At 67.6% G+C, this 111,981-nt stretch carries 102 protein-coding genes and 2 riboswitches (2 of these 104 only partly in view); of the genes, 50 read left to right on the top strand and 52 right to left on the bottom strand.

Features of this window, described 5'->3' with window-relative positions:
* The 4 genes from ACRSCF_RS12335 to tsaA all read left to right on the top strand — a co-directional run.
* On the top strand, positions 1-136 hold the end of the coding sequence (locus ACRSCF_RS12335) for an MFS transporter (RefSeq protein ID WP_034369055.1). It extends 1,211 nt beyond the left edge of the window; 136 of the gene's 1,347 nt are visible here — the last part of the coding sequence; its start codon lies beyond the left edge, outside the window; the stop codon is at positions 134-136.
* 147 nt (positions 137-283) lie between these two features.
* Positions 284-2,536 carry an AsmA family protein gene (locus ACRSCF_RS12330; protein WP_034369049.1) on the top strand — a complete coding sequence of 751 codons (2,253 nt, stop codon included), beginning with the start codon at positions 284-286 and terminating at the stop codon, positions 2,534-2,536.
* Positions 2,537-2,875: 339 nt separating this feature from the next.
* The gene (locus ACRSCF_RS12325) at positions 2,876-3,241 is read left to right on the top strand and encodes a winged helix-turn-helix domain-containing protein (protein ID WP_016446251.1); all 366 of its coding nucleotides are present in this window, start codon (positions 2,876-2,878) and stop codon (positions 3,239-3,241) included.
* Complete coding sequence (gene tsaA / locus ACRSCF_RS12320) at positions 3,238-3,732, top strand: tRNA (N6-threonylcarbamoyladenosine(37)-N6)-methyltransferase TrmO (RefSeq protein WP_016451588.1); 495 nt, start codon at positions 3,238-3,240, stop codon at positions 3,730-3,732. Before ACRSCF_RS12325 ends, tsaA begins: the two co-directional genes overlap by 4 nt.
* A gap of 29 nt (positions 3,733-3,761) precedes the next feature.
* Here tsaA and ACRSCF_RS12315 read toward each other — a convergent pair whose 3' ends face one another.
* The 6 genes from ACRSCF_RS12315 to ACRSCF_RS12290 form a co-directional block, all read right to left on the bottom strand.
* A complete protein-coding gene (locus tag ACRSCF_RS12315) occupies positions 3,762-7,148 on the bottom strand; it encodes an error-prone DNA polymerase (protein ID WP_034369051.1) in 3,387 nt (1,128 codons plus the stop codon).
* Positions 7,141-8,649 carry a Y-family DNA polymerase gene (locus ACRSCF_RS12310; RefSeq protein WP_244388093.1) on the bottom strand — a complete coding sequence of 503 codons (1,509 nt, stop codon included), beginning with the start codon at positions 8,647-8,649 and terminating at the stop codon, positions 7,141-7,143. The genes ACRSCF_RS12315 and ACRSCF_RS12310 overlap by 8 nt, the downstream gene beginning before the upstream one ends.
* Positions 8,650-8,655: 6 nt before the next feature.
* Positions 8,656-9,564, bottom strand: coding sequence for a translesion DNA synthesis-associated protein ImuA (gene imuA / locus ACRSCF_RS12305; protein ID WP_244388092.1), 909 nt, complete (start codon positions 9,562-9,564; stop codon positions 8,656-8,658).
* A 90-nt stretch (positions 9,565-9,654) separates the two neighbouring features.
* Positions 9,655-11,019, bottom strand: coding sequence for an HD-GYP domain-containing protein (locus ACRSCF_RS12300; protein ID WP_016446256.1), 1,365 nt, complete (start codon positions 11,017-11,019; stop codon positions 9,655-9,657).
* 108 nt (positions 11,020-11,127) lie between these two features.
* The gene (locus tag ACRSCF_RS12295) at positions 11,128-11,766 is read right to left on the bottom strand and encodes a 3-oxoacid CoA-transferase subunit B (protein ID WP_012206068.1); all 639 of its coding nucleotides are present in this window, start codon (positions 11,764-11,766) and stop codon (positions 11,128-11,130) included.
* A 2-nt stretch (positions 11,767-11,768) separates the two neighbouring features.
* Positions 11,769-12,476 carry a CoA transferase subunit A gene (locus tag ACRSCF_RS12290; RefSeq protein WP_016446257.1) on the bottom strand — a complete coding sequence of 236 codons (708 nt, stop codon included), beginning with the start codon at positions 12,474-12,476 and terminating at the stop codon, positions 11,769-11,771.
* Positions 12,477-12,549: 73 nt separating this feature from the next.
* Here ACRSCF_RS12290 and ACRSCF_RS12285 point away from each other — a divergent pair, with 73 nt between their 5' ends.
* Both ACRSCF_RS12285 and ACRSCF_RS12280 read left to right on the top strand, forming a co-directional pair.
* The gene (locus ACRSCF_RS12285) at positions 12,550-13,092 is read left to right on the top strand and encodes a PAS and helix-turn-helix domain-containing protein (RefSeq protein WP_016446258.1); all 543 of its coding nucleotides are present in this window, start codon (positions 12,550-12,552) and stop codon (positions 13,090-13,092) included.
* A 264-nt stretch (positions 13,093-13,356) separates the two neighbouring features.
* Entirely contained in the window at positions 13,357-14,808 is a 1,452-nt protein-coding gene (locus tag ACRSCF_RS12280) for a catalase (RefSeq protein WP_016446259.1), read from the top strand.
* A gap of 66 nt (positions 14,809-14,874) precedes the next feature.
* On the opposite strand, the gene ACRSCF_RS12275 is transcribed toward ACRSCF_RS12280, so the two are convergent.
* Entirely contained in the window at positions 14,875-15,315 is a 441-nt protein-coding gene (locus ACRSCF_RS12275) for a nuclear transport factor 2 family protein (RefSeq protein WP_016446260.1), read from the bottom strand.
* A gap of 47 nt (positions 15,316-15,362) precedes the next feature.
* Positions 15,363-17,384 (bottom strand): NADPH-dependent 2,4-dienoyl-CoA reductase, encoded by a 2,022-nt coding sequence (locus ACRSCF_RS12270; RefSeq protein WP_212645345.1) that lies wholly within the window; start codon positions 17,382-17,384, stop codon positions 15,363-15,365.
* 160 nt (positions 17,385-17,544) lie between these two features.
* Here ACRSCF_RS12270 and ACRSCF_RS12265 point away from each other — a divergent pair, with 160 nt between their 5' ends.
* Positions 17,545-18,084, top strand: coding sequence for a PadR family transcriptional regulator (locus tag ACRSCF_RS12265; protein ID WP_016446262.1), 540 nt, complete (start codon positions 17,545-17,547; stop codon positions 18,082-18,084).
* Positions 18,085-18,141: 57 nt separating this feature from the next.
* Here the strand turns inward: ACRSCF_RS12265 and ACRSCF_RS12260 are convergent, their stop codons facing one another.
* From ACRSCF_RS12260 to ACRSCF_RS12220, 9 genes are all read right to left on the bottom strand, one after another.
* Positions 18,142-19,065 carry an SMP-30/gluconolactonase/LRE family protein gene (locus ACRSCF_RS12260; RefSeq protein ID WP_034366658.1) on the bottom strand — a complete coding sequence of 308 codons (924 nt, stop codon included), beginning with the start codon at positions 19,063-19,065 and terminating at the stop codon, positions 18,142-18,144.
* A 22-nt stretch (positions 19,066-19,087) separates the two neighbouring features.
* On the bottom strand, positions 19,088-19,987 hold the full coding sequence (locus ACRSCF_RS12255) for an amidohydrolase family protein (RefSeq protein ID WP_034366660.1): 900 nt from the start codon (positions 19,985-19,987) through the stop codon (positions 19,088-19,090).
* 4 nt (positions 19,988-19,991) lie between these two features.
* Positions 19,992-20,948 (bottom strand): tripartite tricarboxylate transporter substrate binding protein, encoded by a 957-nt coding sequence (locus ACRSCF_RS12250; protein ID WP_016446265.1) that lies wholly within the window; start codon positions 20,946-20,948, stop codon positions 19,992-19,994.
* 39 nt (positions 20,949-20,987) lie between these two features.
* A complete protein-coding gene (locus tag ACRSCF_RS12245; RefSeq protein ID WP_017403832.1) occupies positions 20,988-21,992 on the bottom strand; it encodes a Bug family tripartite tricarboxylate transporter substrate binding protein in 1,005 nt (334 codons plus the stop codon).
* A 70-nt stretch (positions 21,993-22,062) separates the two neighbouring features.
* Positions 22,063-22,995, bottom strand: a complete 933-nt coding sequence (locus tag ACRSCF_RS12240) for an NAD(P)-dependent oxidoreductase (RefSeq protein WP_034366662.1) — start codon at positions 22,993-22,995, stop codon at positions 22,063-22,065.
* Positions 22,992-23,678: a hypothetical protein gene (locus ACRSCF_RS12235; protein ID WP_016451551.1), complete on the bottom strand. Its 687-nt coding sequence runs from the start codon at positions 23,676-23,678 to the stop codon at positions 22,992-22,994. The genes ACRSCF_RS12240 and ACRSCF_RS12235 overlap by 4 nt, the downstream gene beginning before the upstream one ends.
* 48 nt (positions 23,679-23,726) lie before the next feature.
* The gene (locus tag ACRSCF_RS12230; RefSeq protein ID WP_034366665.1) at positions 23,727-24,725 is read right to left on the bottom strand and encodes a Bug family tripartite tricarboxylate transporter substrate binding protein; all 999 of its coding nucleotides are present in this window, start codon (positions 24,723-24,725) and stop codon (positions 23,727-23,729) included.
* Positions 24,722-25,657 (bottom strand): amidohydrolase family protein, encoded by a 936-nt coding sequence (locus tag ACRSCF_RS12225; protein WP_244388091.1) that lies wholly within the window; start codon positions 25,655-25,657, stop codon positions 24,722-24,724. Before ACRSCF_RS12225 ends, ACRSCF_RS12230 begins: the two co-directional genes overlap by 4 nt.
* Before the next feature lie 83 nt (positions 25,658-25,740).
* Complete coding sequence (locus ACRSCF_RS12220; RefSeq protein ID WP_012206083.1) at positions 25,741-26,742, bottom strand: Bug family tripartite tricarboxylate transporter substrate binding protein; 1,002 nt, start codon at positions 26,740-26,742, stop codon at positions 25,741-25,743.
* A gap of 127 nt (positions 26,743-26,869) precedes the next feature.
* Between ACRSCF_RS12220 and ACRSCF_RS12215 the strand changes: the two genes are divergently transcribed.
* Positions 26,870-27,658 carry an IclR family transcriptional regulator gene (locus ACRSCF_RS12215; protein WP_016451548.1) on the top strand — a complete coding sequence of 263 codons (789 nt, stop codon included), beginning with the start codon at positions 26,870-26,872 and terminating at the stop codon, positions 27,656-27,658.
* A 40-nt stretch (positions 27,659-27,698) separates the two neighbouring features.
* Here ACRSCF_RS12215 and ACRSCF_RS12210 read toward each other — a convergent pair whose 3' ends face one another.
* On the bottom strand, positions 27,699-29,207 hold the full coding sequence (locus tag ACRSCF_RS12210) for a YdgA family protein (RefSeq protein WP_016446273.1): 1,509 nt from the start codon (positions 29,205-29,207) through the stop codon (positions 27,699-27,701).
* 15 nt (positions 29,208-29,222) lie between these two features.
* Between ACRSCF_RS12210 and ACRSCF_RS12205 the strand changes: the two genes are divergently transcribed.
* A complete protein-coding gene (locus tag ACRSCF_RS12205) occupies positions 29,223-29,564 on the top strand; it encodes a hypothetical protein (RefSeq protein ID WP_158528285.1) in 342 nt (113 codons plus the stop codon).
* 31 nt (positions 29,565-29,595) lie between these two features.
* On the opposite strand, the gene ACRSCF_RS12200 is transcribed toward ACRSCF_RS12205, so the two are convergent.
* Positions 29,596-30,498, bottom strand: a complete 903-nt coding sequence (locus ACRSCF_RS12200; RefSeq protein ID WP_034366671.1) for an alpha/beta fold hydrolase — start codon at positions 30,496-30,498, stop codon at positions 29,596-29,598.
* 133 nt (positions 30,499-30,631) lie between these two features.
* Here ACRSCF_RS12200 and ACRSCF_RS12195 point away from each other — a divergent pair, with 133 nt between their 5' ends.
* Positions 30,632-31,558, top strand: a complete 927-nt coding sequence (locus ACRSCF_RS12195; RefSeq protein WP_244388090.1) for a LysR family transcriptional regulator — start codon at positions 30,632-30,634, stop codon at positions 31,556-31,558.
* 120 nt (positions 31,559-31,678) lie between these two features.
* Complete coding sequence (locus ACRSCF_RS12190; RefSeq protein ID WP_026061994.1) at positions 31,679-32,260, top strand: peroxidase-related enzyme; 582 nt, start codon at positions 31,679-31,681, stop codon at positions 32,258-32,260.
* Here ACRSCF_RS12190 and ACRSCF_RS12185 read toward each other — a convergent pair.
* The gene (locus tag ACRSCF_RS12185; protein WP_016446277.1) at positions 32,229-33,722 is read right to left on the bottom strand and encodes a PLP-dependent aminotransferase family protein; all 1,494 of its coding nucleotides are present in this window, start codon (positions 33,720-33,722) and stop codon (positions 32,229-32,231) included. The two genes, ACRSCF_RS12190 and ACRSCF_RS12185, sit on opposite strands and share 32 nt — an antisense overlap.
* A 96-nt stretch (positions 33,723-33,818) precedes the next feature.
* Between ACRSCF_RS12185 and ACRSCF_RS12180 the strand changes: the two genes are divergently transcribed.
* Positions 33,819-34,613: an arylamine N-acetyltransferase family protein gene (locus ACRSCF_RS12180; RefSeq protein WP_034366677.1), complete on the top strand. Its 795-nt coding sequence runs from the start codon at positions 33,819-33,821 to the stop codon at positions 34,611-34,613.
* 4 nt (positions 34,614-34,617) lie between these two features.
* Here ACRSCF_RS12180 and ACRSCF_RS12175 read toward each other — a convergent pair whose 3' ends face one another.
* Entirely contained in the window at positions 34,618-35,622 is a 1,005-nt protein-coding gene (locus ACRSCF_RS12175) for a LacI family DNA-binding transcriptional regulator (RefSeq protein WP_244388089.1), read from the bottom strand.
* A 229-nt stretch (positions 35,623-35,851) separates the two neighbouring features.
* Here ACRSCF_RS12175 and ACRSCF_RS12170 point away from each other — a divergent pair, with 229 nt between their 5' ends.
* Both ACRSCF_RS12170 and ACRSCF_RS12165 read left to right on the top strand, forming a co-directional pair.
* Positions 35,852-36,820 carry a Bug family tripartite tricarboxylate transporter substrate binding protein gene (locus ACRSCF_RS12170; RefSeq protein WP_244388088.1) on the top strand — a complete coding sequence of 323 codons (969 nt, stop codon included), beginning with the start codon at positions 35,852-35,854 and terminating at the stop codon, positions 36,818-36,820.
* 43 nt (positions 36,821-36,863) lie between these two features.
* Positions 36,864-38,021: an L-talarate/galactarate dehydratase gene (locus ACRSCF_RS12165; protein WP_034366680.1), complete on the top strand. Its 1,158-nt coding sequence runs from the start codon at positions 36,864-36,866 to the stop codon at positions 38,019-38,021.
* Between the two features lie 100 nt (positions 38,022-38,121).
* On the opposite strand, the gene ACRSCF_RS12160 is transcribed toward ACRSCF_RS12165, so the two are convergent.
* The gene (locus tag ACRSCF_RS12160; protein ID WP_128422688.1) at positions 38,122-38,316 is read right to left on the bottom strand and encodes a hypothetical protein; all 195 of its coding nucleotides are present in this window, start codon (positions 38,314-38,316) and stop codon (positions 38,122-38,124) included.
* A gap of 121 nt (positions 38,317-38,437) precedes the next feature.
* On the opposite strand from ACRSCF_RS12160, the gene ACRSCF_RS12155 reads away from it, so the two are divergent.
* A complete protein-coding gene (locus tag ACRSCF_RS12155; RefSeq protein ID WP_080518216.1) occupies positions 38,438-38,896 on the top strand; it encodes a T6SS effector amidase Tae4 family protein in 459 nt (152 codons plus the stop codon).
* The gene (locus ACRSCF_RS12150) at positions 38,896-39,312 is read left to right on the top strand and encodes a hypothetical protein (protein ID WP_034366682.1); all 417 of its coding nucleotides are present in this window, start codon (positions 38,896-38,898) and stop codon (positions 39,310-39,312) included. Before ACRSCF_RS12155 ends, ACRSCF_RS12150 begins: the two co-directional genes overlap by 1 nt.
* A 47-nt stretch (positions 39,313-39,359) precedes the next feature.
* On the opposite strand, the gene ACRSCF_RS12145 is transcribed toward ACRSCF_RS12150, so the two are convergent.
* The 4 genes from ACRSCF_RS12145 to ACRSCF_RS12130 all read right to left on the bottom strand — a co-directional run bounded on the left by ACRSCF_RS12145 (position 39,360) and on the right by ACRSCF_RS12130 (position 45,982).
* The gene (locus ACRSCF_RS12145; protein ID WP_034366685.1) at positions 39,360-40,706 is read right to left on the bottom strand and encodes a sigma-54-dependent transcriptional regulator; all 1,347 of its coding nucleotides are present in this window, start codon (positions 40,704-40,706) and stop codon (positions 39,360-39,362) included.
* Positions 40,703-42,583: a sensor histidine kinase gene (locus ACRSCF_RS12140; protein ID WP_244388087.1), complete on the bottom strand. Its 1,881-nt coding sequence runs from the start codon at positions 42,581-42,583 to the stop codon at positions 40,703-40,705. Before ACRSCF_RS12140 ends, ACRSCF_RS12145 begins: the two co-directional genes overlap by 4 nt.
* 46 nt (positions 42,584-42,629) lie before the next feature.
* A complete protein-coding gene (locus tag ACRSCF_RS12135) occupies positions 42,630-43,937 on the bottom strand; it encodes a dicarboxylate/amino acid:cation symporter (protein WP_016446285.1) in 1,308 nt (435 codons plus the stop codon).
* A 470-nt stretch (positions 43,938-44,407) separates the two neighbouring features.
* Positions 44,408-45,982 (bottom strand): methyl-accepting chemotaxis protein, encoded by a 1,575-nt coding sequence (locus tag ACRSCF_RS12130; RefSeq protein WP_034366688.1) that lies wholly within the window; start codon positions 45,980-45,982, stop codon positions 44,408-44,410.
* A gap of 259 nt (positions 45,983-46,241) precedes the next feature.
* Between ACRSCF_RS12130 and ACRSCF_RS12125 the strand changes: the two genes are divergently transcribed.
* From ACRSCF_RS12125 to ACRSCF_RS12105, 5 genes are all read left to right on the top strand, one after another.
* Entirely contained in the window at positions 46,242-47,225 is a 984-nt protein-coding gene (locus ACRSCF_RS12125) for a MerR family transcriptional regulator (protein WP_034366692.1), read from the top strand.
* Positions 47,186-47,818 carry a lipocalin family protein gene (locus ACRSCF_RS12120; RefSeq protein ID WP_034366695.1) on the top strand — a complete coding sequence of 211 codons (633 nt, stop codon included), beginning with the start codon at positions 47,186-47,188 and terminating at the stop codon, positions 47,816-47,818. Before ACRSCF_RS12125 ends, ACRSCF_RS12120 begins: the two co-directional genes overlap by 40 nt.
* Positions 47,815-48,864 carry an NAD(P)/FAD-dependent oxidoreductase gene (locus ACRSCF_RS12115; protein WP_244388086.1) on the top strand — a complete coding sequence of 350 codons (1,050 nt, stop codon included), beginning with the start codon at positions 47,815-47,817 and terminating at the stop codon, positions 48,862-48,864. The genes ACRSCF_RS12120 and ACRSCF_RS12115 overlap by 4 nt, the downstream gene beginning before the upstream one ends.
* A gap of 20 nt (positions 48,865-48,884) precedes the next feature.
* Positions 48,885-49,064 (top strand): DUF2256 domain-containing protein, encoded by a 180-nt coding sequence (locus tag ACRSCF_RS12110; RefSeq protein WP_074931907.1) that lies wholly within the window; start codon positions 48,885-48,887, stop codon positions 49,062-49,064.
* Positions 49,065-49,164: 100 nt separating this feature from the next.
* Complete coding sequence (locus tag ACRSCF_RS12105; protein ID WP_034366698.1) at positions 49,165-49,773, top strand: DUF4337 domain-containing protein; 609 nt, start codon at positions 49,165-49,167, stop codon at positions 49,771-49,773.
* Between the two features lie 86 nt (positions 49,774-49,859).
* On the opposite strand, the gene ACRSCF_RS12100 is transcribed toward ACRSCF_RS12105, so the two are convergent.
* Positions 49,860-50,351: a hypothetical protein gene (locus ACRSCF_RS12100; RefSeq protein WP_244388085.1), complete on the bottom strand. Its 492-nt coding sequence runs from the start codon at positions 50,349-50,351 to the stop codon at positions 49,860-49,862.
* Positions 50,352-50,650: 299 nt separating this feature from the next.
* Between ACRSCF_RS12100 and ACRSCF_RS12095 the strand changes: the two genes are divergently transcribed.
* Positions 50,651-51,145 carry a MerR family transcriptional regulator gene (locus tag ACRSCF_RS12095; protein ID WP_244388084.1) on the top strand — a complete coding sequence of 165 codons (495 nt, stop codon included), beginning with the start codon at positions 50,651-50,653 and terminating at the stop codon, positions 51,143-51,145.
* 25 nt (positions 51,146-51,170) lie between these two features.
* Here the strand turns inward: ACRSCF_RS12095 and ACRSCF_RS12090 are convergent, their stop codons facing one another.
* Together ACRSCF_RS12090 and ACRSCF_RS12085 are read right to left on the bottom strand one after the other, a co-directional pair.
* The gene (locus tag ACRSCF_RS12090) at positions 51,171-51,866 is read right to left on the bottom strand and encodes a type 1 glutamine amidotransferase domain-containing protein (protein WP_034366702.1); all 696 of its coding nucleotides are present in this window, start codon (positions 51,864-51,866) and stop codon (positions 51,171-51,173) included.
* Positions 51,863-52,789, bottom strand: coding sequence for an NAD-dependent epimerase/dehydratase family protein (locus tag ACRSCF_RS12085; RefSeq protein ID WP_034366705.1), 927 nt, complete (start codon positions 52,787-52,789; stop codon positions 51,863-51,865). The genes ACRSCF_RS12090 and ACRSCF_RS12085 overlap by 4 nt, the downstream gene beginning before the upstream one ends.
* An 841-nt stretch (positions 52,790-53,630) precedes the next feature.
* On the opposite strand from ACRSCF_RS12085, the gene ACRSCF_RS12080 reads away from it, so the two are divergent.
* Positions 53,631-54,047 (top strand): jacalin-like lectin, encoded by a 417-nt coding sequence (locus ACRSCF_RS12080; protein ID WP_074922946.1) that lies wholly within the window; start codon positions 53,631-53,633, stop codon positions 54,045-54,047.
* 129 nt (positions 54,048-54,176) lie between these two features.
* Here the strand turns inward: ACRSCF_RS12080 and ACRSCF_RS12075 are convergent, their stop codons facing one another.
* Positions 54,177-55,061 (bottom strand): LysR family transcriptional regulator, encoded by an 885-nt coding sequence (locus ACRSCF_RS12075; protein WP_017407463.1) that lies wholly within the window; start codon positions 55,059-55,061, stop codon positions 54,177-54,179.
* 119 nt (positions 55,062-55,180) lie between these two features.
* Between ACRSCF_RS12075 and argC the strand changes: the two genes are divergently transcribed.
* Entirely contained in the window at positions 55,181-56,149 is a 969-nt protein-coding gene (gene argC / locus ACRSCF_RS12070) for an N-acetyl-gamma-glutamyl-phosphate reductase (RefSeq protein WP_244388083.1), read from the top strand.
* A gap of 78 nt (positions 56,150-56,227) precedes the next feature.
* Here argC and ACRSCF_RS12065 read toward each other — a convergent pair whose 3' ends face one another.
* The 12 genes from ACRSCF_RS12065 to ACRSCF_RS12010 form a co-directional block, all read right to left on the bottom strand.
* A complete protein-coding gene (locus ACRSCF_RS12065; RefSeq protein ID WP_034366708.1) occupies positions 56,228-57,409 on the bottom strand; it encodes a dihydrodipicolinate synthase family protein in 1,182 nt (393 codons plus the stop codon).
* Positions 57,410-57,423: 14 nt separating this feature from the next.
* Complete coding sequence (locus ACRSCF_RS12060; RefSeq protein ID WP_244388082.1) at positions 57,424-59,037, bottom strand: GMC family oxidoreductase; 1,614 nt, start codon at positions 59,035-59,037, stop codon at positions 57,424-57,426.
* Between the two features lie 11 nt (positions 59,038-59,048).
* A complete protein-coding gene (locus ACRSCF_RS12055) occupies positions 59,049-59,834 on the bottom strand; it encodes a 3-ketoacyl-ACP reductase (RefSeq protein ID WP_016451528.1) in 786 nt (261 codons plus the stop codon).
* Positions 59,831-61,366 carry a GMC family oxidoreductase gene (locus ACRSCF_RS12050; RefSeq protein WP_244388081.1) on the bottom strand — a complete coding sequence of 512 codons (1,536 nt, stop codon included), beginning with the start codon at positions 61,364-61,366 and terminating at the stop codon, positions 59,831-59,833. Before ACRSCF_RS12050 ends, ACRSCF_RS12055 begins: the two co-directional genes overlap by 4 nt.
* Positions 61,363-62,478, bottom strand: coding sequence for an ABC transporter ATP-binding protein (locus ACRSCF_RS12045; RefSeq protein WP_324623145.1), 1,116 nt, complete (start codon positions 62,476-62,478; stop codon positions 61,363-61,365). The genes ACRSCF_RS12050 and ACRSCF_RS12045 overlap by 4 nt, the downstream gene beginning before the upstream one ends.
* A 28-nt stretch (positions 62,479-62,506) precedes the next feature.
* Positions 62,507-63,391, bottom strand: coding sequence for a carbohydrate ABC transporter permease (locus ACRSCF_RS12040; RefSeq protein ID WP_016446302.1), 885 nt, complete (start codon positions 63,389-63,391; stop codon positions 62,507-62,509).
* Positions 63,384-64,256 carry a carbohydrate ABC transporter permease gene (locus ACRSCF_RS12035; RefSeq protein WP_016446303.1) on the bottom strand — a complete coding sequence of 291 codons (873 nt, stop codon included), beginning with the start codon at positions 64,254-64,256 and terminating at the stop codon, positions 63,384-63,386. Before ACRSCF_RS12035 ends, ACRSCF_RS12040 begins: the two co-directional genes overlap by 8 nt.
* A 14-nt stretch (positions 64,257-64,270) precedes the next feature.
* The gene (locus ACRSCF_RS12030) at positions 64,271-65,518 is read right to left on the bottom strand and encodes an ABC transporter substrate-binding protein (RefSeq protein WP_432675836.1); all 1,248 of its coding nucleotides are present in this window, start codon (positions 65,516-65,518) and stop codon (positions 64,271-64,273) included.
* Complete coding sequence (locus tag ACRSCF_RS12025) at positions 65,515-67,074, bottom strand: aldehyde dehydrogenase family protein (RefSeq protein WP_244388078.1); 1,560 nt, start codon at positions 67,072-67,074, stop codon at positions 65,515-65,517. The genes ACRSCF_RS12030 and ACRSCF_RS12025 overlap by 4 nt, the downstream gene beginning before the upstream one ends.
* Before the next feature lie 83 nt (positions 67,075-67,157).
* Complete coding sequence (locus ACRSCF_RS12020) at positions 67,158-67,937, bottom strand: enoyl-CoA hydratase/isomerase family protein (protein WP_043791169.1); 780 nt, start codon at positions 67,935-67,937, stop codon at positions 67,158-67,160.
* Positions 67,930-69,525, bottom strand: coding sequence for an acyl CoA:acetate/3-ketoacid CoA transferase (locus ACRSCF_RS12015; RefSeq protein WP_244388077.1), 1,596 nt, complete (start codon positions 69,523-69,525; stop codon positions 67,930-67,932). Before ACRSCF_RS12015 ends, ACRSCF_RS12020 begins: the two co-directional genes overlap by 8 nt.
* Positions 69,522-70,553: a Gfo/Idh/MocA family protein gene (locus ACRSCF_RS12010; protein ID WP_034366711.1), complete on the bottom strand. Its 1,032-nt coding sequence runs from the start codon at positions 70,551-70,553 to the stop codon at positions 69,522-69,524. The genes ACRSCF_RS12015 and ACRSCF_RS12010 overlap by 4 nt, the downstream gene beginning before the upstream one ends.
* A 110-nt stretch (positions 70,554-70,663) precedes the next feature.
* On the opposite strand from ACRSCF_RS12010, the gene ACRSCF_RS12005 reads away from it, so the two are divergent.
* From ACRSCF_RS12005 to ACRSCF_RS11995, 3 genes are all read left to right on the top strand, one after another.
* Positions 70,664-71,680 carry a LacI family DNA-binding transcriptional regulator gene (locus tag ACRSCF_RS12005; protein ID WP_016446309.1) on the top strand — a complete coding sequence of 339 codons (1,017 nt, stop codon included), beginning with the start codon at positions 70,664-70,666 and terminating at the stop codon, positions 71,678-71,680.
* Between the two features lie 208 nt (positions 71,681-71,888).
* The gene (locus tag ACRSCF_RS12000; RefSeq protein ID WP_034366714.1) at positions 71,889-72,872 is read left to right on the top strand and encodes a DUF1852 domain-containing protein; all 984 of its coding nucleotides are present in this window, start codon (positions 71,889-71,891) and stop codon (positions 72,870-72,872) included.
* 103 nt (positions 72,873-72,975) lie between these two features.
* Positions 72,976-74,001, top strand: a complete 1,026-nt coding sequence (locus tag ACRSCF_RS11995) for a methionine synthase (RefSeq protein ID WP_016451519.1) — start codon at positions 72,976-72,978, stop codon at positions 73,999-74,001.
* A 168-nt stretch (positions 74,002-74,169) separates the two neighbouring features.
* On the opposite strand, the gene ACRSCF_RS11990 is transcribed toward ACRSCF_RS11995, so the two are convergent.
* Entirely contained in the window at positions 74,170-74,607 is a 438-nt protein-coding gene (locus tag ACRSCF_RS11990) for an acyl-CoA thioesterase (protein ID WP_016446312.1), read from the bottom strand.
* A 217-nt stretch (positions 74,608-74,824) separates the two neighbouring features.
* On the opposite strand from ACRSCF_RS11990, the gene ACRSCF_RS11985 reads away from it, so the two are divergent.
* The 5 genes from ACRSCF_RS11985 to ACRSCF_RS11965 all read left to right on the top strand — a co-directional run bounded on the left by ACRSCF_RS11985 (position 74,825) and on the right by ACRSCF_RS11965 (position 80,927).
* The gene (locus tag ACRSCF_RS11985) at positions 74,825-76,525 is read left to right on the top strand and encodes an electron transfer flavoprotein-ubiquinone oxidoreductase (RefSeq protein WP_074922936.1); all 1,701 of its coding nucleotides are present in this window, start codon (positions 74,825-74,827) and stop codon (positions 76,523-76,525) included.
* Between the two features lie 404 nt (positions 76,526-76,929).
* The gene (locus ACRSCF_RS11980) at positions 76,930-77,901 is read left to right on the top strand and encodes an ABC transporter substrate-binding protein (protein WP_016446314.1); all 972 of its coding nucleotides are present in this window, start codon (positions 76,930-76,932) and stop codon (positions 77,899-77,901) included.
* 124 nt (positions 77,902-78,025) lie between these two features.
* Entirely contained in the window at positions 78,026-78,910 is an 885-nt protein-coding gene (locus tag ACRSCF_RS11975; protein ID WP_034366175.1) for an ABC transporter permease, read from the top strand.
* 169 nt (positions 78,911-79,079) lie between these two features.
* Positions 79,080-79,874, top strand: coding sequence for an ABC transporter ATP-binding protein (locus ACRSCF_RS11970; protein WP_016446316.1), 795 nt, complete (start codon positions 79,080-79,082; stop codon positions 79,872-79,874).
* A gap of 102 nt (positions 79,875-79,976) precedes the next feature.
* On the top strand, positions 79,977-80,927 hold the full coding sequence (locus ACRSCF_RS11965) for an ankyrin repeat domain-containing protein (protein ID WP_034366172.1): 951 nt from the start codon (positions 79,977-79,979) through the stop codon (positions 80,925-80,927).
* 38 nt (positions 80,928-80,965) lie between these two features.
* Here ACRSCF_RS11965 and ACRSCF_RS11960 read toward each other — a convergent pair whose 3' ends face one another.
* From ACRSCF_RS11960 to ACRSCF_RS11950, 3 genes are all read right to left on the bottom strand, one after another.
* Positions 80,966-81,352 (bottom strand): cupin domain-containing protein, encoded by a 387-nt coding sequence (locus ACRSCF_RS11960; RefSeq protein WP_034366169.1) that lies wholly within the window; start codon positions 81,350-81,352, stop codon positions 80,966-80,968.
* A gap of 76 nt (positions 81,353-81,428) precedes the next feature.
* Positions 81,429-82,241, bottom strand: coding sequence for an AraC family transcriptional regulator (locus ACRSCF_RS11955; RefSeq protein WP_034366164.1), 813 nt, complete (start codon positions 82,239-82,241; stop codon positions 81,429-81,431).
* A gap of 60 nt (positions 82,242-82,301) precedes the next feature.
* The gene (locus tag ACRSCF_RS11950; RefSeq protein ID WP_034366161.1) at positions 82,302-83,765 is read right to left on the bottom strand and encodes an MFS transporter; all 1,464 of its coding nucleotides are present in this window, start codon (positions 83,763-83,765) and stop codon (positions 82,302-82,304) included.
* A 91-nt stretch (positions 83,766-83,856) separates the two neighbouring features.
* Here ACRSCF_RS11950 and ACRSCF_RS11945 point away from each other — a divergent pair, with 91 nt between their 5' ends.
* Both ACRSCF_RS11945 and ACRSCF_RS11940 read left to right on the top strand, forming a co-directional pair.
* A complete protein-coding gene (locus ACRSCF_RS11945) occupies positions 83,857-84,747 on the top strand; it encodes a LysR family transcriptional regulator (RefSeq protein WP_016446320.1) in 891 nt (296 codons plus the stop codon).
* A gap of 257 nt (positions 84,748-85,004) precedes the next feature.
* On the top strand, positions 85,005-86,486 hold the full coding sequence (locus ACRSCF_RS11940) for an amino acid permease (protein WP_016446321.1): 1,482 nt from the start codon (positions 85,005-85,007) through the stop codon (positions 86,484-86,486).
* A gap of 50 nt (positions 86,487-86,536) precedes the next feature.
* On the opposite strand, the gene ACRSCF_RS11935 is transcribed toward ACRSCF_RS11940, so the two are convergent.
* The 3 genes from ACRSCF_RS11935 to ACRSCF_RS11925 all read right to left on the bottom strand — a co-directional run bounded on the left by ACRSCF_RS11935 (position 86,537) and on the right by ACRSCF_RS11925 (position 88,207).
* On the bottom strand, positions 86,537-86,893 hold the full coding sequence (locus ACRSCF_RS11935; RefSeq protein WP_016446322.1) for a VOC family protein: 357 nt from the start codon (positions 86,891-86,893) through the stop codon (positions 86,537-86,539).
* An 85-nt stretch (positions 86,894-86,978) separates the two neighbouring features.
* Positions 86,979-87,746, bottom strand: a complete 768-nt coding sequence (locus tag ACRSCF_RS11930; protein ID WP_034366158.1) for a helix-turn-helix domain-containing protein — start codon at positions 87,744-87,746, stop codon at positions 86,979-86,981.
* A gap of 5 nt (positions 87,747-87,751) precedes the next feature.
* Positions 87,752-88,207, bottom strand: a complete 456-nt coding sequence (locus tag ACRSCF_RS11925; protein ID WP_016446324.1) for an Lrp/AsnC family transcriptional regulator — start codon at positions 88,205-88,207, stop codon at positions 87,752-87,754.
* Positions 88,208-88,665: 458 nt separating this feature from the next.
* Here ACRSCF_RS11925 and ACRSCF_RS11920 point away from each other — a divergent pair, with 458 nt between their 5' ends.
* The gene (locus ACRSCF_RS11920; protein ID WP_034366155.1) at positions 88,666-90,312 is read left to right on the top strand and encodes a sensor histidine kinase; all 1,647 of its coding nucleotides are present in this window, start codon (positions 88,666-88,668) and stop codon (positions 90,310-90,312) included.
* Positions 90,313-90,363: 51 nt separating this feature from the next.
* Here ACRSCF_RS11920 and ACRSCF_RS11915 read toward each other — a convergent pair whose 3' ends face one another.
* Positions 90,364-90,855, bottom strand: a complete 492-nt coding sequence (locus ACRSCF_RS11915; protein WP_016446326.1) for a DMT family transporter — start codon at positions 90,853-90,855, stop codon at positions 90,364-90,366.
* Positions 90,856-90,953: 98 nt separating this feature from the next.
* Here ACRSCF_RS11915 and ACRSCF_RS11910 point away from each other — a divergent pair, with 98 nt between their 5' ends.
* On the top strand, positions 90,954-91,883 hold the full coding sequence (locus tag ACRSCF_RS11910) for a LysR family transcriptional regulator (protein WP_034366154.1): 930 nt from the start codon (positions 90,954-90,956) through the stop codon (positions 91,881-91,883).
* Positions 91,884-91,922: 39 nt separating this feature from the next.
* Here the strand turns inward: ACRSCF_RS11910 and ACRSCF_RS11905 are convergent, their stop codons facing one another.
* Entirely contained in the window at positions 91,923-93,527 is a 1,605-nt protein-coding gene (locus ACRSCF_RS11905) for a fatty acid--CoA ligase (protein WP_279613730.1), read from the bottom strand.
* A gap of 169 nt (positions 93,528-93,696) precedes the next feature.
* A riboswitch (glycine riboswitch) is annotated at positions 93,697-93,808 on the top strand.
* A gap of 15 nt (positions 93,809-93,823) precedes the next feature.
* Positions 93,824-93,942: riboswitch (glycine riboswitch) on the top strand.
* A 25-nt stretch (positions 93,943-93,967) separates the two neighbouring features.
* Here ACRSCF_RS11905 and gcvT point away from each other — a divergent pair.
* From gcvT to ACRSCF_RS11855, 10 genes are all read left to right on the top strand, one after another.
* Positions 93,968-95,134 (top strand): glycine cleavage system aminomethyltransferase GcvT, encoded by a 1,167-nt coding sequence (gene gcvT / locus ACRSCF_RS11900; protein WP_052151688.1) that lies wholly within the window; start codon positions 93,968-93,970, stop codon positions 95,132-95,134.
* 133 nt (positions 95,135-95,267) lie between these two features.
* Positions 95,268-95,642, top strand: a complete 375-nt coding sequence (gene gcvH, locus ACRSCF_RS11895) for a glycine cleavage system protein GcvH (RefSeq protein ID WP_012206130.1) — start codon at positions 95,268-95,270, stop codon at positions 95,640-95,642.
* Positions 95,643-95,713: 71 nt separating this feature from the next.
* The gene (gene gcvP, locus ACRSCF_RS11890) at positions 95,714-98,605 is read left to right on the top strand and encodes an aminomethyl-transferring glycine dehydrogenase (RefSeq protein ID WP_244388075.1); all 2,892 of its coding nucleotides are present in this window, start codon (positions 95,714-95,716) and stop codon (positions 98,603-98,605) included.
* A gap of 155 nt (positions 98,606-98,760) precedes the next feature.
* Positions 98,761-100,989 (top strand): PAS domain-containing hybrid sensor histidine kinase/response regulator, encoded by a 2,229-nt coding sequence (locus tag ACRSCF_RS11885; protein ID WP_244388074.1) that lies wholly within the window; start codon positions 98,761-98,763, stop codon positions 100,987-100,989.
* The gene (locus ACRSCF_RS11880) at positions 100,986-101,687 is read left to right on the top strand and encodes an RluA family pseudouridine synthase (RefSeq protein WP_034366148.1); all 702 of its coding nucleotides are present in this window, start codon (positions 100,986-100,988) and stop codon (positions 101,685-101,687) included. The genes ACRSCF_RS11885 and ACRSCF_RS11880 overlap by 4 nt, the downstream gene beginning before the upstream one ends.
* Before the next feature lie 340 nt (positions 101,688-102,027).
* On the top strand, positions 102,028-103,149 hold the full coding sequence (locus tag ACRSCF_RS11875) for a branched-chain amino acid ABC transporter substrate-binding protein (protein ID WP_016446333.1): 1,122 nt from the start codon (positions 102,028-102,030) through the stop codon (positions 103,147-103,149).
* A gap of 100 nt (positions 103,150-103,249) precedes the next feature.
* On the top strand, positions 103,250-104,176 hold the full coding sequence (gene livH / locus ACRSCF_RS11870; RefSeq protein WP_016446334.1) for a high-affinity branched-chain amino acid ABC transporter permease LivH: 927 nt from the start codon (positions 103,250-103,252) through the stop codon (positions 104,174-104,176).
* Complete coding sequence (locus ACRSCF_RS11865; RefSeq protein ID WP_016451503.1) at positions 104,176-105,414, top strand: high-affinity branched-chain amino acid ABC transporter permease LivM; 1,239 nt, start codon at positions 104,176-104,178, stop codon at positions 105,412-105,414. Before livH ends, ACRSCF_RS11865 begins: the two co-directional genes overlap by 1 nt.
* 52 nt (positions 105,415-105,466) lie before the next feature.
* Positions 105,467-106,234, top strand: coding sequence for a high-affinity branched-chain amino acid ABC transporter ATP-binding protein LivG (livG, locus tag ACRSCF_RS11860; RefSeq protein WP_016446336.1), 768 nt, complete (start codon positions 105,467-105,469; stop codon positions 106,232-106,234).
* 8 nt (positions 106,235-106,242) lie between these two features.
* Entirely contained in the window at positions 106,243-106,944 is a 702-nt protein-coding gene (locus ACRSCF_RS11855; RefSeq protein WP_026062223.1) for an ABC transporter ATP-binding protein, read from the top strand.
* Positions 106,945-107,043: 99 nt separating this feature from the next.
* Here ACRSCF_RS11855 and ACRSCF_RS11850 read toward each other — a convergent pair whose 3' ends face one another.
* Positions 107,044-108,192 (bottom strand): hypothetical protein, encoded by a 1,149-nt coding sequence (locus ACRSCF_RS11850; protein ID WP_034366186.1) that lies wholly within the window; start codon positions 108,190-108,192, stop codon positions 107,044-107,046.
* 172 nt (positions 108,193-108,364) lie between these two features.
* Here ACRSCF_RS11850 and pdxK point away from each other — a divergent pair, with 172 nt between their 5' ends.
* The 4 genes from pdxK to ligD all read left to right on the top strand — a co-directional run.
* Positions 108,365-109,285, top strand: coding sequence for a pyridoxine/pyridoxal/pyridoxamine kinase (pdxK, locus tag ACRSCF_RS11845; protein WP_244388072.1), 921 nt, complete (start codon positions 108,365-108,367; stop codon positions 109,283-109,285).
* Positions 109,282-110,058 (top strand): SDR family NAD(P)-dependent oxidoreductase, encoded by a 777-nt coding sequence (locus ACRSCF_RS11840; protein WP_244388071.1) that lies wholly within the window; start codon positions 109,282-109,284, stop codon positions 110,056-110,058. Before pdxK ends, ACRSCF_RS11840 begins: the two co-directional genes overlap by 4 nt.
* A gap of 292 nt (positions 110,059-110,350) precedes the next feature.
* Complete coding sequence (locus ACRSCF_RS11835) at positions 110,351-111,325, top strand: hypothetical protein (RefSeq protein ID WP_016446341.1); 975 nt, start codon at positions 110,351-110,353, stop codon at positions 111,323-111,325.
* A gap of 134 nt (positions 111,326-111,459) precedes the next feature.
* Positions 111,460-111,981, top strand: the 5' portion of a protein-coding gene (gene ligD / locus ACRSCF_RS11830; protein ID WP_244388070.1) for a DNA ligase D. It continues 2,145 nt past the right edge of the window; 522 of the gene's 2,667 nt are visible here — the first part of the coding sequence; it begins with the start codon at positions 111,460-111,462; its stop codon lies beyond the right edge, outside the window.

The following is a 111,981-nucleotide window of genomic DNA, read 5'->3' as shown; positions in this document are numbered from 1 at the left end:
CATCGGCCCCACCGTGATGGGGATGATCGAACAGGCCACGGGCAGCACGCGCAACGGCCTGTTCATCATGGCGGGCCTGCTGGTGGTGGCCGCCCTGGCATCGACCCGCCTGCGGCAGGGCCAGGAGACACGGTGATGACAGCGCTTTTGCCACGGCAGGCCGCGCTGTAGGCCAATCTCCTGTATGCGGGCCTGCCGGCTGCCCGCCAGCGCGTCCCGGACCTTGGCAAGCGGTTTTGCGGCGCTAGGATGGACCGAACTCCATTTAGCGGCCCCCTGCGCCATGACCGACACAGCGACCGACAGCTCCCCCACGCCGGCATCCAAGCCCACACCCCGCCCGCCGCGCCGCCGCTGGCTGCGCATCCTCGTGTGGATGGTCTCGGCCCTGGTGCTGCTGCTGGCGCTGGTCGTGGTCCTGATTGCCACCTATGACTGGAACCGCGCCAGGCCCTGGATCAATGAGCGGGTCAGTGAAAGCACCGGCCGGCATTTCGCGATTGAAGGCGACCTGCGGGTGCAATGGAACTGGCCCCAGCCGCTGGACCAGGGCTGGCGTCACTGGATTCCTGGCGTCACCGTCCAGGCCGAGCAGCTGACGCTGGGCCAGCCCGAAGGCTGGCAGGTGGAGCAGGAGCCGGCCAAGGGCAGTGGCGAGCTGCCTGCCCTGCCTGCGCCGCCCGACCAGTTGAACAAGGGCCGCCTGCCCGAGGAGAAAGCCAAGGAACAGCCCAGGGGAAAGGCGAAGGACAAGGACTCGCAGGCCAGCCCTTCCGCGCCCAGTATCGACAGCGACAGCATCGTCCTGGCCGACGAAAAAATGGCCCCTCCCCCGCGCGACGCCGCCACCATGGCCACGGCAGCCCGCGCCACGGCCAGCCTGCGGCTGTGGCCGCTGCTGGGCCGGCACGTGCTGCTGGACCATCTGCAGCTCGAAGGGCCTGACCTGGTCTTTGCACGGCGCAAGGACGGCAGCAACAACTGGACTTTCAAGCGCCCCGAGTCCACCGGTCCGCGCTGGCGCTTCCAAGTGACGCAATTGAGCCTGCGCGGCGGCCTGGTGGGCTGGAGCGATGGCGTGCGCCAGATGGCAGTGCGCGCACGCCTGGACAGCCTTGTACGGCCGCCCAGTCCAGACTTTCCGTATGGCATGCGCGTCGGCCTGACCGGCCGCATCGCCAAGGCCACGGTCGAGGCCCAGGGCCTCATCGGCCCCGTGCTGGACCTGCAAAGCGAGCAGGCACGCTTTCCGGTCAAGCTGTGGGCCCATGCGGGCAGCCTGCGCGCACGGGCCGAGGGCATTCTCGACAATCCCAGGGCACTCAAGGGCATGGACCTGCAGGTGCACCTGCGCGGCTCCAGCATGGCCGACCTGTTCCCACTGACCGGCCTGCTGCTGCCGCGTACACCGCCCTTCGACACCAACGGCCATCTGGTCGGCAGCCTGCAGCCCGGCCGCGCCGAGTGGGACTACGAAAACTTCGAGGGCCGCGTGGGCCAGAGCGATCTGCGCGGCTCGCTGCATTACGCATCCGGCAAGCCCCGGCCCAAGCTCAGCGGCAAGCTGGCATCGCGCAAGCTGCGCCTGGCCGACCTGGGGCCGGTGGTAGGAGCACCGTCCACCAGGCAGGACCAGAAAAGCCGGCAGGCGGCCAGCGGCAAGACCCTGCCCACGCAGCGCTTCGACACCAGCAAGTGGAATGCCATGGATATGGATGTGCACTTCCAGAGTGATCGCATCGAGCGTCCCCAGGCCCTGCCCATCGAGAACTTCAGCGTACATGCCGTCATGGACAACGGTGTGCTGCGCCTGGCGCCGCTGCGCTTCGGCATGGCCAAGGGCAAGCTGGACCTGCAGGCCATGGTGGACAGCGGCGCCAAGCCGCCCAAGGCCAACCTCCAGGGCAAGGTCCAGGGGCTGCAGCTGTCGGCCCTGTTCCCCGAGATCGAATTGATGAAGAAAAGCCTGGGCAGCATGGATGGCGCCATCGCCCTGGACGGCCGAGGCCAGTCCATGGCCGAATGGCTGGGCACCAGCTCCGGCGACATGCGCCTGTATGTGCGCGACGGGCGCTTCAGCAAGCAACTGCTGGACCTGGCCGCGCTCAACCTGGGCAGCGTGGTGGTGACCAAGCTGTTCGGTGCCGACAAGGAAGTCCAGCTCAACTGCGCCGTGGCCGACCTGTCCGTGCAGAACGGCCTGGCACGCACGCGCAACGTCAAGTTGGCGACGCCGGAGGCGATCGTGGAGGCCACAGGCCAGATCAGCCTGGCGCAGGAGACCATGGATCTGCACATCAAGCCCGAATCGCTGAAGTGGAAGTTCTTCTCGCTGCGCACGCCCCTGTATGTGCGCGGCAGCTTCGCCAACCCCAAGGTGGGCGTGGAGCCCGGCCCGCTGCTGCTGCGTGCGGGCGCGGCCGTGGCCGCCGCCGTGGTGGCGCCCGCCGCCCTGGCCCTGGTGCCGCTGACGGTGCCGGCTGCCGAGGAAGATGCGCAATGCCAGCGCCTGCTGGCAGACGCCGGCAAGAAGTAGGAAGGCCTGCCCGGCCTTCAGCTGCAGCGCGCCCTGGGAACGCCACGAACGGCCGTCCCCAGGCGCTGGCCAGCAAGACCATGATCACCGCGCGCCTATGTGAGCCGGGGCTTGGGCCAGCGTGCAGTCTGGCAAGAGTGGCAACGCCGACCGTGCGAGCCATCAGTACCATGAGGGCCACAGCCGTTGCGAACGGCGGCGGCGCACAGTGCATATGACCCGCCCCGCTGTAGCAGGCCATGCATTGCGTATTTCCCCTTAGCCCCATCGCGGCGCAGACCGTTGATTTCGCTTAACCTTCGCCGTTAACCCGCTTTTGCCGTGCCCAGCCCTTCTCCCATGTCCTCCAAAGTCCAGTTCCGCCTGCGCGTATACAACGACAGCACCATTGCCATCGGACCCGGCAAGGTGCAGTTGCTCGAATCCATCGCCGAGGCGGGCTCCATCTCGGCCGCAGCCCGCTCGCTGGGCATGTCGTACCGGCGCGCCTGGGTGCTCGTGGACGAGATGAACCGCGCGCTGCAGACGCCGGCCGTCAACACCAGCGCAGGCGGCGCCCATGGCGGCGGCGCCTCGCTCACGGCCACGGGCGAGGCCATCGTCAGGCATTACCGCTCCATAGAAACCACGTCGCGCATGGCGGCTGCGGCCGATATCGCAGCGCTGACGCGCCTGCTCAATCCCCAGGGCACCGCCAGCGCATGAGCGATGCCGCCGCGCAAGCCATAGGCTGCCGCCCCATCGGCCATGTGCGCAGCCGCTTCACCGATCCGGTGGGCATGCCCATACAGACGGCAGGCGCGGCTGACGAGGCAGGCCGCGTGGAGCTGCTGCCCGAGTTCGAGGCCGGGCTGCGCGACATCGAAGGCTTTGACTACCTGATCCTCATCACCCACCTGCACCAGGCCGTGGAAAAGCTGGAAGTCGTGCCCTTCATGGACGACAGCAGCCACGGCGTGTTCGCCACGCGCGCCCCGGCGCGGCCCAACCGGCTGGGCCTGTCCATCGTGCGCCTGGTGCGGCGCGAAGGACTGCTGCTGCATTTCCTGGGCAACGACATGCTGGACGGCACGCCCGTGCTCGACATCAAGCCCTACGTGCCCAGGCTGGATGTGCGCCAGACCGAGCGCATAGGCTGGTTCGGCAAGCGTATCGACCAGATGCCGGACATCCGCGCCGACGCCCGCATGGCCTGAGCCTGCTTCGGCAACAACGGCAACAGCCCTCAGTGGAAATTGCGGCTTGCCACGCCGGCGCCGCCCAGACGGCCCAGCCAGCGGCTCATGTCGCGGGCGCGGTGCACGATGAGATGGCGCACGGCGGGCACCTCATGGCTGGCCTGCTCTGCAGGCACTGACTCGCCGCAGTCCTTGCCGCCGCCCCAGTCCGAGCTGCTTTGCCAGATGCCCTCGACCGCCAGCAGCCGCGCGCCCAGCAAGGGCTCGCCCCAGCGCGTGACGGTATCGGGCCAGACCACCAGGTTGACCGTGCCCGTCTCGTCCTCCAGCGTGATGAAGACCGTGCCCTTGGCCGTGGGCGGGCGCTGGCGCACGGTGACGATGCCGCAGGCCCGCACGCGCATGCCCGCCAGCGTGTCGCGCAGCTCCAGCGCCGTGCGCAGCCCGTGGCGGCGCAGGCGGTCACGCAGCAGGGCCAGCGGATGGCGGCGCAGGCTCAGGCCCGTGGCCGCGTAGTCGAACAGGATTTCCTCGCCCTCGGGCGCGGCGGCCAGTTGCACGGGCGCCTCGTGCACGGGCACGCCCGCGAACAGCGGGGGCTGCACCTGCAGGGCCGCCGCATCCCACATCTGCTGGCGGCGGTGGCCTGACAGGCCCTGCAGCGCATCGGCCGCCGCCAGGGCCTGCAGCTCGGCGCGCTGCAGCCGGGCGCGCAGGGCCAGGTCCTCGGTGCTCCTGAACGGCGCCTGCGCGCGGACCTGGGCCACGCGCTCGCCCGAAGTCTTTGGCAGCTGCGCCACCATGCACAGCCCCAGGCGCACGGCCGGCTGCGGCAGCTCGACGCCGGCAATGCGCTCGTGCGGTGCCTCCAGCGTGCAGTCCCAGTCGCTGTGGCGCACATCGACGGGCAGCACGCGCACGCCGTGCCGGCGCGCATCCTGGATCAGTTGCGAGGGGGTGTAGAAGCCCATGGGCTGGGCATTGAGCAAGGCCATGAGGAAACAGGCCGGCTCATGGCGCTTGAGCCAGGCGCTGGCATAGGCCAGCATGGCGAAGCTGTAGGCATGGCTTTCAGGAAAGCCGTATTCGCCGAAGCCCAGCATCTGGCGGAAGATGGCCTGGGCAAATTCGGCGCTGTAGCCGTTGGCCAGCATGCCGTCTATCAACGGACGCTCGAAGCGGTGCACGCCGCCCTTGCGCCGCCAGGCCGCCATGGAGCGGCGCAGCTCGTCGGCATCGCCCGCCGAGAAGTTCGCCGCGATCATGGCGATCTGCATCACCTGCTCCTGAAAAATGGGCACGCCCAGCGTGCGCTTGAGCGCCTTCTCGAGCGCAGGCTTTTCCAGAACCAGCTCGCCGCCCTGCCGCCGACGCTCGCGCGCCTGAAGATAGGGATGGACCATGCCGCCCTGTATGGGGCCGGGCCGCACGATGGCGACCTCGACCACCAGGTCGTAGAACTCGCGCGGCTGCAGCCGGGGCAGCATGCTCATCTGCGCCCGGCTCTCGATCTGGAAGGTGCCCACGGTGTCGGCGCGGCAGATCATGTCGTAGGTGGCCGGGTCGTCCTTGGGAATGTCGGCCAGCTCCCAGCGCGGGCCGCGCAGCGCGGCGCGCGCGTGCAGGCTGCCGCGCAGCACGGTGAGCATGCCCAGGGCCAGCACATCGACCTTGAGCAGCTTCATGGTGTCCAGATCGTCCTTGTCCCACTGGATGACCGAGCGGCCCTCCATGGCGGCCGGCTCCACGGGCACCAGCCGCGTCAGCGGCCCGTCGGTCAGCACAAAGCCGCCCACATGCTGGCTCAGGTGGCGCGGGCTGTCGCGCAGCTGCAAGGCCAGCTCCAGCCACAGCCGCGCACGCTGGGGCGACAGTTGCGGGCAGTCGTCGCCCAGCCGCTCGCGCAGCCGGGCCAGGCGCAGCAGCTTGGAGCGCACCCAGCCCAGGGCGGGGTCATCGGGTTCGGGCTCCGGCTCGGCCGCCTGGTCCTCGGCATCGCTGAACCAGTGGTGCTGCCGGGCCATGGCGTCGATCAGCACCGCATCCACGCCCAGGGCCTTGCCCGCGTCGCGCAGCGCGCCGCGCGTGCGCCAGCAGCTGACCACGGCCGTCAGCGCCGCACGGCCGCGGCCGTATTTTTCGTAGATGTACTGGATGACGGTCTCGCGCCGCGCGTGCTCGAAGTCCACGTCGATATCTGGGGGCTCGCTGCGCTCGCGGCTGATGAAGCGCGCCATCAGCAGCGTGGTCTTGTTCGGGTCCACGGCCGTGATGCCCAGGCAATAGCAGACGGCCGAGTTCGCGGCCGAACCGCGCCCCTGGCACAGGATGCCTTCGCTGCGCGCATAGCGCACGATGTCGTGCACGGTGAGAAAGTACATCTCGTAGCGGCATTCGGCGATCAGCTCCAGCTCATCCTTCAATTGCTTGGCGACCGATTCGGGAATGCCTTGCGGATAGCGCCCCGCCGCTCCCTGCCAGGTATGCCAGGCCAGGGTCTGGCGCGCGTCCATGCCGGGCAGCACGCTTTCCTGCGGATAGTGGTAGCTGATCTCACTGAGCTTGAAATCGCAGCGCGCGGCAATCTGCAAGGTTGCATCCAGCATGGCGCGCGGATAGATGCCGCCCAGCCGCAAGCGTGAGCGCAGATGGCGCTCGGCATTGGGATGCAGCTCGAAGCCGCATTCGGCCACCGTGCAGCCCAGGCGCAGCGCCGTCACCAGGTCCTGCAGCGGCTTGCGCGAGCGCGCATGCATGTGCACGTCGCCGCATGCCACGCAGGACAGGCCCATTAACCCTGCCACGTCCTGCAGGCTTTGCAGCCACAGGCTGTCGTCGGGCGCCAGCAGCAGTTCCACGCCCAGCCAGCAGCCCGGCCCCAGCTGCGCCACGGCGGCCTGCACGGCCTGGGCGATGGCGGGCACATCGCCGGCTGGAAGCAGCGCGCGCTGTGGCAGGACGATGCATTCGCAGCCTTCACGCAGCAGATGCCAGGGGCTGTCGGCATCGACCAGGTACCGGCCCTTGTCGGCACGGGCGCGCGCCGCGCTGATGAATTCGCAGAGGTTGCCCCAGCCGTTCAGATCGCGCGCCAGCGCCACCACGCGCAGCGGGCCCCAGGCAAATTCGCTGCCATGGATCAGGGCCATCTCGCAGTCGCGCGCGGCCTCGAAGGCCCGCACGGCGCCGGCCACCGAGCATTCGTCGGTCAGGGCCAGCGCCTGGTAGCCCAGGGCCTTGGCGCGCTGCACCAGTTGGGCCGGCGAAGAGGCGCCGCGCAGAAAGCTGAAGTTCGACAGGCAGTGCAGCTCCGCATAGCCGGGCAGGCCCGGGCCCGATGCCATGCCGGACACCGGCCCGGTGGCCTGGGGCGGGGGCTGCAGCCGCTGCAGCTGCGGGGGCGGCGGCTCCAGCAGGATGTCCTGTTCAGCCATAGATGCCTTGCGCAAACCAGGCGGCGGGCGACAGCAGGGCCGGCATGCCTGGCAGCCGTTCCGATGCAGGCGCGCGCTCGCGGTAGATCCAGACATGGCCGACAGCCGCGTTGCTGGCCACGAAATAGTCACGCACGGCCAGCGCCGCATCGGCCTGCGGCTCTCCCCACCAGCCGGCCTCCAGCCGATAGGGGCCGGCCAGCAATTGCAGCGGCCCCTGCCAGCAAGGGCGGCTGCCCTGCAGGAGCAGGGGCTGGGGCGGATCAAGCAGCCAGGGCGGCAGCAGGCCCTGCCAGGGGTTGGCCGCCTTGCGCGCGTGCGCGGGCCGCCGCGGTGCCTGCGGGGTCTGCAGGGCCTCGCAGGCCGGGGTCCAGCGCTGCATGGCCTCGGGCCGGTGGTCCGATTGCAGCTGCGCCACCCGCACGCCCTGCGCGCCACGGCGGGCCGAGACGCGCTCCACCCATTCATGCCAGGCCATGCCGCTGGCCGCGCCTGCCCCATCTGCCGCGCCTGCCGCCTCGCCCAGCGGCGCCGGACCGGGCGCGGCCGGTGGCAGGCAACTGCCGGCATCGGCCGCGAAAGGCGCGGTGTCCAGCGCCACCAGCTCCAGCATGTCCGCAGGCGCGCGCCAGGGCGTGCGGGCCAGGCGTTCGCGCAGCAGGCGCTCCATGTGCTCCAGCGCCTGGGCGGGCCGGGCCGTGCGGATGTCCAGCGCTTCCCAGGCCGGCAGCTGCGTGCCGTCCACGCGCCGCAGATCGTGGTGCCAGCGCAGTTGCAGGCCCAGCACGCCCTGGTGGCGGGCCTGCAGCCAGGCCTGCAGCGCGCGCAGCAGGGGCCGGGCGGCCTGCAGCAGGGCCTGGGCGTCGCTGGCCGGATAGCCCAGGTCGGCGCGCAATGCAAAGTGCTCGGGCAGCTCCAGCCAGTCCAGCGCATGGGGGCTGCTGCCATAGGCCTGGTCCAGCGCCAGCAGGGCCGGCAGCCCGATGCGCCGCGCCAGGCCCGCGCGCGGCAGGGCGCGCAGCTCGCCCCAGCGGCGGCAGCCCATGCGCTCCAGGGCCGGCGCATGGGGTTCGAGCGCGGGCAGGGTCCAGATCGGCAGGGCATCGGCAGGCGGCCAGGGCTGGCGCGAATCCGTGCCCTGCATGCGCCAGCGCAGCCGGGCCAGCGCCTGCCAGGCCGTGGCGGCCCGGGCCCAGACCGGCATCTGCGGGCTGCCTGCCTGCCCTGTTTCAGGCTGCTGTTCACGCAGAGCGCGCAGCAGGCCCAGCAGCATGGCCTGGCGGCCGCCCCACAGGCGCTCCACGCTGCCCACCTCCATCAGCGCCACGGCCTGCCCTGCCCCGTACCAGAGAGCCACGCGCGGCGTCCAGCGCAGGGCCCACCAGGCCTGCTGCGCGCAGGCACTGCCTTTGCCATCACTGTCGCCGTTGCCCTGGCCATCGCCCTGCGCGGCATGCAGCGGCCAGGCAATCCAGTGCAGTGCTTGGTTCGGCTGTGCCATGGCATCTCATCCCAGGGTGTGCGCTGCCGCCTGCAGGGCGGGCGCCTCGGCGGGCAGCAGTTGCCCGTGTCCATGAAGCCAACGCTGCGCCTCGCCCGCCTGCCGGGTGCGCCGCAGGGCCTGGGCCTGCAGCACGTCCTGCCAGGCCCAGTGGTGCAGCGGCAGTTTCAAGGGATGCTCCAGCGCAGGCCCCCGGCGCTTGAGCAACTGCACGCGCAGGCAGGCTGGCGTGCCGCCTTCGCCCGGCACCCCCAGCTCGGTCTCCACGCGCAGCCGCAGCGGCGCGGGCGAGGCCACCGTCTGCAGGGAGGCCGAGGCCTCGCGCCACAGCCACAGAATGCGCCCCTGCGCAGCGGCCGCCCATTGCAGCCGGCGCAGCGTGGCCATGGGCAGACCGGCCGGCAGCCAGGCCAGCACGGCCAGTACGTCGCGGCAGCGCAGTGCCTGCTCACAGACCCAGGCCAGCCCTGCTCCATCGCCTGCCGGGTGGGCGCCGGGGTGGGCGCCGGGGTGGGTGCCGGGGTGGGTGCCGGGGTGGGTATCGGCCTCCACGCAGCACAGCCGGTGCGCCGCCACGCCCGCCGCTTCCAGTCCCGGTGCAAAAGGCCTGCAAGGCGGCGCCACCAGCACCACCTGGCCCGCGCTGCGCTGCATCAGGGCCGCCAGGCCCGGCAACAGCAGCGGCCATTCGGCATGGCCATGGGCGGGCTGCAGCAGCTCGACCATCGCGCCCAGCGGCCAGCCCCCGCCCGGCAATTGCGCATCCAGCAGCGCATGGCCCGAAGGCTGGACCCGCTGCTGCAGCGCCTGCTGCCAGCCATCGCCACGCCACACGCCCTGCAACTGAGGCAGCACACGCGCCGCGCCCGCCATGGGGGCGGGCTGCGCAGGTTGGGAGGCGTGGGGCGTGGTCATGGGGAAAATCTCAAATACTGTATGAATATACAGCACTCTTGATTTCCAAGAGATCCACGGATGTAAAAAAGCCGGGCAAGCCCGGCTGTCTCAGTGCGCAGCTGTTGCCGCTGCCCCACCCGGCGGCGGCGTGGCGTCGATCTGCATGCAGGCTTCGCACCATTGCGCGACCGCCGTGTCCACGGCGTGGGTGCGGGCGTTGATGGCGGGCCAGCGGCGCAGGCAGGCGTTGACGATGGCCTGCAGTTGCCACAGCGCCTCGCGGCTGAGCAGTGCCAGCTCGCTCATGCCCTGCACATCGTCCTTGAGGTAGGCCAGCAGGTCGGTCTGCTGGTTCGGGTGCAGGCCGGCCTCGGCCAGCTGCTTTTGCAGGCTGCCGATGCTGGAGTCGATGTAGACGGCCGCCTGGTGATCGGGCATGGCCTGCCAGCGCTCGGGAAAGGCCTGGCTGAACGTGTCCCACATCTGGAAGGCGGCAGACAGCGCTGCCACGCTGTGCGTGACCTCGGCCTGCAGCGGCGGCAGCGGCGTGCCCGGCGAGATCTCGTCGTAAAGCAGCGGCAGCAGGATGCCGACCAGATCGGCCGGATAGCGGCGGTGGTTCATGCGCAGCATCAGCGACAGGCGCTGGCCGGGCAGGTCCTGGAATTTGTCGAAGAAGGCCGAGACCACCTCGGCCAGCAACAGGATCCGGCCCATTTTGGAGATGGCTTCGCCATGCACGCCGCGCGGATAGCCCGTGCCGTCCATGCGCTCGTGGTGCTCGAGCACGGCCATTTCCACGTCCTGCGAATACGCGCCCGCGCCCCGCATGATGAGCATGCCCGTGACCGAGTGCGCCACCAGGTGCTTGCGCTCGGCGCCCGTGAGCCGGTAGTTGGGGTCGGTCCAGGCCGGGTCCATGTAGAGCATGCCCACATCGTGCAGCAGGGCCGCCGTGGCCAGCGGGCCGCATTCACGCTCGCTCCATTCGCTTTGCAGCGCCAGGTAGACGGCCACCAGCATCATCTGCAGGCTGTGGGCGAACAGCTCGGGGCGCTGCTCGCGCATGACCGTGAGCTTGAAGGCGATCTGCGGCGGCAGCACCATCAGGCGCAGCGGCGCCAGCAGCCGGTCCGTGCCGCCCAGCGACTGCACCAGGCGGCGCATCAGGTCCACGGTTTCGCACTGCACCATGGCCTGGGCCTCGATGGCCAGCACGTCCACGCGGTTGTCAACGCCCAGGTGCTTGTCGATGGGGTCGCGCAGCTTGTGCTTGACCAGGCGCTCGTACATGTTGCTGTCGATGCGCGCGCCCTTGTCCACGAGCTTGACACCCTTGTCGTTGAAGATGGGCTCGCCGGTCACCACGTTGCAATGCTCGGCCATGTCGGTGACGGCGCGCAGGAAATGCACGCCCTCGTCCTTCCATCCCTGCGCTGTCGGTGGATTGCGCACGGCCGCGACATCCGTCATAGAGGCTCCCATTGGCTCGAAATCTGAAATATAAGCAAAAGAGCCCGCGCAAGGCGGGCTCTCGTCGCGCAGGCCTGCACCAGGCAGGCACTGCACAGCACGGCAACATCAGCGAATCAGCGTCACGCCGGTCTTGGACTGGATGTCCTCGAAGCTCACTTCGGGGGCCAGTTCCACGAGCTTCAGGCCCTGCGGCGTCACGTCCATCACTCCCAGGTCGGTGATGATACGGTCCACCACGCCCACGCCGGTCAAAGGCAGAGTGCAGGCGGGAAGAATTTTGAGGTCGGTCGTGCCGTCCTTCTTCTTTGCCACATGCTCCATGAGCACGATGACGCGCTTGACGCCCGCCACCAGGTCCATGGCGCCGCCCATGCCCTTGACCATCTTGCCGGGGATCATCCAGTTGGCCAGGTCGCCCTTCTCGGACACCTGCATGGCGCCCAGGATGGACAGGTTGATCTTGCCGCCGCGGATCATGGCGAACGACTGGTCGCTGCCGAAGATGGACGAGCCGGCAATCGTCGTCACGGTCTGCTTGCCGGCGTTGATCAGGTCGGCGTCCACGGCATCCTCGGTCGGGAAGGGGCCGATGCCCAGCATGCCGTTCTCGGACTGCAGCCACACTTCCTTGTCACCCGTGTGGTTGGCCACCAGGGTGGGAATGCCGATGCCCAGGTTGACGTAGAAGCCGTCTTCGAGTTCTTGGGCCGCGCGGGCGGCCATCTGGTCTTGGGTCCACGGCATGGTCAGGCTCCTTGTTTTTCTGTGATGGTGCGCTTTTCGATGCGCTTTTCGGGGTTCGGGTTGTGCACGATGCGGTGCACGTAGATGCCGGGCAGGTGGATGTCGTCCGGTGCGATCTCGCCGACCTCGACCACCTCCTCCACTTCCACGATGCAGACCTTGCCGGCCGTGGCGGCGGCAGGGTTGAAGTTGCGCGCCGTCAGGCGGAACTGCAGGTTGCCGCTCTTGTCGGCACGGTGGGCCTTGACCAGGGAGACATCGGGCACAAGCGAGCGCTCCATCACATAGGTCTCGCCGTCGAACTCGCGCAGCTCCTTGCCCTCGGCCACCATGGTGCCCACGCCGGTCTTGGTGAAGAAGGCGGGAATGCCGGCGCCGCCTGCGCGCAGCTTCTCGGCCAGCGTGCCCTGGGGCGTGAATTCCAGCTCCAGCTCGCCGGCCAGGTACTGGCGCTCGAACTCCTTGTTCTCGCCCACATACGACGAGATCATCTTCTTGATCTGGCGCGTCTCCAGCAGCTTGCCCAGGCCAAAGCCGTCCACGCCCGCGTTGTTGGAAATCACCGTCAGGCCCTTGACGCCGCTGTCACGCAGCGCGTCGATCAGGGCCTCGGGAATGCCGCACAGGCCGAAGCCTCCCACAGCCAGCAATTGCCCGTCGGCCACGACGCCCTGGAGCGCCTGCTCCGCAGAGGGGTAGAGCTTTTTCACACATGTCTCCTTCAGATTGGATGCGCTACGATACTACGTACTTGCATAGGTAGTTTTTCGTAAAGATTTGCCCATGGATATAGATTACAGGCTGGCGTTCGAGGCCGCCCCCGTCGGTCTCGTGATCTCGCGCAACCGCACCATGATCGACTGCAATCGCCAGGTCTGCGAGATGTTCGAGGCCTCGCGCGAGGTGCTGATCGGCCAGACCTTCCAGATCCTCTACCCCAGCGCCGACGAGTATGAGCGGCTGGGCGCGCGCATCGCGCCCATTCTCAATGCAAGGGGCTTTTATTCGGACAACCGCATCATGAAGCGCGCCAACGGCGAAACGTTCTGGTGCCATGTCACGGGCCGCACGCTGGACCGCAGCGACCCGCATGCCTCGGGCATCTGGAGCTTCGAGGACCTCAGCGCCCAGCGCCCCGTCAAGGCCGAACTCACGGGGCGCGAGCGCGAGGTGGCCGCCCGCCTGCTGGAAGGCCTGACCTCCAAGGAAATCGGCCGCGCCCTGGCCATCAGCCACCGCACGGTGGAGATCTACCGCGCACGGCTGATGCGCAAGTACGGCGCCTCCACGGCCGCCGATCTGGTCCACAAGCTGGTCTCTGGCTGACAGGGCGACGGCCTACACGGGCCGTATCCGCCCGCGCAACACAATGCCTTGGCAAAAAGCATGCCCGGCACGACGCATGCGGGGGGCGGTGAAATTTTTTGGCTATGGCGCAGTTGAGATTTGCCAATCGCCAAAGCCTTGCCGCATCCATAGAACGAAACAACAATAAAAGCAATTCGATAGCACGCAGCTATTGATTTTCCAAGCGCCGCGCTGCCTGCGTGCAAGCCGGCGCCGCTACCACCCCTCGATCAAGGAGAGACCATGACCCACAAGCTCACCACCGCCGCAGGTGCCCCGGTTGCCAACAACCAGGACTCGCTCACGGCCGGCCCGCGTGGCCCGATGCTGCTGCAGGACCTGTGGCATCTGGAAAAAATGGCCCACTTCAACCGCGAAGTGATTCCCGAGCGCCGCATGCACGCCAAGGGCTCGGGCGCCTTCGGCACCTTCACCGTGACGGGTGACATCACGCGCTACACCCGCGCCAAGGTGTTCTCCGACATCGGCAAGCAGACCGAAGTGTTCGCGCGCTTTTCCACCGTGGCCGGCGAGCGCGGCGCGGCCGACGCCGAGCGCGATATCCGCGGCTTCGCCGTCAAGCTCTATACCGAGGAAGGCAACTGGGACCTGGTGGGCAACAACACGCCGGTGTTCTTCTTCCGCGACCCGCTCAAGTTCCCGGACCTGAACAAGGCCGTCAAGCGCGACCCCTACACCAACCTGCGCTCGCCCGAGAACAACTGGGACTTCTGGACCGGCCTGCCCGAGGCGCTGCACCAGATCACCATCGTCATGAGCGACCGGGGCATTCCGCGCGGCTACCGCCACATGCATGGCTTCGGCTCGCATACCTACAGCTTCATCAACGCCAGCAACGAGCGCCACTGGGTCAAGTTCCACTGGGTCTGCCAGCAGGGCATCGAGAACTTCACCGATTCCGAGGCGGCCTCCGTCGTCGCCTCCGACCGTGAAAGCAGCCAGCGCGACCTGCTCGAGGCCATCGACCGCGGCGAGTTCCCGCGCTGGAAGCTGTGCGTGCAGATCATGCCCGAGCATGAAGCCGAGACCTACCGCTTCCACCCCTTCGACCTGACCAAGGTCTGGAGCAAGAAGGACTACCCGCTGATCGAAGTGGGCGTGATGGAGCTCAACCGCAACCCGCGCAACTACCACGCCGATGTGGAGCAGGCCTCGTTCACGCCGGCCAACCTGGTGCCGGGCATCGGCCCCTCGCCCGACCGCATGCTGCAGTCGCGCCTGTTCTCGTACGGCGATGCCGCGCGCTACCGCCTGGGCGTGAACCACCACCAGATCCCCGTGAACGCGCCGCGCTGCCCCTACCACGCCTACCACCGCGACGGCGCCATGCGCGTGGACGGCAACTACGGCGGCACCATCGCCTACGAGCCCAACACCAAGGGCGAGTGGCAGGAGCAGCCGGCCTTCGCCGAGCCGCCGCTGGCCCTCAACGGCGCGGCCGACCGCTGGAACTACCGCGAGGACGATGCCGACTACTTCACCCAGCCCGGCGACCTGTTCCGCCTGCTCACGCCCGATGCGCAGCAGCGCCTGTTCGAGAACACGGCGCGCAACATCGCCGGTGTGTCCGAGCACATCGTGCAAAAGCACATAGCGCACTGCACCCAGGCCGACCCGGCCTACGGCAAGGGCGTGGCCGATGCCATTGCCCGCCAGAAGGCCGGCACGCTCTGACCGGCTGACGCCCACGGCAAAACGCCCCCGAAACTTCGGGGGCGTTTTTCATGGCACGCCCTGCCCTCAGGCCACGGCCTTGAACGCGGGAAGCTTGTCGCCCAGCCGCTTTCCCATCTCCGTGCCCAGGGCCTGCAGGCCGCTCATGGGGCGCACCATGACCTCGAATTCCCGGATCAGCCCCTGCTCGTCGAAGCGGATGAAGTCGATGCCCTTGAGGTTCTTGCCGCCCACGCTGGCGCTGAACTCCAGCACCACGTCCAGGCCGTCATCGCTGGCCATCTGGCGGTGGTAGGTGAAGTTCTCGAACACCTGGACCACGGTGGACAGCGCCAGCATCAGCGCGGCTGCCGAGGCATAGGGCGTGTTGGCCATGGGCGAGCGGAACACTGCATCGGGATGGACGATGGTGTGCAGCTCGCCCAAGTCGCTGGCGGCAACCATGCGATGCCACAGCTCCAGGGAGCGGGCGACTGCGGGATGGGCGTTCTTCGGGGGCTGGGACATGCTTGTCTCCTGGTGGTTGAGGTGGAAAACGGAATCGGGCGGCGCCCTCAAAGGCTGGCCGCCAGCGTGGTGCCTTGCACGATGGCGCGCTTGGCGTCGAGTTCGGCCGCCACGTCGGCGCCGCCGATCAGGTGCACGCTGCAGCCCGCCGCGCTCAGGGCCGCATGCAGCTCGCGCTGCGGCTCCTGGCCCGCGCAGAGCACGACGTTGTCCACCTCCAGCAGTTGCGGCTGGCCGTCCACGGTGATGTGCAGCCCGGCGTCGTCGATGCGCTCATAGGCCACGCCCGAGCCCATGGCCACGCTGCGTGCCTTCAGCGAGGTGCGGTGTATCCAGCCCGTGGTCTTGCCCAGCTGGTCGCCCACCTTGGTGGACTTGCGCTGCAGCAGGTGCACGCGGCGCGGCGAGGGCTGGGCCTGCGGCTGCGCCAGGCCGCCGGCCTGGGCGTAGTCCGTGTCTATGCCCCACTCCGCATAGAACTTGCGGGGCGCCACGGCGCCGCTGTCGCCGGCATGGGTCAGGTACTCGGCCACATCGAAGCCGATGCCGCCCGCGCCGATGATGGCCACGCGCTCGCCCACGGGCCTGTCGCCCTGCAGCACGTCCAGGTAGCCGAGCACCTTGGGATGGTCCACGCCGTCGATGGCGGGAACGCGCGGCCGTATGCCCGTGGCCAGCACGATCTCGTCATAGCCGCCCTCGATGAGCTGGGCCGCCTCCACGCGGTGGCCCAATTGCAGCGCCACGCCGCCCAGCTCCAGCTGGCGGCGGAAGTAGCGCAGCGTCTCGTGGAACTCCTCCTTGCCGGGCACCTTCTTGGCAATGTTGAACTGCCCGCCGATCTCGCTGGCCGCATCGAACAGCGTCACCGCATGGCCGCGCTGCGCTGCGGTGACGGCAAAGCTCAGGCCCGCCGGGCCGGCGCCCACCACGGCGATGCGCTTGGCGGCGGGCGCGGGCGCAATCACCAGCTCGGTCTCGTGGCAGGCGCGCGGGTTGACCAGGCAGGAGGTGATCTTGCCGCCAAAGGTATGGTCCAGGCAGGCCTGGTTGCAGGCAATGCAGGTGTTGATCTCGTCGGCACGGCCCTGGCGCGCCTTGCGCACGAAGTCGCCATCGGCCAGCAGCGGCCGGGCCATGGAGACCATGTCGGCATAGCCCTCGGCCAGCAGGCGCTCGGCCACTTCGGGCGTGTTGATGCGGTTGGAGGTGATCAGCGGGATGCCCACCTGCCCCATCACGCGCTGCGTGACCCAGGCATAGGCGGCGCGCGGCACCTTGGTGGCGATGGTGGGGATGCGCGCCTCGTGCCAGCCTATGCCCGTGTTCAGCAGCGTGGCGCCCGCGGCCTCGATGGCCTGGGCCAGCGCGATCACTTCCTCCAGCGTGGAGCCGCCTTCCACCAGGTCCAGCATGGACAGGCGGTAGATGATGATGAAGTCCCGCCCCACGCGCTGGCGCGTGCGCCGCACGATCTCCACCGCAAAGCGCATGCGGCCCGCGTAGCTGCCGCCCCATTCGTCATCGCGGTGGTTGGTGCGCGCTGCGATGAACTCGTTGATCAGGTAGCCCTCCGAGCCCATGATCTCCACGCCGTCGTAGCCCGCATGGCGGGCCAGGGCTGCGCAGCGCACGAAGTCCTCGATGGTCTGCTCCACCTCGTCGCCCGTCAGCGCATGCGGCACGAAGGGGTTGATGGGCGCCTGCAGCGCGCTGGGCGCCACCAGCCCGGGCTGGTAGGCGTAGCGGCCGAAGTGCAGGATCTGCATGGCGATCTTGCCGCCCTCGGCATGGACGGCCTGCGTGACGATGCGGTGCTGGTCCGCCTCGTGTTCGTTGACCATCATGGCGCCGCCCTTCATGGGCCGGCCCCGCTCATTGGGGGCGATGCCGCCCGTGACGATCAAGCCCACCTCGCCACGTGCCCGTTCCGCATAGAAGGCGGCCATGCGCTCGAAACCGTTGGGCGCCTCCTCCAGGCCCACGTGCATGGAGCCCATGAGCACGCGGTTTCTGAGCGTGGTGAAGCCCAGGTCCAGTTCGGCATTCAGGTGGGGGTAGTGGGTCATGCCTGTCTCGCTTTTTTATGCAACTGATTGCATGAATGTAGTCAGCCTCCTTTATTTATGCAACTGGTTGCGCAAAAAATTGCAGAAATGACTGCAGCGCTTGGCCGCGCCTCCATGCAGGCCCGTAAGATGGCGCCCAGCGCCAGTCCCTTTGTTGCCGATGTCCCTGCCACACGCCCTTCTCACCGCCTTGGTCGAGCACCCCTGCTCGGGCTCGGAACTTGCCGAGCGCTTCGACCGCTCCATCGGCTACTTCTGGAACGCCACGCACCAGCAGATCTACCGCGAACTCGCGCGGCTGGAAGAGGCGCAATGGATAGAGGCCCTTCCCGCCGAATCCGGCCGGGGCCGCAAGCGCCAGTACCGCATCCTTCCCACCGGCCGCAAGGAGCTCAAGCGCTGGGTGGCCGAGCAGGAAGACCCCAAGCCGCTGCGCGAGGAATGGATGGTGCGCCTGCGTGCCGAGGCGGTGGTGGGGCCCTGCGGACTGCAGGACGAAGTGCAGCGGCTGCTGGCACTGCACCAGGCGCAGCTGGACGTCTACCAGCGCCTGGAGCAGCGCGACTTCCTGGACAAGCCGCCCACGCGCGAGCGGCGGCTGCAGCACCTGGTGCTCAAGGCCGGCATACAGCAGGAGCAGCTGTGGATAGGCCTGCTGCAGGAAGCCCGGGAGATCCTGGACATGCCGGCCAGGCCCTGAGGAACGGTTGCGACGACTGAGACGGCCGAGACGGCTGAGAAGGTCTCGACGGCCGCCTCAGCCCTTGTTCAAGCCGTGCAGCACCAGCCCCGGCGCCTCCAGCCGGACACGCAGAATGCGCCCGTGCGTGGAGTCCGTCACATGCAGAGTGCGACGGTCCGCGCCGCCAAAGGCCAGGTTGGTGAGCGAGCTTCCCGGCACGCCGCGCAGCACCTGCACGGGCTCGGCACGGTGGTTGAGCACCCACACCAGGCCCAGGCCCGGGTTGGCCACCAGCAGCCGGCCCTGTTCATCCACGGCCAAGCCGTCGGGGCCGCTGGGGCCGTAGGAGGTGAAGAACTGCCCCACCTTGGCCACGCTGCCATCGGGCAGCAGGGGCACGCGCCAGACGCAGTTGCCGCGCGTCACGGCCAGGTAGAGCACGCGGCCATCGGGCGACAGCGCCACGCCGTTGGGGCTGGGCACGTTGGCCAGCAGCAGGTCCAGCCGGCCGTCCGGACGCAGGCGGTACAGGCGGCCGCTGGGATCGTGCAGGCCGCTCTGGCCCTGGTCGGTGAAGTAGAGGTTGCCTTCGGCATCGAAGACCAGGTCGTTCACGCCCTTGAAACGCTCGCTGTTGCGCCGCTGCAGATAGGGGCTGACGCGCCCCGTGGCCACCTCCAGGCACATCAGGCCGTTCTTGTAGTCGGTGATCAGCAGCGTGCGCTCGTCAAGGAACTTCATGCCGTTGGGCTCGCCGTCGTACTCGGCCACCAGGGTCCAGGCGCCTTGCGGATCGATGCGGAACACGCGGCCCCAGGGAATGTCGGCCACGTACAGGTTGCCGGCGCCGTCGAACACCGGCCCCTCGAGGAAGGAGTCGGTGACGGCGCCGCCCCGGTTGGCATCGGCCCACTCGCTGCGCTCGGGGCGGCGCAGGGCGTCGGGCATGGCGGTGAACGATTCGAGTTCGCAGACCTGGGGGGCTCGCAGCAGGAACATGGTGCTTGTCTTTCTCGGGATTTCAGGGGATGGCGCTGAAACCGTACAGGCGCGCTGGATTGTCGACCAGGATGCGGTCCATGGCCTCGTCCGTGCCCGCCCAGGCCTGCAGCAGATCGACCAGATCGGCATCGTCGACGGAGCCCGGCGCCTCGGTGGTGTGCGGCCAGTCGCTGCCCCAGACCAGGCGCTCGGGTGCGGCGCGCACCAGGTCGCGGCCCAGCGGCAGCATGTCGGCATAGGAGGGGCCGCCCACCGATGAACGCATATAGGCGCCGGAGAGCTTGACCCAGGTGTTGCCGCCATCGAGCAGCCGGCGCAGCGCGGCATGGGCCGCGCCCTCCACGCCCTGCATGCCCGCGGCCGGGTCGATGCGACCCAGGTGGTCCACGACCAGGGGCACGGGCAGCGCGCCCAGCACGGGCTCCAGCGCCACCAGCTGTTCGGGCTGCACGAAGACCTGCACATGCCAGCCCAGCCGTGCGACCCGGTGCGCCAGCGTGACCAGCATGTGGGCCGTGGTCTCGCCCCAGGACTGCGGCGAGACAAAGTTCACGCGCAGCCCGCAGACGCGGTGCGTGGCCAGCCGGTCCAGCTCGGCATCGGCCACATCGTGGGCGACCACGGCCACGCCGCGCGCATCATCGCCCAGGCGCTCCAGCGCATCCAGCGTGCAGGCGTTGTCCGTGCCATAGGTCGAGGGCGTGACCACCACGGCGCGCGAGGTGCCCAGGCGCCGCTGCAGTTGGCGGTACATGGCCACGTCGGCCTGCGGAGGCGTGCGCGGCCAGTGCGGCGACGGCGCAAAGCGCGCATCGAAGATGTGCATGTGGCTGTCGCAGGCCAGGGGCGGCAGCGTGCGCGCAGGCCTGCTCGTGCCGGCCGAGTGCGGCACGGCCATGGCGATGTCGGTCATGCCCATGCGCTCAGTCCAGCACGATGGCGCCCTTGCGCACCACCTCGCCCCACTTGGCGTCTTCCTTCTGGAGGAAGGCGGCGAACTCGGCCGGCGTCGATGCCATGGGCTGGGCGCCCAGGTCGCTCAGGCGCTGGCGCACCTCGGCTTCCTGCAGCACCTCGGACAGCGCCTGGTGCAGGCGCGCGGCCACGGGCTCGGGCGTGCCCGTGGGCAGGAAGATGCCGTTCCACTCATAGGCCTCGTAGCCGGGAATCACGGTCTCGGACACGGTGGGCACATCGGGCAGGCGCGCCGAGCGCTGGGGCGCCGCCACGGCCAGGGCGCGCAGCTTGCCGCCCGTGACCAGCGGATAGGTGGCCGCCATGGTGCCGAACATGAAGTCCACCTGCCCGCCCATCACATCGGCAATGGCCGGCCCGCCGCTCTTGTAGGGCACATGGACCATGTCCAGCTCCAGCCGCTGGCGGAACAGCTCGGCCGCCAGGCGCTGCACCGTGCCGCTGCCGCCCGAGGCGAAGTTGATCTTGCCCGGCTGCGCCTTGGCCCTGGCCGCCAGGTCGGCCACGCTGCGCACGGGCGAGTCGGCCTTCACCACGACCACATTGGGCATGAGCAGCACCAGCGACAGCGGCTGCAGCGCGCTGCGCGCATAGGGCAGCTTGGCAAACAGATGCGGGTTGATGGAAAACGGCGTGGCGTCGTAGAGCACCGTGTACCCGTCGGCGCGCGCCTTGGCCACCTGGCTGGCACCAATCGTGCCGCTGGCCCCGGGCCGGTTGTCCACGATGATGCTGGTGCCCAGCCGCGCGCCCATGCGCGTGGCCAGCAGGCGCGCGGCCGCGTCGGCGCCGCCGCCGGGCGCATAGGGCACGACCAGGGTGATGGGACGCTCGGGAAAGGCGGCCTGGGCCACGGCGGCGGCCAGGGCGCAGGCCGCGATCAGGGTTCTGGCAAGGAATTTCATGGCTTGTCTCCACATTTTTTAGAGGGGGCGGCGGCCGAATCAATCCGCCTTCAGGTTCAGTTCGCGGGCGATCTGCGCATAGGAGGCCGCTTCGCTGGCCACGCGCTGCGCGAAGGCGCTGCCGCAGCTGGACTCGGCATCCATGCCCAGGCCGTGCAGCTTTTCCGCGGCCGATGCACTCTTGGCGAACTCCACGGCCACGCGCTCCAGCGCCTGGGCCGCGCCGTCGGGAATGCCGGCCGGCGCGAGCACGCCGTACCAGACATCGGCCGAGTAGTCGCCGCCGCCCGCTTCGGCAAAGGTGGGCACCTGGGGCAGCAGGGACGCGCGTCTGGGCGAAGCCACGGCCAGCGCCGTGAGCTTGCCGCTGCGCACCTGGGGCAGCACCGAGCCCAGCGTGGCGAAGGAGCTGTCGAGCTGGCCGCCCATGAGATCCGTGACCACGGGCGCCGCGCCCTTGTAGGGCACGTGGTTGAGCTTCAGGCTCTTGGCCCGCGCAAACATCTCGGTGGCGAAATGGCCCGAACTGCCCATGCCCGCCGTGCCGGCCGTGACGCTGCCGGGCCGGCTGCGTGCCTGGTCCATGTACTCCTGCAGGTTGCGCGCCGGCATGCCCGGCCCCACGACCAGCACCGTGGGGCTGCTGGCCACCGTGCACAGCGGCCGGAACGAGCGCACCACGTCGAACTTCACGCGGCCCTGGTACAGCGCCGGGATCATGCTGTGGTTGGTGGCGCCGAACAGCAGCGTATAGCCATCGGCCGGCGCGCCAGCCACGGCCTGCGCGGCCAGTATGGTGTTGGCCCCGGGCTTGTTGTCCACCACGAAGGGCTGGCCCAGCGCCTTGCCCGCATGGTCGGCAAAGGCGCGCGCCACCACGTCGGTGGGGCCGCCCGCCGCAAAGCCCACGACCAGCCGCACGGGCTTGGCCGGATAGTCCTTCTGCGCCAGCGCGGGCTGGGCGCCCAGCACGGCCAGCCCCACGGCGGCCAGCAGGCCGCCGCGCAAGGCCAGGCGGCGGACCTCTTGGAAATTCCTCGACATCGCTTGTCTCCTCAAATCACATGCATGCACATGCATGGGCCAAGGGCGCGCACGGCACCCCTGCCCTGGCTCAGGCGCCGGCCGCCGCAGGCACGCGGGCCAGCACCTCCAGCACATTGCGGGCCGCGCCCACGCCCATGTTCACGTAGGCATCGCCGGTCACGCCGCCGATATGGGGGCTGAGCACGAAGTTCCTTTCGCCCTGGAACGGGTGGCCGGCCACCATGGGCTCCACCGCAAAGCTGTCCAGCCCTGCGGCCGCCACCTGGCCCGAGCGCACGGCGGCCAGCAGCGCGGCCTCGTCGATCAGGCCGCCGCGTGCGGTGTTGACCACGATCACGCCGCGCCTGCAGGCCGCCAGCGTGGAGGCGCCGAGCATGCCCCGGTTTTCCTCGGTCAGCGGGCAGTGCAGCGAAATCGCGTCGGACTCGCGCCAGATGGTTTCCAGGTCCACGGGCTGCACGTAGGCGGGCAGGTTCTTTGCGAAGGGATCGAAGCCGATCACGCGCATGCCCAGCGCATCGGCCATGCGCGCAAAGCGCAGGCCGATGGCGCCCAGCCCCACCAGGCCCACGGTGCGCCCGCCCAGCTCCAGGCTCTTGTGCGTGGCCTTGTCCCAGTGGCCTGCGTGCATGCGGGCGTCCAGCGCCACCACCGACTTGGCGCAGGCCAGCAGCAGCGCGAGTGCCTGCTCGGCCACGGCCGCCGCGTTGGCGCCCGCGGCGGCCACCACGGCAATGCCGCGTTCGGCGGCGGCCGCCTTGTCGATGGTGTCCGTGCCGCTGCCGTGCTTGGAGATCACGCGCAGCGAGGGCGCCGCGTCCATCACGGCCGCGCCCACCTTGCCGTAGCGCACGATGATGGCCACGGGATCATGGGCGCGGCACAGCGCGACCAGGTCCTCTTCGGTGGGCGTCTTGCCCGCATAGACGATGTCGTGCCGGGCCAGCAGCTCCAGGGCCTGTGGCGCCAGATCGGCGCCGGTGACGATGATGGTGCTCACAGCGATTCCCCTTCCTTGAGCACGCCGGCCGCGCGCAGGGCCGCGGGCAGCCACTTCGATGCCGTGTCGCCGCGCGCAATGGCCTCGATGCGGGCGGCCTCGTCGGCCACCTTCTTCACGGCCAGCTCCAGCATGGCGGGGGCCTTGGCGCGCTCGATGACGACCACGCCATCGGCATCGCCCACCACCAGGTCGCCCGGGTGAACCGTCGTGCCACCAGCGCAGATGGCGTGGTTGATGCGGCCCGGCACGAACTTGGTCGGGCCTGCGGGATTGAAGCCTGCGCTGAACACGGGGAAGTCCAGCTCCAGCAGCTCCAGGCGGTCGCGGATGGCGCCGTCCACGATGACGCCGGCCAGGCCCAGCTTCTTGCAGGCGCTGAGCATCAGCGTGCCCATCAGCGCGGCCGTCTGGTCGCCCTTGCCGTCGATGACCAGCACGTCGCCGGGCCGGGCCAGCGCGATGGCGGCGTGGATCATGAGGTTGTCGCCGGGACGCACCTCGACGGTGAAGGCCGGGCCGGCCACTTTCATGCCCTGGTGCACGGGCGCCACGCGCGAATGCATGGTGCCGCGGCGGCCCGCCACGTCGGCCAGGATGGCGGCCTGAAAGCCGGCTGCGCGCTGCACGACTTGGGCGTCCACGCGCTCTATGTCACGGATGATTTCTGGGAGTTGGCTCATGATGGTCCAGTGAGATGAGGTGAAGGAAAACAGAAAGATGTGCGCGCGTCAGTCGGCCTTGATGCCGGCCTCGCGGATGAGTTGGGCCCACTTGGCGGAGTCGGATTTCTGCAGCTCGCCCAATTGCCGGGACGTGCCGCCGACCAGGGTCACGCCCAGCCGCTCGGCCAGTGCCACGACGGCCGGGTCCCTGAGCGCCAGGCCGATCTCCTGGTTCAGCCGCTGCACGATGGCGGCCGGCGTCCTGGCCGGCGCAAAGACGGCCTGCCACTGTTCGACCACGAAGTCGCCGATGCCGGCCTCGGCCATGGTGGGCACGTCAGGCAGGGCCTTCAGGCGCGCCGCCGAGGTCACGGCCAGCGCGCGCAGCTTGCCGCCCTGCACATGGGGCAGCGCCGCGGCCACGGGGGCGAACATGAACTGCACCTGGCCCGCCAGCGCGTCCTGCAGCGCGGGCGTGTCGCCCTTGTAGGGCGCATGGATGAAGCGCACGCCGCCCTTTCTTTGCAGCAGCTCGCCCTGCATCTGCAAGATGGTTCCGCTGCCGCCCGAGGCAAAGGCCAGCTGGCCCGGCTGCGCCTTGGCGGCGGCCAGCAGATCGGCCACCGACTGGAAGGGCTGGGCCGCGCCCACCACCAGCAAATGGGGGATGGTGCCTATGGTGATGACGGGCTCGAAGCCCGCAATCGGGTCATAGGGCAGCTTGCCCATGAGGTGGGGCGCGATCGCCTGCGGGCCGATGGAGGTGCCCAGCAGCGTGTGGCCGTCCGGCGCCGCCTTGGCCACATAGGCCGCGCCGATGGTGCCCGTGGCGCCCGCGCGGTTGTCCACGATCACGGTGCTGCCCAGGGCCTTGCCCAGGTGCAGTGCCACCTGGCGGCCCAGCACATCGGTGCTGCCGCCGGGCGGATAGGGCACGACCCAGGTGATGAGCTTGCCTGCCGGCCATGCGGGCTGCGCGTGGACGGCGGCGCTGCACAGCGGCCCCAGCAGGGCGGCGCCCCCTGCGGCCAGCAGGGTGCGGCGCGTGGGATGGAAGGTGTTCATGGTTTGTCTCCTGCTTGTGTGCAATGCAATGGCGGCGCTGCGGTCTCGAAGCCGTACAGCGCCCGCGGGTTGTCCACCAGCACGCGCCGCAGCGTGGCGGCACCGCCGGCATGGGAGGTCCAGTCGGCCAGGCGGTCGATCTGGCGGGCGTCATCGGGCAGGGGCTGCATGCCTGCCGAGGCGCTGACATGCGGCCAGTCGCTGCCCCAGAGCACACGCTCGGGCGCGCAGCGCAGATAGCTGGCGGCCAGGGCGTCCAGCGCCGGGTCTTCGACCGACTGCAGCGCGCTGACGATGTAGCCGCCGGACAACTTGACCCAGGCCCTGCCGCCCTCCAGCAGCTCCAGCAGCAGCGCATGGCCCGCATGGCGCCCCGCCTGCTCGGGGGCGATGCGGCCGAAGTGGTCGAACACCAGCGGCACCGGCAATTGCCGCAGCACGCCGGCCAGCGACGCCAGCAGGTCCGGCGCCATCAGCAGTTGCAGATGCCAGCCCAGCGGCGCGATGCGGCGGGCCAGCGGCACCAGCAGCTCGGCCGTGCCCGTCACGCCCAGCGACAGGTTCAGCCGCACGCCGCGCACGCCCAGGCCGTGCAGGCGCTGCAGCTGGTCATCGCTTTCGCTGCCATCGATCACGGCCACGCCCCGCGCCTGCGGGCCGAGGGCGGCCAGCCCGTCCAACATGCAGCGGTTGTCGCTGCCGTAGGTGGACGGCGTGACCAGCACGCAGCGCGAGGTGCCCAGGCGCCGCTGCAGCGCGCGGTAGTCGCCGGCCGAGGCGTCGGGCGGCAGCAGCCGCGCGCCCGGGGTTGCCGGGTAGCGGCCGTCATAGACATGCACATGGCAGTCGCAGGCATCCGGGGGCAGCACGGCACGGGGCCGGGCGCTGCCCTGCGAGAAACGGACGGGCACGGCAAGGCTGTCGCAGTCCATGGCGAGATCTCGATGGAGGAAGAAAAAGGAAGGGAGGAGGAAGCGCGGAGGAAGCGAAAGGGCTGGCGCCCCTGCCCCCGGGCTCAGTCCAGGCTGGCGCCCGAGTCCTTGACGATGCGTGCCCAGCGCGGCACCTCGGCGCGCAGCAGCGCGGCGAACTTCTCGGACGAGCCGCCCAGCACCTCGCCGCCTTCGGAGCGCAGCTTCTCGGCCACCTCGGGCACGAGCAGCGCGTCGTTGATGGCCTTGTTCAGCTGCTGCACGATGGCCTGCGGCGTGCCAGCCGGCGCCAGCACCCCGAACCAGGTGACGGCCTCGAAGTCCTGGTAGCCGGACTCGGCCAGCGTGGGCGTCTGCGGCAGCTGGGCGGAGCGCTTGAGCGAGGTGACCATCACCGCGCGCAGCTTGCCGTTGCGCACCTGGCCCAGCAGCGTGGGCACGGCGGACATGTAGAAATCGATCTGCCCGCCCACCAGGTCGGTCATGGCCTGGGCTGCGCCCTTGTAGGGCACATGGCGCAGCTTGATGCCGGCCGCGTTCTCGGCCAGTTCGCCGGCCAGGTGCGCCACCGTGCCGTTGCCCGGGTAGCCCAGCGTGAGGCCGTCGGGCTTGGCCTTGGCGGCCTTGACCAGGTCGGCAAAGGTCTTGTAGGGCGAGTTGGCCGGCGCGGCCATGACGATGGGCGCGGAAGCCACCAGCGCCACGGGCACCAGATCCTTCAGCGGGTCATAGGGCAGCCTGGCGTACAGCGAGGGGTTGATGGCCAGGTTGCTGGTCTGGCCCATGACCAGGGTATGGCCGTCCGGCGCGGCCTTGGCCACGGCGTCCACGCCCAGGTTGCCGCCGGCGCCGGGCCGGTTGTCCACCACCACGGTCCACTTGTTGTGGTCCGCCAGCCGCTGGGCCACGGTGCGCGCGATCATGTCCGTGCCGCCACCGGGCGGAAACGGCACGACCAGGCGGATGGGCTTGCGGGGATAGGCGTCCTGGGCCTGGGCAGCGCCCATGGGCACGATGGCGGCAACGCCGACCAGGACGGCAAGAAGGCGTGCGTTGAGGCAACGCGAAAGCGAGGGAATCGGCATGGCGGTTTGTCTCCGTTTGTTGTGTCCAACGCCCGCATGGCTGCGGTGCGTGGGACGAACTTTATGAAAACGTTTCAACCCATACAATGCCGTTTCATACAGCGCAACCAATTGCATGCCTTGCACCATGAACAAGCCCCCCAGCACCCCTTCCCCGGCGCAGCCCCCCGATGACAAGGCCAGCGCGGCCAAGGACGGCGGCGTCATCGCCGTCACGCGTGCCTTGCAGCTGCTTGGCGCCTTCGCCCTCGGGGAGTCGCACCTGTCCCTGGCGGAACTAAGCCGGCGCTGCGCGCTGCACAAGACCACGGTGCTGCGGCTGGCGCGCACGCTGGCGCAGTCGGGCTTCATGGTGCAAAGGGACGATGGCGACTGGCGCCTGGGCCCGGCCGCTGGCTGGCTGGGTGCACGCTACCAGGCGGGCTTCGATGTGCAGAACGTGCTGGAGCCCGCGCTGCGCGCGCTCACGCAGGCCAGCGGCGAGAGCGCGGCCTTCTATGTGCGCGAAGGCAATGTGCGCACCTGCCTCGTGCGCGTGGAAGGGCCGCAGGCGCTGCGCCACCATGCGCGCATGGGCGAGGGGCTGCCGCTGGACCAGGGCTCGCCGGGGCGCGTGATCCTGGCGTTTTCAGGCGAGCCGGGGCCGGTGTACGAGCAGATCCGCCAGCGCGGCTACCACTGGTCCATCGGCGAGCGCGAACAGGGCGTGGCCACGGTGTCGGCGCCGGTGTTCGGCATGCACTGGCGGCTGATGGGGTCGGTGTGCATTTCCGGGCCGGCATCGCGCCTGCCCGAGGCCCGGCTGGAAGCCATGGCGCAGACGGTGGTGGCGGCGGCCAACCAGCTGTCCTATGCGCTGGCGGGCAGCGCCAGCACACAGGCCCCCGTGGTGCGCGCCAGCCAGTGGCATCCCTGAGACCACCTTCCGGGGCGACGCCCCGAAGGTGGATGGCCGCTTACTGCAGCGCGCCCATGGGCAGGGCGATGGGCTTGCCGTTGAGCGTGACCTGGCCGGCCTGCATCTTGAGCGCGCTGACCAGCTTGTCGCCTTCCAGGCGGGCATAGCCCGTGGCCTGGGCCATGCCCAGCATGCCTTCCACATCCTCGGCCGAGACATCGGGCTTGCCCGATGCCTTGATCAGCGGCTCCAGCCAGGCCTTGGGCAGGCTGGCATTGGCCTGCAGTGCCGAGGTCTTGAGCAGCGCCGGCATCCAGCCGGCCTGGGCGACCTGCTCCTGCGTGGGCGCGCTTTGCACTTCGGCGCCGTACTCCAGGTGGCCGGTCTGGCCCTGGTAGGTGGCCTGCAGCTTCATGGAGTAGGCCGGCAGGGCCGCCACCAGGCGCGGGGCGTTCTGCATCAGCACGCCCATGCCCTGCTCTTCCAGCGATTCCAGTGCCTTGGCCAGGCCCTCCTTGCGGTAGCCCTCGACCATGACGCGCTGGAAGCCGCGCAGCGCCTCGATGTCCAGGCGCTGGATCTTTTCCTCGTAGCCCACGGACTCGAAATCGATGGGGCCGATACGGCCCGTGCCCTTGACCTGGGTGGTCATGCCCAGCGTGGTCTTGTCGGACTCGATGACCGAGCTGCCGTCCACGTTCTTGAGGTCCAGCAGCGTCTTGGCCTCGCCGCCTTCGGCGGGCGTGCTGCTCATGCCGAAGCGGGCGATGCGCACGCTGGCCTTGCCGGGGCCCAGGCCCCACAGGCCGTCGATGACCTTGTTCTCGAAGCTGCTTTCCAGGCCCGTGAGCACGATGCTGGTGCGCTCCACCGGCGCTGCGGCCGGCTGGGCGGCGATGGCCTCGTCGTTGTCGGATTCCTCCTCCTCGCCCTCTTCCTCTTCCACGCCCATGGACTTGTCGCGGCTGGGCAGGCCCAGCAGGGCCACCTCGGGCCAGCGCCAGGTGCCCTTGACGCTGCCACCGCCCAGGGCCGTGTCCAGCACCATTTCCTGCCAGCGCATGGTGACTTCGTTGTCGCCCATCTCGCCTGCAGGCAGCAGCAGGCGCACATCCTGGCCGCCCGTGAAGTGGTGCACGCTGGTCAGCGTGGGAGCGACAGCCTTGGCCAGGGTCTGGCGGCTCTTTTCGTCCAGGCCGTCGAGCGCAAAGCGCGTCTCCGACACCGCTGCCGCCAGGCGGCCACCGGCCAGCGGGCCGTGGCGCACCGTGGTGTCCACCACCAGGCGCACGGGCTTGGGGGCGGCTTCTGCGCCGGCGTCTGCAGCGGCGGGCGCATCGGCCTCGCCAGCCGCAGGCCACTGCAGCACCAGCTTGGCCTGGGACGACAGGAATCCCTTGTGGTATTCGTCGGTCACGACGGCCTTCTCGCCCAGCACCTTGCGCAATTCGGCCACGGCATCCTTGTAGCCGGACTCGGCCCTTTGGCCCGTATACCAGGTGGTTCCTCCATAGGCCACGACGGCCAATGCCACGGCAGCAGCCACTGCGGTTTTCTTGTTGCTCATTGTGAATATCCCGTGATGAATAAGACCCTCCCCCTCGGGCGGGCCGCGCGACTGTATCAGTTCGGCGTTTCACCATGCATCGGCAATGGGCTGCGCATTGGCCCGCCTGCACCTTGTGCGGTGGTCCCCTATGGGCGCAAGGCGTTGCCCAGCCCTTGCCAGGCCTTGTCTCCAGCGGCTTTCAAGGATTGGGACCCGGGCATTGCATGCGGGCAGCAGGCATGCGGTTTTTTCAATTGCTTACCTTTTCCGGACACGATTGGCATACCAATTGAATCCATGGAGAACGCTATGTCTCCGCAGATATGGTGCGAATGCACCTTTGCCCTCTTTGCCCTTTTTTGCCGGCTTGCCTGAATGCAGTCCCGAAAGCCAGCAATGACCGCACTCACCCGGCCTGCAACAGAAATGGCAGAGCCGCGTCCAGCAGTGCATCGGGCGCCTCCTCGGCAATGTAGTGCCCGCAGGCCAGCGGCCGGCCGCGCACATCGTCGGCCACGAGCTGCCACTCGCGCAGCGGATCGAAGCAGCGGTGCACCACGCCCTCCTCGCCCCAGAGCACCAGCAGCGGCATGGACAGCCTGCGCCCCAGCCGGCGGTCCTCGCGGTCATGGTCCAGGTCGATGCCGGCCGAGGCGCGGTAGTCCTCGCACATGCCGTGCGCGCTGCCCGGCAGCGCCAGGCAGCGCTGGTACTCGGCCAGCGCCCGGGGATCGAAGGGCGCCAGGCCGGCGCTGCGCCGGCCCATGATCTCGCGCACATAGGCGGCGGGGTCGGCCTCGATCAGGCGCTCGGGCAGCGGCGCGGGCTGGATCAGGAAGAACCAGTGCCAGTAGGCGCGCGCAAAGGCCTCGCCGGCCTGCTCGTACATGGCCAGCGTGGGCGCAATGTCCAGCAGCACCAGACGCTGCACGCTGGCGGGATAGTCCATGGCCAGCCGGTGCGCCACGCGCGCGCCCCGGTCATGCGCCAGCACGCTGAAATGCTCATGGCCCAGCCGCGCCATCAACCGCAGCAGGTCGCGGGCCATGGTGCGCTTGCTGTAGCTCACATGCTCGGGATCGCCGGCCGGGCGCGAGGAGTCGCCATAGCCGCGCAGGTCGGCCAGCACCACGGTGAACTGCTGCGCCAGCCGGGGCGCGACGCGGTGCCAGATGGCGCTGGTCTGCGGGTGGCCGTGCACCAGCAGCAGGGCCGGCCCCTGGCCGCCCACCCAGGCGTTGATCTCCACCCCGTCATCGACCGTGATGCGCTGCTGGCGCAGGCCCGGCATCCATGGATCTGTGTGCATCCCGGAGATTCCTTCTACGTTGTTCATGACTGTCAGCCTGCCATGCTAATCAGTAAACCAGGCTGCATAAATAGCAAAATATTGCATTGATCCATCAGTTCAATTTACGAATCAACCATCCACCGCATCCACCATGGACGGCTTTTCCGACCTGCGTTTCTTCTCGCTGCTGATCCGCGAAGGCAGCCTGGCCGCTGCGGCCCAGCAGATGGGCGTGACGCCGCCCGCCGTCAGCCGCCGCCTGTCCTTGCTGGAGCGGCGCCTGGGCGTGCGCCTGCTGCAGCGCACGACACGGCGCATCCACCTGACGCCCGAGGGCGAAGCCTACCTGCTGGACGGTGCGCGCATCCTGGCCGACCTGGAGGCGCTGGAGCGCAGCATCTCGGGCACGCGCGCCACGGCGCGCGGCCCGCTGTCCATCGCCTGCACGCTGGGCTTTGGCCGCCAGCGGCTGGCGCCCGCGCTGTCGGCCTTTGCGCGCGCCTATCCCGAGGTGCAAGTGCAGCTGCACCTGACGGACAGGCCCGTCAACCTGGTCGAGCAGGGCTTTGACGCCGTGGTGCGCTTTGGCGCCCTGCCCGACTCCGGCCTCACCGCCCGCCTGCTGCTGCCCAACCGCCGCGTGCTGTGCGCCGCGCCCTCCTACCTCAACGCCCATGGCGAGCCACGCCAGCCTGCGGACCTGCAGGCCCACCGCTGCATCGTGATCCGCGAGAGCGACGAAACCTATGGCAGCTGGCGCCTGAGCCGCCGCACGCGCCAGGGCCTGAGCGAGCACAACATCAAGGTCAACGGCGTGATGAGCACCAACGATGGCGCTGCAGCCCTGACCTGGGCACTGGACGGCCACGGCATCCTGCAGCGCTCGCTCTGGGACGTGGCCGCGCCGCTGGCCGCAGGCGCGCTGCGCGAGGTCCTGCCCCAATGGCAGCTGCCTGCGGCCGACATCTACCTGGTGCACGCCACGCGCAGCGAGATGTCGGCCCGGATCCGCGCGCTCACCGGCTTTCTGGGCGACTGGTTTGCACAACGGCCTGAGCCGGAGATGGCGCCCGCCTGAGCCCGGGCGCAATCTGCAACCTCGGCGGCAGGCAGGCTGTCATGCGCGTTCACCCCGCGCAGCGCAGGCCATGCGAACATGGACCGCAACGACAACCACCACACCCAGGAGACAAGACACATGGCCACCGCCCGCTACCCCCAGCCCGAACTGTCCAGCCTGCCCGAAGACATCCGCACCCGCATCCTTGAAGTGCAGGAAAAGGCCGGTTTCATCCCCAACGTCTTCCTGGCCTTTGCGCGCCGCCCTGCCGAGTGGCGCGCCTTCTTCGCCTACCACGATGCCCTCATGCTCAAGGAAGAAGGCAGCCTGACCAAGGGCGAGCGCGAGATGATCGTCACCACCACCAGCGCGGCCAACCAGTGCCTGTACTGCGTGGTGGCCCACGGCGCCATCCTGCGCATCTACGAAAAGCAGCCCTACGTGGCCGACCAGGTGGCGGTCAACTACCGCAAGGCCGACATCAGCGCCCGCCAGCGCGCCATGCTGGACTTCGCCATGAAGGTCTGCGAACGCAGCCATGAAATCTGCGAGGCCGACTTCGAGGCGCTGCACGCCCATGGCTTCGACGACGAGGACATCTGGGACATCGCCGCGATCACCGCCTTCTTCGGCCTGTCCAACCGCATGGCCAGCTTTGCCGGCATGCAGCCCAATCCCGAGTTCTTCCTCATGGGGCGCGTGCCGCGCGAGAAGAAGTAGGCTGGCCGACCTGTGCCCCCTGCCGCGCAGCAGCACCCTCGACCAAACCCCGGCATATCTCCCCCACCTGCCCCACGGCCCCCAGCAGGCGCGGCGTGGGCTCGTTGGCGCAGTTCAGGCGCAGGTGGTTGGGCAGGTCCGAGCGCGATGAGAACAGCGGGCCGGGGCTGACGCCAATGCCCAGCTCCAGCGCGCGGCGGTGCACCTCCAGTGCATTGACCTGGCGCGGCAGTTCCACCCACAGCAGAAAGCCCGCGCGCGGGGCCGAGACGCGGGTGCCGGGCGGAAAGCTGGCCTCGACCCTGGCCGTGACGGCCTGCACCCCGGCCTGCACGCGGGACTTGAGACGGCGCAGGTGCCGGTCGTAGTCGCCGCTGGCCAGCACCTCGCTCACGGCGGCTTCCAGCAGCGGCGCACCGGCCCAGTCGCCCGCCAGGCGCACCTGCAGCACCTGGGCATGGAAGCGACCCGCCGCAATCCAGCCCACGCGCCAGCCCGGCGCCAGGGTCTTGGACACCGAGCCGCAATACAGCACGTTGCCGCTGCCGTCGAAGGCCTTGCAGGCCGGCGGGCGCTGGCCGTCGCCCGCAAGGTCGCCATAGACATCGTCTTCGATCAAGGGAATGCCCGCCCGCTCCAGCAGCGCCACCAGGGCCTGCTTGCGCTCCACCGGCATGCTGGCGCCCAGCGGGTTCTGCACGGTGGGCGATGCCAGCACGGCAGCCGGCCGGTGGCGGGCAATGGCCTCGGCCAGCGGCTCCAGCAGCAGGCCTTCGCGGGGATCGGTGGCAATCTCCAGCGCCTTCAGGCCCAGGTCCTCCAGCAGCAGCAGGCTGCCGAAATAGGCGGGCCGCTCCACGGCCACGACATCGCCGGGCTTGCACACGGCGCGCAGCGCCAGCCGCACGGCCTGGGTGGCGCCTGCCGTCAGGACCAGGTCGTCGGGGCCGAAGCGCGCACCCCATTGCGCGGCCCGGGCTGCGATCTGGCCGCGCAGGTCGGCGCGGCCCGGCGGCATGCTGTAGGTCTGCCCGTGCGCGTCCAGGCGGCGCCCGGCGGTCTGCAGCGCGCGCTGCAGCCGGGCCGTGGGCAGCCAGGCCGGATCGGGCAATGCCGCACCCAGAGGGATCAGGCGCGTGTCGGGACTGCTGAACAGCGAGCGGGCCAGGGCCGACAGGGTCACGGGCACGGGGCGCGACGACGGGCGGGACGCCTGCAGCGCCGCGCCGCCGGTTGCCTGCCGCACAAAGTAGCCCGAGCGCGGGCGCGCGACGATCAGGCCCTCGGCCTCCAGGCAGCGCAGCGCCTCCAGCGCGGTGGGCAGGCTGACCTGTTCGCGCTCGGCCAGGCTGCGGGCGGAGATCAGCCTGTCGCCGGGGCGCAGTGCGCCACAGGCCAGCGTCTCGCGCAGGGCCTGGGCAATGCGGCGGTACTGGGGCAAGGGTTCGTTGTTGGTGGGCATGCCAATCTGTACAGGTCAGTTTTCTTGGATTCTGCTTATACAGGCATTGGCTGCCCGGATTTATCGTTGCAGCCATCAAGCAACCCGAGGAAACCCATGCAAGCCAGCAATTTCGATCTCCAGGCCTATTTCCGCCGCATCGGCTTCAGTGCCGGTGACTCCGCCAAGGCCGATACCGCCACCTTGCATGCGCTGATGCGCCACCAGTTGTTCGCGGTGCCTTTCGAGAACCTCGACGTGCAGGCCGGCAAGATCGTCTCTCTGGTGCCCGAAGACATTGCGGGCAAGATCCTCGGCGGCGCCCGGGGCGGCTACTGCTACGAGGTGAACGGCCTGTTCGCCATGGCGCTGCAGGCCCTGGGCATTGCCTACCGCTTTGTGGCGGCGCGGCCCATGTTCTATCCGGCACGCCGGCCCCGCACCCACATGGCCCTGGTGGCCGAGGTCCAGGGACGGCGCTGGCTGTGCGACCTGGGCTTTGGCAGCTACGGCATACGCGCCCCCATGGCCCTGGACGAGCTGGACACCGAGGTCCGCCAGGACGGCGACACCTTCCGCCTGAGCCTGGACGACCAGGGCGAATACCTGCTGCAGGCCCGCGTGGACGGTGAATGGGCCAACCAGTACGCCTTCAACCTGTCGCCCCAGGAATGGGTGGATTTCGCCCCCGCCAACTACCTGAACTCCACGCACCCGGATGCCATCTTCGTGCAAAAGCGGGTGGTGGTGCTGCACCAGCCGGCCGGCCGCATGATCCTGGTGGGCGACGCGCTCAAGACCATCACGGCCAGCGGCACCGAGACCAGGCAGCTGGCGCCTGATGAAATCCAGCACGTGCTGGGCAGCCTGTTCGGGCTGGCGACCGAGCGCCAGGCGGCTGCCCTGTGCTGAGCCTCTAAGCCAGGCGGGTCGAATCCCGCTCGATCAGCTCGAACCCCAGGTCGAACGCCGAGCGCCCGGCACTGCGGCCCTGGCAGCGGGCCAGCACGAGTTCGGCGGCCAGGCGGCCTATGCCCGGCCCGTCCACATGCACGGTGGTCAGCGACGGCAGCAGATGGGCCGCGAAATCGGCATTGCCGAAGCCCGAGACGGCCAGGTCCACGGGCACGCGCAGGCCGCGCGCCTGGGCTTCCACCAAAATGCCGTGGGCCAGCATGTCCGAGCTGCAGACCACGGCCTGCAGATCAGGCTGCTGCGCCAGCAACTGGCCCAGCGCCTGCCGGCCCAGCTCCAGGCTGCCGGGCGCGGACACGGTGACCGTGGGCACCTCGCGGCCCCAGGCTGCAAGAAAGCCCTCGCGCCGCTGCTGGGCCCGGTGGTCGCTGCCCGTGGCCATGCCCACGCGCTGCAGGCCGTGCGAGAGGAAATAGCCGGCCAGCGCGCTACCCACCTTGAGGTGGGAAAAGCCCACCACCATGTCCAGCGGCCGGTCGCTGAAGTCCCAGGTTTCCACCACGGGAATGCCGGTCCTGCGCAGCCGCTCGCGCGCCTTGTCGGACTGCACCAGGCCCATCATCACAATGCCGTCGGGCTGGCGCCCGATCATGGCGTTGAGCACCTCTTCCTCGCGCTGCTCGTCGTAGAAGGTCTGGCCCAGCAGCAGCTGATAGCCCTCCTGCGCCAGCGTGGCCGTCAATGACTGCACCGTGGGCAGGAACTGCGACACCGACAGCGCAGGCACCACGCCGGCCACCATGCGGCTGCGCTTGGACTTGAGCCCCCCCGCCAGCAGGTTGGGGATATAGCCCGTGGCCTCCACGGCCTGGCGCACGCGCTCGCGCGTCTTCTCCGAAACGATGGAAGGATTGCCCAGGGCGCGCGAGGCCGTGATCAGCGAGACGCCGGCCGCCTCGGCCACGTCGTGCAGCGTGGCAGGCCTGGGGGGTGTGGGTGTGTTCATGGGCAAGCGCGATCGCGGGCGGGTATCGGGGACGGGCCTGAAGATAGCAGACCGCCCTCCACGCACGGGCGCCAGGCCTGCCCTGCATCGCAGAAATCGTGATTGACAGCCAAAATGACAACGATATCATTTTGCTGAAAGCGCAAATCCTTGCATCTACAAAACGGCATCGGCGCTTTTTCATTTCCCCGGAAATGACAACGATGTCATTCACAAATCAGGAGACAAGATGAATCACATTCTTCGTGCCATGGCGCTGGCCCTGGCCGCACTCGCTGCTTTTTCTGCGTCGGCCCAGGCCTGGCCAGACAGGCCCGTCACCCTGGTCGTGCCCTTCCCCGCCGGCGGCTCCACCGACCAGGTCGCGCGCGCCGTGGCGCCCAGGCTGGGCGAAAAGCTCAGGCAGTCCTTCGTGGTGGAGAACAAGGCCGGCGCCACGGGCACCATCGGCGCGGCCGTCGTGCAGCGCGCGGCGGCGGACGGGCAGACCTTTCTCGTCACCTCGCTGGGCCCGCTGGTCATCGTGCCCCACCTGATCAAGAACCTGCCCTACGACGCGCTCAAGGACTTCGACCTGATCACCGTGGCCGTGCAGTCGCCCAACGTGCTGGTCGTGCCTGCAAGCTCGCCGCACAACAGCGTGGCCGACGTGGTCACCCACCTCAAGGCCCATCCGGGCAAGATGAGCTTTGCCTCGGCCGGCCACGGCTCCAGCGACCACCTGACGGCCGAACTGTTCTGGCAGCAAACGGGCACCCAGGGCGTGCATATCCCCTACAAGGGCGGCGCGCCCGCCCATGCCGACCTGATCGGCGGCCAGGTCGATGCCTCGTTCCAGAACATCAATGCCGTGATCCAGCACATCCGGGCCGGCAAGATGCGCGCCCTGGCCGTGACCAGCCCGCGCCGCTCGCCCGTGCTGCCGGACCTGCCCACGCTGGCCGAGGCCGGGGTGAAGAACGTGGAGGTCGCCTCCTGGCAGGCCATCGTCGCGCCCAAGGGCCTGCCGCCTGCGCTGCGCGACAAGGCCCATGCGGCCTTTGTCGAGGCGCTCAACGATCCCCGGGTGCGCGAGCAGTTCGTCTCCATCGGCTACGAGATGGTGGCCGGCACGCCCCAACAGTTCGCCGAATTCCAGCGCCAGGAATACGCGCGCTGGAAGACGGTCATCGAGGCCGGAAAGATCAGCATCGACTGATGCCTGCCCCTGTCCTTTTCCCAACCACCGCACTCCCGCAGCCATGACTTCTTCCGCGCTCTCCGAAACCACCAGCCAGGACCGCATCCAGTGGATACGCCTGTCGTCCTGCTACCTCCCCCTGGCCCGGCCCATCAGCGATGCCAAGGTGCTCACGGGCCGCCAAAAGCCCATGACCGAGGTCGCCATGCTGTTCGCCGAGATCCAGACCCGCGACGGCCACCGGGGTCTGGGCCTGAGCTACGCCAAGCGCGCAGGCGGCCCCGGCCAGTTCGCGCATGCCAGCGAAATCGCGCCCACCCTGCTGGGCGAGGACCCCAACGACATCGCACGGCTGTGGACGCGAATGTGCTGGGCCGGCGCCTCCGTGGGCCGCAGCGGGCTGGCCGTGCAGGCCATCGCGGCCTTCGACGTGGCGCTGTACGACATCAAGGCGCGCCGCGCGGGCCTGTCGCTGTCCAAGCTGCTGGGCTCGCAGCGCGAGTCCGTGCGCTGCTACAACACCTCGGGCGGCTTTCTGCACACGCCGCTCGATGAGCTCAAGCGCAACGCCAGCGCCTCGCTGGAGCGCGGCATTGGCGGCATCAAGCTCAAGGTGGGCCAGCCCGACTGCGCGATGGACATACGGCGTGTGGAGGCCATGCGCACCCACCTGGGCGATGCCGCGCCCATCATGGTCGACGCCAACCAGCAATGGGACCGCCCCACGGCCCAGCGCATGTGCCGTGTCTTCGAGGAGTTCAACCTGGTCTGGATCGAGGAGCCGCTGGACGCCTACGACCACGAAGGCCATGCCGCGCTGGCCGCGCGTTTCGACACGCCGATTGCCACCGGCGAGATGCTGACCAGCGCCGCCGAGCACGGCGATCTCATACGCCACCGCAGCGCCGACTTCCTCATGCCCGACGCGCCGCGCGTGGGCGGCATCACGCCCTTCCTGCAAATCGCCGCCCAGGCCGAACTGGCCCACCTGAGCCTGGCGCCCCACTTCGCCATGGAACTGCACGTGCACCTGGCCGCCACCTGCGCCAACGAGCCCTGGGTGGAACACTTCGACTGGCTGGAGCCGCTGTTCAACGAACGCCTGGAAATCGCCAATGGCCGCATGCTCGTGCCCACGCGCCCTGGCCTGGGGCTGAGCCTGAGCGAGCAGGCGCGGCGCTGGACGCGCAAAAGCGTGGAGTTCGGGGAGCGGGGTTGAGGGAATTGGGGGCGTCAGGCCTCAAAGGCTTACGCCCCGTACTGCAGAGAAATCGCGCCATCAGTCACTGGAGTAGGCCCAGACTCAATGGGACCTACTTTCATTCCAGCGGCCATTCGAGATAGATGTAATTACCTGAAACAAAAAAGAAAAGGTCGGACAGAAGATTGTTACGATGCTTGCCGCCAGACAACGATCCGCCCCATTGGGGATTGCAAACCTGCACGCCAGCCTGCCGATCAAGGGAAAAATGCGAGTGGTAAGCCCCCGTCCCGATTGCAGCCAGCCCGGACACTCTCCATCACTTTGCGGGATCGACATGAAGATTGGCGTATAGCAACGAAAGGCTAATTTTGATCAAACCAAATTTTCATCGGCTATGGCAGGAGTTTCCTGACCACGTCAGATTCAAGACCATGAAAGATCTATACACAGAACTGGGTGGTGCTGCCGAGAAAAATATCTACTTACCAGGCTTCGGTCCCAATGGAAACACATGTGCCAGCCGGTTGAGCGTTGCCTTCAACAAGGCCGGTGCGCCGATCAACGCAGCCTTGGCGGGTACGGCTGGTGCACGGACATTGGGAACAAAAGACGGTTCTCGCATCATTTATGGCGTAGCAGATTTTCGATCCTATCTTTTGAAATCACTTGGCAAACCATCCACTGATGCCGTCAGCCCATATGATGACAAATTTCGCGGCCTGAAAGGCATCATTGCCTTCAGCGTGAACTGGAGTGGCGCCACAGGTCATATCGCCTTATGGAATGGAGTCCATTATCGTGAACCGGGCTATGACAACTACTCCACTTACACAAATCCGGACAACCCATCCATCAAAACTTCACTTGGTGAATTTTGGGAGCTCACTTGATGCGCATGGCTTTGCTGGCATGTGGTCTGGTCATCGCCGGATGCACCCCAGACACGAATCCCGCAGGTGGCGCTCGCACGCAAGTGCAGCGCGACGTTGAAAGCTATGCCATCGCAAGCTGCCTGACCCAACAGACTGAGCCCTATCTCAAGGACCAAGGAGATGCCTGGGCATCCGTTGTCGTGCAGCGCATGCACGGGGATATCGAAGTGCTGGCGGGCATTGCCGAACAGGTGCAGAGGGAGAGCACCAAGGGCGCCAACGGCGATATGGCCGTCATGCGCGACGAAACCCGTCCCAGGCAGGGCAAGCCATTGCCCGTGCTGCACTGTGGCGAGGTGATCGACCGGCCCGCCGTGCGCGCTGCGATTCAAAAGGCGATTGCGGCACTGCGCCCGTCCTACGAATCCAGGTAGGCCAAGCCGTTTCCCGAAAATCCGGGTTGGAGGCGGGCAACCAGCCCCTACCCATCCAGCCCGTACTTGCGGATCTTGTCGTGCAGCGTGGTCTTGGGGCTGCCCAGGGCTTCGGCCGTGCGCGCCAGGCTGCCGCCGTGGCGGCGCAGGGCGTCGGCGATGAGGGCGCGCTCGAAGGCCTCGACGGTGGCGGACAGCGGCCGGGGCGCGGTGTCCTGCGCGGTGGTGCCGGCCGGCTGGCCGAAGGGGGGCGAGCCGGTCTCGATGCCCAGCACCGTGCGCTCGGCCACGTTGCGCAGCTCGCGCACGTTGCCGGGCCAGTCATAGCCCAGCAACTGCTGCACGCGCGCGGTGGTCAGCTCGGGCACGGGCCGCTGGTGGCGCGCCGCGCCCTGCAGCGCGAAATGCTCGAACAGCAGCGGCACGTCCTCGCGCCGCTCGCGCAGCGGCGGCAGCGAGACGGTGGCCACGTTCAGGCGGTAGTAGAGGTCGGCGCGGAACAGGCCTTGTCGGCTCAATTCCAGCAGATCCACCTTGGTAGCCGCGATCACGCGGCAGTCGATGGGGATCAGGGTGTTGGAGCCCAGGCGCTCCAGCACGCGTTCCTGCAGCACGCGCAGCAGCTTGATCTGCATGGGCACGGGCATGCTCTCGATCTCGTCCAGGAACAGCGTGCCGCCGCTGGCGTGCTCCAGCTTGCCGATGCGCTTCTTGCCCGCGCCGGTATAGGCGCCGGCCTCGCTGCCGAACATTTCGCTGTCGAACAGCGTGTCGGGCAGGCCGCCGCAGTTGACGGCCACGAAGTTGCCATCGCGCCGCGCGCTGGCTTCGTGCAGGCAGCGTGCCACCAGTTCCTTGCCCGTGCCGGTCTCGCCCTGGATCAGCACATCGGCCGCGCTTTGCGCCAGGCCCGTGAGCATCTGGCGCAGCTGGCGCATGTTGGGCGCGCGCCCTATCAGCCGGTGCTCCAGGCTGTCGCGCTGCTGCAGTTGCTGGCGCAGCGCGCGCACCTCCAGCACCAGGCGGCGGCGCTCCAGGGCGCGGCGCACGGCGCCGACCAGGGTTTCGGGGGCGAAGGGTTTCTGGATGAAGTCCTGGGCGCCGTCCTTCATGGCCTGCACGGCCATGGAGATGTCGCCGTGGCCGGTGATCAGCACCACGGGCAGTTCCGGGTCCATGGCCACCAGTTCGCGCAGAAAGGCCATGCCGTCCATGCGCGGCAGGCGGATGTCGCTGACCACGATGCCCGCGAAGTCGCGCGACAGGCGCCGGCGCGCCTGCTCGGCGCTGCCCACGCTTTCGCAGGCGATGCCTTCGAGCTGCAGCGCCTGCTCGCAGCCGAGCACGATGTCGGGGTCATCCTCGATGATCAGGACTTTGAGGGCGTCGGTCATGGTGTGTCGGCAGAGGGTGTGGAGGGAGCCAGGGCCAGGCTCAGCGTGAAGACGGCGCCGCCGCCCGGATGGTTGCTGCCCGTCAGCGTGCCGCCGCATTCACGCACGATGCCGGCCGACAGCGCCAGCCCCAGGCCCAGGCCCACGCCCTCTTCCTTGGTGGTGAAAAACGGCTGGAACAGATGGGCCTGCGCCGCTTCGCTCAGGCCCGGCCCGTGGTCGCGCACGGTGACCTGGGCGCGGCCATCGGCCACGGCGCAGGCCAGCTCCAGGCAGGGCGCGGGCTGGCCGCGCATGGCGTCCAGGGAATTGTTGATCAGGTTGATCAGCACCTGCTCGATGCGGTTGCGGTCGCACCAGGCCACGGCCTCGGGCACGCCGTCATCGCTCAGGATGCGGGCGCCGGTCTCGGCCACGCGCGACTCCAGCACGGCCAGCGCATTGTCCAGGGCACGCGCCAGCGGCACGGCCTGGCTGGCACCGCTGGACTTGCGCGCAAAGTTGCGCAGCTGGCCCGTGATGCGGCCCATGCGGTCGGCCAGCTGCGCCATGCGCTCCAGGTTCACGCGCGTGGTTTCGGTATCGCCGCGCTCCAGAAAGCGTTGGCTGTTGCCGGCCAGGGTGCGCAGCGCCGTCAGCGGCTGGTTGAGTTCATGGGCCACGCCCGTGGACAGCTGGCCTATCACGGCCAGCTTGCCGGCCTGCACCAGTTCGTCCTGGGCGGCGCGCAGCGTGGCCTCGGCGTGGGTGCGCTCGGCCACCTCGGCCTGCAGCGCCTCGTTGGCGGCCGACAGGTCGGCCGTGCGCTGCTCCACCTTGCGCTCGAGCTCGTCGTGCGCGGCCTGCAGCGCCTCGCGCGCGGCCAGCCGGTCGCGCAGGTGGCGGCGGCGCTCGTTGACCATCATGGCCAGCAGCAGCACAAAGGCCGCGCCCACGGCTGCGGCCAGCGCGCGGCTCTGGGCCAGCTGGTCGACCTGCTCCAGGTGCGAGAGCACGGTGATCGTCCAGGGCGTGCCCGGCAGCTGGCGCGACTGGGCCAGGAAGCGGCCGCTGACCGGGTAGACCGAGCCCGGCGATTCCTCGCCATGGCGGGCAATGCGCACCAGGCGCGCGCCCTGGCCCAGGTCGCGCAGCACCTGCAGGCCCAGCGGCTCCAGCGCGCGGCGGTTGTACTGGCGCGTGTGGTCGAAGGCGGCGCGCGTGCCCTCGTCCAGCGTGCGCAAGGTGGTGAATTTCCAGTCGGAGACCGTGCCCAGGATGACGACGCCGTTCTCGTCGCCCACCAGCACGGGCGCCTCCACCGTGGACCACGATTGCTCCAGCTGGTCCAGGCTGACCTTGACCACGGCCACGCCCAGCGTGTGGGTGTCGTCGCCCAGGGTGGAGGCCAGGTAGTAGCCGGGTTCGCCGCGCGTGGTGCCTATGCCGAAGAAGCGCGCGCTGCCCGTGGCCATGGCCGTGCGGTAGTAGGGGCGAAAGCTCAGGTCCTCGCCCAGGTAGCTGTCGGAGCGCCGCCAGTTGCTGGAGGCCACGACATGGCCGCGCGCATCGACCAGGTAGGCGGTCAGCGTGCCCGCGCGGTCGTTGAGCTGCTCCAGGTAGGCGTTGACGCGGTTGGTGAGCTGCTCGTCGCCGGGCTCGGCCAGCAGCCTTTGCACATTGCCTTCCAGTGCCAGCACGTCGGGCAGGAAGGCGTATTTGCCGATCTCGCGCTGCAGGCTGGCGCCGTACAGCTCCAGCCGGTGCATGCCCGTGGCACGCAGATCGGCGATGCCCAGCCGCTGCGCCATCAGGTACGCACCCCAGCCGCTCAGCCCGCTCAGGGCAAGCCACAGCAAAAGCAGGATGAGCTGGCGCAGGGGGCGGCGGGCGGGCATGGTGAAGGCACCAATGTTATCAGTGCCCCCCAGCGCCGCCTGGGCCTCAGGCCGAGACAGCGGGCCGCCCTTCCTGGGAGTGCTCCATGGGCAGCAGCGACTCGTCGTCGTCCGTGGTGGCATTCGGATCGACCGCGCCTTCCCACTTGGCCACCACGGCCGTGGCAATGGCATTGCCCAGCACATTGGTCAGCGTGCGGCCCATGTCCAGGAAATGGTCGATGCCCAGGATCAGCAGGATGCCGGCCTCGGGCAGGCCGAACATGGGCAGCACGGCGGCCACCACCACCAGCGAGGCGCGCGGCACGCCGGCAATGCCCTTGCTGGAGACCATCAGCACCAGCAGCATGGTGATCTGGGCCGTCAGTGTCATGTCGATGCCGTAGGCCTGGGCGATGAAGATGGCCAGGAAGGTGGTGTAGACCATGGAGCCATCGAGATTGAACGAGTAGCCCAGCGGCAGCACGAAGCCGATGATGCGCGGCTTGATGCCGAACTTCTCCAGCTGCTCCATCAGCTTGGGATAGGTCGATTCGCTGCTGGCCGTGGAAAAGCCCACCAGCAGCGGGCCGCGGATCAGGTTCAGCAGGCGGAAGATGTCACGGCCCAGCACGACGTAGCCGGCCACGATCAGCAGCACCCACAGCGTGGCCAGGGCCAGGTAGAAGCACAGCATGAACTTGCCGAACACCGACAGCATGCCCAGGCCATGGATGGTGATGGTGCCGGCCACGGCGCCGAACACGCCCACGGGGGCGAAGCGCATCACGTAGTCGGTGACCTTGAGCATGATGTGGACCACTTCGTCCATCAGGCCCACCATGGAACGCGCGGCCTGGTTGTGCAGGTTGCCCAGCGCAATGCCGAAGAACAGCGCGAACACCAGGATCTGCAGCACCTCGTTGGTCGCCATGGCCTCGAAGATGTTCTTGGGGAACACGTGGGCGATGAAGTCCTTGAGGTTCAGCGCCGAGGTCTTGAGGTTCAGCCCTTCGGCCGACGACGGCAGGGCCACGCTCAGGCCATGGCCGGGCTGCAGCACGTTCGCATAGATCAGGCCGATGGCCAGCGAGCAGAACGAGGCCACGATGAACCAGCCCAGCGCGCGGCCGCCGATGCGGCCCACGGCCTTGGCGTCGCCCATGTTGGCCAGGCCCGACACCAGGGTGGCGAACACCAGGGGCGCGATGATCATCTTGATCATGCGCAGGAAGACATCGGTGAGGATGCCGAAGTAGCTGGCGATTTCCTTGGCGGCCTCGGGCGTGGGCGCGTAGCTGTTGCAGGCATAGCCCACCAGCACGCCGAGGACCATGGCCACGAGCACCATGGTGGTCAAGCGATTGAATTTCATGCGGATTTTTTCGTTGGACGTATTTCGGTCTTGCAAGCGAGCCCGGTCCGCCGCAGCCCCCGGGCCTCTGCCGGATGCCATTGCGAAGACGGGCTTGTCTCCCTGCACACACAACCACGACGCACGTGGCCTGCGCCTGACAGTGCACAGACCGTGCCAGCCGCATCCGGCACCTGCGCCGCGCGCTAACTGCTTGATTCGCCTATATCGACCTTACTTTTATGCATAAGGTGGAACGGAAATCCGAACAATGAAATGCAGGCGCCGTTCGGAAAACCGGATGGCGCGACCTGCGGGCTCCGGCCCTCCCGGGCCATGGCGCAACTGTTTGAACGCCGGCCGGTGCCCCGGGCAGGACGGCAGCAGCGGCTGATGCTCCGGCTCCTGTAGAGGGGCCCGCTCTCCCAGGGTCCCGCACCGTGTCTTCACCCGGTGCATCAACCCTGCCTCACCCCTGCGCCAACCCTGCCTCAACCCTGCGCCTGAGGCCCCAGGCGAAAAACGCTCACGGACTGCACAAGGTCATGCGCCTGCTGGCGCAGGCTCGTGGCTGCCGCCGCCATTTCCTCCACCAGGGCCGCGTTTTGCTGTGTCGCCTGGTCCATCTGCGTGACCGCCTCACCCACTTGTGCCACGCCGCTGCGTTGTTCGGCAGAAGCCGCGCTGATCTCGCCCATGAGGTCGGTGACGCTGCGTATGCTCATCACCACTTCAGCCATGGTGCCCCCCGCGCGGTCGGCCAGCACAGAGCCCTGCTCGACCCGCTCGACGCTGTCGGAGATCAGGGCCTTGATCTCCTTGGCCGCCGCCGCGCTGCGGCCGGCCAGGCTGCGGACCTCGGAGGCCACTACAGCGAAGCCGCGGCCCTGTTCACCGGCACGTGCAGCCTCCACCGCAGCGTTCAGCGCCAGGATGTTGGTCTGGAACGCGATGCCGTCAATGACGTTGATGATGTCGGCGATGCGGCGCGAACTTTCACTGATGCCCTTCATCGTGTCCACGACCTGGGTGACCACCTCGCCCGCCTGCCCGGCCACGCCGCTGGCCTGCTGCGCGAGCGCGTTGGCCTTGCCCGCTCCCTCTGCGTTCTGGGTCACGGTCGCTCCGAGCTGCTCCATCGAGGCCGCCGTCTGCTCAAGCGCGCTGGCCTGGCTCTCGGTTCGCGAGGACAGGTCGGTGTTGCCCTGGGCAATCTGGGTGCTTGCACTCGCCACGGATTCGCTGCCGCTGCGCACGACGGCTACGACCTGCGATAGCGCATCACTCATCTCGCCGAGGCTGCGCAGCAGGGTCCCCACTTCATCGTGGGTGGTGGCCTCCACCCGCTGCGTCAGATCCCCGCATGCCACCGCACGTGCCACCTGGATGGCCCGGCCGATGGGGCCGGTGATGGAGCGCGTGACCCAGGTGCCCAGCAAGGCGGCCAGCACGACGGCCACCAGCGCGCCCCCCAGCTCGAACGCCAGCGTCATTGCCGCCAGCGACTCGGTGCGCGTCAGGCGCTCGGCCATGAGCTGCTCCTCCTCCCGCACCAGGTCCGCCTGCAGTGCGCGCAGCCCATCCATGGCCGCCTTCTCGCGCCCCAGGGAGAACTCGCGAACCAGATCCTCGACCGTCGCCGTGCCGTCCTGGACTTGCCGCCGCAGCGCCTGCAGCGGCTGCACCGCCTGCACGAATTCACGGTGGCGCAGCCGGATTCCGTCGAGCCGGCGCTGCTGGGCGGGGTTGTCCTCGGTCAGGCGTACGGCCTCCTGCCAGGAGGCCTCGAACTCCTTGAGCCCTTCGTCCCAGGGGGCCAGAAAACGGGAGTCGCCCGACAGGAGATAGCCCCGCGAGGCCGTCTCCATGTTGACCATGCCCGTGAGCATGCGCTGTCCCTGGGACATCACCTTGAAGGTGTGCTCGTTCCATTGCTGGGCCTCCTTGAGCCGGGCCTGGCTGCTCACGGCCAGCGCGATGACAAGAAGAAAAATGGCGATGACGCATGCGAAGGCAGCTGCGAGACGGCGGGCCAGTGGCCAGTTGGACAAATTCATGATGATCATCGGTACGGACTGCGTAGCCGGAAAGACTGCACACGGGCGCGGCGATCACGATGTCAAGCCTCGCCTGCGCCTGGGGCAGTCATCTCCTGGCCGGGATCTACAGAGCACTCGCGCCAGCGGCTGCCGGGTGGCGGCCAGCGGGCCTGTGCTTTGTTTCTCTATGTAATATATTGGACAAAACATATTTTTGTCCTAGACAATTCGCAAAATCCCTCAAAACATTCCGGCCATGGCCGGACGTTTTGTTCCCTTCAGATCAATGACGCCACTTTCTGACCCCCTGCCTTTGGCGCCTGGCCCCGGGCTGCCCATCTCGGCCGTCGAACGCGAGACCGGACTTGCCAAGGACACCCTGCGTGTCTGGGAAAGACGCTACGGCTTTCCAAGGCCTGAACGGGATTCGGCAGGCGATCGCCGCTACCCGGCAGACCAGGTTCGACAACTGACCCTGATCCGGCGGCTCATGGATACGGGGCTGCGCCCCAGCAAGCTGATGGGCGTGGATCTGGACGGCCTGCAGGCGCTGCTGGCCCGCGCCGACACCTCGCCAGCCATGAATTTGTCCAGGACAAATTCAGAGAATGCAGCAGACTCTGACCGCTTCGCACCCATGCTCAACGCCATTGCCGCACATGATCCCGCCCAGCTCAGGCATTGCCTGAGCCTGGCCCAGTCGCGCATGGGCCTGGCCGGTTTCGTGACCACGCTCGTGGCCCCGCTGACCACGGCGGTCGGCGAATTCTGGGCACAGGGGCGTTTTGAAGTGTTCGAAGAGCACCTGTACACCGAGGTGCTCACCGGCGTCTTGAGGCAGGCGATCGCCTCGCTCGTCCCGCCTTCCCCGCCGCCCGCGCCCAAGGTGTTGCTGACCACGCTGCCGCAGGAGATGCATGGACTTGGGCTGCTCATGGTCGAAGCCCTGCTGACCCTGGAAGGCTGCAACTGCGTATCGCTGGGCACCCAGACGCCCATCGGCGACGTGGCACAGGCCGCGCGGGCGCATCGCGCCGACATCGTGGGGCTGAGCTTCAGCAGCGCGCACAACGGAGCGATGGCGCAGGCTTGCCTGGGCGAGCTGCGCAGCCACCTGCCGCCGGCCATCGAGTTGTGGGCCGGTGGAGCATGCCCGGCGCTTTATTCCAGCCCGGTCGCGGGCATCACGCCGGTGCGCCATCTCACGGATCTGCAACCGCTGGTCGCCCGATGGCGGCAGACGACAAGAACACCAAGGACATACGCATGAACTTTCCCGCCCCCCGCCCTGTCTTCACCGCCAGGCGGCGCACCCTGCTGGCAGCGGCCCTTGGCGCCGGCCTGCTGGCCAGCGGTTGCGCCAGCATGCGCCCGCCAGGCTCGGTCACGCCCGTCTCACCGTTCGACCTGCAGCGCTACCAGGGCCTGTGGTACGAACTGGCACGGCTGGACCATGGTTTCGAGCGGGGCATGACCGATGTGACCGCCGAGTACACGCCGCAGGCAGACGGCAGCGTGAAGGTGGTGAACCGGGGGTTTTCCGTGCCCCGGGGCCAGTGGCAGCGCGCCGTCGGCAAGGCCCTGTTCACGGGCAAGCCGGACACGGCTTCGCTCAAGGTCTCCTTCTTCGGCCCGTTCTACGGCGGCTACCATGTGGCCGCCCTGGACCCTGACTACCGCTGGGCGCTGGTCCTCGGGCCGGACACGCAGTACTGCTGGATACTGGCCAGGGAGCCGAAACTGCCCCCGCAGACGCTGCAATCCATCGTCGCCAAGGCCGGGGAACTGGGCGTCGATACCAGCGCGCTGATCTGGGTCAGCCATGATCGGCACCAGGAAGCGCGCAGCCAGGAGGCCTTGTGAACAGCCTGCCCCCCGTCGCGGTGATCGGCGCAGGAATGGCGGGTTTGGCCTGCGCACAGTTGCTGGCCGAGGCTGGCTGCCGCGTGGATATCTTCGAGAAAAGCCGAGGCCCATCCGGGCGCATGAGCACACGGCGCGCGCAGGATCCGCAGGGTGCGTGGCAGTGCGATCACGGCGCCCCATCGTTTGCAGCCCAGGACCCGGAGTTTGTGCAGGAGGTGCGCCAGTGGGAGCAGCACGGCGTTGTCGCCGCCTGGCGTCCGCGCGCAGTGCGCCTGCAGGGCACAGACGCGGTGCCCGCAGAGGCAGGCCCCGACCGCTGGGTGGGCGTGCCGCGCATGACCTCTCCCGCAGCGTTTCTTGTCCAGCGGCTTGGACAGCAGGGGCATGGCGTACGGCTGCACCTGCAGGCCACGGTGCAGCATTTGCAGCACGGGCCTGCCCGCTGGACAGTGCACTGTGCCGAACAAGGGCAGATGGGGCCGGAATACTGCGCCCTGGTGCTGGCAGTGCCTGCACCGCAGGCGGCAGCCTTGCTGGAGCCGGTCTCGCCCTATGCTGCGGCACTGGCCGCCAGCGCACGCATGCAGCCTTGCTGGGTGGCCATGCTGCGCACCGACGCCCCCCTGCCGCTGGACTGGGATGCGGCAGAAATCACGGATGGCCCGCTGTGCTGGGTGGCACGCGACAGCGCCAAGCCAGGGCGGCAAGGGCAACAAGGGCAGCAGACCTGGGTACTGCATGCCAGTGCACGGTGGAGCCAGGATCACATCGAATCGGACGCTGAATCCGTGGCCCGGCAACTGCTGCAGGCATTCGAGGCCCTGGCCGGCTCTCTGTCCGACTCTCTGCCAGGCGGCCTGCGCGTCACTGCCCACCGCTGGCGCTATGCGCTGCCGGCGCCGCACCTGGTCAACCGCTGCTGGTGGGATGCGCCTGCGGGCCTGGGCCTGTGCGGCGACTGGATGTGCGGCGCAGGCGTCGAAGGCGCCTGGCTCAGCGGACGGGCGCTGGCCCGGCGCGCCCTGGCCACGCTGACGCGCTGAACCACAGGAACGCCCGCGCCATGCACAAGAAGCCCCACCTTCCCTCCAAGCTGTGTGCGTGCTGCGGTCTTGCGTTCACATGGCGCAAAAAATGGGCACGTGATTGGGACGAGGTCAAATACTGCTCGCAGCGCTGCCGCACCGCGCGACTTCCGCCTGATCCCACTCCCTCATCTGCAGGCCGTCAGCCAAGGCGCTGACCTCCAAGCGGGCCATGCGCCCCGCACATTCTGGAGCCCTGGATTGCCGCCAGGCCGGCCCCATAATGCGCCACCCCATTGCATCAAGGAATTGGCACCTATGTCTTCCGGCGGCTTTCACGTCCACGGCCCACACGATCACGAACTCGAACATGCTGCCCAGGGCGAGCATGGCCACACCGCCCATCACGGCATCGGCGGCGGCAGCCTGACCAACCAGATCGCCATGTGCACGGCAGTCATCGCCACGGTGGGCGCCATCTTCGCGTACATGGGCGGCGCCACCCAGGCCAATGCCGGGCTGTACAAGAACGACGCAGCCATCAAGAAGACCGAAGCGGCCAACCAGTGGGCCTTCTTCCAGGCCAAGAGCACCAAGCAATCGCTGTCCGAGTTCGCGCGTGATCTGGCGACCACGGAGGACAGGCGGGCGGCCTACCAGGCCAAGGTGGAGCGCTACGAAAAGGAAAAGGACGACATCAAGCGCGATGCCGACCGCCTGGAAGCCGAGGCCCGGCAATGGGACGAGAAATCCGAGATGCAGATGCACCTGCATCACCGCTGGGCGCAGGCCACCACCGCGCTGCAGGTCGCCATTGCCCTTGCAGCCATCGCGCTGCTGACCAAGAAGAAATGGCTGGAATACGCCATGCTCGGCGTGGCAGCGCTGGGCCTTGGCGTGGGCGGGCTGGCCATGCTGCACATCTAGAGCGTGTGGCAAAGCCGCAAAGCCGCATATCCGCCTTGGAAGGCAGCTGTGAAACCGCCCCCTGATTCCCAGGCCTTGCCTGCGGCTCAGTCCTCGCTGGGACGGGGGTAGCCTGCCTCTGCCCACGCTTGCGCAGACGTCCGGGTGAGCTGATGGTCTGGCCTGACTCCCACCTTGGCCAGCTCGCTGCCGTCGGCGGCAGTGGCGGTGAGCGTGGCGCTGGGATTGTCCTCATCGGGCTCGATATCCAGAGAGACGGTCACGCGTAACCCGCCCACCATGATCTGCACATCCTTGTGCAACTGCGCTGCCAGATGCTGCTCATGCCGGCGCATCACCTCGTGCGCCGTCTTCACCAGTGTGTTGAAAGCGGAAACGTCCAGCGGCTTGGGATTTTTCTTGTCGCGGCCCATGGTCCACGGGCCGACCAGGCTTGGCTCCGCCTGGCCGTCCTGGGTCATGGCAACGGCCCAGCCATCGTCGTCTTCATTCTTGATGACGCGGGCCTCCCAGCCGTTGTGATGCCAAAGGCGGTCTTCGAAGATTGAGACGACTTCTTGTTCGAGTTCTGCGGACATGTCCAGACCCTTCCCTTGTGGAAACTATCGAGCCCGAAATTCTACTGTCCATCCATACAGTTCGCGCGCAGGGGTCTATTGCGCAAGCGGCGGCTTCCACGGGGCCATGACACCCGGCAGATACGGTAGCCACGGCAGTCAAAGCAGGCGTGCAGGCTGGTCAGCGGCTGACCGAGCTGCGTCAGGTTGCCTCGCTTGCACGTTGCGCTCGCCGCAAATTGCCGCTGGAGCGAAGGGCTTGCGAGTACGATAAGCTTCAAGTCTTATTGAAGGTCAAGGCATCCCTGCCGAGGTCACGTATGAACATTGGCGAACTGAGCAAACGCACAGGCCTGTCCACATCACGCATTCGTTTTTATGAGCAAAGCGGCCTGCTGCAAGCGGCTGAGCGTGGCTTGAATGGCTACCGCAGCTATCCGCCTGAGATGGTGCAGATGCTGGAGCTGATTGCGATTGCGCAAGGGGTGGGCTTCAGCCTGGATGAAATTCGTGCACTCTTGCCGCCCGGCCTGCAAGGCTGGGACCATGAGGCCGTCGTAGGCGCGCTGCGCCAAAAAATTGCCGATATCAAGGCCATGGAGAAAAAGCTGCAGACCAGCAAAAAGCAGTTGCAGGCTTTGTTGTCCGATATTGAAGCGCGGCCAGACAACATGGATTGCCATGACAACGCACGCCGTGTGCTCTCCCATGTACTGGCCCAGCAATCCGAATCCTTGGCCTCTGAAGCAGCGGCCGAAGAAAAAATGGGCAAGCTCATGCGCACCGGACACAAGAAGCGGGCAAGCGCGGCATAGGCCTGCACCAGTTTGGAGCGCGGCCCTAGCGCGTTGCCAAAGCCTGCACCACCTGCTTTGCAGTCGCTTTGGCCGACCCCGGGTTTTGCCCGGTGATGAGGCGGCCATCGGCCACCACATACGACATAAAAGGCAGCAAGGCTTTCTGATAGCGCGCACCGCGCATCTTCATCTCCTGCTCGGCGTTGTAGGGCATGGACCGGGCCACTCCGGCCAGGATTTCTTCCGTCCATGAAAAACCCGTGACCTGTTTGCCCGCGACCAGCAAAGAGCCGTCGCTGAGCTGCGTATTGAGCAGGCCGCAGTAGCCGTGGCAAACCGATGCAACGATGCCACTTCGCTCCCAGATGCTGCGTGTGATGCGCTGCAGCCCCGCACTATCGGGAAAATCCCACATCACCGCATGCCCTCCGGTGAAGTAGATGGCATCGAAATCGTTCGCATCGATATCGGCAGGTGCCGCAGTGTTCGCCAGCAGGGCCATGCGCGCGGGATCATCGAGCCAGGCTTTGGCCGAAGCATCGAAGTGCGGCCATTGGAGTGCGCGCGGCTCCAGCGGTACGGCGCCACCCAGCGGGCTCACCAGTTGCTGCAGATACCCTTGCGCAGCAAACACATCCCAGGCATGGGTCAGCTCCGACAGCCACAGCCCTGTGGCGTGCGCAGGGTCGTCGTAATGAGCGACATTGGTGACGACATGCAAGATACGTGGCGTGCTCATGATGACTCCTGCGCGATGTGCTTGAGGCCCTGTGCGTAGCTGGTGACAGCAAAGTCGGGAAAGCGGCGCTTGAACTTGGACGAATCAAACACATTGTCGTGCGCGTAGCGTGGCAGCAGTTCACGCAGTTCGCGCACGGGCTTGGAGACCCAGCCAGCAACCACCATGGCCAGGTGGCTCAGTACCTTGTAGCGCGGCTCAACCTCAAAGGTTGCAGCCGCCAGGTTCACAAAGGCCTGATAGGTCAGCCGCTCGTCCCAGCAAGGCAGATGCCAGGTCTGGCCATACGCATCTTGCGCATTGCCAATGGCTGCCATGGCGCGGCTTGCATCGGGCGTCCAGATCAGGGTGCGCAGCTTGTCGTCACGCACCGGCACTTTGGCCTTCTGGCCCGCCTTGAGCGGGCCGATCACCAGGGTGTTGGTGATGCTTTGGGTTTTGCCGGGGCCGTAGAACTCTGGCGCGCGGGCAATGGCGACGGGGATATCGCCGCGCTGCATCTCGGCCAGCACCATCTCGGCCATCAAGGCGCGCACGCGCCCCTTGCGGCCCACCGGGGCAAAGGCGGTTTCCTCGGTCTGCCGCTGCGCGGTTTGCGGGTACATGTAGGTGTTGTCGAAGTAGACAAACTTGGCCCCCGCTGCCCGCGTGGCATCGAGCGCGTTGCGCAGCATGGCAGGAAATTGCCCCTCCCATAACTCGGTGTCTGGTGGCAGGCCAGCGGTGAAGTACACGACCTCGCTGCCACGCACGGCCTCCAGGGTTTGCGCGGAATTCATCAGGTCGGCGGACACCAGCTCGTCCGTATCGTTCACCTTGCGCGGCTTGCGGCTGACCAGGCGCAGGTTCTGGGTGTAGTTGCGGTGGAGCTCGCGCGCCAGCTCCACAGCGATCTGGCCATTGGCGCCCAAAATGGTTTGCATATCGATCCTTGCAGCATGTTGTGTGATGAGAGGATAAGGAGCTTAAGCTTCAAGTTGAGTTGAAGGTCAAGTGGCAAAACTGCAGGTCCCTGATATCAGGTCGAAGCCCCCTGCCGACTCGCTGGCTGTCTGAAGAAACCCGGCACTTCCATCATGTCGGGGAGCCTGGAGCCTGGACACTGCGGCCTGCTTTGGTGCACCTGGTGAAGGCCCGGTTCGGGTCGGCAGCGCCTGTGCATGAGCCGCGATGGCGGACTTGCCTCTTTGCGGTTGCTCATCTGTGGTCCGAACTTGTCGGCTTTATCAAGACTGCCACCGCACACCGCCATCAATTGCTGCAATGGGTGCAATGAGAGCAATGAGAGCAATGGCAGCAATGTGTGTACAGCAGCTATTTGATGCGATCAGAATGCACCACCACCATTGAAAAGAAGAAGCCATTCTCAATCCAATGATTGAATTGACAACTTCCGATGGACGCCGCTTATTCAATGTGACAGAATGAAACGCCAGCAATGAATGGCCTGAAGACCTCTGATGATGGCAGTGGCAAATATTGCCATGGCGATCGCAATGACAGGACGAAAAACTGGATGTACCGCTATTGAGATCCAGAAATCAAATCGTGTTGACTTCGCGCATTTCGGAGGGATCGTTTGGTCAATGAACGTCAGAGCGTACTCTTTTCAACCGCACCTCATCTGCACTGGAAGCGCACTACGGCCATTGTCGCCATTCGGCCAATCATTGAATCCAGCTTCTGGCTTTCGAGCCTTACGCTTCTATGAACATCGCCCCGTAGAAGCCAAAAAACCAAGGGCGATTGACAACGGAGATTTATATGCCTTACAAGAAAAGTCAACAAGTCGGCGGTCAGGGTGGAGACGAATTTTCCGATGATCTGACCCAAGTGGTTCGAATTGTGAGGATTTCGATCAGGCATGGAGCCAGAGTCGATGCCATCCAAACCACATGGCTTCTGACAGACGGAACACAACTCACTGGTGCACGCCATGGTGGCGGGGGCGGCGAAGAAACTGTGATCGAGTTTGGCAGCAACGAGCACATCGTTACGATACAAGGGCGAAGCGGAAGTCGAATTGATTCCCTGACCATTACCACCAACAAGAAGTCCTACGGCCCCTACGGAGGCGACGGAGGGAAACCCTTCGGCCCCATTCCTGCTGAAGCAGCGGGTGGATTCTTTGGTCGTTCCGGCACAAATGTTGACGCGATAGGCGTTTTCATTCCAGCGTAGTGTCAAGCCGGTGATGGTGCCATCGCATCAACAAGGCACCGAAACGGACTGGGATGAAGCCGAGGTTTATTCCAGTCCGCTCATCGGCTCTATGGATTCCTGCTGTCAATCAGGCATCAATCAGCAAAGTCAACGCCCCCGCATCCCCATCAAAACCTCAATCGTCACCGTCGTCGCGTCGTCATCCGGCCTTTTGCGATGCGCGATGCCCAACGCCCTTGACAGTGCCGGCCGCAGGGGCCGCGTGGTGATGCGGGGGTCAGGCTGCGGTGCGCCGGCCTCATGGGGCAGCAGCGCGGCGCCGTAGCCCGCCGCCACCAGGCTCTTCATTGCGTCGTTGTAGTTCAGCTCGATGCGTGCCTGCGGCCGGGCGCCGCCTGCGGCAAACCATTCGGCAGTCTGGCGCGACAGCCGGGTGCCACGGTCGTTGGCGATCAGCGGACGGGCTGCAAGCCAGGCGGGCGTGATGTGCCGCGGAGGCTTCCAGGCGGCCGGGATGAAGGCCAGCACGGGGTCCTGGCGCCAGGCCTGCACCTGCAGCCCGCGCAGCACGGGCTGCGGCAAGGCAACGATGCCGATGTCCAGGCTGCCGGCAGCCAGGCGCGCCAGGGCTTCCTCGCTGGTCATCACCGCCACTTGCACGTCGATCTCGGGATGCCGGGCGGCCAGGGTTTCCAGTGCCTGGGGCAAGAGGTGCGCGAGTGCGCCGGTGGAGGCGCCCAGGCGCACGCGGCCCCCGCGCGTGGCGATCTGGCGCTGCACGGTCTGCAGGAGATCGTCGGCCTCGGCCAGGAGCTGGCGCGCCTTGTCTATCAGCAGGCTGCCGGCCGATGTGGCGGTGACGCCGGCCGGTGCGCGGTGCAATAGACGAGTTCCCAGACGTTCTTCGAGCTGCGCCACATGCAGCGTCACCGTGGGCGGCGCCAGGTGCAGCACCTTGGCGGCGGCGGCGAATGAGCCCAGGTCGGCCACCGTCAGCAGGGTGCGCAGACGGTCCAGATTGATTTCGCGCATGGTGCGGTGTCCCAGGTTGCCAGCAATTCAGGAATCATGAATCCGTAGTTTGTCAGATTCAACTGGCCTGCATGCGGCAGGCGCTGCACCATGCGCTCCACACCCAATCGGAGCAACCCATGACCTCTCTTGTTTTCATCGATGGCGACCAGGGCACCACCGGCCTGCAGGTGCGCGAATGGCTGGCGGATCGGACCGACCTGCGCCTGCTGCAGCTGCCGGCCGACCAGCGCAAAAGCACGGCGCACCGCGCCGAGGCGCTCAACGACTGCGACATCGCCTTGCTGTGCCTGCCGGACGAGGCTGCGCGCGAGGCCGTGGCGCTGGTGCGCCGGCCCGGCGTGCGCGTGATCGATGCGAGTTCTGCGCATCGCACCGCGCCGGGCTGGGTCTATGGCCTGCCGGAACTGGAGGCAGGCCAGGCTGAACGCATCGCCCATGCCCGGCGCGTCAGCAATCCCGGCTGCTATCCGACAGGTGCTCTGGCACTGCTCAGGCCCTTGATCGACGCGGGCCTGCTGCCCCCCGACTACCCGCTGGCCATTCACGCGGTATCGGGCTATTCGGGACGGGGCCGCGCAGGGCTGCTGGACCATGAGGGCGCTGCCGCCGCCACTGCCGTGCCCCTGCAGGTCTATGGCCTGGGGCTGCACCACAAGCACGTGCCCGAGATACAGCAGCATGCCGGCCTGGCCCATGCGCCGGTGTTCGTGCCGGCCTATGGCCACTACCGGCAAGGCATCGTGCTGACCATCGCCCTGCATCTGCGGCTGCTTCCCGCTGGCGTGACTGCCCGCAGCCTGCACGCTGCGCTGCAGGCGCGGTACCAGGACCAGCCGTGCATCGAGCTGCAACCCCTGGTGGCGGACGCCGATGCGCAGCGGCTCGATCCGCGCGCGCTCAATGGCAGCAACCGGATGCGGCTGGCGGTGTTCGGACAGCCGCAGGAGCAGCAGGTGCTGCTGACCGCCGTGTTCGACAACCTGGGCAAGGGCGCCGCCGGCGCGGCGGTGCAGAACCTTGATCTGATGCTCGGGCTGCAGCCGATGCTGCAGCCAGGATGCGATGAATCCCTGAGCGTGGTGTGAGCCTGGTGTGAGCGTGGAGTGAGTGCGGTGTGAGCTGCCGGCCTGGGGAAGACGAGGCAAGATCCGGGCAATCCTGCTTCAAGCCTCGACGCCACAGGCCACCGACAGATAGCTTTTCATGCGCGCGCTGGCCCGCTCCGGGTCGGCCAGCGCACCGCAGGCATCGGCCAGCTCGAACACCTTGGCAAAGTGCACGGCCCCGCGTGCAGACTGCATTGCGCCGGCCATGGAGAAGTGCTTCTGGTGGCCATTGAGCCAGGCCAGGAACACGATGCCTGCCTTGTAGTGCCGCGTGGGCGCGCAAAAAATCTCGCGCGACAGCGCCACCGTGGGATCCAGCAGTTCCCGGAAGCGTCCGCTGCGGCCCCGGGCCAGTTCGGCCAGCGCCACGGCCGCCACCGGGGCGATGGGGTCGAAGATGCCCAGCAGGCCGTGGGAGTGGCCGCCCTCACCGGCTGCCGTCCCATCGCCGGCCATGAGTTCGGCGTAGTGGAAATCGTCACCCGTGTACATCTTCACGCCCGCAGGCAGCCTGCGGCGCAGCGCCCTCTCCCATTGCGCATCGAGCAGCGATACCTTGATGCCTTCGACCTTGGGCGCCTTCGCTGCGATCAGCGCGGCGACGGTATCAAGGGCCTGCGCCAGGTCCGTACTGCCCCAGTAGCCGCGCAGCGCAGGGTCGAACATCTCGCCCAGCCAGTGCAGCACCACGGGCTGGTCGGCAGCGTCCAGCAGCCGGTCATAGAGTTGCAGATAGTCCTGCGGGCCGCGCGCGGCCTGGACCAGGGCGCGGCTGGCCATGAGGACCACGGGGCAGCCTTCGGCCTGCACCACATCCATCTGCTCGCGGTAGGCCCCCTCGACCTGTGCCAGCGTGACCCCGGGTTGCGCCGCCAGCTGGTCAGTGCCCGCGCCGCAGGCCAGCTGGCCGCCCACTGCCCGCGCATGGCGCGCGCTGCGCTGGATGAGTTCGCGTGCCGATGGCCAGTCCAGGCCCATGCCGCGCTGGGCCGTGTCCATGGCTTCGGCGACCTTGAAGCCCAGGCGGTACAGATGCTCGCGGAAGGCCAGCGTCGCCTCCCAATCGATGGCAGGCGGGCTATCCCAGGGATGCGTGGCGGCCAACGGGTCGATCACCACATGGGCCGCTGCGTAGACGCTGCGGTTGAAGGCAGGGGCCGGGCCCGCGGGAGCGATGGGACTGGCCTTCATGGCCAGTGGCACGAGACGGCCGTCGCTTCGGGGAAGGAGGATCTGCATGGGGGTCTCCTGCCTCAAGCCCGTCGGCCGAGGATGTGGTCGGCAGCCTTCTCGGCCACCATGATGGTGGGAGCGTTGGTGTTGCACGAGGGGATGAAGGGCATCACGGACGCATCGGCCACGCGCAGCCCCTCCATGCCGATGAGCTGCAGTTGCGGCGTCACCACGCTGTCCGGGTCGTGCTCGGGGCCCATGCGGCAGGTGCCCACGGGATGGTGGTCGGTCTTGGCATGGGCGCAGGCGTAGTCAGACAGTTCGGCATCGCTGTCCCGATGTCCGCCCGGCAATACCTCGCCGTGCACGTAGCGCCGCAGCGCTGGCTGGCACAGCAGCTTGCGCGCAAGGCGCAGGCCCTTGATGGACATGGCCCGGTCATGCGGATCGGCCCAGTAGTTGGGATCGATCAAGGGCGCCGACGCCGGGTCTGCATCCGCGAGCCGGACCGTGCCACGCGAGCGGGGGCGCAGGTAGGCCGTGTTCAGCGTCACGCCCGCGTTCTCCAGCCCGGTCATTCCGGCTTCTATGCCCGAGCCCAGCCCCAGATGGAACTGGATGTCGGGCGAGCGCGCGAGCGCATCGGGGTCTGCATACCAGAAGCCCCCGGTCTCGAAGAGGCTGGAGGCGGCCGGCCCTTTCTTGAGCAGCAGGTACTGCAGGCCCGCCCAGGCCGCGTGCCAGGGGCGCTGGTATTTGTCGTAGGTGTGGTCGCCCGTGCATTCGGCGATCACGAACAGGTCCAGGTGGTCCTGCAGGTTGGAGCCGACACCAGGGAGGTCATGCACAGGCGCCAGCCCCACGCTGCGCAGATGGTCGGCAGGGCCTATGCCGGAGTGCATCAGCAGCCTGGGCGAGCCTATGGCGCCCGAGCAGACGATGACTTCGCGGCTGGCGTGCACGCTGAAAGGCGTGCGGCTGGTGCCCGAGACCGCCTCCACGCCAACCGCGCGCCTGCCCTGCACCAGCACGCGCAGCGCCTGGGTCTGCAGCTGGATGGTCAGATTTGGGCGGCGCATGCGCACCGGATCGATGAAGCCCGTGGCGGCCGACGCACGGCGCGCATTCCACTGCGTGAGCTGGTAGTAGCCCAGGCCCTGCTGCGCGGCGCCGTTGAAGTCGGGGTTGAAGGGCATGCCCATTTCCTGGCCGGCCTGGAAGAAGGCCTCGCAGATGGGCAGCGGGCTGACGGGGCAGGACACGCCCAGCGGGCCGCCGTAGCCGTGGTACTCGTTGGCAAAGCGCTGGTTGTTCTCCGACCGCTTGAAGTACGGCAGCACGTCGCGCCAGGACCAGCCCGTGGCGCCGCCCAGGCGCTCCCAGTCGTCATAGTCTGCCGGCACGCCGCGCGTGTACAGCTGGGCGTTGATGGTCGAGCCGCCACCGATGACCTTGGCCTGCGTGTAGCGCAGCACGCGCTGGTTCAGATGCCGCTGCGGCACGGTCTGCCATCCCCAGGAGCCCCGGCCCCGGGTCATGCGCGCAAAGCCCGCAGGCCAGTGGTACAGAAGATGCGAGTCCCAGCCCCCGGCCTCCAGCAGCAGCACGCGCACCGAGGGGTCGGCGCTCAGCCGGTTGGCCAGCACGCAGCCGGCCGAGCCCGCGCCCGTGATGATGTAGTCATAGCTGTCCATGGTCATCCTCCTCACAGCCGCGCGATGGAGAGCGCGCCATCCACATGCAGCACCGACCCCGTCGCAAACGCCAGCCTGCCGCTGGCCAGCGCGCTGGCGGCCTGCGCCACGTCCTCGGGCCGGCCCCAGCGGCCCATGGGCACAAGGCCCGCAGCGATCAGGCCGTCGTACCGATCGGCAGCACCCGCCGTCATGGCCGTGCGGACGATGCCGGGGCGCAGCTCGAACACGCCAATGCCGTGCGCCGCCAGACGCAGCGCGAACAGGCGCGTCAGCATGCCCAGGCCGGCCTTGGACAGGCAGTACTCGCCGCGCTCCACCGACGCCATCTCGCCGCTGACCGAGGACACGGTGACGATGGACCGCGCAGCGCCCGAAGGCGCAGCCAGCATGCGCTGCGCCACGGCCTGCGTGAAAAAGAAGCTGCCGCGCAGGTTGGTGGCCATCACCCGGTCGAAGTCCTCGGCGCGGATGTCCAGCAGATCGCCGCGGCGCGGCGAGCCCATGCCTGCGTTGTTGACCAGGCAGGACGGCACACCGCCCCAGGCGCAGACCGCATCGAGTACACGAGCGTGGTCGTGCACGTCGGCCAGGTCGCCGCGCACACGCAGCGCACGCGCGCCGCAGGCCTGGATCTGCGCGACGCTGGCGCCGTCACTGGCGCCATCGTCCTGCAGCGTGGTGATGGCCACGTCAAAGCCGTCGTGCGCCAGTTGCAGCGCAATGGCGGCGCCTATGCCCTGGCTGCCGCCGGTGACCAGGGCCACGGGGCGCCGTGCCGTCGATTGCGGATTCATGGCAGCAGCTCCTGAAGGTGGTGACGCAGGTGACTGCCCACGCGCAGGGCCTGGGCCGCCACGGTCAGCGCGGGGTTGACGGCGGCAGAGGACGGGAAGAATCCCGCATCGACCACATACAGGTTGTCCAGCTCCCAGGCCTTGCACTGCGGGTCCAGCGCCGAGGTGGCCGGATCACTCCCAAGGCGCACCGTTCCGCACTGGTGCGACACCACCTCGGTGCCGAAGCCGCGCGACAGCACCAGCGGGTAGCCGGTGCCGCGCAGTATCTGGGCGCAGCGCGCCACCCAACGCTGGTGGGCGCGCAGGTTGGTGCGGTGCCAGTGCAGGTCGATGGCTCCGTCTGCGCGCAACGTGACGCGGCTGCTGGGGTGGGGCAGGTCCTCGCTTTGCGCGTACCAGTCCACACTGCGCTCGGCCAGCGCGCTGCGCAGCCACCTCGGGGTGCCCGGCAGGGCGGCACGCAGCATGGGCTCGCGGATCTTTCCCAGCAGTTGCAGGCTGCCCAGCGGCGGGCCGCCCGCGCCGTCGCCGAAATAGAAGTCGTGCAGCGCCAGCGTCTTGGGAAAGCGCGTGCGGTTGCGCCTGAACGGGTGCCATGCCATCAGGGCCGTGGTGTTGTGCGTCATGTAGTGGCGGCCCACCACGTCGCTGCCATTGGCCAGGCCGCGCGGATGCCGCGCATTGGCCGAGCGCAGCAGCAGGGCCGCCGAGTTGATGGCGCCGGCACTGAGCACGAACAGCCCCGCCGTGATGCGGCGCGCCACGCCGCGGTCCACCACCTCCGCCGCGACGACGCGCCGCCCGCCCCCATCGGTGAGCAGGCGCTGAACGCGCACGCCGGTGTGCAGCCGCACATTGCGGTGCGCCAGCGCAGGCCGCAGCAGGCAGGTTTCGGCATCGCCCTTGGCCCCCACCATGCAGGGCACGGCGTCGCAATTGGCGCAGCGCCGGCAGTGCCCGCCCGGTCCCAGGTCGATGGCGCAGGGCATGGGAAACGGCCGCAGGCCCTGGGCACGCAAGCGCTGCTCGATGCGCGAAAGCAGCGGCTCGTGCGGCACCGGGGGATGGGCATAGGCCGTGCTGCGCGGCGGCTCCGTGGGGTCGGCACCGCCCTGGCCGCGCACGCCGAACAGTTGCTCGGCCAGGGCATACCAGGGTTCGAGATCGGCATAGCGCAGCGGCCAGGCGGGCGAGATGCCCTCCTCATGCTCCACCGCCTCGAAATCGCGCTGCCGAAAGCGCAGCATGGCCGTGCCGTAGAACTTGGTGTGCCCGCCCACGAAATAGAACATGCCGGGCCGAAACGCCCGCCCGCTGGCGTACCAGACCTCGTCGGTCTGGTAGCGTCTTTCGGCGAAGACGGCCTCGATGTCCCAGTTCTGCGCCTCGCGCGGCAGCACCGGGCCGCGCTCCAGCACCCATACGCCCGCACCGCTGTCCGCCAGTTGCAGGGCCACGGCCGAGCCGCCCACGCCCGAGCCGATGATGAGCACATCGCAGTCCAGCCCGTTGTGCGCCATGGCGGTCATGCGATCAGCGCCTGGGTGGCGGCATCGAAGCAGACCAGCCGAGACAGGTCGATCAGCAGGCGTGCCCTGTCCCCGGCGCGCAACGGCGCATCGGGCGACAGCCGCGCGGTGAACGCATGGCCACCGAGCTCCAGCAGGGCCAGCGTGTCCGATCCGGTGGGCTCCAGCAGCTCGACGCGGGCCTCGGCCACGCCCTGGCCGGGGGCGGCCGGCACGCCTTCGGGCGCCAGGCCCACGGCCTCGGCACGTATGCCGGCAATGACTTCGCGGCCCGCATGGCCCTGCAGCGCGGTGGCCAGCGGCTGCGGCAGGGGCAGGGACTGACCGCCGATATCGAGGAAGGGACCGCCCTGCCCCTCACCCGCCCCCTCACCCACGCGCGCAGGCAGCAGGTTCATGCGCGGCGACCCCATGAAGCCCGCCACAAAGGTGTTGGCCGGCCGGTTGTAGACCTGCTGCGGCGTGCCCAGCTGCTGCAGCACCCCGCCCTTCATGACGGCGATGCGCGTGGCCAGGGTCATGGCCTCGATCTGGTCGTGCGTGACATAGATGATGGTGGCGCCCAGGCGCTGATGCAGCTTCTTGATCTCGGCGCGCATGTCCACGCGCAGCTGGGCATCGAGGTTGGACAGCGGCTCGTCGAACAGGTAGAGCTGCGGCTCGCGCGCCAGCGCCCGCCCTATGGCAACGCGCTGGCGCTGGCCGCCCGACAGCTGGCGCGGCTTGCGCCCCAGCAGGTGCTCTATCTGCAGCAGCCTGGACACCTCCTGCACCCGCGCAAGGCGCCGCGACTTGTCCACCTTGCGCATCTCCAGCGGAAAGCCGATGTTGCCCGCCACGGTCATGTTGGGGTATAGCGCATAGGACTGGAACACCATGGAGATGTCGCGCTCGGCCGGCGCCGCGTGGGTGATGTCGCGGCCGCCCAGCGCCAGGCGGCCGCCGCTGGGCGGCTCCAGGCCCGCGATGATGTTCATCAGCGTGCTCTTGCCGCAGCCCGACGGGCCGACGAGGACCAGGAATTCGCCCTCCTGCACGGCAATGCTGATGTCCTGCAGGATGCTGGCCGCGCCGAAGCGCTTGTGGATGCGGTCGAGATCAAGGAATGCCATGGAATGCCTCACTGCAAGATGCTGGGCATCAGCCTTTGACGGCGCCGGCCATCAGCCCGCGCACGAAGAACCGGCCCGACACCAGGTACACGGCCAGCGTCGGCAAGGCCGCAATGAACGCCCCCGCGAAGTGGACGTTGTATTCCTTGACGCCGGTGCTGCTGTTGACCAGGTTGTTCAGCGCCACGGTCAGCGGGTAGGAGCTGAAATCGCTGAACGAGGCGCCGAACAGGAACTCGTTCCAGATGCTGGTGAACTGCCATATCGCGGCCACCACGACGATGGGCAGGCTGTTGGGCAGCAGCACGCGCCACAGCAGCCCGAAGAATCCCGCGCCATCCATGCGCGCCGAGCGCACCAGCTCGGCCGGGAAGGCCGCGTAGTAGTTGCGAAAGAACAGCGTGGTGAAGCCTATGCCGTACACCGTGTTGACGAAGACCAGGCCCTTGAGGCTGCCCGCCAGGCCCAGTGCCCCCAGCATCTTGGCCATGGGGATCAGCACGATCTGGAATGGAATGAAGACCGACAGCAAGATGGCGCCGAACAGCAGGTCCGCCCCCCGGAAACGGAACTGGGTCAAGATGCAGCCGTTGAGCGCGCCCAGGGCCGTGGACAGCAGCACGGATGGCACGGCCACCAGGAAGGAATTGAGGAAGAACGGCCGCAGCCCCGTGGCCTGCACGCCGATCTGCGCCGTGCTCCAGGCGCTGCGCCAGGGCGCCAGCGTCCACTGGCCGGGCAGCGCCAGCAGGTGGCCGCTGCGGATCTCGTCGAGCGGCTTGAACGAATTGGCCAGCATCACATAGACCGGCAGCAGGAAGACCGCCGCCAGCAGGACCAGCGCCGCATACAGCAGCACGCGCCAGGGCTGAAGCCGCCGTGTCACGGACCAGGGTGTGCGCAGCTCAGTCATGGCGACCTCCTGCACTGCGCATGGCGCCCCAGAGATAGGGCAGGACGATGGCGCCCACGGCCAGCAGCATCAGCACAGAGCTGGCCGCGCCCACGGCCATCTCGTTGCGGGTGAACGAGTACTGGTACATGAACACCGAGGGCAGCCAGGTCGAGCGGCCGGGCCCGCCATTGGTCAGCGCAATCACCAGGTCATAGGACTTGATGGCCATGTGCGCCAGGATCACGAAGGCCGATACGAAAACCGGCCCCAATTGCGGCAGGATGATGCGCCAGTAGACCTGCCAGGTGCGCGCGCCATCGAGCCGCGCCGCATGGATCTGCTCGGAGTCCACCCCGCGCAGGCCCGCCAGGAACAGGGCCATGGCAAAGCCGCTGGTCTGCCACACGGCGGCGATAACCACGCAGTAGATGGCCATGTCGCCGTCCTTGATCCAGCCGAACGCAAAGCCCTGCCAGCCCAGCAGGTGCATGGATTTTTCCAGGCCCACGCCGGGGTCGAGCAGCCATTTCCACGCCGTTCCCGTGACGATGAAGGACAGGGCCATGGGGTACAGGAAGATGGAGCGCAGCACGGCCTCGGCGCGGATCTTCTGGTCGATCAGGATGGCCAGTACCAGGCCCAGCGCCATGGCAATGGCGATGTAGAGGCTGGCGAACACCGCGAGGTTGTTCGCCGAGATCTTCCAGTTCTCCAGCCCCAGCAGCCGCGTGTAGGCAGCGGTGCCGGCCCATTCATGGCGCGGCAGCAGGGTCGATGCCGTGAACGACAGATAGACCGTGAACAGAATGCATCCGTACACGCACACCAGCGTGAGCAGCACGCTGGGGCTGAGCAGCAGCCTGGGGAGCCAGCCGGCCTTCATGGCAGGGTGCTCCATCAGTCGGCCAGGGCCGAGGCCAGCTCGGCCACGGCCCTGGCATCGTCGATCTGGCCGTTGAAGTGGCGCGTGACCACGTCATAGATGGCGTTCTTGGCCGATGCGGCCGTCGCATGGCCCAGCGCAATGGAGCCCAGCATGCTGCGCCGGCCATCGGCCTCGGCCACGTCGCGGATGGCCTTTTTGCCGCATTCGTCGAAGGCCGTATCCGCCACGTCCAGGCGCGCAGGCGCCGCACCCTTGACGACATTGAACGCCGACTGAAAGTCCGGCTCCATGATGGCGGCCGCCAGCTTGCGCTGAGCGGCCGCCTTGCCCGCGTCGGACAGCCTGAACATCACGAACTGGTCGGTACTGAAGGCCACCATGCCCTGGGTGCCCGGGAAGCGATAGCAGGCAAAGTCCTTGCCGGGCTGCTTGCCGGCGTTGAGGAACTCGCCCTTGGCCCAGTCGCCCATGATCTGGAAGCCCGCCTTGCCGGCGATGACCATGCCCAAGGCCACGTTCCAGTCGCGCCCCGAAAAATCCTTGTCCACCAGGCTGCGGATCTGCGCCATGCGCTGGAATACCTTGCGCGTGGTCGCCGACCGGATGGTGGCATGATCGCGCTCGATGAAGGCCTTGCGGTAGTAGTCGGCGCCGCCCGTGGACAGGGCCACGCTGTCGAACACGATGGCCTCCTGCCAGGGTTGGCCGCCATGGGCGATGGCGATGAAGCCGGCCTGGCGCACCTTGCGCGCCGCCGCGATGAATTCGTCAAAGCTCGCTGGCTCGGCCGTCACGCCCGCCTGGGCCAGCACCTGCCGGTTGGCCCACAGCCAGTTGGTCGAATGGATGTTGACCGGCGCCGCGATCCAGCGGCCCTGGTAGCGCGAGAATTTCTGCACCTCCTGCGGCACGCTTTTGTCCCAGCCCTCGCGCGCGGCCAGGGCATCCAGGTCGGCGACCACGCCCTGGCCGCCCCAGTCCAGGATGTCGAAGCCCAGCATCTGCACCGCCGTGGGCGGGTTGCCCGAGGTCACGCGGGCGCGCACCGCCGTCATGGCCGCCTCGCCGCCGCCACCGGCCACGGGCATGTCGTTCCAGCGCACGCCCTGCTTTTCCAGCCCGCTCTTGAGCAGGTTCAGCGCGGCGGCCTCGCCGCCAGCGGTCCACCAGTGCAGGACCTCGACGCTCTGCCCGGCCATGGCGGCCGGCGGTGTGGCAAGGGCCATGGCCAGCGCCATGGCAGTCAGTGGCCGCTTCATGCCGTGTCTCCTTCGTGGATGGGCAGATACCAGTGGCTGCGCGCACCCAGGTGCATGTGCAGGGTCTTGGCCTGGGTGTAGTCCTCGGCGGCACGGCGGCCCAGCTCGCGGCCCAGGCCGCTTTGGCGGTAGCCGCCGAAAGGCAGCTCGGCATGGCCTTCGAGGAAGGTATTGACCCAGACCGTGCCGGCCTTGATGCGCCGCGCCGCCGCCAGGCAGGTGCTGAAGTCACGGCTCCAGACGGCGGCCGACAGGCCGTAGAGCGTGGCGTTGGCCAGGTCGATCGCATCGTCCAGGTCCTCGAAGACCAGCACCGCGAGCACGGGCCCGAAGACCTCCTGCCTGGCAATGGCCATGTCCGGCGTCACGCCGGCCAGCACCGTGGGCTCCACATACAGGCCCGGGCGCGCCATGCGGCCGCCGCCCAGCACCACGCGGGCGCCGGCCTGGCGCGCGGCCTCGATGTGGGTGAGGATGGCGTCCAGCTGGCGCTGCGTGGTGATGGCGCCCACCTGCACGCCCTGGTCCAGCGGATCGCCCACGCGCACCTGCCGAGCGCGCTCGGCCACGGCGGCCACGAAGCGCTCGGCGATGGCCGCCTGCACCAGCACGCGGCTGCCGCTGTTGCAGCACTGGCCGGCATTGAAGTGCATGCCCAGCACCGTGGCATCGACGGCCGCCTCGAAGTCGCAGTCGGCAAAGACGATCTGGGGGTTCTTGCCGCCCAGCTCCAGGGACAGCTTCTTGAGCGTCTGCGCCGATGCTGCGGCCACCTTCCAGCCTGTTTCCGTGGAGCCCGTGAAGGACAGCATGTCGATGTCCGGGTGCGCGGCCAGGACCTCGCCGACAGCGCCACCGCCTCCTGGCAGGATGTTGACGGCACCGGGCGGCAGGCCGGCGTTCATGAGGATCTCGCCCAGCATCAGCGTGGTGGCCGATGTTTCCTCGGCCGGCTTGACCACGGCCGTGCAGCCGGCGGCCAGCGCAAAGGGCAGCTTCTGGCTGACGATGAGCAGGGGAAAGTTCCAGGGCGTGACGATGCCGACCACGCCCAGCGGCTCGCGCAGCACCACACCCAGCGTCTGCTCGCCCAGCGTGTCATAGCTGTCGCCATGCAGGTTGCGCGCCAGTGCGGCGGCGTAGTGCCACAGGTCGGCTGCCGCGCCCACCTCGTCCAGCGACTGGGCCAGCGGCTTGCCGGTCTCCAGCGTCTCCATACGCGCCAATTCCTGCCTGCGGTCCAGCAGGCATTCGGCCACGGCACGCAGCACGCTGGCGCGCTGCGCCCCCTTCATGCGGGGCCAGGGCCCGTGGTCCGCAGCGCGGCGTGCTGCGGCAATGGCACGCGCGGCATCGGCCCGCCCGGCCCGCGCATGGATGCTGGCCACGGTGCCGTGGGCCGGGGAGCGGCGTTCCAGCGTCGCGCCGTCGGCCGCATCGGCCCAGGCGCCATCGATGAGCAGCCGGCCATGGAACGGGGGCCTGTGGATGAGGCCGGCCATGGCCCCTGCATTCACTGCAGGTGCATGGGCTGGAGGCGGGTTCGCGGCAGTCATGGTGGCGGTCTCCTTGGGGGGTTCAGGGGGCAAGGGCGGGACGGCGAATCGGCAGGTCGGCAGGTCGGCAGGTCGGCGCAGATTCAGCGGCCCAGGTAGCGCGGCACGCGCTTTTCCTTGAAGCTGAGCAGGCCTTCGGCTGCATCGGCCGTGCTCGCGGCCAGGGCTGCGGCCATGGCTTCCAGTGCGGCGGGTGCGTCTTCGCCGGCGGCGGCATTGATCAGTTGCTTGGTCAGCTGCAGTGCCACGGGCGCCTGGCCTGCCATGTCGTGGGCCAACGCAGCAGCGCGCAGGCCCAGTTCGCTGGCCGGCACCCGTTCATGCACCAGCCCGCAGGCCAGCGCCTGATCGGCGGACAGCCGCACGCCGCCCAGGGCCAGGTACTTCGCGTGGCCGGGGCCGATCAGCCGCACCAGCCGCTGCGAGCCGGACCAGCCGGGACAGGTGGCGATCGATGCCTCTGGCAGCGCGAACTGGGCCGTATCGACGGCGATGCGCACATCGCTGGTGATGGCCAGCTCCAGCCCGCCGCCGAACGCATGGCCGTTGAGCGCCGCAATCACGGGCTGGCGCAGCCGCGCCCACCGGTCAAACACCTGGTGGCCACGGCGCACCCACTGCCGCCACATGTCCAGCGGCTGCAGCGCGGCCCAGGCATGGATGTCGGCGCCCGCGCAAAAGGCCCTGTCGCCACGGCCGGTCAGCACCACGGCACGGATGGCGCCATCGGCCTCGATCTCGCGCGCCATGTGCTCCAGTGCGTCAAGCATGCAGGGGGTCAGCGCGTTCAGCCTTGCGGGCCGGTCTATCGTGACCTGGGCCACGGGGCCCTGGCGCACCAGTTGAACCAGGGTCTCAGCCACGGCGGACCTCCCGGGCCTGCAGGGCCAGGCCAAAGGGCGCATCGTGGAACAGGCACTCATCCATACGCCGCAGGTCGGGCGCCACCTGCAGCGCCATGCCGGCCTGCTCCAGCACATCGCGCTGCAGGTCCACGCCGGGCGCGATCTCGCGCACGACCAGGCCCTGGTCTTCGAGGTCGATGACGCAGCGCTCGGTCACATAGCGCACCCGCTGCCCGCGCTGGCGCCCGACCAGGCCGCTGAAGCTGATGTGCTCGGCCGTGCCGACGAACTTGCGCGTGCCGCCCTCCTCGAGGATGTCCAGCCGCCCGTCTCCCACGCGCAGCCTGGCGCCGGCCGTGAAAAGTCCGCAGAAGACGATGCGCCGCGCATGGGCCGTGATATCCACAAAGCCGCCGCAGCCGGCCGTCAGATAGGGCCTGGCCCCCAGCCGCGAGACATTGACGCTGCCATCGCCATCCACCTGCAGGAAGGACAGCAGCGTCACATCGAAGCCCCCGCCCTGGAAATAGGTGAACTGCTGAGGCGAGGCCACGATGGCATCGGCATTGGCCGCGCAGCCAAAGGCAAAGCCCAGCAGCGGCATGCCGCCGACGGCGCCCTGCTCTATGACCCAGGTCACCTCGCCATGCAGGCCCTCCTCGAGCAGGATGCGCGGCACATTGGCCGCAATGCCAAAGCCCAGGTTGGCGGCATGCCCGTGCGCCAGCTCCATGGCGGCGCGGCGCGCAATCACCTTCTCGGGCCCCCAGGCCTGGGGCTCGAAGCCGGACAGCGGTTGCGCAACCTCCCCGCTGATGGCCGGGTCATACACCGTCTGCGTGGTCTGCCACTGATCGGCATCGACCACCACATGGTCCACCAGATGGCAGGGGACGCGGACATCGTGCGGCCTCAGGTGGCCGGCCCTGACGATGCGCTTGACCTGGGCGATGACGATGCCGCCGTTGTTGCGTGCGGCCATCGCCTGCTCCAGCGCGCCCAGCAGCGCGCCTTCGTGCTCATAGCCCAGGTTGCCGCGCTCATCGGCCGTGGTGGCGCGCAGGACGGTCACGTCGGGCGCCACAGCGGGAAAGAACAGCCAGTCGCGCCCGTCGAAATGCTGCAGGCGCACTACCGGATGGCGGCTGGCCGGCTCGTTCATCGCGCAGCCCTGCTGTGCGGGATCGACAAAGGTGCCCATGCCCGCCTGGGTCAGCACGCCCGGGCGCCGCGCAGCCGCCTCGCGGTGCATATCGAACAGGATGCCGCTGGGGATGTTGTAGGCCTGGATCTGGTTGTCCACCACCATGCGCCAGATCGCAGGCATGGGCAGCGAGGACGGGCCGCTGGGATACGAGCCGGCCAGGACACGCGACAGCAGCCCGGGCCGGGCCAGATGGTCCATTCCCTTGATGCCGTACATATCGCCGGCCGCAATCGGGTGCAGCGTGGTCAGGTTGCGCGGAGCACCCTCGCGTTCGAAGCGCTCGCCAATGGCGGCCAGCACCTTGTCGGGGCAGCCCAGCCCGCTGGACGAGCTCACGCTGACGATGTCGCCGTCGCGCAGCAAGGCTGCAGCCTGTGCGGCGGTGATGTGCTTGCTCATGCGGCTGCCCCCCGTTCCCGTGCAAGGGGATTGGCTATGGGCACGGCCCGGCCCGTGCGGCAGGCCTGGGCCATGGCCACCGCCGCCGCCAGCGAGCGCACGCCGTCCTCGCCGGTGGCGGCAGGCAGGCCTTCGCCGCGCAGGGCGGCGCAGAACGCGGCCACCCCATGCGCGTAGAGACCGTGGTGCTCCACGGCAATGGCCTGCTCGCCGGCCCCATTGCGCAGCAGCACCTCGCCGCCCGGCCGCTGCGTCATCACATCGCGCCCGATGAGCGAGCCCGAGGTGCCATGGATCTCGATGCCGGTTCCCGCATGCGCCACGGTGAATGCCGCATGCAGTTGCGCCAGCACGCCGTTGTCCAGCCGCAGCACGGCCATCACGCCGTCCGCCACGCCGTTGCGAGACAGCGGTCCTTGCTGCTCCAGCGCCACCGCCTCCACCGGCTCAGCCCCCAGGATGAAGCGCAGCACATCCACGTCATGCACGCCGATGTCGAGGATCACGCCACCGGCCTCGGGCCGCTCCAGCCGCCAGCCCTGCACAGAGGGCGGCAGTTCGATGGCGTGGAAGACGCGCGCAAACAGCGGCTGGCCCACGGCGCCATCGCGCACCAGCTCGCGCATCCTGCGGTGCGTTGCCGCGTTGCGCAGGTGGTGGTTGGTGCCCAGCACCACGCCTGCGGCCCGGCATGCCCTCACCATGTCCAGCGCCTGCTGCACGGTCAGCGCCAATGGCTTCTCGCACAGGACATGCTTGCCGGCCGCTGCCGCAGCAAGGACCTGGGCGTGGCGCAATTCGTTGTCGGCGCTGACGTAGACCACCTGGACTGACGGGTCGGCCAGCAGGGCGGGCACCGAGTCGTAGGCGCGGGCAATGCCCTGCTCGGCAGCAAACTGCGCCGCGCGCTTTGCACTGCGGCTGGCGACCGCCGCCACCGTGTGCCCGCGCTGCGCGCGGATGGCACCGATCATGTGATCGGCAGCAATGGTGCTGGCCCCTATCAATCCCCAACCGACCTCGCTCATGGTCTCCCTCCCTGTATTGATGATTTCTATTGGAACGTTCTAATTGATTATTGGAACGTTCCAAAAGAAGATCAAGCACAATCGCGCCGACCCAGGGAAAACACCGAACCATGATGAACAAGCCCCCTTCCGTGCGCGCCGTGACCATCCTTGACGTGGCGGCTGCGGCCCAGGTCTCCAAATCAACGGTGTCGCTGGTGCTCAAGGGCAGCCCCCTGATTCCGGCCGAGACATCGGAGCGCGTGCGTGCAGCGGCAGCGCAGCTCGGCTACGTCTACAACCGCCGCGCCGGAGAGCTGCGGCGCCAGTCGTCCAACATGGTCGGTGTCGTGATCAACGACCTGATGAACCCCTTCTTTGCCGAGGTGCTGGCGGGGCTGGAGCGCAGGCTGGCCGATGCCGGCTTCATCACGCTCATGGCCCACACCAGCGAAAGCCTGGAGCGCCAGCAAAAAGTGCTGACCACCATGCGCGAGCACAACGCGGCCGGCATTGCGCTGTGCCCGGCGCTGGACACGCCGGCCTCGCTGGCCCAGGACCTGCAGTCATGGGGCATTCCCCTGGTGGTCATGATCCGCACGCTGGGCGAGGGAAGCTACGACTTCGCAGGCGCCGACAACGCCCACGGCGTGATGGCGGCCACACGCCACCTGCTGGCGGCCGGGCATCGCCGCATCGGTTTTCTGGGAGGGCTGGACGGCCTGATGCTGGAGCAGCGCCTGAGCGGCTGCAGGGCCGCCTTTGCCGATGCGGGCCTGGCTTTCGATGAAGACCTGGTTTTCTCCGCCAGCCCCACGCGCACGGGAGGGCATGACGCCATGCGCAGCCTGCTGGCCGCGCAGCCAGCCATCAAGGCGGCCATCTGCTACAACGATCTGGTGGCCTTTGGCGCACTGTCTGCCCTGGACGAAAACGGACTGCGCGCAGGCAAAGACTTCGCGCTCATGGGCTTCGACAACGTGTTCGATGCCGCGCATTCCCATCCCCCCCTGAGCACGGTGGACGTGCGCCCCGCCGAGCTTGGCGAACAGGCTGCCACCTTGCTGCTGGCACGCATGGCCCATCCGGGCCAGCCCCGCCAGCAGTTGTTGGCCAGGCCCAAGCTGGTGCTGCGCCAGTCAGCCTGAAGACCGCGGCGCGGTCGGAACTGGCCCGGATACCGACTGGCTCCACCGCGCTGAGCGGGATGCGCTCTGGCCTGCCGGCTTTTAATGAACCAGGCTCATGGTTTCATGAGATAAGACCACTTTACTTCATCGATTGCCGTCCATAACATCCGCACCTATTGCTTGCCCGCAGTTTTCGGCAAGGGCATGAATCAGGTCGCAGATCACAATGAACCAAGAACTCAGCTTCCATCTCAAGCGCATTCGTTTCGATGAAGACTATCAACCATCGGACAGCACGCGAATTACCACCAACTTTGCCAATCTGGCCCGTGGCGATTGCCGGCAGCAGAACCTGCGCAACACGCTGAGGATGATTGACAACCGCTTCAACGACCTAGCCCACTGGGACAATCCCACGGGAGATCGCTACTCGGTGGAGCTCGAGATCATCTCGGTCGAAATGGGAATTGGCGCCAGAAACGGCCTTGGTGCGTTTCCGTTGATCGAGATATTGAAGACCAGCATCCTCGACAAGAAGAACCACAAGCGCATAGACGGCATCGCAGGGAACAATTTCTCCTCCTACGTGCGCGACTACGATTTCAGCGTTGTGCTTGCGCAGTACAACGCCAACCGATCCGAATTCGGCACCCCCGATGATTTTGGCGACTTGCATGGAAAGCTGTTCAGGCAATTTTCCAGTTCAGGCACCTACAGGCAGCACTTCGACAAGCCGCCCGTCATCTGTATCAGCGTGTCCACCAGCAAGACCTACCAGCGCACCGGAAACCGGCACCCCATACTGGGCATCGAGTATCGGCAGAGCGAGTTCTCCTCGACCGACCGGTATTTCGAGAAGATGGGAATGCAGGTTCGCTTCTTCATGCCTCCAAATGGCGTTGCGCCACTGGCCTTCTACTTTCACGGCGACCTGCTGAACGACTATACGAATATCGAGCTGATCGGCACGATCAGCACCATGGAGACCTTCCAGAAGATTTATCGCCCCGAAATCTACAACGCGAATTCTGCAGCCGGGATGCTCTATCAACCCAGCCTGAAGAATCACGATTACTCGTCGACGCAGATTGTCTATGACCGGGAAGAGCGCAGCCAGTTGGCTGTCAAGCAGGGCAAGTTTGCAGAGCAGCACTTCATCAAGCCGTACAAGAATGTGCTTGAGCAATGGGCTGCCGATTTCGCCCTGTAGCATCCGCCGCCATGCCTGCCATGGCACCCAATCCGTGGCGGGCCGGGAAAACCGTCCCTGAGCACGCCCGCCATACCCCTGTTTGATTTGAAGGAATTCCCAGATGTTCGAAACCTCGATCGCCGGCAGCCTGCCCAAGCCCGCCTGGCTGGCTGAAACCAACAAGCTCTGGCCCCAGTGGAAGGCCGAAGGCGATGCGCTTCGCCAGGCCAAGGCCGATGCAACCCTGCTGTGGATCAAGGCCCAGGAAGACGCAGGCCTGGACATCGTGTGCGACGGCGAGCAGTCACGCCAGCACTTCGTGCACGGCTTCCTGGAGCAGGTCGAGGGCATCGACTTCGAGAACAAGGTGAAGATGGGCATCCGCGACAACCGCTACGACGCGATGGTGCCGCAGGTGGTGTCGGCCCTGCGCCTGAAGGGCCGCGTGCATGCCTTCGAGGCGCAACTGGCACGCGCGCACACCAGGAAGAAGCTGAAGTTCACGCTGCCCGGCCCCATGACCATCGTCGACACCGTGGCGGACCGCTTCTATGGCGACAGGGTGAAGATGGCCTTCGCCTTCGCCGAGCTGCTCAATCAGGAGGCCCTGGCGCTGCAGGCCGACGGCGTGGACATCATCCAGTTCGACGAGCCCGCTTTCAACGTCTACATGAAGGACGCCGCCGACTGGGGCGTGCAGGCGCTGGAACGTGCGGCGCAGGGCCTGACCTGCACGACGGCCGTGCATATCTGCTACGGCTACGGGATCAAGGCCAATACGGACTGGAAAAGCACCCTGGGCGATGAATGGCGCCAGTACGAGACGGTGTTCCCCGCGCTGGCCAGGAGCCGCATCGACCAGGTGAGCCTGGAGTGCATCCACTCCCACGTGCCGCCCGACCTGATGAGGCTGCTGGCCGGCAAGGACGTGATGGTCGGCGTGATCGACGTGGCCAGCGACGTGGTCGAGACCCCCGAAGAGGTGGCCGACACCATCGGCCGGGCGCTGGAGTTCGTGCCGAAGGAGCGGCTGTTCCCCTGCACGAACTGCGGCCTCGCACCCATGGGCCGCGACGTGGCGTGGCGCAAGCTGCAAGCGCTGGCAGCAGGCACGCGGCTGGCAAAGGAGCGGTTGGCCGCTGCGTAAGTCGCGCCCGGCCGCCACGCCGGGCTACCCAGGGCTGTGATGGATCTGCAATGCGGCAGAACAAAAACCCCAGCGCACCCTGCATCAAAGGGCTTGTTCGTCCGGACCGGGCCAGCCCCGCCAGCCATTGCTGGCTACACGTCGGCTGGTACAGCGGGCGAGCCTGAGTCAACCTGGGCCAGCCGTGCCGCCCACCATCTCCCGCACCCAGCCCGGCAGCTCGACGGCCTTCTGCCTGGGAAAGTCCACCCAGATGACGGTGCCGCCACCGGCCGCGCAGATCACGCCGGGTTCGGAGACGCGTTCCATGGTTCCCCAGGTCTCGAAGGTGGTGCGGCCGGGGTCGCTGACATACATCTTGAGCAGTACTTCGTCGGGATAGGCCAGCTGCTGGTGGAAGTTGCAAAAAGCATTGACGATGACCGGCCCCTGCCCGCCCGGCGTAGGCGCCATGCCCGCTTCGACCATCCAGTCGATGCGGGCAGTCTCCAGATAGCGGAAGTACATGGCGTTGTTGACATGGCCCATGGCGTCCATGTCGCCCCAGCGCACTTTGAATCGCATCTCGTGAACCCATTTTTTATATTCTGGAATCTCTATGCGCATGCCTGCAGTCTCCTTGTTGTAGCGCCACCGCAAGGCACCATGCCCCGCAGCCCCCGGTCACTGTGCAGCAGGGCGGATTCCCGCGCTGTCACCTATCAGCAACGGCAGGGTCCAAGCACGTCATAGAATCCACCGCATTGCGGCTTTTGCGCTGCAACCGAACAAACGTTCGGTCTGCCGACCATCCTGTTTTTCAATATCCAAGCGAGACACCCCGATGACGAACGAAGAAATCCTGGCCCAGTACGGGCCGCGCGAAGCCATGGAATACGACGTGGTGGTGGTCGGCGGCGGCCCCGGCGGGCTGGCCACGGCCATCCGCCTCAAGCAGCTGGCGGCCGAAAAAGGCCAGGATGTCTCCGTCGTCGTGCTGGAAAAGGGGTCGGAGCCCGGTGCCCACATCCTGTCGGGCGCCATCATGGACCCGCGTGCGCTGACCGAGCTGATCCCTGACTGGAAGGAAAAGGGCGCGCCCCTGACCCAGCCCGTCACCGATGACGCCATGGTCTTACTGGGCGAGAAATCCGCCCTGCGCACGCCCAACTTCCTGCTGCCGGCCTGCTTCCAGAACCATGGCAACTACATCGTTCGCCTGGGCTACGTGGTCAAGTGGCTGGGCGAGCAGGCCGAGGCACTGGGCGTTGAAATCTTCCCGGGCTTTGCTGCCGCCGAGGTGCTCTACAACGAGGACGGTTCGGTCAAGGGCGTGGCCACCGGCAACATGGGCATCGGCAAGGACGGCGAGCCCACGGGCGAGTTCCAGCTGGGCATGGAGCTGCACGCCAAGTACACGATCTTTGCCGAAGGCTCACGCGGCCACCTGGGCAAGCAGATCATCGCCAAGTACCAGCTGGACGCCGGCAAGGACCCGCAAAGCTACGGCCTGGGCATCAAGGAGCTGTGGGAAATCGACCCGGCACGCCACAAGCCCGGCTTCGTGATGCACACGGCCGGCTGGCCCATGGACAGCAAGACCTACGGCGGCGCCTTCCTCTACCACCTGGACGACAACAAGGTCACGCTGGGCTTCATCACGGGCCTGGACTATGCCAACCCCTACCTGAGCCCCTTCGAGGAATTCCAGCGCTGGAAGACCCATCCCAACATCCGCTACTACCTGGAAGGCGACGAGTCCAAGGGCATCAAGCCGGCCAAGCGCCTGGGCTACGGCGCGCGCGCCATCACGGCCGGCGGCCTGCTGTCCCTGCCCAAGTTCGTGTTCCCGGGCGGCGCGCTCGTGGGCTGCGACGCAGGTTTCCTGAACGTCAGCCGCATCAAGGGCAGCCATGCCGCCATCAAGACCGGCATGCTGGCCGCCGAGGCCGCCTATGACGCCATCGTCGCAGGCCGCCAGGGCGACGAGCTGGGCGCCTATGTAGAGGCCTTCGAGAACAGCTGGCTGTACGAAGAGCTGAACAAGTCGCGCAACTTCAAGGCCTGGTTCAAGAAGGGCCTGACCACGGCCACGCTGATGAACGGCATCGAGCAGCTCGTGCTCAAGGGCAACATCCCCTGGACGCTGCACCGCGACAAGCCCGACCACGCCTACCTGAAGCCTGCGGCCGAGTGCAAGCCCATCGACTACCCCAAGCCCGATGGCAAGCTGACCTTCGATCGCCTGTCCAGCGTCTTCATCAGCAACACCAACCACGCCGAAGACCAGCCCGCCCACCTGACGCTCAAGGACGCCTCGGTGCCCGTGGCCATCAACCTGGCCAAGTACGCAGGCCCCGAGCAGCGCTACTGCCCGGCCGGCGTCTACGAGTTCGTGGACGACACGGCCCAGGGCGGCAAGCGCCTGCAGATCAACGCCCAGAACTGCGTGCACTGCAAGACCTGCGACATCAAGGACCCCACGCAGAACATCGTCTGGGTCACGCCCGAAGGCGGCGGAGGGCCGAACTACGCGGGCATGTGATCCGCGCGCCACACCGGCCCTTCTCTGAAGCCTGCCCAAGCCTGCTTGTGCAGGCTTTTTCTTTGAGCCTCGTCAAAGCAACATCGGTGCAGAAAGCATAGAAGGCCATCCGAAATGCCATCGCACGCAATAAAAATGCATGGCAAAGCCAAAAACAGGCCCTTGAAGACGCAAACCTGCATCGCCAAACCTGTCCAAGACGCATGAAAAAGTTGCACCTAGGGCATTCCCCGCAGATTTCATGCCAATTTTTAGATACAAACCTATAGGTGAAAACCGGGTCGTCCAAACGCCAAGGCGTACAGGGCGGCTGCAGTAGACTTTGCCGCGAAGCGCCGCGACCGTCCTGTGCGGCCTTCTGCTGAGCAAACAGGAACAACCACAAGCACGTTGGAGATACACGTATGAAGCACTTGTCTTGGGCGCCCCTGGGCGCGCTGGCCCTGGCAATTTCCGCCATTGCGGGCGGCGCCCACGCCGCTGACGAGAAGTCGGTCGCAGTGACCGCCATCGTCGAGCATCCTGCACTCGACGCCGTGCGCGACGGCGTGCAGGCCGCGCTCAAGGAAGCAGGCTACGAAGCCGGCAAGAACCTCAAGTGGCAGTACCAGAGTGCCCAGGGCAACACCGGCACGGCCGCGCAGATCGCTCGCAAGTTCGTGGGCGACAAGCCTGATGCCATCGTCGCCATCGCCACGCCCTCGGCCCAGGCCGTGGTCGCCGCCACCAAGACCGTGCCCGTGGTGTTCTCCGCCGTGACCGACCCCGTGGCCGCCAAGCTGGTGCCCAGCTGGGAGCCTTCCAAGAACAACGTGACCGGCGTGTCCGACCTGCTGGCCCTGGACAAGCAGATGGAGCTGGTCAAGCAGGTCGTGCCCAACGCCAAGCGCGTGGGCATGGTCTACAACCCCGGCGAGGCCAACTCCGCCGTGGTCGTCAAGGAACTCAAGACCCTGCTGCCCAAGCTGGGCATGACCCTGGTGGAAGCCGCCGCTCCCCGCTCCGTGGACGTCAGCAGCGCTGCGCGCAGCCTGGTCGGCAAGGTCGATGTGATCTATACCAATACCGACAACAACGTGGTCTCGGCCTACGAGTCGCTGGTCAAGGTCGGCCAGGACGCCAAGATCCCGCTGGTGGCCTCGGACACCGACTCCGTCAAGCGCGGCGCCGTTGCGGCCCTGGGCATCAACTACCGCGATCTGGGCGAGCAGACCGGCCGCATGGTGGTGCGCATCCTCAAGGGCGAGAAGCCCGGCGACCTCAAGACCGAAGTCAGCACCAAGATGGAGCTGTTCGTGAATCCGGGCGCCGCCGAGAAGCAAGGCGTCAAGCTGTCCGACGCACTGGTCAAGTCGGCCGCCCAGGTGATCAAGTAATACCCGGGGTTTGCCTGCCCGGGACCAACCCGGGCAGTGCGCCCACGGTGGCAGGCGCCATGGCAACATGGCCCTGCCCTTTTTTTAAGTCGTTTTCCGTTCCCACGCGCCTGTCGCTCTTCCTATGTCCCTCTTTTCATTGCTCGGTGCCGTCGAGATCGGCCTGATCTTCAGCCTGGTGGCGCTGGGCGTCTTCATCTCGTTCAGACTGCTGCGCTTTCCCGACCTCACGGTGGACGGCAGCTTTCCGCTGGGCGGCGCCGTCTGCGCCATCCTGATTTCCACGGGCACCAATCCCTGGCTGGCCACGCTGGCCGGCACGGCCGCTGGCGCCGTCGCGGGCCTGATCACGGGCTGGCTCAATGTGCGCCTGAAGATCATGGACCTGCTGGCCTCCATCCTGATGATGATCGGCCTGTATTCGGTCAACCTGCGCATCATGGGCGGCCCCAACGTGCCGCTGATCAACGAGACCACGCTGTTCACCCTGCTGCAGCCCGACAGCGTGGCCGACTATGTGATGCGCCCGGTGATCCTGTTCGTCATCGTCGTGCTGGCCAAGCTGGGCCTGGACTGGTTCTTCGCCACCGAACGGGGCCTGGCCATCCGCGCCACGGGCTCCAACGCCCGCATGGCACGCTCGCAGGGCGTGAACACCGGCGCCATGATCCTGCTGGGCATGGCGATCTCCAACGGCCTGGTCGGCCTGGCCGGCGCGCTGTTCGTGCAGACCCAGGGCGGCTCGGACATTTCCATGGGCATCGGCACCATCGTCATCGGCCTGGCTGCCGTGATCGTGGGCGAGTCCATCCTGCCCTCGCGCCGCATCGTCTGGGCCACGCTGGCCGTGGTGGTGGGCGCCATCGTGTACCGCTTCTTCATTGCAGCGGCCCTCAACAGCGATTTCATCGGCCTCAAGGCCCAGGATCTGAACCTTGTCACCGCGCTGCTGGTGACCGTCGCCCTGGTGATCCCCCAACTGAAGCGCAAATTTGCGCAAAGGAAATGACACCCCCTGAGCGGCTATGCCGCTTCCCCCTCTCTACTCGCTGCGCGAGGGAGGGGAACGACGCCATCGCTGCGGGGCGGCCCTTGCTCGGCGTCCCTGAGTTTGGACCGCGTCAGTTCAAGCACCACGCCTTGAGCGACTGAACGAAGAAATACCGGAGATTGCACTCATGCTGAGCGCACAACAACTCGAAATCACCTTCAACCCCGGCACGCCCATCGAAACGCGGGCGCTGCGCGGCATGTCGCTGGACATTCCCGACGGCCAGTTCGTCACCGTCATCGGCTCCAACGGCGCCGGCAAGTCCACCTTCCTGAACGCCGTCTCGGGCGACCTGTCCGTGGACAAGGGCCGCATCGAGATCGCCGGCCAGGACATGACGCGCCTGCCCGTGTGGGCACGTTCCGAACGCGTGGCCCGCGTCTTCCAGGACCCCATGGCGGGCACCTGCGAGGACCTGACCATCGAGGAAAACATGGCCCTGGCCCAGCGCCGCGGCACCTTCCGCCGCCTGAGCCGCGCCGTCAAGGCCGAGATGCGCGACAACTTCCGCGAACGCCTGTCCATCCTGGGCCTGGGCCTGGAAAACCGCCTGACCGACCGCATCGGCCTGCTGTCGGGCGGCCAGCGCCAGGCCGTGAGCCTGCTGATGGCGGCGCTGCAGCCTTCGCGCATCCTGCTGCTGGACGAGCACACCGCCGCGCTCGACCCGCGCACGGCCGACTTCGTGCTGCAGCTGACGGCGCGCATCGTCTCCGAGGCCAAGCTCACCACCATGATGGTCACCCACAGCATGCGCCAGGCGCTGGACGTGGGCGAGCGCACGGTGATGCTGCACCAGGGCCAGGTGGTGCTCGACGTCAGCGGCGAGGAACGCGCCCGCATGGACGTGCCCGACCTGCTGCAAATGTTCGAGAAAGTGCGCGGCGAAAAGCTGGCAGACGACGCGCTGCTGCTGGGCTGAGCTGAACTGGGCTGAAACAGCCCGCATAAGATAAAAGGGCGCTGCGGCGCCCTTTTTCACGGCCCCTGCCCTGGCCTTTTGACTTCAGAAAGCCGATCCCCCATGTCCCATCTCCTTTTCAAGGCCGCAAGTGCCGGTGATGTCGCTGCAATCGATGCCCAGCTGGCCCGCGGCGCAGACATAGATTGGCGCCACAAGGGAACCGGCAGGACGGCACTGATCGAGGCCAGCATCCAGCGGCAGCCGCAGGCCGTGGCCGCCCTGCTGCGCCACGGAGCATCGCTCAACCTGCAATGCAAGGCGCTTGGAAGCACGGCATTGGCCTGGGCGGCGAGCCTGGGCGATGCGGCCATCGCTGCAATGCTGCTCTCGCACAATGCCGACATCGAAATCGCCTCGCCCGAGCTGGGCCGCACGGCACTGATGAGCGCCGCGCAGGCCGGCCATACGGAACTGGTGGCCTTGCTTCTGGAGGCAGGTGCCGATCCCGCACCGCTGGATTTTCGCCAGGAAAACGCCTGGGCGCTGGCCCGGGCCAAGGGACATACGCAGGTCATGGCACTGCTGGAGAGGTCTGGCAGCGCCAGCCCGCCGCCGCCTGCAGCACCGCAGGCTCAGGATTGGCCAGAGACACCACCGGGCACCGAAACGCAGACGCCTGAACGAGTGGTTCGCGCCTACATCCTGGCCATGGAAGCCTGGGAACGCAAAGGCGTCGCCAGGCACGCCGCATCCGCATCCGCATCCGCATCCGCAGCCGCGCCTGAGTTCTGGGCAGAGCAACTGGACATCGTGGCCAAGTACTGCACCTCCAAGCCGCGCGCCTACGCCCACAGCTCTTTTGGCACACCCACCCACCACTCCGCGCAAGACCTGCTGCTGTCGGTGACCCAGCAATCCGCATCGAGAATGGAACTCATCGTTCTTCGCGCCAGCGAGTCCATGGCATACGAACACCGCTTCTCCGTACATCGCAAGGCGGGACAGTGGCGCATCGACAGCCTGGCGCGCCGCCTGCACGGAACGCAGAAGTGGGAGCGCGACATTCTCTAGCTGGCCGGCCATCCCGGCGACAGCCAACCGCCAGCCCGCTAAACCCACACATCGTTGGACGCCGTCCTCTCACCGCCTTCCTCCCCGGTGTTCAGCACACCGCGCGGCTCGATCAGCATGAGGCGGGCTTCCCGCTCGGCGCTGGGCTTGTGCTCCGTGCCTTTGGGGACCACGTACAGCTCGCCCTGACGCAGCAGCACATGGCCATCACGGAAGTCGATGCGCAGCTCGCCATCCAGCACCAGGAAGGCTTCATCCGTTTCGGCATGCGAGTGCCAGATGAACTCGCCCTGCACGCGCACGATCTTGAATTGGTAGTCGTTCATCTCGGCGACGACGCGGGGGCTCCACTGGCCGGTGAAGCGGCTGAATTTGTCGGGGAAGTTGATGGCCTCGTAGGGGCGGTTTTCAACGGGGAACGTCATGGGCAGACCTTATGAAAGCGTGTGAAGCCTCCATGCTAGGAAGCGCCTTCCCTGCGGTCTTGCACGATCGTGCAGCTCAGGCCGCGCCCAGGCGCCTGAGCCAGCGTGCGGGCGGCACGCCATAGGCCATGGCGAACTGGCGTGCCATGTGGCTCTGGTCGAAGAACCCGGCCTGCAGGGCAGCCTCGGCCACGGGCTGCCCCGCCAGCAGCAGGCGCCGCACGGTGTCCAGCCGGCGCATGCTCAGGTAGCGGTAGGGGCTGGTGCCGTAGAGCGCGCGGAAATCCCGGCACAGCCGCCAGCGGTCCAGGCCGCTGGCCTGGGACAGCGCCTCCAGGGTTACGCCCTGCTCCAGCGAATCATGGATGCAGGCGCGTGCCCGCTCCACGGCCACCAGGTCCGGCAGACGCCTGAGCTTGCGCCGCCCGGCCACGGCCTCCAGGGCCAGCGCCAGGTCGTAGAGGGAATCGTCGCGTGCCAGCGGCTCAAGGTCCTCGCCCAGGCATTGCAGCAAGGGCAGCAGCGCAGCCTTGAGCCGGGGATCAGCCGAAAGTCCTCCCTCGACGAAAGGCAAGGGCCTGCCGCCCAGCACCTGCTGGATCAGGGCCGGCTCCACATAGACCATGCGGTAGCGAAAGCCCGCGTCGGTGCCCGCGTGGCCGTCATGCAATTCGTCAGGGTGCAGCACCATGGCGCCACCGGGCAGGCTGTGCCGCTGGCTGCGGCGGTAGGCAAAGCTTTGCACGCCGGACAGCGTCAGGCCCAGCGCGTAGGTGTCGTGCCTGTGGGGCGCATAGCCGTGCCCGCCGAAGTAGGCCTCGATGCGCTCCAGGCCTGCGCCCAGCTGCGAATGCCGGACCCAGTCGCTGGAGATGCTCGTTTCTGCCATGTGGGTTGGTGGTGAGGGGTGTGCAAAGCCGCCGCAGATGGTAACTGCGGGCCAGTGACCTCAAGGCGAGCAGGCAGGCTGCTCCGCGCCCGGCACGGACTGGATTGCCGGTGAGCGGCGCATGGCCGCCGACACCACCCACCCCAGCAGCGCGATCAGCGCGGCACCCCATTCGGCCTGCTGCAGCCCCCGGGCCGTGGCCTCGCGCAGCGCATCGGGCGCCGTGATGCCGGCCAGCGGCGCCGTGGCCACCATCACCAGCAAGGCCAGCCCCATTGCTGCGCCCACCTGCTGGGCCGTGGCCGCAATGCCCGAGGCCACGCCCTGCTGCGCAGCCACCACGCCCTGGCCGGCCACCACCCACATGGCGGTCCAGCACGCGCCCTGGCCCAGGCTGAGCACCACGAAGCCGGGCACCAGCCAGACATAGCTGCCACCCAGCGGCAGCGCCCAGGCCATGTAGGCCAGGCCGAGGGTGCCTGCGGCCCAGCCGCCCATGAGCACGGTGCGCGGCGTGGAGCGGTGCAGCCAGTGTTCGGCCCAGCGGATGCCCAGCGTGCAGACCGCCGTGGGCAGCAGGAAGGCCAGGCCGGCCTGCAGCGGGCTCCAGCCGTAGATCTGCTGGAAGTACAGCGCCAGAAAGTAGTACTGCACGCCAAAGCTGCTCATGAAGATCATGGTCAGCAGCATGGCCGAGCGCAGGCTGGGCACGCGCAGCAGGGACAGCGGCATCAGCGGCGAGGCGATGCGGGCCTCGATGCGCCAGAACAGCGCCAACGCCGCGATCGCCACGGCCAGCGTCCCCAGAGTGGCGGCGCTGGCAAAGCCCCATTCAGGGCCTTGCACCAGGGCCGTCACCAGCAGGCTGCTGCCCACGGTCACGCTCAGGCAGCCGGCCAGATCAAAGCCCTGGCCCGGCGCGGCGCGCCCGGTCTGGGCCGAGGGCGGCAGAAAGCGCAGCGCCGCCATGGCACACGGCCAGGCCACGGGCACCAGCACCCACAGCACCCAGTTCCAGCCCAGCGTCTGCGTGAGCACGCCGCCCAGCAGCGCGCCGGCCGCCAGCCCGCCGGCTGACGCCATGCTCCACACGGCCAGGGCGCGATTGCGCTCGGGCCCGGCCGCATACAAGGTGTTGATCAGCGACAGCGTGGCCGGAAACAGCAGCGCCCCGGCCACGCCCTGCCCTGCGCGGCCCAGCACCAGTTGCCAGGGCTGGGAGGCGAAGCCGCCGACCAGCGAGGCCAGGCCGAACAGCGCCATCCCCGCCACATACATGCGCCGCTTGCCCAGCAGGTCCGCACAGCGCCCGCCCAGCAGCAGGCAGCCGCCAAAGGCCACGCTGTAGGCACTGACCACCCATTGCAGGTGGTGCGCATCCATCTGCAGCTGCTGGCCCATGGCGTCGAGCGCGACGAAGACGATGGTGGCATCCAGCGCAATCAGCAACTGGGACAGGGACAGCAGCGCCAGCGCGGCGCGCGGGTGGCGCAGGGCGCCAGCGGGGGAGTCGTTCACAAGCATGGGAGCGATCCTAATTAATGCATTTCTGAAGATAAACATCAGATATTCATTTTTCTTATGCAAAATCGAATCAATCAAACCTGCCATCGCCATGGACCTCAACGCCGTTCAATTGCTCATCAAGGTGGCCGAAAGCCGCAGCTTCACCCAGGCGGCAAGCCTGCTGGGCACCAGCCAGTCCCGCATATCGCGCGCCGTGGCGCAGCTGGAGAAAGACCTGGGCACGCGGCTGCTGCACCGCAATACGCGCAGCGTGTCGCTCACGCCAGACGGCTGCGCGCTGGTGGACCGCTGCGCCCCGCTGATCGCCGGGCTGGAGGAGGCGCGCCAGCTGGTCAGCGACCGGCGCTGCGCGCCCAGCGGCGTGCTGCGCATGACGGCGCCGTCCATGCTGGGCCGCATCGTGCTGGTGCCGCTGCTGGGGCAGTTGCTGCGCGAGCATCCGCAATTGCAGATCGACACCAGCTTCACCGACCGCATGGTGGACATGGTGGAAGAAGGCTTTGACGCGGCCGTGCGCATCGGCCCGCTGGCAGACAGCCGCATGATCGCCCGCGCCCTGCCGCCGCTGCGCTGGGTGACCGTGGCCTCGCCCGCCTACCTGGCGGCGCGCGGCACGCCGCAGACGCTGCAGGAGCTGGCACAGCACAGCTGCATGGCCGTCTACAACCACTACCTGGGCCGGCGCGTGCCCTGGCAGTTCCTGGCGGGCAACGGCGAGATGCTGGACTGGCCGGCGCCGCAGACCGTGACCTTCGACAGCGGCGATCCGCTGGTGGAAGGCTCGCTGGGCGGCCTGGGCGTGGCCCAGGTCATGGAGTTCGCGGTGCGCGAGCACCTGCAGGCGGGCAGGCTGGTGCGGCTGCTGCCCCAGCACGAAGGCCGCGCCCGCGAGCTGTCCCTGGTCTACCCGCGCACGCGCCAGGCTTCGCCGCGCATCAAGGCACTGGCACAACTGCTGCTGGCGCAGACACAGTGGTGAGGCGGCAGCGGCCAGCCGAGCTGGCGTGGCGCCGCACACACAGTGGGTGCTGATTCAGATCGGCTTATGCGGGTGAAGGGAGATTAAACTGCTGCCTTTCCACGATGGCTGCGTTCTCGGACAATCACGCCTTTTCGTGGTGCATGCACCTTGATGGGGCCGCGACAGCGCGGCTCTTTTGTTTTTACCTGTTTTGCATTCCTGCCCCCGCGCCGGCCAGCGGCCACGCGGGATCTGATCCAACCATCGACACATCCATGGCAGCAGACAACTCCAAGAACGCCGCTCCCACCGCACTCAGGCGCGAACTCAAGGCGCGGCATCTGTCCATGATCGCCATCGGCGGCTCCATCGGCACCGGCCTCTTCGTTGCCTCGGGCGCCACCATATCGCAGGCCGGCCCCGGCGGCGCCCTGCTGGCCTACATGATCGTGGGCCTGATGGTCTACTTCCTCATGACCAGCCTCGGCGAAATGGCCGCGAACCTGCCCGTCTCGGGCTCGTTCGCCACCTACGGCGCGCGCTATGTGGACGAAGGCTTCGGCTTCGCGCTGGGCTGGAACTACTGGTACAACTGGGCCGTCACCATTGCCGTGGACCTGGTGGCCGCCCAGCTGGTCATGGCCTACTGGTTCCCCGACGGCAACGGCATGCTGTGGAGCGCCCTGTTCCTGGCCATCATGTTCGGCCTCAACGCCATCTCGGTCAAAGGCTTCGGCGAGGCCGAGTACTGGTTCGCCGCCATCAAGGTGACCACCGTCATCCTCTTCATCGGCGTGGGCGTGCTCATGATCCTGGGCATCGTGCGGGGCGGCGCGCCTGAAGGCATCTGGGGCAACTTTGCCCTGTGGAGCCAGGGCGATGCGCCCTTTGCAGGCGGTTTCTCGGCGCTGATCGGCGTGGCCATGATCGTGGGCTTTTCCTTCCAGGGCACGGAGCTGATCGGCATTGCCGCTGGCGAATCCGAGAACCCCGCCAAGAACGTGCCCCGCGCCGTGCGCCAGGTGTTCTGGCGCATTTTGCTGTTCTACGTCCTGGCCATCCTGGTCATCAGCCTGCTGATCCCCTACACCGATCCGCAACTGCTCAAGAACGACCTGGGCGACATCAGCGTGAGCCCCTTCACCCTGGTCTTCGAGCGCGCGGGCCTGCTGTCGGCCGCCGCCGTGATGAACGCCGTGGTGCTGACCTCGGTGCTGTCGGCCGGCAACTCGGGCATGTACGCCTCCACGCGCATGCTCTATACGCTGGCCTGCCAGCGCATGGCGCCGCGCATGTTCTCGTACGTCAACAAGCGCGGCGTGCCCACGATGGCCCTGCTGGCCACCACGGTCGTGGCTGCGCTGTGCTTTCTGACCAACATCTTCAGCCCCCAGCTGGTCTACATCTGGCTGCTGAATCTGTCGGGCATGACGGGCTTCATCGCCTGGCTGGGCATCGCCATCAGCCACTACCGCTTCCGCAAGGGCTACGAGGCCCAGGGCCTGGACCTGAACCGGCTGCCCTACCGTGCATCGTGGTTCCCGTTCGGCCCCATCTTCGCCTTCGTGCTGTGCATGGTGATCACGCTGGGCCAGAACTACGAGGCCTTCATGGCAGACCGCATCGACTGGACCGGCGTGGTCGCCACCTATATCGGCCTGCCGTTGTTCCTGCTGATCTGGGGCGGCTACCGCCTGGTCAAGGGCACGCACATCGTGCAGTACAAGGACATGCAGCTGGGCTCCAACGTCGACTGACGCCCTCCCAGTCCCCATGAAAACAGCCCGCAGATGCGGGCTGTCGTCTTTCAGGCATCGGCCGACCACACGGCCAGCTCGTAGCCGTCCGGATCGGTGAAGTGGAACCTGCGGCCCCCCGGGAACGCGAACACCGCGCGGCTGATCACGGCACCGGCCGCTTCCACGCGGCGCTGCGCCTCGGCCAGATCGTCGGCGTAGAGGATGACCAGCGGGCCGCCGGGCCGCACCTCCTCGCCCGTGGTGAAGCCGCCCGTCAGCCGGCCGTCGCTGAACTCGGTGTAGCTCGGCCCGTAGTCGGTGAAAGTCCAGCCGAAGGCCTCGCCGTAGAACGCCTTGCTGCGTGCGATGTCGGCCACGTTGAATTCGATGTTGTCGATCTGGTGGTTGTTGCCCCTGATGCCCATGTGATGCTCCATTGAATGTCGGTAGGCCGCCATCATCGGCCACGCAGGGGCATGGCATCTTGAACAAAACGGCCAGCCGGGCCGCTCAATCCAGCAGTTGCTGCAGGGCAGCGCGGGGCGTGATGCCGCACAGCGCCCTCACCTCGCGCGACAGATGCGCCTGGTCCGCATAGCCGGCCTCCGCCGCCAGGGCCGCAAGACCTGCCTGCCGGTCAGACCGTGCCAGGGCCAGCAGGCGCTGAAAGCGCAGCACGCGCTCCAACGTCTTGGGGCCGTAGCCAAACTGCGCGTGGCACAGGCGGCGCAGGCTGCGCTCGGACATGTCCAGCTGCGCGCGCATGGCGGCCAGCACACCGGATTCGTCCCGCCCGGCTGCAGCCGCCACACCGAACAGCTGCATGGCCTGCCGGTCCGGCACTGGTGCGTCGCGGCCCATTTGCAACAGTCCATGGATGAACACGGCCTGCCCTGCGCCCGGCTGCGCATCGTTGATGCGATGCACCCACTCGCGCGCGCGCGGCCCCAGCAGATCGCCCAGTTCCACCGCCTGCCCCACGATCTCGTCCATGGGCAGGCCCAGCCAGGCGCTGGCCGCACCGGGGCCGAAGCGCGCGCCCCATACCTCGGACCCCGGCACGAGCGCGGGCCGCGCAGCCACCCTGTCAGGCCCCACGGCCAGCAGCCGCCCGCCTTTGCAGACGATGTCCACGCAGCCATCGGGCACCACGAGAAAGCCGCCGGCATAGTCCGAGGCCACGGTGCTGCTCCACAGGCACTGGAAGTGCGGCTGCAAGGCGGGCGGCGGGGAGTGTTCGCGGTAGGGAGCGGGCGGCGGCGCCTGGCCAGAAGGCATGGACTTCAGACCCCCAGCGGCAGGTCCGCCTTCTTCAGCGTGCGCAGCACAAAGCTGGACTGGCTGTGGCGTATGCCCTTGATCTTGTAGAGCTTCTCGCGCAGCAGGCGCTCGTAGTCGCGCGTGTCCTTGACGACGACGCGCAGCAGGTAGTCGTACTCGCCCGAGACCAGGTGCGCCTCCACCACCTCGGGAATGGTCGCCAGCATCTCGCCGAATTTCTCCAGCGTGTTGTCCGAATGGCTGTCCAGCGTGACCTGCACCAGCACCGTATCGCCCAGGCCCAGCGCCAGCGGGTTCAGGCGCACGGTATAGCCCTCGATCACCCCCGCCTCTTCCAGCTTCTTGATGCGCGCCCAGCAGGGCGAGGCGCTCAGGCCCACGGCGGCGCCGATTTCCTGCAGGCTGGCGCGCGCGTTGGCCTGCAGGGCGGAAAGAATCTTTCTGTCGAGGGTATCCATGTCCGGCAATCTACTGCAAAACAGGCAGGCACAGAATAATTTTCTGTAGCAACGCCTGTTTTGAAGAAATAAAGCAGCATTTTCTGAGGCCAAACGCGCACACTTGTCTGCATGGGAGCACGCTTACCGGCGCAGCAAAACCATTCACCCAGCCCCGCCGACTACCGCCAGCGCCCGGATGCGTGATCCCCTCAGGAACCCGTTACAGGCCGCCCCGCTTATCCGCAGTGGGGCGGCCTGTTGCATTGGGGCACCCGGCAGGCATCCGCAGACACCCGGCAGCGCTTTCCCGCAACGGCGGCCGGTGCACAATGCCTCCCGCAAACGTGCACGCCCATGCACTGACCCTGACGTCGGGCATGCATGGGCGCTCGCCACATCAACCAATCGGCCCCTTGATCCACACCCAAGACAATCCCACCGAAGGCCGCCGGAGGCACTGGCCAACGGATTCTGCAATGCGATGGCTGGCGCAAGCCCTGGCAGCCGCAGCGCTTCTGGCACTGCTCACCCGCTGGCTGCCCAACCCCCAGGCAGCCCAGGGCATCGCGGTCTTTCCCGGCAGGAGCATGGCGCCGGCCGCCATGCTGCTTTACGCGTACATGGGCTCGGCCCTGGCCATCACGCTGATGAGCCTGATCCTGTGGTGCTGGCTCAGGGAAAGGCTCTACATTCTTTGCGCCGCGCTCCTGGCAGCCGGCTTTGCCTACGCTGCTTTCCGTTACCGGCCCCAAGGCCTGTGGCTGCCCGGCGCCGACCAGCCCCAGCATGCGCTGTCCATCGCCTACTGCGGCTTCTGTGTGGTGGCGACGGTGTTTTTCAGCCAATTGTTCGAGTTCCGCCGCCATTGGATCTGGGCTGCGCACCTCTTCAGCGTGGTGGCCTGGCTGAATGCCATCGCACTGGGCCTGGCACTGTTGGGTGGCTATGCGCAGATCTCGCGTGCCGTGGTGTTCACGGCCCTGGTGTCCACATCGTTCGGCGCCGTCTTCGTGCTGTACCTGCTGGTGGTCCGAAGGCAGTGGCAATACCTGCCGGGCGCGCTGGCGTTTGCCGTGCCTTCCGCCCTGGGCATCCTGAACCTGCTGAGAACCCAGGGCCTGCTGCCGGATGTTGCGCTGCCATCGGCACAGATGCTGTGGTTTGCCGGGCGTGTTTCCGAGGCCATCCTGCTGGGAATGGCGGTGACCAACCGCACGCGGGTGGCGGAGCGCGCCCTGCGCAGTGAGCGGATGCAGGCCCTGTCACGCGCCCAGGCGGCCGAGCGCGAGCTGGAGTCCAAGGTCCTGCAGCGCACCGCACAGCTGCAAACGGCCCAGCAGGCCCTGCAGACGGCCTTGCACAGCGAGCGGGAGATGCGGCTGGAACAGCGCCAGTTCTTCAACATGATCAACCACGAGTTCCGCACCCCGCTCACCATCGTGGACGGCGCCGCGACCGAACTGCAGACGTTCCCGACGACGGATGCGGACTCCCTCATCGAGCAGGCGTCGCAGATACGCAGGGCTTCGCGCCGGCTGATGACCCTGGTGGACACCTGCCTGATCAACGACCGGCTGGACGCGGGCGCGTTCCGGCTGCAACTGGAGCAGACGCCATTGGATGAACTCCTGGAGGAGTCTGCAGAGCTCGTCGGCTGGTCCCGGCGGCATCGCCTGAAACTGGATCTGGAACAAGGCCCGCAGCAATGGCAATGCGACCCTGTCCTGGTGCGCATCGCCATCTCCAACCTTGTCGGCAACGCCATCAAATATGCCAAGGCGGGCGACATCACCCTGGCCGCCCGCTGCGATGCGTCCGGTGACCTGCTGATTTCCGTCAGCGACCAGGGACCGGGCCTTGCGCCCGAAGCGGCAAGACAGGTTTTCGAGCCCTATGAACGCGCAAGCGCCACCCGGCACGTCAACGGGCATGGCCTGGGCCTGTCCGTGGTCAGGCGCATCGCCAGGCTGCACGCAGGCGACGCGTTCTTCCAGCCGGCTGCCGGAGGCGGGGCCTGCTTTGTCATCCGGCTGGGCCGGCTCCCGCCCGGCACGGCAGATGCCTGCCAGGAATGTCCGCCAGCGGCAAGGCCGGCCGCCGTGCCGCCGGGCATGCCCGCCTGACGCGGGCAAGGCCGGGGCCTTTGCCCCTGAAGCAGTGCGTGCTCGTGGCGCTCATGGGGCCGCCGCTGCACGGGCCGTCCCGCCCTGCACCACCAGCAGCACGCCACCCAGGATCAAGGCCACGCCGGCCAGGCGCGTCGCATTGACCGGCCGTGCGCCCAGGCCCATCAGGCCGAAGTGGTCCACCAGCACCGAGACCACGATCTGCCCCGCCACCACGCAAACCAGGAAGCCGCCTGCGCCCAGCTTGGGTGTAACGGCCGCCGCACTGGCCACATAGATGGCACCCAGCACGCCGCCTATCCATAGCCACCATGGCCCCGCTGCCGCCTGGGCCATGGCCGGAGCGGGCGCGCGCAGCACCCACAGTGCAGGCACCACGACCATGACGCTCACGGCCAGCGAGACCAGCGCGCCCCACAGCGGGTGGCCCAGCAGACGGCCCACCAGGGCATTGCTGGCGGCCTGGAATGGCAGGATGGCCCCCGCCAGCAGCGCCAGGGCCACGGGAGCAAGGGCGGTGAATGTGCTTTTACCTGTCATGCGGCAAGACCTTTCTTCTTCTGTCAATCGATGCCTGCATGCTCTCGCATCCAGCACGTTGATGGAAATTGTTTGTGTGCACGGTCTATATTCATGGCATGGATGAACTGCGCCGGATCGACCTCAACCTGCTGCTGGCCCTGCACGCCCTGCTGGCCGAAAAACATGTGACGCGTGCGGCCCTGCGTCTGCACAAGAGCCAGCCGGCCATGAGCCATTCGCTGGCGCAGCTGCGCGAACATCTGGGCGACCCGTTGCTGGTGCGGCGCGGCGGCCGCATGGCGCTGACGGCACGCGCACAAGGCCTGGTGCAACCGCTGGCGGATGCGCTGGGCAGCCTCAACGGCTTGCTGGCACAGGCGGAGTTCGACCCGGCCCACGCACGCGGACGGCTGCGGCTGGCGCTGTCGGACTACGCATCGCGCATCGTGCTCCCGCCGCTGATGCGGCATCTGCGCCAGCACGCACCCGGGCTGGACCTGGCCATCAGCCAGTCCACGCGCGAGGTGATGCTGGCCCAGCTGGCCGATGGCGAACTGGACCTGGCCCTGGGGCCCTTCCCCGACGCACCCGACCTGCCCGAAGGCATCGAGGTGCAGGATCTGTTCCAGGAACAGTTCGTGAGCGTGGCCGACCAGGCCGTGCTGCCGGCACGCGGCGGGCTGTCACTGCCGGACTGGCTGCAGCGCCCGCACGTCATGCTGGCCATGCGGCCCGACGCCAGCGAGGAGATCGAACGGGCGCTGGCCGCCCAAGGCCTGAGCCGCCGCGTGGTGCTGGCCCTGCCCCACTGGAGCGCGGCGCTGGAGGTGCTGGCAGGCACCGACCTCGTGCTGACCGTGGGCAGCCGCGCCATTGGTGACCTGCGCCGCCACAAAACGCTGCGCCGTTTCGCTCCGCCGCTGGAGCTGCCCGAGTTCGCCTACCAGCAGGCCTGGCATGTGCGCAAGCAGGGGGATGCCATGCATCGGTGGCTGCGCAACTCGATGGCGCAGTGCTGTGCTGCGCAGGGGCAAACACAGGAGTGAGAGCAGGAGCAAGTGCAGGAGTAAGCGCAGGCCGCAGCCTCAGGCCGTCACCCCCACCCTCAGCAACTGCTTCTGTATCTTCCCGCTGGCCGTCTTGGGCAGGGCCTCGCGGAAGTGGTAGCGGCGCGGGCGCTTGTAGGCGGCCAGGCGGTCGCCGTGGACCAGGAAGGCGTCCAGCGCCTCGGCCGTGGGTGTGGCGCCCGGCTTGGCAACCACGTGGGCGGCGACGATCTGGCCCCAGCGCTCGTCGGCCTCGCCGATGACGGCGACCTCGAGCACGTCGGCGTGTTCGACCAGCGCGTCTTCCACCTCACGCGGATAGACGTTCTCGGCACCCGAATTGATCATGTAGTCGATGCGGTCGCGGATCCAGAGATAGCCGTCGTCGTCGATGTGGCCCAGGTCGCCCGTGTGGTACCAGCCGTGCGCCAGGGCGCGGGTGTTGGCGTCGGGGCGGTTGAGGTAGCCGGCCATCATGCAGGGGCCGCGCACCAGGATCTCGCCCACCTCGCCGGGCAGGCAGGCCTCGGCCGGGTCGGTGGGGGCGTTGTCTTCGCGCAGGCGGGCCACGATGAGGTCATGGCCCATGGAGGGCAGCCCGGCCGAGCCCGCGTGCGAGAGTTGCTCGCGCGGCAGGAGGATGGACATGCAGGGCCCCATCTCGGTGGTGCCGTAGACCTGGACCAGGTCGCTGCCGACCTTGCGCGTCCATTCGCGGATCAGGTGCGGCGCCATGGAGGCGCCGCCGTACTCCACCAGCCTCAGCGCGGGCGCCTGCTCAGGCGAGGCGATGGGGTCGGCCAGCAGCATGGTGACCATGGTGGGCGCCGCGAAGAAGAAGCTCACGCGCTCTTCGCGGATCAGGCGCCAGGCCTCGGCCACGTCGAAGCGGCGCAGCAGCACCTGTGTGGCGCCGGCCTGCAGGCGCGGCAGAAAGCTGGTGTGCAGCTCGGCCGTGTGGTTGAGCGGCGCCATGGCCAGGCCCACGTCGTCGCGCGTGAACTGCATGGTCTGGTGCATGAGGGCGTTGTGCGCCAGCTTGCTGCGGTGCGTATGCAGCACGCCCTTGGGCCGGCCCGTGGTGCCGCTGGTGTACATGAGGATGCAGGGGTCGCTCTCGCGCACATGGGCCTGGGGCGGCGCGCTGCTGCGGCCCCTGGCCAGGGCGGACAGGCGCTGCGTGGCCCAGACCGGCAGCGGGTCGGCCGGGGCATCGTCGGCAAAGATCCAGTGCTCGATGCCTGCGCCAGTGCCGCCGCCTTCGGCCTTGAGCAGGGCCTGGGCGCGTGCGGCCACCTCGCCGCCCTCGTGCTCGAAGACCAGGGCGCGCGCTGCGCCGTCCTTGAGGATGAAGGCCAGCTCCTGCGCCGCCAGCCGGTAGTTGATGGGGTTGAAGATGGCGCCCAGGCGCGCGGCCGCCAGCATGGTGAAGACAAAGGCCGGCGTGTTGTAGAGAAAGGCCGCGACCACGTCGCCATGGCCTATGCCCAGCTCGGCCAGGCCGTGGGCGTGGCGGTTGACTTCGGCATCGAGCTGGGCGTAGGTCCAGGCGCGGCGCTCGCCGCCCTCCCACGCGACCAGGGCTTCCTTGTTCGGCAGGTAACGTGCCGGCCAGGCCAATGTGTCTCCCAGCGTCTGCTGCATGTGCGCTTCTTCCTTCTCGCTCACGAGATTTCATATATCGATGCACCTCAATGTAGGAGATTTTTTAGACAGTTATGCAATTTGCAAATGCATCCATGCAGGCAAGCGCATGGAGTTGCAGTCGGCCCGCGGAAATCCCGAAGCCGCGCGGACGCTGGCCGCAGCTAGAATGCGCCGGTCAGGAGAGAGTGCCCGCCCGGCCGCAACGGTCGCAGGCAGCGGCACCGCCGAAGGCGCAGGGTTCGCCCCGAACGCTCAGGCAAAAGGACTGGCACCGCCTGCCGCCACGGCCGCAGGCGTTCCTAGCTGGAGAGAGATGCAGGGCACGGCGGTGTGCCCCATCCACCGAAGGAGCAAGCCCCACGCATGGAAGGTGCGGGTGAATCTCTCAGGTAAAGCGGACAGCAGGGCAGCACATCCCGGAGGACCGGGATGGCGTTATGCCTTGTTCCTTGCCTGAAAGAGAGCCCTCCTTGTCCGCTGCCTCCACCACCGATCTGCTCAGGACCCCGCTGTTCGACCTGCACCAGGAACTGGGCGCGCGCATGGTGCCGTTTGCCGGCTACTCCATGCCCGTGCAATACCCGCAGGGGCTGATGGCCGAGCATCTGCACACGCGCGAGGCGGCAGGCCTGTTCGATGTCTCGCACATGGGCCAGATCAGCGTGCGCGGTGCCGACGCCGGGGCCGCGCTGGAGTCGCTGATGCCCATGGACGTGCTGGGCCTGGGCGAACACCGCCAGCGCTACGGCCTGCTGCTCAACGACGCGGGCGGCATTCTGGACGACCTGATGTTCGTGCGCCGCGAGGACGACCTGTTCCTGATCGTCAACGGCGCCTGCAAGCATGAAGACCTGGCGCACATCCAGGCCCGCATCGGCCAGCGCTGCGAAATCGAGCCCCAGTTCGACCGGGGCCTGCTGGCGCTGCAGGGCCCGCAGGCCGCAGCCGCGATGGAGCGCCTGCTGCCGGATACGGCCGGCCTGGTGTTCATGACAGGCGGCCACTTCGACTGGGAGGGGGCCGAGCTGTACATCACGCGCAGCGGCTACACCGGCGAGGACGGCTTCGAGATCTCCCTGCCCGCCAGCCACGCCGAGGCCTTTGCCCGTGCCCTGCTGGCCCAGCCCGAAGTCAGGCCCGTGGGCCTGGGTGCGCGCAATTCGCTGCGCCTGGAGGCCGGCCTGTGCCTGTACGGCAACGATCTGGACACGACCACCACCCCGGCCGAGGCCGCCCTGAACTGGGCCGTGCAGAAGGTCCGCCGCGCAGGTGGCGAGCGCGAAGGCGGCTTTCCCGGCGCGGCCACCGTGCTGGCCCAGCTGCAATCGCCCGAGCTGCTCACGCGCAAGCGCGTGGGCCTGGTGGCCCTGGAGCGCGTGCCCGTGCGCGAAGGCACGGAGCTGCTGGATGCCGGCGGCCGCAAGGTCGGCCAGGTCACCAGCGGCCTGCTGTCGCCCACGCTGAACCAGCCCGTGGCCCTGGCGTACGTGGAGCCGGGCAGCGCCGCCGTCGGCACCACGCTGCAGGCCATGGTGCGCGGCAAGGCCGTGCCCATGCAGGTGCAGGCCACGCCCTTCGTGGCGCCCCGCTATCACCGCGGTTGAGGACAGCCTGCGCGCTTGGCGTGGATCGAGTTCGGCGGATTCGCTTTTCCTGCCATCGCATGCCGCTACAGTGCGCACTGACCTTTCTCAAACCGCCTTTCACAAGTTTTTTCAGTTTCTATCGGAGCAAGCCATGAGCATCCAGTATTCCAAGGACCACGAGTGGATCAACGCCGCCAACCCTGACGCGGCCATCGTCGGCATCACCCTCCACGCGCAGGACGCGCTGGGCGACGTGGTGTTCGTCGACCTGCCCGCCGTGGGCACCAGCTTCAACCAGGGCGATGTGGCCGGCGTGGTCGAGTCCGTCAAGGCCGCCGCCGATGTCTACATGCCCGTCAGCGGCGAGATCGTCGAAGTCAACGAGGCCCTGCGCGACGACCCCTCCCTGGCCAACAGCGACCCGCTGGGCGAAGGCTGGTTCTTCAAGGTCAAGCTCAGCGACGCAGGCCAGCTGGCCGCGCTGCTCGACGAAGCCGCCTACACGGCCTTTGCCCAGAGCAACTGACGCCACTTTCCGGCCAGGACGGGCGCCAGGGCCCGCCCTGGCGCTTTTCAGCTTTTGAGACAGGTCCCTCCATGCTGATGTCCTCCACCCAGCCCCTTGCCGCCCTCGAGAACGCCACCGAATTCGTGGCCCGCCATATCGGCATCGCGCCCGAAGACGAGGCCCACATGCTCAGCGCCATTGGCGCGGCATCGCGCGATGCGCTGATCGACGCCATCGTCCCGCCCTCCATCCGGCGCCACCAGCCCATGGCGCTGCCGCCAGCGGCCACCGAGGCCCAGGCGCTGGCCGAACTCAAGGCGCTGGCAGGCCGCAACCAGCTGCTCAAAAGCTTCATCGGCCAGGGCTACTACGGCACGCACACGCCCGGCGTCATCCTGCGCAACATTCTCGAGAACCCCGCCTGGTACACGGCCTACACGCCCTACCAGGCCGAGATCTCGCAAGGCCGCATGGAGGCCCTGGTCAACTTCCAGACCATGGTCTGCGACCTGACGGCCATGCCGATTGCCAACGCCTCCATGCTGGACGAGGCCACGGCGGCCGCCGAGGCCATGACGCTGGCCAAGCGCTCCGTCAAAAGCAAGAGCAACCGTTTCGTGGTGGCCGGCGATGCCCACCCCCAGACCATCGAAGTCATCCAGACGCGCGCCGCGCCGCTGGGCATCGAGGTGCTGCTGGCCAACTCGCTGGAGGAATGGAACCAGCTGATGGAGGGCGACTACTTCGCCGTGCTGGCCCAGTACCCTGCCACCAGCGGCCGCATCGACGATCTGCGCGCCGACGTGGACAAGGCCCATGGCAAGCAGGCCGCCTTCATCGTGGCCACCGACCTGCTGGCGCTGACCCTGATCACGCCGCCCGGCGAATGGGGTGCCGACATCGTGGTGGGCACCACCCAGCGCTTTGGCATGCCCATGGGCGCCGGCGGCCCGCACGCCGCCTTCATGGCCTGCCGCGACGAGTTCAAGCGCTCCCTGCCCGGCCGCCTGGTCGGCGTGAGCGTGGACGTGCACGGCAAGCCCGCCTACCGCCTGGCACTGCAGACGCGCGAGCAGCACATCCGCCGCGAAAAGGCCACCTCCAACATTTGCACGGCCCAGGTGCTGCCCGCCGTGGTGGCCAGCATGTACGCCGTCTACCACGGCCCCGAGGGCCTGGAGCGCATCGCCCGCCGCGTGGCCTCGTACACGGCCATCCTGGCGCGCGGCCTGGCCGAGCTGGGCGCGCCGCTGCGCGAGGCGCCCAGCTTCGACACGCTGAGCCTGCACACGGGCGCGGCCACCCAGGCCATCGTGGAGCGTGCCGTGTCCCTGGGCGCCAACCTGCGCGTGTATTTCAAGGAATACCTGTGCATCTCGCTGGACGAGACCACCACGCGCGCCGATGTCGAGCTGCTGTGGAAGATCTTCGCCCGGGACGGCCAGGCCCTGCCCTGCTTCACCGCCTTCGAAAAGGGCGTGGAGCCGCTGATTCCCGACGGACTGCGCCGCAGCAGCGCCTTCCTCACGCACCCGGTGTTCAACACCCACCGCTCCGAGACCGCCATGCTGCGCTACATCCGCCAGCTGTCGGACAAGGACTTGGCGCTGGACCGCAGCATGATCCCGCTGGGCTCCTGCACCATGAAGCTCAACGCCACCAGCGAGATGATTCCCATCACCTGGCCCGAGTTCGCCCAGGTGCACCCCTTTGCCCCGGCCGACCAGCAGCAGGGCTATGCGGAACTGGACAAGCAGCTGCGCGACTGGCTGTGCCAGGCCACGGGCTACGCCGGCATCAGCCTGCAGCCCAATGCCGGCAGCCAGGGCGAGTACGCGGGCCTGCTGGCCATCAAGGGCTGGCATGCGAGCCGGGGCCAGTCGCACCGCAACGTCTGCCTGATTCCCAGCAGCGCCCACGGCACCAACCCCGCCAGCGCGCAGATGGTGGGCATGCAGGTGGTGGTCACCGCCTGCGACGCCAACGGCAACGTCGACATGGCGGACCTGGCGGCCAAGTGCGAGCAGCACAGTGCCAACCTGGCCTGCATCATGATCACCTACCCCAGCACGCACGGCGTGTTCGAGACCCAGGTCAAGGAGCTGTGCAAGCTGGTGCATGACCACGGCGGCCGCGTCTACGTGGACGGCGCCAACATGAACGCCCTGGTGGGCCTGGCCGCGCCGGGCAGCTTCGGCGGCGATGTCAGCCACCTGAACCTGCACAAGACCTTCTGCATCCCGCACGGCGGCGGCGGCCCGGGCGTGGGCCCGGTCTGCGTGGTCGAGGATCTCGTGCCCTTCCTGCCCGGCCATGCCACCACGGGCCTTGCGGGCGGCACGGGCGCGATCAGTGCCGCGCCGCTGGGCAATGCGGCCGTGCTGCCCATCAGCTGGATGTACATCCGCATGATGGGCGCCCAGGGCCTGACCCTGGCCACCGAGACCGCCATCCTCAGCGCCAACTACATCAGCGCCCGGCTGCGCGACCACTACCCCACGCTGTACGCGGGCGAGCACGGCCATGTGGCGCACGAGTGCATCCTGGACCTGCGCCCGTTCAAGGAAAGCACGGGCGTCATGGCCGAGGACGTGGCCAAGCGCCTGATCGACTACGGCTTCCATGCGCCCACGCTGTCCTTCCCCGTGCCCAACACGCTGATGGTGGAGCCCACCGAAAGCGAAAGCCTGTACGAGCTGGACCGCTTCGTGGACGCCATGATCGCCATCCGCGAGGAAATCCGCGCCATCGAGCAGGGCCGCCTGCCCCAGGACGACAACCCGCTCAAGAACGCGCCGCACACGGCCGAGACCCTGCTGGCTTCGGAATGGACCCACCCGTACAGCCGCGAGGCCGCCGCCTACCCCGTGGCTGCCCTGCGCCAGTCCAAGTACTGGTGTCCCGTGGGCCGGGTGGACAACGTCTACGGCGACCGCAACCTCTACTGCAGCTGCATCCCGGTCGACGCTTACCTGAGCTGAAGCACCTGCCACCCAAAGGGGCGCTTGTGGCGCCCCGGCCGGCGCGCGTACACTGCGGACCTGCCCGCGCCGGGCCCCGGTCCATCTGCCGGGCGCCAGGCGCGGGCAACCAGGATTTGTGCGGCAGATGCCGCTTTCCCCAGCGCCAGCACGCGATGAGCAGCCAAGACCCTTCCGACCAGCCTCGCGACGACGAGCACCTGCCCCTGCATGCCTTGCTGGCGCCCGGCGCCGACCTGCCCCCCGTCGAACGTTTCCCCTCCTTCCAGCCCGAAGACGATCCGCTGCAGGCCCTGGTCGCCGAGCTGCGCAACTACCAGCGCGAGCTGGAGATCCAGAACCGCGTGCTGGACTACAGCCAGGCCGTGGCCGAAAGCGCCTCCGAGCGCTTCGAAGCCCTGTTTGCCAGCATTCCCCTGCCCCTGCTGGTGGTGGACGAGCACGACATGGTGGTGCAGGCCAACGCCATGGCGCACAGCGCCTTCCAGCCCACCGAGCATGACCGGCTGCTGGTCAATTTCACGCCCTTCGTGCACCCTGACGACGCCGAGCGCGTACGCGAGACCTTCGTTGCGGCACGCGAGCTGGGCCGCACCGAGGCCCACGAGGTCTGCTTCGACATCACCGAGCAGCACCAGCTGCGCGCCGACCTGCATGTGGCCTGCATCGCCATCCCGCAGCAAAGCGGCCCGCCCATTGCGCAGTACCTGTGCGCCGTGGTCGACCAGGGTCCGCTGCTGGCCGAGCGCTTGGCGCTGCAGCAGCGCAACCACCAGCTGTTCTTGAGCGAGCGGCGGCTCGAATCGGTCATCAACTCGGCCCTGGACGCCATCATCTGCCTGGACCACGAGCAGCGCATCACCGTCTTCAATCCCACGGCTGCCGCCCTGTTTCTGTGTCCGCCGCACGACGCGCTGGGCAGTCCGCTGGAGCGTTTCCTGCCCGATGCGGCCCAGGCCCTGTCCTTTGCGCCGCTGACCACGCAGGCCGTGCTGGGCGAGATGACGGCACGCACGGCCAGCGGCCGCGAAATCCCGGTCGAGGTCAGCGTCTCCTTCGAGCACCACAGCGGCGGCGAGACCACCACCGTGTTCGCGCGCGACCTCACCAGCCGCAAGAAGGCCGAGGCCCAGCGCAACGAGCTGGAAGACCAGCTGCGCGAATCGCACAAGATGCAGGCCCTGGGCACCATGGCCGGCGGCATTGCCCACGACTTCAACAACATCGTGGGCGCCATCCTGGGCAATGTGGAGCTGGCCAAGGCCGACTGCGGCGGCAATGCCGCAGCCATCGAAAGCCTGCAGGAGATCGAAAAGGCCGGCCGCCGCGCGCGCGATCTGGTGCGCCAGATCCTGACGTTCAGCCGCAATGAACCGCCGCAGCGCAAGCCCGTGCAGGCGCGCGAGGTCATGGGCGACACGGCGCGGCTGCTGCGCGTGACCCTGCCGCCCGCCGTGGAGCTGCAGGTGCACGTGCCGCCGCAGATGCCGCCCATGCTGGCCGACGCCATGCAGGTGGAGCAGGCCCTTTTCAACCTGTGCACCAATGCCATGCACGCCCTGGGCGAGCGGCGCGGCCTGATCCAGATGGATGCCGACCTGGTGCGCCCGGACCAGCGCCTGTGCGAACGCCTGGGCCTGCCGCCCGTCAGCTACGTGGCGCTGTCGGTGCAGGACAACGGCCCCGGCATGGACGCACGCACGCTGCAGCGCATCTTCGAGCCCTTCTTCACCACCAAGCCCGTAGGCCAGGGAACGGGCCTGGGCCTGCCCGTGGTGCACGGTGTCATGCGCAACCACGGCGGCGCCGTGGACGTGTACAGCATCCCCGGCCAGGGCAGCCGCTTCACGCTGTACTTTCCTCCGGCCGACCCCCTGACGCCGGCCGACTCTGCACCGGCCGAGCCCCTCGCCGCCCAGGCGCTGCCCAGCGCACCCGAGCCCCTGGCGGCCGCGGAAACCCCGACCGGCCCGCAGTTCGCCCTGCTGCCCGACCCGCAGGCCGCGCAGCAGCATGTGATGTACGTGGACGATGACCAGGCCCTGGTCTTTCTGGTGCAGCGCCTGCTGCGCCGGCGCGGCTACCAGGTCAGCGGCTTCACCGATCCGCACGAGGCCATCGAGGCGCTGCGCGCCGCGCCCCAGGACTGCGACCTGCTGGTCACCGACTACAACATGCCCGGCTACAGCGGCATCGACCTGGTGCACGAGGCCCTGTCCATCCAGCCGCAGCTGCCCATCGCGCTGGCCTCGGGCTACATCACCACCGAGATCGAGCAGGCCGCATTGGCTGCAGGCGCCAGGGCCCTGGTCCACAAGCCCAACGACGTGGAAGAGCTGTGCGCCACGGTGCACAGGCTGCTGAATGAGCGGGGAACGGCTTGACCCCTGAGCAACGCGATGGCGGCGCCAGTGCAGGTGACGGCGCAGGCGTCATCTGCCTGCACGAAGATGCCGAACTGCTGGTGCTGGACAAGCCCAGCGGCCTGCTGTGCGTGCCCGGGCGCGGCCCAGACAAGCAGGACTGCCTGAGCGCCCGCGCCCTGCAGCGCTGGCCCGATGCGCTGGTCGTGCACCGGCTGGACCAGGCCACCTCGGGCCTGGTGATCATGGCGCGCAGCCTGGCCAGCCAGCGCCTGCTGAGCGAGGCCTTTGCGCAGCGCCGCGTGCACAAGCGCTATGTGGCCGTGGTGGCAGGCAGCCCCACCGCGCGGCAAGCCGGCGCATGGCAGAGCATCGACCTGCCGATTGCAGCCGACTGGGAGCGGCGCCCGCTGCGCATCATCGATGCCGTGCAGGGCAAGCCCAGCCAGACCCTGTGGCGCGCCCTGCCAGGCGCGCAAGCCACCGAAGTCCGGGACGCAATCACCGCGCGGGTGCAGCTGCAGCCCGTGACGGGGCGCACCCACCAGCTGCGCGTGCACATGGCCGCGCTGGGCCATCCCATCCTGGGCGATGCGCTCTATGCCGATGCCGCCGTGCAGGCGCTATCGCCGCGCCTGCTGCTGCATGCGCAGCTGCTGGAGCTGGCGCATCCCCTGTCTGGCGAGACGCTGCGTTTCGAATCCGCCGCGCCGTTCTGATCCATCGCAGGAACACGCAAATCATCGCCACCGCGTACGTTGCTGCAATGCAACATTCAGCGTACGTGTTTCCCCTTCTTGCAGTTGGTCATATTGACTTCATGAAGCACCGTCAGGGTGCATCGTCGGCATCAGCCGTTTTCTTCGGCCAAAACAGCCCCCGCCCGACGGCGCAGGCCGCGATGGGAGCCTTAGCGAAAAGCCTGTTGCCGCGCCAGCCCCGGGATACCCTGTTGCCATTGGTAACCAGGCGATTAACCTGTGCTTCTTTGCGCGGCTAGCCCCTACAGGAGCCACCGCGTTTTTCAGAACGCTTTACCCAAAGTTGAAGGAAGTACTCATGAGCATTCCGTTCCGCATGCACACCGTCGTCGCCGCCCTGGGTTTGGCTGGCGCCGCCCTGTTCTCCACAGCGCATGCGCAAATCAAGATCGCCATGGTGGTTCCCACCACCGGCCCGCTGACGCAGTACGGCGACATGGTCAAGGAAGGCGTGAACACCGCCGTGGAAATGGCCAATGCGGCCGGCGGCGTCAACGGCAAGAAGATCGAGCTGGTGTCCGTCGATGACGCCTGCGAACCCAAGCAGGGTCCCGTGGCCGCCAACCGCGTGGTCAACGCCAAGATCGGCTACGTGATCGGCCCCGTCTGCTCGGGCGCATCGATTGCCGCAGCCCCGATCTACAACAACGAAGGCGTGGTCGTGGTGACCCCCTCGGCGACGTCCCCCGCCCTGACCGACGGCAAGAACTACCACTTCATCTTCCGCACCATCGGCCGCGATGACCAGCAGGGCCCGGCCGCCGCCAAGTTCATCCTGGAAAAGGCCAAGCCCAAGAAGGTTGCCGTGCTGCACGACAAGCAGTCGTATGGCCAGGGCATTGCATCCTCCGTGCGCGACGACCTGAAGAAGGCCGGCGTGGAAGTGGCCCTGTTCGAAGGCATCAACGCCGGCGACAGCGACTACTCCGCCGTCATCACCAAGCTCAAGAGCGCCGGCGTGGACTTCATCTACTACGGCGGCTACCACCCCGAAATGGGCCTGCTGCTGCGCCAGGCTTCCGAGCAGGGCCTGAAGGTCCGCATGATGGGCCCCGAAGGCGTGGGCAACCCCGAAGTCAACGCCATCGCCGGCAACGCCGTCGAAGGCATGCTGGTGACCCTGCCCGCAGACTTCTCGGCCAACCCCAAGAACGCCGCCGTGGTCAAGGCCTTCAAGGACAAGAAGCGCAATCCTTCGGGTGCCTTCCAGCTGACCGCATTTGCCGCCACGCAAGTGCTGCTGGACAGCATCAAGGCCGTGGGCGACAGCCCCGCCAAGGTGGCTGACCACCTGCACAAGTCCAACTTCGAGACCGTTCTGGGCTCGGTGGGCTGGAACAAGCAGGGCGACCTGAAGTCCTTCGACTTCCAGGTGTTCGAATGGCACAAGGACGGCAGCAAGTCGGTCGCTGCCAAGTAATCCCCCTCCGTCTGACTGACCGGGGCACGCATTCGGCGTGTCCCGGTCGTCTGCATCCTGGCCTTTTAGGCCTTTTCCTGTTTTGGGGCGGCATTACACCATGTCAGAACTCTTACCTCAGCTGATACAGCAGCTGTTCAACGGACTGTCCCTGGGCGCCATCTATGCCCTGATCGCCATCGGCTACACGATGGTCTACGGCATCATCGGGATGATCAACTTCGCCCACGGCGACATCTACATGATCGGGGCCTACATCGGCCTGGTCACGCTGTCGGCCATAGGCACGCAAAGCGGCCTGCCGGTGTGGGCCATCATCGGCCTGATGCTGGTGGTCTCGGTCTTCGTCACCGGCGTCTATGGCCTGGTGGTGGAGCAGGTGGCCTACAAGCCGCTGCGCCGCAGTCCCCGCCTGGTGGCCCTGATCTCGGCCATCGGCATGTCCATCTTCTTGCAGAACTGGGTGGCCCTGGGCCAGGGTGCGCGCGACATGGCCGTGCCCTCGCTGCTGCCGGGCGCGCTGCGCTTCGGTGCCGAAGGCGGCTTCGAGATCTATGTGCCCTACTCGCGCATCCTGATCATCGTGGTGGCCATCGTGCTCATGGTGCTGCTGACGCTGTACATCCGCCACTCGCGCATGGGCCGCGCCTCGCGCGCCTGCGCCCAGGACATGCACATGGCCAGCCTGCTGGGCATCGACACCAACCGCGTGATCTCGTTCACCTTCGTGCTGGGCGCCATGCTGGCGGCCGTGGGCGGGGTGCTGATCGCGCTGGCCGTGGGCAAGCTCAACCCGTTCATCGGCTTTCTGGCCGGCATCAAGGCCTTCACGGCCGCGGTGCTGGGCGGCATCGGCTCCATCCCCGGCGCCATGCTTGGCGGCGTGCTGCTGGGCGTGGCCGAAACCTTTGCGGCAGCCTACATCTCGTCCGAGTACAAGGACATCGTGGCCTTCGGCCTGCTTGTGCTGATCCTGCTGTTCCGCCCCACGGGCCTGCTGGGCAAACCTGAAGTGGAGAAGGTCTGATGAAAACCAAACCCACTTTGAACCTGCGCGACGCCCTGATCGCCACGGTAATGACGGCCGTGGTCGTCACGCCCATCTTCGGCCTGCACCTGGAACGTGCCGGCACCCGCACCATCATCAACCCCGACTGGACGGTGGTGGCCTGGGCCTGCGCCCTGGTCTTCCTGGTGCAGCTGCTGCGCCCGCTGATCGCGGCGAAGATGCCCAAGGTCTCGCTGCCCTCGCTGCCGCAGGCGCGCCCCAGCCACCGCAACGGCCTGATGCTGGCGGCCCTGCTGATCGCCGTGTCCTGGCCGTTCTTTGCGGGCCGCAACGCGGTGGACATCGCCACGCTGGCCATGATCTACGTGATGCTGGGCCTGGGCCTGAACATCGTCGTGGGCTTTGCCGGCCTGCTGGACCTGGGCTTCGTGGGCTTCTACGCCGTGGGCGCCTACACCTATGCGCTGCTCTTCCACTGGGCCGGCTGGTCCTTCTGGGAAGCGCTGCCGCTGGCCGGTGCCGCTGCCGCGATGTTCGGCTTCGTGCTGGGCTTTCCGGTGCTGCGGCTGCGCGGTGACTACCTGGCCATCGTGACCCTGGGCTTTGGCGAGATCATCCGCCTGCTGCTGGTCAACCTGACCAGCATCACGGGCGGGCCGGACGGCATCTCCAGCATCCCCAAGCCCACGGTGCTGGGCCTGGAGATGACGCGCACCCCCTCCACCGAGGGCGGCACGACGTTCCACCAGTTCCTGGGGCTGGAGTTCAGCTCGCTGCACATGGTGATCTTCCTGTACCTGATGGCGCTGCTGCTGGCCGTGGTCACGCTGTGGATCTCCAACCGCCTGGTGCGCATGCCCATAGGCCGCGCCTGGGAGGCACTGCGCGAGGACGAGATCGCCTGCCGCTCGCTGGGCCTGAACCCCATGAAGATCAAGCTGTCGGCCTTCACGCTGGGCGCCATGTTCGCCGGCTTCGGCGGTGCCTTCTTCGCGGCGCGCCAAGGCATCGTCAACCCCGAGTCCTTCACCTTCATCGAGTCGGCGCTGATCCTGTCCATCGTGGTGCTGGGCGGCATGGGCTCGCAGCTGGGCGTGATCATCGCGGCCATCTTGCTGACGGTGCTGCCCGAGCTGGCACGAGAGTTCTCCGAGTACCGCATGCTGATCTTCGGCCTGGTGATGGTGCTGATGATGGTCTGGCGCCCGCAGGGCCTGCTGCCCATGCGCCGTCGCCATGTGGAGGTGCGCTCATGAGGCATGCCGACACCATGATTTTTGGGACAACAGATAGCAGCAAGGGCCGGCAATGAGCGAGTATTTGCTAGAAGTCAAAGACCTGTGCATGCGCTTCGGCGGCCTGCTGGCCGTGGACCACGTGGGCTTCAACGTGCGTCCGCAGGAAGTGTTTGCCATCATCGGCCCCAACGGCGCCGGCAAGACCACGGTGTTCAACTGCATCAGCGGTTTCTACCAGCCCAGCAGCGGCTCCATCGCGCTGGACGGCAGCGCCATCGAGGGGCGCAGCAGCCACCACGTGGCCAACCACGGCGTGGTGCGCACCTTCCAGAACGTGCGCCTGTTCAAGTCCATGACGGTGCTGGAAAACCTGCTGGTGGCACAGCACCGCCGCTCGGGCGTCAACCTGCTGTCGGGCCTGTTCAACACGGCGGGCTACCGCCGCAGCGAGGAGGAAAAGATCGAGAGCGCCCTGCACTGGCTGGACGTGATGGGCCTGCGCGAGTTCGTCAACCGCGAGGCCGGCAACCTGGCCTACGGCCACCAGCGCCGCCTGGAGATCGCGCGCTGCATGATCACCAAGCCGCGCGTGCTCATGCTTGACGAACCCGCCGCCGGCCTGAACCCGCAGGAGAAAAAGGACCTGCAGGGCCTGATCGACCAGCTGCGCCGCCAGTACGGCATTGCCGTGCTGCTGATCGAGCACGACATGGGCCTGGTCATGGGCGTGTCCGAGCGCATCCTGGTCATGGAGTACGGCAAGCCCATCGCCATGGGTCTGCCGGATGCCATTCGCAACGATGAACGGGTCATCAAGGCCTATCTGGGAGAAGCCTGATGCCTGCCATGCTGCAACTGGAGAACATCTCCACCCACTACGGCGCCATCTGCGCGGTCGACAGCGTCAGCCTGCACGTCAACCAGGGCGAGATCGTCTCGCTGATCGGCTCCAACGGCGCCGGCAAGACCTCGCTGCTGATGACGGTGTGCGGCAACCCGCGCGCCAGCTCGGGCCGCATCTCGTTCGAGGGCGAGGACATCACCCAGCTTCCTTCGCACCACATCATGCGCAAGGGCATTGCGGTCTCGCCAGAAGGGCGGCGCATCTTCTCGGACCTCACGGTCACCGACAACCTGAAGATGGGCGGATTCTTCCTGGACAAGCCGCAGATCGAGGCCGGCATCGAACATGTGTTCGGCCTCTTCCCGCGCCTGCGCGAGCGCGCCCACCAGCGCGCCGGCACCATGTCGGGCGGCGAGCAGCAGATGCTGGCCATCGGCCGCGCGCTGATGAGCAAGCCCCGCCTGCTGCTGCTGGACGAACCCACGCTGGGCCTGGCGCCGCTGATCATTGCGCAGATCTTCGAGATCATCCAGACCATCCGCGCCGCTGGCGTCACGGTCTTCCTGGTCGAGCAGAACGCCAACCGCGCCCTGCAGATCGCCGACCGCGGCTATGTGCTGGAGACCGGCAAGGTGGTGCTGGAGGACACCGGCGCCAACCTGCTGACCAACGACGCCGTGCGCCGCGCCTACCTGGGCGCCTGAGCGCCTGCGCGCCCGGCAAAACGCCGGCAATACTGCACGCCGGCACTGAACGGAGGCCCGCCATTCGGCGGGCCTTTTCATTTCAGAGCCCGCGAGACCTCATACCAGGCCGCGCTGCTTGAGCAACGCCCAATGCGCATCCGGCAGACGGGCCTTCATGGCCTTCAAGGGATCGACCTCGCCCGTGTTGTCGGCAAAGGCCACCACGAAATCATCGGTCACGGGCAGGCCCGCCTGCCTGACCATGCTCTCCAGCAAGGGCAGCATGTGCCTGAGCACCCGCATGGCCGAGGCATTGCTTTGCTTCATCTCCATCAACTGGCCATGCAGCAGGCAGGCTTCGCCTAGCGCCTCGTCGGAGAACCAGTGCTCATCGGCCTCGCCCATGCCGCGTATCTCGTCCGGCGCCCACAGGTAATACGGAATCTCTTCACCACGCTCCAGCACCGCGCGCCGATAGGATTCGCGCCCCCAGACCAGAAAAGGCGGCCAGGCTGCAGTCAGGTCCTCATGCGTGTAGCAAAGCAAAAGACCGTAGAGCGGTTCACCGCGTGGGATCTGCTGCAAGGCCGTGGCCAGTGACTGCTCCAGCAGCTGCTGCACACGCGCCTCGACGGTCTTCAGCGTCTCGCCCCTGGGCAGGCGCAGGTAGAGCAGCCTGTCGGCACCCGGCTCGGGCTGGCCCTGGGTGTCCAGGTATTGAAGGTGGATGCGATCCAGAACGCCGTCCGCGCCATGCACGAACACATGCCGCGTGAGCCAGGGCTTCTCACGGGTTTCCCAGTTCCGGGTCACGCTGCACTGCAGTTGCCGGCCGTCGTACTCATAACGGCTGTCCATGCCACGGTAGCCAAGGTGCATGTGATGGGCGACCAGCCGCCCCTCCTCGTAGCGGCTTTGGCTGACGGAATCGATGCTGCCGCCTCCATGCCACGACACGGTTGTGCGCTGGCCGGGCGTGTACAGGCATACCTGCTCGCGCGCGTTGGACCGGCATTCGATGACGATACGGCCCTGGGCATCAAAGCCGTGGTGCACATGCTTTTGCGGGTCTGCCCGCCCATCGCTGAGCCAGCGTGCGGCAGGGCCGCCGAACAGCTCACGGGCATAGGGTTCGTCAAAGCTCATGGAGTCGGACGCCCAGCGCCAGCTTGCGACCTGCCTGCGGATCTCGGCCCTCAATCGCTCCGAGGCCTCGGCACCGCTGAATTTCGAATACAGGGCCTGGATTTCTGAAGGGGAATTCATGTTCAAGCGAGATGCATGCGCGCGGAAAAAACCATTCTTGCATGGCGCTCCAATCCCGCTGCCGCGATTCTGGAAGTGGTCTGGCCGTGCTCCCTGGATTGTGCTGCCGGCCCTCGCATGGCAGCGCTATAAATGCAGCTTCGCCCAAGAATTACCACCCGCAAGGCCGCCCATGAACGCCCCCGCCCCCCATGACATGCTGCAACCCCTGGCCATCGACGTGGTGTCCGTGCAGTCCCAGGTCGTCTACGGCCGCGTTGGCAACAACGTGGCCATGCCCACGCTGCAGGCACTGGGGCTGGCGGCGGCGGCCGTGCCCACGGTGGTGTTCAGCAATACGCCGCACTATCCCAGCATCCACGGCGGAGCAATTGCCGCCGAGTGGTTTGCGGGCTATCTGCAGGACCTGGGCGCGCGCGGCGCGCTCAGGCAACTGCAGGCCGTGCTGGCCGGCTACCTGGGCGGGCCGGAACAGGCCGGGCTGCTGGCGGACTGGGTGGCGGGCCTGCTGCAGCAGCGCCCCGGCCTGCGCGTGGTGGTGGACCCGGTGATCGGCGACCACGACAGCGGCATCTACGTGGACCCCGCCATGGTCGAGGCCTACCAGCGCCACCTGCTGCCCCTGGCCGACGGGCTGACACCCAACCATTTCGAGCTGGAACGGCTGACCGCGCGCCCTGTGCACGGCATGGACGATGTGGTCCAGGCCGCGCGCAGCCTGCTGACCGGCCGCACGCAGTGGGTGGCCGTGACCAGCGCGGCGCCCGAGCTGGGCGGCGAGCATGCACTGCGCATGCGCGTGGCGCTGGTCACGCGCGAGGACGTGCATGTGGTCACCCACGCGCGCGTGGATGCGGTGCCCAAGGGAACGGGCGACTTGTTCAGTGCCGCACTCACCGGCCACTGGCTGCAGGGCGCCAGCCTGCGCGAGGCGGCCGAGCGCGCCTGCGAACGCATCGTGCAGGCGCTGGAGCGCACGCGGCAGGCGCGCAGCGCCGAGCTGCTGCTGCCCTCGGACCCCGTCGCCGCCCGGGCAATGACCGCGCAGGCAGCACCGGCAGCACGGGCACAAGCGATACCATCGCCCGCATGAACAATGCATCGCCTCTCCTTTCCCTGACGATTCTCACGGGCGCTTCGCGCGGCATGGGCCTGGCCATGGCCCGGCAACTGCTCGATGCCGGCCATGAGCTGGTCACGCTGTCGCGCTCCACCAGCGAAGACCTGAACCGGGCCGCCGCCACGGCAGGCGCCCCGCTGCAGCAGTGGAGCGTGGACCTGGGCGAGCCCGAGGCAGCGGCCCACAGGCTGGGCGAATGGCTCGCCGGGCTGGACGCCACGCGCTACGCCAGCGTCACCCTGATCAACAACGCGGGCGTGATTCCGCAGATCGCGCCGCTGTCGCAGCTGCGGCCCGCCGACATCGCCCAGGCCATGCGCGTGGGACTGGAGGCGCCCATGCTGCTGACGGCCGCCTTCCTGGCCGCCACCGAAGGCTGGACGGCCGTGCCGCGCAAGGTGCTCAACATCTCTTCCGGCCTGGGGCGGCGCGCCATTGCCTCGCAGGCCTCTTACTGCGCGGCCAAGGCCGGCATGGACCATTTCAGCCGCAGCGTGGCGCTGGACGAGGCGCTCAAGCCCCACGGCGCGCGCATCTGCTCGCTGGCGCCCGGCGTCATCGACACCGACATGCAGGTGCAGCTGCGCAGCGCCGATGCCGCAGCCTTTCCCGATGCAGGCAACTTCGCCCAGCTCAAGGAGGGCGGCAAGCTGTCCACGCCCGAGCAGGCCGCCACCCTGGTGCTGGGCTGGCTGCAGCGCGCGGATTTTGGCGAGCAGGTCGTGGCCGACGTGCGCCAGCCCTGAACGCACGGGTCTGGCAGGCCCGATGCAGCAATGAAAATCCCGGCAGCAGACAGAAACATATCGCCGTGCTGCCGGAAACAATCCAGCCATTCGCCCTGGAAAATATTCCGCAATTTTTACCGGTTGCAGGAATCATTTCCCATATCCAGACCGCGCATTGCCTTCAAAAACGTCATCTGGCAAAGGATGACGTTGTTCGTCTGCGTTTGCCAGTCCCGCTTTTCCAATCCTCCTACAGTGGCATTTATTGCGGCTGGCAAGAATGGGGCACTCAACTCCAGGAAATCCAGCCATGTCCATTGCCTATTCCGATCCCCTGGCAACGCCAGTGGTCCCTGCGGCCAATACATCCGTCAGCGGTGTTTCATGGGCGGCGATATTCGCGGGCGCCATGGCGGCGGCCTCGCTGTCGCTGCTGCTGTTCATTCTGGGCACGGGCCTGGGCCTGTCGTCTGTCTCGGTATGGACCGGCCAAGGCATGGATGCCGGCGCCCTGGGGTGGACGGCCGTGGCCTGGATCGCCTTCACCCAGCTGGCCTCCGCCGGCGTGGGCGGGTACCTGGCCGGGCGGCTGCGCACCCGCTGGCAAGGCGTGCATACGGACGAGGTCTACTTCCGCGACACGGCCCACGGCTTTCTGTCCTGGGCGCTGGCCACGCTGGCCATGGTGGCCCTGATGGGCGCTGCTGCAGGCGGTGCTGTCTCCGGCGCCTTCAAGGCCGCGCAGACCGTGGCCACCAGCGCCTCCAGCGTGGTGGGTGGCGCGATCGGCGCCGCCGGCGGTGCGGCTGCTGGCGGTGCCGCAGCCATGGCCGGTGCCTCGGGCGCCGACGCCTCGCCCCAGGGCCTGGCCTACTGGACCGGCAGCCTGTTCCGCAATTCCGCGGCAACCTCCGGCAGCACAACGCCTGCCGACATGGCCAGCGCCACGCGGGAGGCCGGCGTGATCTTTGCCCAGTCGCTGCGCACCGGCCAGCTTTCTGCGGCCGATGAGCAATATCTGGCCCAGCTGATTGCGCGAAATTCCGATATTCCGGTGGAAGAAGCGCAAAAGAAAGTGCGAAGCACCTTTGATTCCGTACAGATGCAGATAAAGCAGGCCGAGCAAAAGGCAGAAGAGGCCAAGCAAAAGGCCAAGCAGGCCGCTGAAGAAACGCGAAAGGCCACCGCCCATTCCATGCTCTGGCTGTTTGTTTCCCTGATGCTGGGCGCCTTTGTGGGCAGCCTGTGCGCCACCTGGGGTGGCCGCCAACGCGATGCCATTTGATTTTGCATCGCAGTCAACACCATCCAACCATTCATTGAACGGAGGCCATTCATGCGATCCATACTGCTTTTTCTTCTGGGCGTGCCCATTCCCATCATCATCTTGATTGCACTGATGTTCTGAAGGAGCGCCACATGCCCGCACCGCGCCGCAGCCACCCGGTCACGCAGCAGCCGCGGCGGGCTGCTGCGGCCAGCGGGCAGGACAAGGCTGCCGCTTCGCTGGCGGCCTACCGGCAAAAGCGCGACTTCACGCGCACGCCGGAGCCCTCGGCAGAACCTTCCAGCGACACGATTGCAGGGCAGCCCGGCACGGTTGTCCTGCAATTCGTCATTCAAAAGCACTGGGCCAGCCACCTGCACTACGACTTCCGGCTGGAGCTGGACGGCAGCATGAAAAGCTGGGCCGTGCCCAAGGGCCCCAGCTACGACCCGGCCGACAAGCGCATGGCCGTCCAGGTGGAAGACCACCCCATGGCCTACAACCGCTTCGAAGGCCAGATTCCGCCGGGCCAGTACGGTGCGGGCAAGGTCATCATCTGGGACCGGGGCACCTGGTGGCCACAAGGCGACGCCGCCGAGGGCCTTCGCAAGGGCAAGCTCAAGTTCGAACTGCGCGGCCACAAGCTGCAGGGCCGCTGGACCCTGGTGCGCATG

The sequence above is a fragment of the Delftia sp. 11MD genome (assembly GCF_050907895.1).
GTDB lineage: Bacteria > Pseudomonadota > Gammaproteobacteria > Burkholderiales > Burkholderiaceae_C > Comamonas > Comamonas tsuruhatensis.
The sequence above is the reverse complement of the archived record's forward strand: the minus strand, read 5'-3'. Positions and strand labels throughout refer to the sequence as shown.

Bases quoted from the DNA above. Each gene is read 5' to 3' on its own strand.
- ACRSCF_RS12170 (WP_244388088.1), top strand. From the start codon at position 35,852: ATGAATCACATTCTTCGTGCCATGGCGCTGGCCCTGGCCGCACTCGCT.
- ACRSCF_RS12250 (WP_016446265.1), bottom strand. From the start codon at position 20,948: ATGAAATTCCTTGCCAGAACCCTGATCGCGGCCTGCGCCCTGGCCGCC.
- ACRSCF_RS12100 (WP_244388085.1), bottom strand. From the start codon at position 50,351: ATGTCCGCAGAACTCGAACAAGAAGTCGTCTCAATCTTCGAAGACCGC.
- ACRSCF_RS12005 (WP_016446309.1), top strand. From the start codon at position 70,664: ATGATGAACAAGCCCCCTTCCGTGCGCGCCGTGACCATCCTTGACGTG.
- ACRSCF_RS12310 (WP_244388093.1), bottom strand. From the start codon at position 8,649: ATGGCACAGCCGAACCAAGCACTGCACTGGATTGCCTGGCCGCTGCAT.
- pdxK (WP_244388072.1), top strand. From the start codon at position 108,365: ATGAACGCCCCCGCCCCCCATGACATGCTGCAACCCCTGGCCATCGAC.
- ACRSCF_RS12295 (WP_012206068.1), bottom strand. From the start codon at position 11,766: ATGCCGTGGACCCAAGACCAGATGGCCGCCCGCGCGGCCCAAGAACTC.
- ACRSCF_RS12015 (WP_244388077.1), bottom strand. From the start codon at position 69,525: ATGAGCAAGCACATCACCGCCGCACAGGCTGCAGCCTTGCTGCGCGAC.
- ACRSCF_RS11835 (WP_016446341.1), top strand. From the start codon at position 110,351: ATGTCCATTGCCTATTCCGATCCCCTGGCAACGCCAGTGGTCCCTGCG.
- ACRSCF_RS12205 (WP_158528285.1), top strand. From the start codon at position 29,223: ATGAATAAGACCCTCCCCCTCGGGCGGGCCGCGCGACTGTATCAGTTC.
- ACRSCF_RS12130 (WP_034366688.1), bottom strand. From the start codon at position 45,982: ATGATCATCATGAATTTGTCCAACTGGCCACTGGCCCGCCGTCTCGCA.
- ACRSCF_RS11930 (WP_034366158.1), bottom strand. From the start codon at position 87,746: ATGCCTTCTGGCCAGGCGCCGCCGCCCGCTCCCTACCGCGAACACTCC.
- ACRSCF_RS12245 (WP_017403832.1), bottom strand. From the start codon at position 21,992: ATGTCGAGGAATTTCCAAGAGGTCCGCCGCCTGGCCTTGCGCGGCGGC.
- ACRSCF_RS11840 (WP_244388071.1), top strand. From the start codon at position 109,282: ATGAACAATGCATCGCCTCTCCTTTCCCTGACGATTCTCACGGGCGCT.
- ACRSCF_RS12150 (WP_034366682.1), top strand. From the start codon at position 38,896: ATGCGCATGGCTTTGCTGGCATGTGGTCTGGTCATCGCCGGATGCACC.
- ACRSCF_RS12075 (WP_017407463.1), bottom strand. From the start codon at position 55,061: ATGCGCGAAATCAATCTGGACCGTCTGCGCACCCTGCTGACGGTGGCC.
- ACRSCF_RS11925 (WP_016446324.1), bottom strand. From the start codon at position 88,207: ATGGATACCCTCGACAGAAAGATTCTTTCCGCCCTGCAGGCCAACGCG.
- ACRSCF_RS12135 (WP_016446285.1), bottom strand. From the start codon at position 43,937: ATGAAATTCAATCGCTTGACCACCATGGTGCTCGTGGCCATGGTCCTC.
- ACRSCF_RS12260 (WP_034366658.1), bottom strand. From the start codon at position 19,065: ATGTTCCTGCTGCGAGCCCCCCAGGTCTGCGAACTCGAATCGTTCACC.
- ACRSCF_RS12105 (WP_034366698.1), top strand. From the start codon at position 49,165: ATGTCTTCCGGCGGCTTTCACGTCCACGGCCCACACGATCACGAACTC.
- ACRSCF_RS12165 (WP_034366680.1), top strand. From the start codon at position 36,864: ATGACTTCTTCCGCGCTCTCCGAAACCACCAGCCAGGACCGCATCCAG.
- ACRSCF_RS11910 (WP_034366154.1), top strand. From the start codon at position 90,954: ATGGATGAACTGCGCCGGATCGACCTCAACCTGCTGCTGGCCCTGCAC.
- ACRSCF_RS12255 (WP_034366660.1), bottom strand. From the start codon at position 19,987: ATGGGCATGACCGACATCGCCATGGCCGTGCCGCACTCGGCCGGCACG.
- gcvT (WP_052151688.1), top strand. From the start codon at position 93,968: ATGCCTTGTTCCTTGCCTGAAAGAGAGCCCTCCTTGTCCGCTGCCTCC.
- ACRSCF_RS11915 (WP_016446326.1), bottom strand. From the start codon at position 90,855: ATGACAGGTAAAAGCACATTCACCGCCCTTGCTCCCGTGGCCCTGGCG.
- ACRSCF_RS11920 (WP_034366155.1), top strand. From the start codon at position 88,666: ATGCGATGGCTGGCGCAAGCCCTGGCAGCCGCAGCGCTTCTGGCACTG.
- ACRSCF_RS12090 (WP_034366702.1), bottom strand. From the start codon at position 51,866: ATGAGCACGCCACGTATCTTGCATGTCGTCACCAATGTCGCTCATTAC.
- ACRSCF_RS12215 (WP_016451548.1), top strand. From the start codon at position 26,870: ATGAACAAGCCCCCCAGCACCCCTTCCCCGGCGCAGCCCCCCGATGAC.
- ACRSCF_RS11960 (WP_034366169.1), bottom strand. From the start codon at position 81,352: ATGACGTTCCCCGTTGAAAACCGCCCCTACGAGGCCATCAACTTCCCC.
- ACRSCF_RS12040 (WP_016446302.1), bottom strand. From the start codon at position 63,391: ATGACTGAGCTGCGCACACCCTGGTCCGTGACACGGCGGCTTCAGCCC.
- ACRSCF_RS11985 (WP_074922936.1), top strand. From the start codon at position 74,825: ATGACGAACGAAGAAATCCTGGCCCAGTACGGGCCGCGCGAAGCCATG.
- ACRSCF_RS12140 (WP_244388087.1), bottom strand. From the start codon at position 42,583: ATGCCCGCCCGCCGCCCCCTGCGCCAGCTCATCCTGCTTTTGCTGTGG.
- imuA (WP_244388092.1), bottom strand. From the start codon at position 9,564: ATGACCACGCCCCACGCCTCCCAACCTGCGCAGCCCGCCCCCATGGCG.
- ACRSCF_RS12065 (WP_034366708.1), bottom strand. From the start codon at position 57,409: ATGCAGATCCTCCTTCCCCGAAGCGACGGCCGTCTCGTGCCACTGGCC.
- ACRSCF_RS12000 (WP_034366714.1), top strand. From the start codon at position 71,889: ATGAACCAAGAACTCAGCTTCCATCTCAAGCGCATTCGTTTCGATGAA.
- ACRSCF_RS12300 (WP_016446256.1), bottom strand. From the start codon at position 11,019: ATGACGGATGTCGCGGCCGTGCGCAATCCACCGACAGCGCAGGGATGG.
- ACRSCF_RS12315 (WP_034369051.1), bottom strand. From the start codon at position 7,148: ATGGCTGAACAGGACATCCTGCTGGAGCCGCCGCCCCCGCAGCTGCAG.
- ACRSCF_RS12235 (WP_016451551.1), bottom strand. From the start codon at position 23,678: ATGAGCCAACTCCCAGAAATCATCCGTGACATAGAGCGCGTGGACGCC.
- ACRSCF_RS12080 (WP_074922946.1), top strand. From the start codon at position 53,631: ATGCCTTACAAGAAAAGTCAACAAGTCGGCGGTCAGGGTGGAGACGAA.
- ACRSCF_RS12265 (WP_016446262.1), top strand. From the start codon at position 17,545: ATGTCCCTGCCACACGCCCTTCTCACCGCCTTGGTCGAGCACCCCTGC.
- ACRSCF_RS12280 (WP_016446259.1), top strand. From the start codon at position 13,357: ATGACCCACAAGCTCACCACCGCCGCAGGTGCCCCGGTTGCCAACAAC.
- ACRSCF_RS12060 (WP_244388082.1), bottom strand. From the start codon at position 59,037: ATGGACAGCTATGACTACATCATCACGGGCGCGGGCTCGGCCGGCTGC.
- ACRSCF_RS12190 (WP_026061994.1), top strand. From the start codon at position 31,679: ATGGCCACCGCCCGCTACCCCCAGCCCGAACTGTCCAGCCTGCCCGAA.
- ACRSCF_RS12110 (WP_074931907.1), top strand. From the start codon at position 48,885: ATGCACAAGAAGCCCCACCTTCCCTCCAAGCTGTGTGCGTGCTGCGGT.
- ACRSCF_RS12230 (WP_034366665.1), bottom strand. From the start codon at position 24,725: ATGAACACCTTCCATCCCACGCGCCGCACCCTGCTGGCCGCAGGGGGC.
- argC (WP_244388083.1), top strand. From the start codon at position 55,181: ATGACCTCTCTTGTTTTCATCGATGGCGACCAGGGCACCACCGGCCTG.
- ACRSCF_RS11940 (WP_016446321.1), top strand. From the start codon at position 85,005: ATGGCAGCAGACAACTCCAAGAACGCCGCTCCCACCGCACTCAGGCGC.
- ACRSCF_RS11970 (WP_016446316.1), top strand. From the start codon at position 79,080: ATGCTGAGCGCACAACAACTCGAAATCACCTTCAACCCCGGCACGCCC.
- ACRSCF_RS12085 (WP_034366705.1), bottom strand. From the start codon at position 52,789: ATGCAAACCATTTTGGGCGCCAATGGCCAGATCGCTGTGGAGCTGGCG.
- ACRSCF_RS12285 (WP_016446258.1), top strand. From the start codon at position 12,550: ATGGATATAGATTACAGGCTGGCGTTCGAGGCCGCCCCCGTCGGTCTC.
- ACRSCF_RS11990 (WP_016446312.1), bottom strand. From the start codon at position 74,607: ATGCGCATAGAGATTCCAGAATATAAAAAATGGGTTCACGAGATGCGA.
- ACRSCF_RS11995 (WP_016451519.1), top strand. From the start codon at position 72,976: ATGTTCGAAACCTCGATCGCCGGCAGCCTGCCCAAGCCCGCCTGGCTG.
- ACRSCF_RS12225 (WP_244388091.1), bottom strand. From the start codon at position 25,657: ATGGACTGCGACAGCCTTGCCGTGCCCGTCCGTTTCTCGCAGGGCAGC.
- ACRSCF_RS12045 (WP_324623145.1), bottom strand. From the start codon at position 62,478: ATGGCATTCCTTGATCTCGACCGCATCCACAAGCGCTTCGGCGCGGCC.
- ACRSCF_RS12210 (WP_016446273.1), bottom strand. From the start codon at position 29,207: ATGAGCAACAAGAAAACCGCAGTGGCTGCTGCCGTGGCATTGGCCGTC.
- ACRSCF_RS12125 (WP_034366692.1), top strand. From the start codon at position 46,242: ATGACGCCACTTTCTGACCCCCTGCCTTTGGCGCCTGGCCCCGGGCTG.
- ACRSCF_RS11865 (WP_016451503.1), top strand. From the start codon at position 104,176: ATGAAAACCAAACCCACTTTGAACCTGCGCGACGCCCTGATCGCCACG.
- ACRSCF_RS12180 (WP_034366677.1), top strand. From the start codon at position 33,819: ATGCAAGCCAGCAATTTCGATCTCCAGGCCTATTTCCGCCGCATCGGC.
- livG (WP_016446336.1), top strand. From the start codon at position 105,467: ATGAGCGAGTATTTGCTAGAAGTCAAAGACCTGTGCATGCGCTTCGGC.
- ACRSCF_RS11965 (WP_034366172.1), top strand. From the start codon at position 79,977: ATGTCCCATCTCCTTTTCAAGGCCGCAAGTGCCGGTGATGTCGCTGCA.
- ACRSCF_RS11955 (WP_034366164.1), bottom strand. From the start codon at position 82,241: ATGGCAGAAACGAGCATCTCCAGCGACTGGGTCCGGCATTCGCAGCTG.
- ACRSCF_RS12120 (WP_034366695.1), top strand. From the start codon at position 47,186: ATGGCGGCAGACGACAAGAACACCAAGGACATACGCATGAACTTTCCC.
- ACRSCF_RS12035 (WP_016446303.1), bottom strand. From the start codon at position 64,256: ATGAAGGCCGGCTGGCTCCCCAGGCTGCTGCTCAGCCCCAGCGTGCTG.
- ACRSCF_RS12325 (WP_016446251.1), top strand. From the start codon at position 2,876: ATGTCCTCCAAAGTCCAGTTCCGCCTGCGCGTATACAACGACAGCACC.
- ACRSCF_RS12330 (WP_034369049.1), top strand. From the start codon at position 284: ATGACCGACACAGCGACCGACAGCTCCCCCACGCCGGCATCCAAGCCC.
- ACRSCF_RS11950 (WP_034366161.1), bottom strand. From the start codon at position 83,765: ATGCTTGTGAACGACTCCCCCGCTGGCGCCCTGCGCCACCCGCGCGCC.
- ACRSCF_RS12145 (WP_034366685.1), bottom strand. From the start codon at position 40,706: ATGACCGACGCCCTCAAAGTCCTGATCATCGAGGATGACCCCGACATC.
- ACRSCF_RS12175 (WP_244388089.1), bottom strand. From the start codon at position 35,622: ATGAACACACCCACACCCCCCAGGCCTGCCACGCTGCACGACGTGGCC.
- ACRSCF_RS12270 (WP_212645345.1), bottom strand. From the start codon at position 17,384: ATGACCCACTACCCCCACCTGAATGCCGAACTGGACCTGGGCTTCACC.
- ACRSCF_RS11875 (WP_016446333.1), top strand. From the start codon at position 102,028: ATGAGCATTCCGTTCCGCATGCACACCGTCGTCGCCGCCCTGGGTTTG.
- ACRSCF_RS12220 (WP_012206083.1), bottom strand. From the start codon at position 26,742: ATGCCGATTCCCTCGCTTTCGCGTTGCCTCAACGCACGCCTTCTTGCC.
- ACRSCF_RS12155 (WP_080518216.1), top strand. From the start codon at position 38,438: ATGAAAGATCTATACACAGAACTGGGTGGTGCTGCCGAGAAAAATATC.
- ACRSCF_RS11885 (WP_244388074.1), top strand. From the start codon at position 98,761: ATGAGCAGCCAAGACCCTTCCGACCAGCCTCGCGACGACGAGCACCTG.
- livH (WP_016446334.1), top strand. From the start codon at position 103,250: ATGTCAGAACTCTTACCTCAGCTGATACAGCAGCTGTTCAACGGACTG.
- ACRSCF_RS11855 (WP_026062223.1), top strand. From the start codon at position 106,243: ATGCTGCAACTGGAGAACATCTCCACCCACTACGGCGCCATCTGCGCG.
- ACRSCF_RS12095 (WP_244388084.1), top strand. From the start codon at position 50,651: ATGAACATTGGCGAACTGAGCAAACGCACAGGCCTGTCCACATCACGC.
- ACRSCF_RS11945 (WP_016446320.1), top strand. From the start codon at position 83,857: ATGGACCTCAACGCCGTTCAATTGCTCATCAAGGTGGCCGAAAGCCGC.
- ACRSCF_RS12050 (WP_244388081.1), bottom strand. From the start codon at position 61,366: ATGACCGCCATGGCGCACAACGGGCTGGACTGCGATGTGCTCATCATC.
- ACRSCF_RS11975 (WP_034366175.1), top strand. From the start codon at position 78,026: ATGTCCCTCTTTTCATTGCTCGGTGCCGTCGAGATCGGCCTGATCTTC.
- ACRSCF_RS12025 (WP_244388078.1), bottom strand. From the start codon at position 67,074: ATGACTGCCGCGAACCCGCCTCCAGCCCATGCACCTGCAGTGAATGCA.
- ACRSCF_RS12185 (WP_016446277.1), bottom strand. From the start codon at position 33,722: ATGCCCACCAACAACGAACCCTTGCCCCAGTACCGCCGCATTGCCCAG.
- gcvH (WP_012206130.1), top strand. From the start codon at position 95,268: ATGAGCATCCAGTATTCCAAGGACCACGAGTGGATCAACGCCGCCAAC.
- tsaA (WP_016451588.1), top strand. From the start codon at position 3,238: ATGAGCGATGCCGCCGCGCAAGCCATAGGCTGCCGCCCCATCGGCCAT.
- ACRSCF_RS11850 (WP_034366186.1), bottom strand. From the start codon at position 108,192: ATGAATTCCCCTTCAGAAATCCAGGCCCTGTATTCGAAATTCAGCGGT.
- ACRSCF_RS12055 (WP_016451528.1), bottom strand. From the start codon at position 59,834: ATGAATCCGCAATCGACGGCACGGCGCCCCGTGGCCCTGGTCACCGGC.
- gcvP (WP_244388075.1), top strand. From the start codon at position 95,714: ATGCTGATGTCCTCCACCCAGCCCCTTGCCGCCCTCGAGAACGCCACC.
- ACRSCF_RS12195 (WP_244388090.1), top strand. From the start codon at position 30,632: ATGGACGGCTTTTCCGACCTGCGTTTCTTCTCGCTGCTGATCCGCGAA.
- ACRSCF_RS12010 (WP_034366711.1), bottom strand. From the start codon at position 70,553: ATGAGCGAGGTCGGTTGGGGATTGATAGGGGCCAGCACCATTGCTGCC.
- ACRSCF_RS12200 (WP_034366671.1), bottom strand. From the start codon at position 30,498: ATGCACACAGATCCATGGATGCCGGGCCTGCGCCAGCAGCGCATCACG.
- ACRSCF_RS11980 (WP_016446314.1), top strand. From the start codon at position 76,930: ATGAAGCACTTGTCTTGGGCGCCCCTGGGCGCGCTGGCCCTGGCAATT.
- ACRSCF_RS11905 (WP_279613730.1), bottom strand. From the start codon at position 93,527: ATGCAGCAGACGCTGGGAGACACATTGGCCTGGCCGGCACGTTACCTG.
- ACRSCF_RS11935 (WP_016446322.1), bottom strand. From the start codon at position 86,893: ATGGGCATCAGGGGCAACAACCACCAGATCGACAACATCGAATTCAAC.
- ACRSCF_RS12275 (WP_016446260.1), bottom strand. From the start codon at position 15,315: ATGTCCCAGCCCCCGAAGAACGCCCATCCCGCAGTCGCCCGCTCCCTG.
- ACRSCF_RS12030 (WP_432675836.1), bottom strand. From the start codon at position 65,518: ATGAAGCGGCCACTGACTGCCATGGCGCTGGCCATGGCCCTTGCCACA.